We start from the raw sequence: 82,636 nt of genomic DNA, 5'->3' as shown, positions 1-82,636 counted from the left end.
CCGTTTCCATTTACTGCATTTTGTCCACCTATATAAATTGTCTTTCCGTTTCCTTCAGTCGTTATGATTTGAGAAAACGCAGAATTTTTTATTAGTCCTTCCGGATTTATATGTTCCATTCTATTCATCATTGTTCGTTGTTTATTTTTTTCGCTTGTAATACAACTGTATCAATCCTGTATCAAATGTTTTGGCACTTATAAATTCCAACAGTTGCTTTGGTCTACCTTCTTTAAATAATCTTGTACCATTGCCAACAAGAATGGGCACAATGGAAATAGTAAGTTCATCAATGAGATCGTTTTTAAGTAGTTCGTTAACTAATTCAGCACCACCATCACAATAAATGTCTTTACCCGCTTCGCTCTTAATCTTTGTTACAAGGTCTTTTATGTTACCTGTATAAAATTTAATTCTACCGTTGTCTGGACGTTCCGTTCTTGTAATTACATAAACATCTCTTTTCCCATTATCGTAGTGAGAAGCACCAATCTCTTTTACAACATAATCATAGGTTTTACGACCAATAATAATCGTATCTATGGATGAAGTAAATGCATCATAACCATAATCTTCTCCTTCTTTTTCAACTAACTTTAAAAAACTAAGGTCATCATTTGGTTGCGCTATAAATCCGTCTAAACTGGTTGCTATAAATAGTTTTATTTTTCTCATTTGGTGTGAAATTTTAATTTTCTACAAAAATAGAAAGTTGACTAGTGTTATTCTTTGGAAAAATGCGACAATTTAAAGTTCGGAGGGTAAATACCCTGTATGACGTTTTATAGCATTGGTGAGATGAGAATGGTCATAATATCCACATTCAAATGCTATATCTGAGAATGATTTGTGTTCCTTTTGTGATGCAATTAAATTCATTGCGTATTGTAGACGAATAATGTTTGCGTATTCTTTTGGGGTTAACCCTATAAAGCTGTTAAATAACCTCTCTAATTGCCTTATTGAAATTCCACTATGTTTTGACAATACATCAATAGTCATTAAACCTCTTGACACCTGTATATCATCTATAACCGAACTTAATCTTGTGTCCTTATTATTTTTTCTATCTGTAAAAAATTGATTTAAATAATTGGTGTAGTTATCCTTAAAAAAAAGGTCTCTATCAAAAGATAGATTTTTGTCAAATAGAACTGTATTATTTTTTATCTCGCTGAGAGAGCAATAAGAGAAAAATAATGCTAAAGCGGAAGGTTTAAGACAAACTCCTATAAGGTGTGTGTTTTCATTGATGTAACTTTCTTTAAAAGTAGTCATTGCTCCAACGAGATAGGTTTTACCGTGCTCCATTTTTACAGCACCATTATCGGTAGTGCAGCTATCTCCAAGGTTCATAATCAAACCTGGGCAACCATCAGGGAAAATACGTTCCCAATGATTACTCGATGTATCTCCTGTTAATTCCCAATAGCTGTGAATTTCATTTTGGAGGTTATGACTTGGATTTATTTTTTTATAAACCATAAGCACTTATTTATCTGCTAACTTTCTGAAAAATTCTTGTTTAAATTTACTTGGACTTACTCCATAATATTTTTTAAATTGTCGACTAAGATGACTCTCGTCCGTAAATCCTAGTTCATTTGAAATTTGGCTGATTGTATATTCGCTATATAATAATCTTTCCTCTACACATTTCATTTTGTAAAATGAAATATATTTCTGAAGATTTTCACCTGTAAGTTTCTTAAAATATTCTCCAACATAATTTTTAGAAAGATTAAATTTTTTAGAAATATTATCGATTTTTAAAAGGTGCGGTTTATCTATATTTTGCTTTATATAAGTCAACATTCTATTAATAAGTGGTTCCTCGATTTGTATAATTTCATGGTTGGATACAGGTATAATATTTCGCGATAAAATATTTAAAATCAAAGTTATATACTGTTGCATATTTTGTTCATGATACAAAGCTCTTTGATTATGTTCTATTATAATATTAGCAATAAGATTAGAAATCATTTGGCAATCACTAGTATTCTGGATCATAACGGAATCAAATCTGTTATGATGGTAAAATAATTGTTCCAGTTGCTTTAGCCATTTCAAATTACTATTTTGGTTTACCGCATCTATTTCGGTAGATAGAAATATTTCAGAAAATCGTATAGAGCAAAATTTTGTGGTAGTTAAACTTTTAAAACCTCTACAATCCATTGGTGTAAATAAGAAAATATCACCTTTTTTATATGTATAATTGTTTTCATTTACTATTCTTACTCCACTGCCTTCCATAATTTGAACTATTTCAAAAAAATGATAAACCAGTGCACTTTCCTGCCAATTTTCATTTTCAGAGACAAATAACTCAATTGATTTATATAATTGCTTTTTTTTCATAAACCTTTTGTTTTACAAAAATATCCTCTGTTTTTAAAAATACAGAATCTCTTTGTGATAGTACTTTTGAGTTTTAAACACAAATGTACTTTTTGAACTTATTATCTATATTATTATAAAATGAGAACTCTAGTTTTTTTAACATTATTAATTATTACATATGGCTCTGAAGCCCAACAAAAGAAAAAATTCACTAATCAAAAATATAAAAATGGAAAATAAAAATGTGTCGTATTTTACTACGGGCGATGGATGCAAGATTGCTTACAAAATTGAAGGTAATTTATCAAAACCCGTTTTAGTATTGTCAAACTCTATAGCAACCAATTTTACCATGTGGGATGGCCAGATTGAGAATTTCAGTAAATATTATACGATTATTCGGTTTGATACAAGAGGTAATGGTTTGTCAGATGCACCCGTTGGTGATTATTCCATTGCTAGAATGTCTCTTGATCTCATAGAATTGTTAGACTATCTACAAATAAAACAAGTTCATTTTTGTGGGCTTTCTCTCGGTGGTTTTATTGGGCAATGGTTAGGTATACATGCTTCAGATAGAATAGATAAATTAATATTAGTAAATACCGCCCCTTACTTAGGACCTGCAAAATTATGGAATGAAAATATCCGCATACTGAATACACAACCCAATATGAATTACTTTGAAGATATGTTTATTCGAGGATGGTTTTCAGAAGATATGATTGTTAACCAAAAAGAAGTTGTGTTGCCTTTTCGAAAAATGATCCTTAAAACCTCTCCTGTTGGACTGGCAGGTTCGTATGCAGCGGTTAGAGATTCAGATTTTAGAAAAACCAATTCATTAATTACTAACCCTACCTTGATCATTGCAGGCAAATATGATGAGGTTACTAAACCTGAACATAGCGAGCAAATAAATTCTGCGATACCTCAATCAAAATTAGTAATTTTACCAGTGGTTCATTTAACAAATATTGAACGTAAAATTGAGTTTGAAAAATTAGTTTTGGATTTTTTGGAAAATATTTAAGTTATAGTGACAATCGTGTTTAAGCAAGCTTGGTGAACCTTTTGTAAAACACAAAAAAGCCTTTAAAAAATTATATTGTATATATGCTTAAATAACTATTTATATTCAATTTTAAAACTAGCAAATTATGGAAAAATATTTAGAAGCAACACTTGATAACGGTAAACAATTTTATCAAAACTTTAAGGATAGAGGAGAAATAGTAATGCTAAATTTATTAAAGTTTAAAGAAATAGCTGACTACAAGAGTTTAGAACATCTAAGTCCTAAACAAGAAATTAGTGGTGAACAAGCCTATCAATTATATCTCGATTCTACTTTACCGCTTTTGAACCAAGCTGGAAGTCAAATAATTTACTTTGGAAAAGCTAACAACTTTCTAATTGGTCCGGAAACTGAAAAATGGGATGCTGTTTTATTGGTTAAACATCAATCCGTACTAAAATTTATGGAATTTGCACAAAGTGAAGATTATCTAAAAAATGCTGGTCATAGAACTGCTGCTCTTGAAGATTCACGTTTACTACCAAGTTCTGAAATAAAATTTTAAACATCTAATAGTCAATAAGATTTATTTCTAAGCTGTTTAAACTGCCATAGTTGAGAATGCCTAAAATATCAATACCTGTATAACTTTCTATACGAAGTACTTTATCACAATCCTCTAAATCAAAATTGATGCGATACTCAGGATATAAATGTTTGAGGTCAGCTACTATTTTGTTGGCTAACTGATTATGCGTGACATTGGTTTTGAAAATCTCAACAGCGGTAGAGGTAGTATTAATCTGGGTATTCACTTTCATTTTCTTCAAGTAATTTATATTTATAAAGTTCTTCCATATGTGCAAGTTAAAAATAATATCATTTGGCATATTTACCATTTGGTAAAAAATGAACTGAGATAGCTAATTATTGATTTATTAAAACCATTAAATAATTGCTCTTGTCCAGCCAAATACTGCCTTCCACTGCCAATGAGTACAATGTAGAAAAATACGAAAAAAGACTTTATAAATTAGATTTTGAAATAAAAAAACAAGTTGGATATGGAAGTCTTAGCAGTACAAAAGTCCGTACTAGACGGCATGAAAAATGAGCTAAAAGCACTTTTAGAAATGACCGAAAACGCCACGAAAAAATACACACCGATTTTCAAAGAAGAAAAGTGGCTCGATAACCAGGAAGTGTGTTTGATGATGAACATTACCAAACGGACTTTACAGACCTACAAAAGCAAAGGACTTTTACCGTATTCAAAACTGAACCGCAAAAATTATTATAAACGCTCGGATGTGCAAACTTTGCTCGAAGCTGGACAGCCGGACAATACTACTGAAAATGGATTTATTCACGAATGATAGTGACGAAATCATCGCCCACAGGGAAATGATTACACAGCTACGCAGCCGTATTGAAAGCATATTGAAAAACTACCGCCCTTTAATGAACGGTGAAATATATCTTTCAGGCGAAGACGTGTGTAAACTGTTACACATCAGCAGACGGACTTTACAGCAATACCGTGATGACCAAATACTCCCATACATCCAGATAGGCGGCAAAATCATTTTTAAGCAAACCGACCTTTTACGGATACTTGAACAAAACTATGTCTGCAATGGACAAAAGAACAAGTAACGGATTTCGAGGAATCATATTTCTATATCGAAACGAGTTTAGTATCTTTGCTATGTAAAATATAGAAATACTTAAAGTGTTTTTGCTTTAAGTCCCACATTGAAAACTGGTAATTTTTAGACAACGGGACGATAAGGAAGAACGCTCATGCCATAGGCGTGGGCGCTCGCTTATTCGTTGTCGGGTATACCAGTACCTCAATGTGCGGTAAGTGTAGTTGCCTGCGCTTTCTTTTTGTGCAGGAACTTCATCTAACTCAAAAAAAGGTAACGATATGAAAACTGGTACTGTACAAAAAACAATCTCCCTGTCTTTTATCAATGACAAAAGCCCTGTAACCGATAGTATCTGCAACGACCTTGCTGCATCAGGAATGGAAGTCCTGTGCCGGTCAGAGAGCATTAAAAAAGGGCTCTCACAGTTGTCTTCATTGAATGAACTCCCCAAATTCTGTATTATTGACTTGGATTTTTACGACCAAAATGTGCTTAAACAGCTTCAGGAATTAAGGAAAGAGTACCCTGCAATCAAACTGGTTGCTCATAGTGATATCGATGATGAGAAAGTTGGGAAATCTCTTTTAGACATTGGGTTTTCAAGTTATCTGCTACTTGGTAGCGATGTGGATGATTTTAAGAAAGTTATAAAAATTGAAGCAAAAAAAAGCTAATTATTCAAGATGTAATTTTTTAAAAAATATCTTATTTCTGAGTGTCGCATCGTCCATCATCTTTTTGAAACTGATTACCTCAACATACATATTGTATCCTCTTAAGAAACCAAAATAGCCCTCATCATCAGGACTTTTGGTAAGAGAATGTAATTCTTCAGCAAACTCTCTTATTTTAGGAGTCAAATCGCAAACTACATAAGCATAAACTGGTGTTGATTCATTAACTTTAATCTTTTCTAAACCTTCAGGCATTTCGTATTTTCCTGCCCGAATATCCTTTACATATTTTCCAATTTGCATTATCGGATCATCATCAGTCTTATACGCCTCTCTTTTAGGACGCTTAAACTCAAAAATAGTAAGAGGATTGCTATAATTATTATCCCCGCTTCTAAAGGATTGTTTTTTGTCAAACACCACTAAATCAGGCTCACCCAGCGCATCCTTCTTCGTAGATATTTTCTTGTCTGAGGCGACAAACTCAGAGAATATTAAACGTTCATCCAACAACCATAAATTATGTTCTTGATAATCACAATTTTCAGAAGTCTTGCCCATAGGAAAAATCAGGTTATGAATGTCTCTTTCTAATTCTCCTTTGCCATCTTCCTTTCGCTTAAGCAATTGGCGAAATGCTTCTAAAACAATTTTTCTGTTGAATACATAATGTGCCAGATCACTTTTTCCAATTTCTGAAATCTTAGAAATTGCTTCCGCCATTTGTCCATTATGAGAAACTTCGGGATTCTCTAAAAGGGCTTTAAGTTCAGCTCTTGTTTTTTGCTCTTTTCTAAATTTTACTTCCTGTAAAGCAAGTTCAATGTTTTCGTCTTTTAAGTTATATGGAATAGTAGATATATCTAATTCATTTAGATATGGTTTGTGCCAAGGAGCTGATTCATTTACATAATTTCGTATTTGTTCGCTTTTTTTCTGAACACGAACTTGAACATCTTCTCCAAATGCTTCTTTTGAAATTTCACTTGCTTTTCTTTCAATATCTGCCTGACTGAAAGGGAAATACATATCTTTTGATTCTTTTGGGAAATCGAAAGTTTCACGCTCTAGAGATACATTACTGTCTAAATATTCACCAAGAATATATGTTTTTATTATATAGTTTCTCTTTACTTTATTATCATCTTCTTCGAAAAACTCATCTTCGAATTCTGGTATGTATTTGTGGAGTGGAGTATCTGTAACCTCCCTGTTGTGTCCAGTTAAACTAACTCTACTTTTTTGGTTACCTGGATAATAGATTTTGAAGACTTTTGCAACAAATTCATATTTCTGAAGTTTATCATCTTGAAGTGTAAAATCCTTACTTTTCCAAAGCTTTATTTCATTTATTTCGGTCAGAAAATCGTTTAAGACGATTGAATGATTTCCTTCCGCTTCTTTCAAAATTATGGTTGGAGGAGTGAAAGTATCATTGATAAAGTAAATCAATATCTTATCAAGAATCCGTCTTGCTATCGTTTCTATTTGCTTTTCAAAATTCTGACCGGATTTAATATTTTCCAAAGTGACAACGCTATATGTTTCAACAGCAGTACTTGGCTCAATCTTTTCATCAACAATAATTTCGTATTCTCTTCCAAAGCGGAAGTATCGAGATTTTAAGGATTGATCATTATCTCTAAAAACACTATTTATAAATACATTATTGAAGTATTTAACATACATAAATCTGCCAAAACCTTTTCCACCAATAGACCTTTTGTACTCGCTGTAAAAAGTGTCAAAACTATCTCTGTTTTCTTGTGTAAATCCTATGCCATTATCCCTAATCTCAATACTTTTAACACTTGGTATTGTATTCTCTATATCTAAGACCTTTTCTCGATTTAGAATAATTTCTATTTTACCATTATCAATTTGCTTTAAAACAATTGATTGGATTGAATTAACAATCGCTTCAATAATCGGAGTGTAAATGTTTGACTTGCTACGTATGTTATCAATGGTTCCTTGTATATTTATTCTACTCATCTTGCCTGTCAGTTTATTTAGTATTGCAATACGCTTACTGTCTGATACAGTCTGAGAGGCTAAATCTAACGTGAAGAGTTAGTCAAACATGTAACAAAAACGATTGCCGTTTGTAAATTTATAAAAACTAATTGAAAGCTATTTAAGAATGCTCAAAAAGTGTTTTAGTTCTCATATATAATATTTACAATTTTATTATCTGCTAATTCAAACTTTATCTGCTCATATTTTGAGATGTTCTTTTCTCCTTGATCGGCTGAAATAGGATAATGCTTTACTCCAACATTTACAAATGGTAAATTAAAGCTCCAAGATGATCGAATTTTAAAATCCTTGCCACACAATTGTTGTTCAGATGATTTCAAATATTCTCTGAATTTCGAAAGACCTTCGGTTTCAAATATAGTTTTCCAGTTTTTGCGTTCTTCAAAAGTGATATTCTCGTCAAGATTTTTCACGATACTACTATCGTCGGAAGCGTTACAAGCATTTATAAAATCCCTGATGATTTTTCGTGGTAGTTTCTGAATTGCCCTGTTTTCCTTCTTTTTGTTTTCAATGTAAGCACTAAAATCCTTATCTACTAATTGAGACAACTTATAGTATCCTGAATTAAAGGCTTCTAAAGGAGATTTATACAATCTATCCTTAAAAAATGTTGCTTCATCAGTTTCATTGGTTTTAAAATGATCCAAAAGTAAAAACCCTTTTTCTTCAGTAGCACTGTTAACACCATCCACAATATTTACAAAGTAGTACTGCTCTTTATCTTCAAATAGAACTTTGATTTGAGGATTGAATTTTTCAGGTTTACTTACCGATGCTTTTACAAGATATTTAGTTTCATCTAAAGGATTTTCAATTCTTCTTCCCCAGCCATCAGTTGATAATTCTGATTGGTATCGGGAAATCTGAACTCGTATTTCTTTACGCCCTTTTTCAAGGTCAGTAGTAAATTCATATCCGGGAAAAGAATTGAGAATGGCAGTGTCTAATTCCCATTCCTCATAATCACTTGTAAAATCTATTTGATAGCTAAATTCATATTCCCGAATGTAAACCGGAAATTGGAACTTGTTCCCTATAATTGTTTGCTCTAATAAGGTAATATCGGATTTTCTGTTTACGGCTATTGATATGTTTGTTTCTACCATCTAATAAATTATATTGATTCGAATTATTAAATAGAATGTCATTGATTACACTCTTAAAATATTTTATCTAAATACTGTTCGTAATTAGGTTGGTTCTCTAGAATCACAAAATATTTTACAAAACCTTTTATTGCTCTCTTAAATTCATAAAAATTATCAGCTAAAAGTTCTTTTCGTGTTTTTCTAGTATTTGTGTAAATATTGTCTAAATCAACAATTTTATAATCGATACAGGAAGTATCTGAGTCTCTTCGGGTTCCAAAAAAATATGAATCAAATTCAATTAAAACATCTCTCTCTGTAGCAAGCGATAGATCAATTTTTACCCCTTTAATAAACTCGTCAAAATTTGTGATTTCTTTCAACTTGTTTCTATATCTAAATTCTTCATACTCTGGAGATTTTTTGTTTTCATCTATTTTAATGAAGTTCTGACTTAACATATCTACTAGCTTTTTAGAGTCGCTATATAGGCTATTGTATGTAACATATATCCATTCCTTTTGGTAGTTCAAATCTTCTGTTTTTATTCCTATTCGATTCTCAGATTCAAATTCTTCAACAGTTTTTAAGGTTGGAAGACCTATGCTCTTTATGATTTGATAATTAATGATGTAGGATTTTGTTTTGGTGTTACTAAAATTCATTTTGGGTAATCGAACAATGAAAGCTTCAGATGTTTCATTGCCAATAATTCTATAAATTTCCCAATTCCCAGTACTGTTAGATATTAATTCCAATTTGTTTTATTTGATTTTCTTACTTATTCATTATCTTGATCTTTCGTCTTTAACTTCAAAAGTTTAAGTTTCAATTTTTCTCTTTCATCTGGGTCTTCAACATCTTTTGAAAGAAATTCAGCCATAAAAGAATTGAAATATTCATTAAATTTCGCTACATAATCTTTCGCAATCTTTGCCAATTTAGAGTCGGTATAATTTGTCATGGTTCTTAGCGCCAAGTATATCCGATAAAGTAGATTGATATTATTCTCTTTAAATCCTCTTTCATACAACTTTACTATTTCTTCAGGAATAGAAAGGAAACATTTTAAAATAGACTGTACTATAGGCTCTATGATTCCCTCATGCCCGCTAATCAAATGTCCTACGCCTTCCCAATCAAAGCTTTCCAAAGACTTCATGTTTTCCCATGATCTAACATCAGCCCTGCGAAGAAATTCCTTGCTGGAGCCGACTTCATACATCAAATAAAGATGAAAGGCATATAAAGAGTATTTTTCATTGTCTACTAACCCTAAAGGGTATGAAGCGATTTGAGATAGTATTGCATAAGGAAGAAAATCTGCTACAAACCCACCTTCATCCATATCATCTTCAAAGTTAATTTGGATATGACCTATACCTTCGGAATACATTAGGACTTTAGTTCCGCCTTCGACTTTTTCAAAACGTGGAGGAGTTTTTAGAAGTTGTTGTATTAACTCCGAGAATAGATCTACTTCATTCCTTTTTGCTATTTCCATAAGAACACCAGTAGCAACAATATCACAGTATGGAATTGGGGTTACGGTATCGATTAGCAGTTTACATAACTCTTCATATGATTTACCTTTATTACTTTCTTGAATCAAAAGGTTACTGATTAAAGGAATAGAATGTGTGGCTACTAATTCTTGGAATTTGGGATAGATAATAGTCATCCCGTTCCTGATATCTCTGAATACACCGACCGATGATTTGATCAATGTCTCAAAATCATCTGAAAAAAATCTCTTAAAAGTATTGGTTGTTATAGCTCCACTTCCAGAAGCCATTATACTCAAATCGGCATTACTCTTGCGTAGTTCTTTTTCGGCAAAGAAACAGAATACAATTTTATTATATAGATCCTTAATCTGCTTAGTATAAGTCTTATTGGATGAAAAAGCATACAAAAGATTAACATTAGGAACTGCATCTATTTTCGTAAACTTTTCTTTATCCACTTCTCCTTCTTCACGATATAGAGAAATCAAATGCCTTAATATCCTTGGCTCACGATATTCTGGTGTATAGTGTCCTCCATGCTCAATAGCTATTCTATATTCGTCAAAGAGAAGTTGATTAGTCGCATTGTATTCGTCATCGCTAAGTTCATCAAGTTGTATCAACTGACTCTGTTCGCCTATAATTGTTTTATACTGTCTGTTTTCTACATAAGCAACTCTTTTGTAATTAAATTCATCAATTGTATAAAGTGTATGATGATTTACACCTTTGAAAATATCGATTAATTCGATTATTTCACTTTTGATCGCTTCAGGAATATCATTATTAAAATTATCAAGCAATAAGTAAAATTTACCTTCAGGTAAGTCGGTAAGTGAATTTATGAGCCATTCTCGTATTTTATCCTTAGAAATTGATATTTTGGCATTTTGAGTAAAATGATTTGCTAGTTGCTGAAATATAGAATAGTTATGATCACTACAATCAAGATAGAGGAAAAAATCTTTATTACTCTTTACTTTTAGAAAGAATTGATACAGCAAGTTAGTTTTACCGGAAAATGCAGAGCCAATTATACCGACCAGTGCTGAACCTTTTGAAAAATGAGATAATACTTTGGCTATGCTCTGCCTTTCTATAAGAAAATCAGGGGAAATAGATTTTGTAAAATCATCTAGGTCTCCCAACATCCTCCCAAACTTTGTTTCCGTTATCTGGTTGATGACTTTGGAAAAAAGTTCCGGCTCACGATTTAATAGGAGATTAACAGCATTCTTAAAATCATTTGTGGCGAGGGAAAAGGAATTATTCGTTAGTTTATGGATAAAATCAAAATCAACACTTGTTGTTTCAATTTTTTCTTTTGTGTATGTATTATAAAATTGGTTATCCAAGCCATTAGAAATCAAGGTTAATGGAGGCATAGGATGTACAAGCCTTGCATAAGAAATACCTTGTAAGACATCTTCTTCCATAAGTGTCAATTCTTCTCTTTTGAGTTCCAGCAGGATAATATTTTTTCCTTCAATGGTTAAGAGAATGTCAAAGATTGCTCTTGAAGGATAGTTGGATGGTTCTTTTAAATCAACATCAACATTATGATGTCCAAATTTTATGCTGAAAGATTTTTGGTGCTCAACCTTGACTTCTTTGAAAGTAGGAAAAACTGTAGCCAAAACTCTATCTAACCTAGCTTGTAGTGTAGCTTCATTAATTGCCATGAATGATTATGTTTTTTATTATTCTCTGTAAGCAACTTATTTAAGAAACAAAAGAATAATCGATTGTTAATTCATAGCGAATTTACTAAAATATAAACGTTAGTCTAACCAAGCGGCGTTCTTTTGCTTCTTTTCTTTGGTCGCCAATGTGGCAAGAAAAGAAGTTCCCTAAAACAACAAAAGGGATAATGAATATCCCTCAAATAATGTCGCAAACTGTTTGGTAAAATGTGCCGGAATGAATGGTGGGTAGGTATTCCATTTTACCAACAGGTTGCACCGATTTATGCAAAAAGACTGTCCCGACCATCGGGAGGGAGTGTCTTTTTGCCGCCCGATTTTTCGGATCAGGCGACTTTTATAGGATGGGTGCGGAAATCTTTCAGGTTGTGAAAAAAACCCCTATATGGTGTTAATCCATTTCTAAACATACCCCATAACAGTGAGCAACCCATCTGCACCAATGAGGAATTGATAAACAAGTCCTGCTTTTCCAACGCTTCGGCAAGGGAACAGCTCGGTGTATCGTCTTCCAGTTCCGACTGTTTGAGCAACTCACCAAATTCATCCGTAACCATTGGCAGGCTTGCCACCGTTTCGTATTTCTCGGACTTGGGTTGCTGTATAGTTCCTATTGTAGATAGTATAGCTTGTCCTGTATGTTGACTGTTGCCAAAGTCTAACCAATAGCGTGGGCGGTTGGAATAGGCTTTGCCGTTGTTCAATCCGTTTAATATGTCCGCAATCTCAAACCTTGCTTTTACGCTGTCCACACAAGAAATATAAATATTGGCGAGTGTGTTTTCGGGCAACCTTTCCTTACTGTCTTTTTCAAATTTCCCTGCTTCCGCTTTCCAGTTCGTACCTGAGAAGCGGTTTATGCGGTTAATGATAGCAACAGACTTGTACAAACCGACCTCACTTTCTGCAAAACGCTGTCTTCCTAAATTGGCTTGGGTAATTACATCATCATCCCAAAGACGAATAAACAACCCTGCGTGCCCTAACTCGTTTAGGCTGTGGTTCATTTCAAGCAAGGCAGTCATTACTTTTGAGCCTGTGCCACCTGCACCGATTACGTTTACTGTTATCGGGTTGGTAGGGTTTATCAAATCGCTGTCCATAAAATGGACTTTTAAAATTTCTTTACTCATTACAATATCGTTTTTATGGTCTTGTTTGTATTTTTCAATACATCTTTAGGAAAGGCTTTGTCTGTGTCAATAAGGTCTTTCCAAAGGCTTACACAGTTTCCTTTTACGGGGTTGTGTCCGTTTACCAAGTGGCTGAAATAGCTGTTAAAAAAGTAGCTTTCCCACACTTGCATAAAATCTTCAACCGAAGTGGAATTTTTGATGTTGATATCTACAGTTCCCATACATACGTGTCCGTCCTCGTACACGTTGAAAAATGGTGCGTGAAATAATACGGTATTCTCGGTAGGTCTGCGGTCTTTTTCTAGTGCAAAGACAACTAGGCTCTGCTTACTTGCATACCAAAGCATTGCAGGTATTTCTGCCGTACCACTTGGTATTTCAAGACTTTCAGTAAAGTACATTTTGGCTTTTCGTGCCTTGGTGTACCAAAGTACCATGCCCTTTTCAGTTGGATTAATGTGCAGGACGTTGGTAGGTAGAATACCATCAGATTTTAAAAATGACTTGCTCTTTTCCTCTTTTGTATTAAGTGCTTTTGCCAATACTTTGGCTTCTCTTTCTGTCAAAGGATGAGCGTTGACAGGATTACCGTTCTTATCCATATCAAAATGCTCTACATAGGTGTTTTTATTATTCCCTTTGGTTTGGTAAAAAACCAAAGCCGATAAAGGGTGGTAAAGCGTTCCGAAGTCTTGTGTTATATCTTTCATGTTTCTGTATCTAAAAGTTATTCAGTATGTATATCAATTCCTCAATTAAGGCAAAAACACGGTTTTCAAATTCAAGAGTATTGGCAGTAATATCACTACCATCAAACCGTTTCACAATGGTAGGTTCTTCCATTTGTCCGTATTCCTGCAATTCGGTGTTCACGCTGTCAAAAAGTGTTTGAAACAAAATACCTTTTGCATCAGCACAGAACGAAACGTACTTTTCCATCCCTATACTATTTTCCATATTTTCTTCGTTAACTTCTCCGTTTGGCAGGGCATTGCGGTTTATGGTGGCATTCGGGTATTGTTCATACAGGGCAAAGGCTTCACTTGCCAGTTTGTAGCAATCTTGGTCAAAGCTATCTTTGATTTTAAAGGAGTTTAAACGGACTGCAAATCGGCTCAAATTGTGCTTGTTATAAATTTTCTTTTCCATACGTTCGCCTATCTCTTCTGATTGCCTAATCTCGCTTAAATACGTTGTGGTGTCGTCATTCTCGTCATCACTTACAATCCAATCTGTTACCATTTCATAAATCCAATACAAGTAACTGTTTTCCTGCCGATAATAAGGAACATCTACAATGTGGTATAGGTACGCACACACGGATTGCAATAGCTGTACGGCTTGATTGCGATTGGGATGCTTGGATAGTCGGTATAATGGCACTACGGGAATGTAATACAAGGTTGCACCTGTACTGTACCGTTCTTCACTTACGAAATACATTTTTTTGCTATCCTGTATCAAACGGAGTTCTTCCCAATCACGAAACTTCTTTCTCAATTGTTCCTCTGTATCATCCAAAGCCAAAGCGATATTGTAGGGATAGCCGTATTGCCTAGACTGCATAGGTTGTATGCCGTAATGCCCTGCCAATTTAGAAAGGGACTGATAGAAATCTCTTTCCGTCTTTTCGGATTTTCCACAAGCCTGTACGGTTTGTGCTTCTTGCAGTTTAGGCAGGAATGAGCATTTTAGAAAACCATTGGTAACATCGCTATCGGTACGGATTTCGGTTTGTCTTTTCGTATTTCGTCTGCGTTTTTTTGTCTTTGCATCCAATCTGCAAACTCGCCCAACTGTTTGTGCAAAGCCTTTTGTTTGGGTTGCTGTGGGGTTTTGATGATGCCCGATATTATATTGCGTTGCATAATTCATTTTTTTGATTTTTGGTTTAACCTTTCGTTCCCATTACACTCTCAAATCGGTACTGTACTGTATCGTCACGGATAACAGGGGCAGATACTTTGGCAGTGGTCAATATCGGATAAGAATTTGCATAGAAATTCATCACGGCTTCCACGCTCCATTTGGGTTCTGGGTCGGTCAGTTTAATTTGCTGTCCTTTATCGTTGAGTATAAATACCCTTTCTAATTGCGTTGCTAATAACATGATGTTCGTTTTAAGTGTTAAACAATTGGTTTACTCTGCTCCGAAAAGACTCGGTGTTGAAAACTTCTCCGATAATTCCGTTTTGCGTTTACGGATTTCGTCCGCTTTTTCGGGAAACTCCGTTATATCGGGTACTTTCATCCACGCATCACGGAATTTGCCTTCTTTCTCCAGTTCGTCAGCCTTTGCCATACCGTCTTTATACTTCTTGTCTTTGGCTTCCTTTTCCTTTTTCTCTTTCTCTGCTTTTTCTTTCTCCATTGCTGATTGTTTTTTAGCTTCTTCCAATTGCTTCATAAATACTTCCATATCCACCATTAAGCCCGAAGCCTTTTGTATAGGTGTGGTTATCTGCTGAAAAAATCCCTCGTCAAACTCCTGTGGTGTGGCGTTAAAGGTCAAAGGGGGGATTAGGTTTTTGGCGTTATCTCCGCATTGCTCGTTGTTGAGTATTACTGATACAATTAGGTTGCTCTCTGCTCCTTTGGCTATGTTTAGTTGTAAAACTCCTGTAAAGTCCAACTGTGCTATATGATTGAAAAAATTTGCGTTCATAGTTCTGAAATTTTAATTGTTGTTGTTTTTTTCTTTGCTTTTTCTAGTTTCTCGTGCATATCTGCCCAATAGGCTTTTTGCCGTTTGTCAAACTCAGAGAAACTTTTATCCTCGTGGCGGTACTCTTTGTATTGCCTTGCTATTTCAATAGCTTCTTTGAGGTTCGTTACCTCAATAAGACAACCGTTCAAGTCTGTTATTTTCATAGCAATTATAGTTTTCGTTCTAAAAGTGTTTCTAGTATCTCACAATCGCTATCGAATGTTTCCTCCTCGAAATGGTACGTATCTGTTTCTTCATTGAAATTGTATTGCTCAAAATCCTCGTCTTCCAAATAAATATCTGTGAGTACCTTGTTATGAAATGTTGCTCTGCCATATATTAGATTGCCTATTTCTTCATAGTCGTGTGTGAAATTCACATCGTAATGTTCCGCTATCTTTTGAATGATTTCTATATTAGGCGACCACTTTGTTTCATACTGAAATTGTCCTTCATCGCCCTCGTTCCAATAGATATTGAAGAAATAACCGCCATTGTCTTTAGAAATAAATTCGGGTAATTGTCCTTCTTCTGTTTCTTCTTCCTTTTCCTTTATTAATTGAAAAAGTTCCTGTATTGCTGTGATTGTTTCGGGTTTCCCCTCGAATACAACCGTATTACTGCACCAATTTGCCATAATGAATATTTTTAGTAGGCTACCACCGACTAAAGCGGTAGCCTGTTGTTATTTAATTAAGGTTAAAGATTTCTGCTCCGTCTAATGCAAAGCCATTACACAATTCAAATGCTTTCTGTGACTTGAGTTGAGCAGTTCCACCCAGTACAATACTCTGTAACTTGGCTTCATCATCTTTGTACTTTCTTACGTTCTGATAGTAGCCTGTAACCGCATTATACGCTCCGAACAATGTGCCTTTGGTAGTATTCATTTGTTGGGTGTCGCTTATCATTGCGTATGCAAAGGCATCCTCTACGGTATTTTTGAACAGCGTGGAAACTTCATCTTCTGCACCTTTTTTGATAAGGTCAAGCGTTTCCTTATTCGGGCAAAGTGCCAATTGGATTAGCTTTTTAACTTCACGGTCTGTTACCTTTACTTTTGCCCATTCGTTGAAAATCCCCTCTAATTGGTCGCTCAATGTGTTGGCAAGTCCCATAATCTTGTGAGCGTTCTCGATACGTTGTTTTGCTCCCGAAGTGTGCTTGATACGGACTACATTGGTCATACTTCGTAATGAAGCGTTTAAGGTATTTTGGCAAACAATACGGATTGGTGTAAATGCGGCTGTGATACTTCCGCTACCATCGTGCGAAGTGGTTAAGAAAATGTACTTTTCCGTAACATCATCGCCATTACCCACACGAATATAGTCGGGCAGTTTGGCTGTGATGAAAATGCGTTCTCCGTTCCCTAATGCTCCTGCGGTTTCGTACAGAATGCCCTCGCCACCGCCTACAATGGCATCAAAGAAATTAAAGGCTTCACGGTTTTGTACAATGTGGTAATCCTTGCCGACTACACCCAATACTGCATTGTTATCGGTGCGTATGTTGGCGAAATAGTTAGGTACTTCTAATTCAGTACTGCCTATCTCGATACCGTTGGTGGTTTCGATAATCCCCGAACCTTTTGTAAACAGTAGGGATTTTACGACTTCATAATCTAACCCTGCATATTTGATAGCTTCCTCGCTTGTGGGGTATTGCTCCACGATTTGCCCTAAACCGTGCCACGCTTTTTGTTGTACGCTAAAGAATGAATAACGTCCTGTTCTCTCGTTGAAATTGATATTATGTGCCATGATAAATGATTTTAAATGTTTGAAATATTCGTTATTAAAATGGGAGGTCGTCCTCTGACTTGTTGTTGCTTGTTCCTGTGGTAGTTTGTGCGGTTTCTGATTTCTTGCCACCTCCGTGCAGCTTGATGTTTGAGGTATGGAAATTTAATCCTGCGTGTGCTTCTCCGTCATTACCTGTCCACGCCCTTGCACTTACCCTGCCTGTCAGCTCTACCAATGTGCCTTTAGTGAGTATCTTCGCTACATTTGGGCTTATCCAGTAAGAGCAATCGAAATAGGTAGTTTGCTCTATGCGTTCGCCCTGTTTGTTACGGTAGCTGTCGTTGGTTGCTATCGAAAAGTTTACTACATGTTTTTCTTGTGACGTTGTGCGTACTTCCGCATCCCTTGTCAGTCTTCCTGTGATGTTCATCTTCTTTAATTTTTAGTTATTGTTTTTTAGATTTATTCGGCAATGAGAGGAGGTGCTGTTTCGTTTCATTACCATTTCCAATGTTTTTAATCTTTCTGTCTGACATTTTTTTTATTCGTTTAAAGAGCCGGAGTATGCTATGTTTCGTTTCACGAGCATAAAAGGTTCGTGTTTAGCAGCACCAAGGTTTTGGAAAAAAATACTACCCAAAGGGTGGAGATTATTTTCCAAACTTGCTTGACCTTTGTGATGCGTTAAGAACACGGAAATACCTTTGCTCTTGAAATGGGACAAAAAAGCATACGGGTCTTTGGATAAAATGAATGTGGAAGCCAAGAAGATGGCATTGAGAAATGGTTTACAGTGAATTGAAATAACACTTCCAATTCGCTGAATTTTTAAAACACTTTTTTAAAGCTGTGTGGCTATTAGAGCCACACTTACGGAGGATTAAAAAATTATTTTGTATGGGAGAAGTTGATGGCAATATTTTTTAATCTTCTATTCCAGGAGTAGCCGAAAAGCTCTTTTACAGTAGGGGAATAGGAAAGTAAAGTAAATGTGCTTTGGCTATAAAAAGTATGGGCATAAAAAAGCAGAACCGATAAGTTCTGCTCGTTATTGATAGAAGTTAATTATAAGACTGTCAAAAATGCGTCTTCAATCTCCTTAAATTTAGGTGCTACCAAATCCATATCCTTGCTGATTTTTTGACTTGTAATCTTGGCGTAAATCTGTGTGGTAGAAATGTTTTTATGCCCCATCATTTTGCTAAGGCTTTCAAGTGGAACACCTTCGGTCAGGAACATAGTAGCAAAGGTGTGGCGTGCAGTATGAAAGGTTACTTTCTGTTCTGTAACAATTTCTGCTTCTTCTATCATTTTCTTTACGTGGCTATTGCAGGTAGCATTGGAAGGAACAGGAAATACATAATCACTACGTGTAACTCCCCTGTATTTTTCAATTATACGCTTCGGAATTTCCAATAGGCGGACGTTTGAAGCAACATCTGATTTTTTTCTTCTGCTGATGATCCATTGGTGTCCATCAAAAAATGACTGTATATTGCTCCATTTCAGCTTTTGAATATCAATATAAGAAAGCCCTGTAAAGCAACTGAAAATGAAAATATCTTTTACAAATTCATATTTGTCCTTAGACGGTTTTAGAAGCATTAGCTTTTCTACATTCTCCTTTAAAAGATAGCTACGATCAGTTTCTTCCATACTGATTTCGTAATCTTCAAAAGGGTTTTGGCGTATAAGACCTTTTTTAATCGCAAGATCAGCCAAAGCAATAACCGGCATGGTATAAACCCAAACCGTATTATGTGTACATTCTTTATCTATTCGTAGAAAGAAATCAAACTCCCGGATAAAGTCTGAGGTAAGTTCCCGAAATGCCAAATCTTCCCTGTGATAGCGTTCTTTGATAAATTCATTAAGATGGTTGTATACAGTCTTGTATTTATTGTAAGTATTCTGAGAACGTTTTCCTTTGTTGACCATCCTTTCAAAATCCTCATTCTGGTCTTTAAATACTTTAAGGATGGCATCATCCATTACACCAACCCCTAAAAAGGACAGCTTTACTTTTTGTGCAGTTGCAAAGCCTTCATCCTTGAGCATATCATCGTAAATCTTGTTGATACGTACCCGAATATTGTCCAATTTGAGATTGGTACTCAGGGCCTGGGTACTTTTACCTAAAACTCTTCCGTGCTTTAAATCCCAATTATTGGGGTTGATGTCTAGTTTGGTACTAAAGGATTTGGGCGTTCCGTCAATAGTGATACGTCCCATAACAGGCACGTTTCCGTTCTTCTTAGGTTCATTCTTCTTCAGGTAGAAAAGCAGTTTGAACGTGGATCTTTTCTCTTGTTCCATAACTCAATTGTTTAACGTTTAAAATTAAATTTTATTGAGTTACAAGGGGATATGAAAACAAGTGCAAATGACTGAAATATAATGCATTATATCGTTATCGATTAGATTATAGTCAGTAACGATTTAGTAACCTAACCCTGTCATTTTAAGCTCAAAACCTGTCGGACTCCTACTTCCAAATTTTTCCTCACGTTTTCTAAACTACTGTATATGAATGGTCTTAACCATTTTGCTTATTTTTACGTTCTTCTAATATTTTTTTGTAAAAAAAATCAATATTCTTTAAGATGAAATCTGTAAATAATAGCCTTTTTATAAAATCAGGCTTTCATCAAAAGCACAAAAGTATTTTTTAAAAAATTAAGAATAAATTCATCCGAAAAAACTCAGTATAGCCTTGACTCATTTGATTTTATTATCTTTTAAGTTCCAAATTATGATTTATAAAATCTGTTTTTTAAAGCTTTTTAGCTTCTTCCCAAAAAACATCCATCTCTGCCAAAGTCATATCAGAGAGTGATTTTCCTAATTCTCCTGCTTTGCTTTCCAGATATTGAAAACGTTTAATGAATTTTTTATTCGTCCGCTCTAAGGCATCTTCCGGATTAACCTTTAAAAAACGGGCATAATTAATCATGGAGAACAAAACATCACCAAATTCGGCTTCTATTTTATCCGGATTCCCTGATTTTACCTCAACTTGCAGTTCTTCTAATTCTTCTTGCACTTTGTCCCAAACCTGATGCGGTTCTTCCCAGTCAAAACCTACTCCTTTTACCTTATCCTGAATTCTGCTGGCTTTTACCAATGCCGGTAAACTTCTGGGAACTCCTTCCAAAACCGATTTTTTCCCTTCTTTGAGCTTAAGTTTTTCCCAGTTTTGCTTGACTTCTTCTTCATCTTTTACAACAGTATCGCTATAAATATGCGGATGACGGTGAATGAGTTTTTCACAAATTTCATTACACACATCGGCAATATCAAAATCGTTGGTTTCACTGCCAATCTTAGCATAAAAAACGATATGCAATAACAAATCCCCCAACTCTTTTTTGACTTCGTTTAAATCATTATCTAAAATGGCATCACCCAGCTCATAGGTCTCTTCAATAGTAAGATGCCTAAGGGTTTGCAGGGTTTGTTTTTTATCCCAGGGACATTTTTCACGCAAATCGTCCATGATGTCTAATAATCTTTCAAAAGCCTGTAGTTGAATTTGTCTCGCGTTCATTGGATTTAGTTTGGTGTAAAAATAAGAAATCCTGTGTTCTAAGCCGTTTAGAACACAGGATTTTTATATTATTAAAAAAGAATTATTCCGTTACTTTTTTAGCTTTTTTTGGTTTTTCAGCCGGAACTGTCTCAGCAACTGCTGCTTCTGCTACTTCCTCTGTAGGAGTCTCCTCAACAACTAATCCTTTAGCCTGCAAGGTGTTGTACCAGTTTAAAATTTTCTTGATATCTGAAGCATAAACTCTTTCCTCATCATAGTTTGGTAAAACCTCTTTGAAATAAGCCGCTAAAGTTGCAGGATCTTCTTTGTGAGAAATAGCAGGACCGTTATTTTCTTTTTCAGCGATGCTGCTCATCACTTCTTTCAATGGTTTTTCACCTTCGTAAGTGTACACTGAAATTTCAGATAACAAGCTCACATTACTTTTTAAGTTTACAGTGATTTTTTTACCATCTGCTAATGATTCTGCTACAAAACCAGTACGCGTTTGTACTTTTAAAACATATAAACCCGGTTTTCCTGAAATCGCTAATACTTTATCTAAATTCATGCTTTTATAATTATTATTAAGAATTCATTTTATTTTTTCTGTCGCTACTTTGTCAAAAACAATACCAAAAAAGGTTTTTATCTTCCTTTTTTAGCAAAGAATCGCATTCTGTAATCCTGAAAAGTTTTCCCTTCCATGATATTCTTAAGCTTTCCTTTGATTAATCGTTTTTTAAGTGATGAGATTTTATCGGTAAACAACACACCTTCAATATGATCGTATTCGTGCTGGATAACTCTTGCAATCAATCCGTCAAAAACTTCCGTTTTCATCACAAAATCCTCTTCGCAATATTCGATAGTAATTTTTTCTTTGCGGTATACATCTTCACGAACATCAGGTATACTCAGACAACCTTCATTAAAAGACCAGTCATTTCCTTCTTCCTTAATGATTTTAGCATTAATAAAAGTACGTTTAAAACCTTTTAATTGTTTTTGCTGATCAGCATGTAAATCTTCGTCATCGCTAAAAGGGGTAGCGTCTATTACAAATAAACGAATTGCTATTCCTACTTGTGGCGCTGCAAGCCCTACTCCGGATGCGTTATACATTGTTTCGTACATGTTGGCAATTGTTTCTTTCAAGTTAGGATATCCGGAAGTTATATCCTCTCCTACTTTTCTTAAAACCGGATCACCATATCCTACAATTGGTAAAATCATTGTTGTTGTATTAAAAATTATTAACCTGATAAAGATTGTAACGCCTAAATTAGGATTGCCAAAAATAGTAAAATTTAAACAATGCTTAAAGTGAATGAGAATAAATAGTATCTTTAAATTTAATCTTAAAAAAACAATTTCATTTATCTCATTGATAAATCGTACAATTCATACCTTTGCAGATAATCCTAAATTTATGATTTCAAAAATTCAGAAATTTTTTTCGAGTACTGAATTCAGTAATGCACTAAAAGTTACTATTGCCGCTGTCTCTCCTGTTTTATTATTTTCTTATCTGGGCAATTTTCAAATAGGCTTTACTATTGCTTTAGGGGCTTTTTTTACTTTTCCAAGTGATATTCCAAGTAATTTAAAACATAAAATTAATGGTTTACTGGTGACTTCTTTTATTATCGCCGGCGTAAACCTGATTATCAATCTTTGTTATCCGCTGCCATGGTTATTTTACCCGGTATTGCTTTTACTGGTTTTTTGTGTTTCGATGATTTTAGTCTACGGACAACGGGCTACCATGGTTTCTTTTTCGGCACTGCTATCCCTTTCGCTGGCTTTTGCTCATTTAAATTCAGGTTGGGAAATGCTTAGGTATTCCGGACTATTATTAATTGGAGGATTATTTTATACCTTAATCTCAGTCATTTTTTTTCACATCAAACCCAATCGCTATGTAGAATTACAAATGGCAGAATGCATGCGTCTGACGGCAAAATATCTTAAATTACGCGGAGATTTATGGGAATTAAATTCCGACAGGAAAGCCATAACCAAGAAACAACTGCATTTTCAAGTGGAACTAAATGTACTACACGAAAACATTCGGGAAATTCTTGTTACTAACAGAACCAAATCAGGTTCATCGGGGCAAAACAGAAAAATGCTGCTAAGTTTTATTTCATTAGTAGAAATATTAGAACTGGCGATGGCCACTTCTTTTGACCATAATAAATTGCATCAAAAATTTGACGGCTATCCCAAAGCTTTACAAACCTATCAGAATTTAGCCTATAATCTTGCTAAAAGCCTGAAACTAATTTCTAAAAGCATTGAAGATGCTAAAGCTTATGAGTCCAGACACAATTTAATTGAAGATTTACATCAGTTTGAACTTACTATTAAAGATTATAAAAAAAATATTCAGACCGAATCCTCCTCAGAAGAAGTTTTAATGCTGATTACCATGTTGCACTATGCCGAAAAACAGGTGGAAAAAATCATCACTCTGGAGCGTGCATATACAGATAACATTAACTCAAAAGACCTGAAAGGAAGAGATAAGGATATCGAAAAATTTATCAAACCGCAATATTATCCACTGAGTACATTTACTGAGAATTTAAGTTTTTCATCCACTGTTTTCAGACATTCGCTTCGAATAACAATCACTATTCTATTGGGATATATGATTGGAAAAGTACTTCCGTTAGAAAATGTATATTGGATAATCCTGACTATTGTTGTGATTATGAAACAAGGATTCGGACTCACTAATGAGCGCACCTACCATCGAATTTTTGGGACATTAGTGGGTGGCGTTATTGCTTTTGGAATTCTTTCGCTAGTTCATGATTCTTATGTCATCAGTACTGTTGCTATCATTGCCATGCTTCTGGGCTTTTCCTTCAATCCTACTAACTACAAAATCGGAGCTACCTTTATTACTATTTATGTCATTCTGATTTATGGAATTCTGGCTCCTGATAATGGTAATGTAATTGAATACCGTATTTTAGATACTATTGTGGGAGCAATTCTGTGTCTTTTAGCCAATTATTTTTTATGGCCATCGTGGGAATTTTTAAATCTTCCAGAGTATATTAAAAACGCAATAGAAGCCAACAGGAATTATTTAAAAGAAATATCTACACTGTACAATAAAAAAGGAGAAGTTCCTACCGAATACCGTCTTGCGCGAAAACAGGCTTTTATCGAAATTGGGAATTTAATGGCTTCATTTCAAAGAATGTTACAGGAGCCTAAATCCAAACAAAACAAACTTGCCCAAGTATACAAACTGACTGTGCTCAATCATTCTTTATTATCTTCTATTGCTTCATTAGGAACTTACATTCAGTCCCATAAAACAACAGAAGCTTCAAAAGCCTTTAATGTAGTTGTAGATAAGGTTATTGAAAATTTAGAGTTTGCAATGAATATATTAGAAAAGCAACATTTTGATTCGATAGCGGCAGCTTCTAATGAAGATCTGGATCAAAGACTTACCGAATTGAAAAACATTCGTGCTAAAGAACTCAAACAAATAAAACTTATTGATGAGGAAGCGTATCAAATCAAAATGCAGGAAGCTCAATTGGTTATCGAACAACTCATCTGGATGACCAGCCTGTCTGAAAATATCGTAAAAACAGCTCAGCTATTAATGTCTGTAACTTCTAAAAAAGAAGCTGTTTTATAAAAGTAAGCATAAAAAAAGAGGCTGTTTTCTGAACAGCCTCTACATTATCTAAGTATCTTTCTAAAAAAAACTATACGTTAAACCTAAAATGCATCACATCACCATCCTTAACAATATACTCTTTTCCTTCTACTCTTAATTTTCCGGCTTCTTTTACTTTAGATTCAGAGCCATAGTTGGAGAAATCTTCATAAGCAATAACTTCAGCGCGAATGAATCCTTTTTCAAAATCAGTATGAATAACTCCGGCAGCTTTAGGTGCTGTATCTCCAATATTGATGGTCCAGGCACGAACTTCTTTTACTCCTGCTGTAAAATAGGTTTGCAGGTTTAATAATTTATAAGCTGCACGAATTAACACAGCCGATCCCGGCTCAGACAATCCTAAATCTTCTAAGAAAACCTGACGCTCTTCATAACTTTCTAATTCTGTAATATCAGCCTCAGCACCCACTGAAAGCACAATCACTTCAGCATTTTCATCTTTTACTAATTCGCGTACCTGATCTACATATTTATTTCCATTTACTGCAGCAGCTTCATCTACATTACATACATACAAAACCGGTTTGGTTGTAATCAGTTGAAATTCTTCCATTAAAGCTTCCTCATCATTCGTTTGCGGAACAACAGTTCTGGCAGATTTAGCCTGCAACAAAGCTTCTTTAATTCTGTCTAATAAAGCTTTTTCGGTTTGTGCTTCTTTATTACCGGTTTTTGCAGCACGATTTACTTTTTCCAAACGTTTTTCGACAGTTTCTAAATCTTTTAACTGTAATTCGATATCGATGGTTTCCTTATCACGAATCGGGTTTACATTTCCATCTACGTGAACGATATTATCATTGTCAAAACAACGTAAAACATGAATAATTGCATTACATTCTCTAATATTTCCAAGAAATTGATTCCCTAAACCTTCTCCTTTACTGGCTCCTTTTACCAAACCGGCAATATCTACAATATCTACAGTAGCCATTTGCACACGTTCCGGTTTTACTAATTCCTCTAATCTGGCAATTCTGGGATCCGGTACATTTACCACACCAATATTAGGTTCAATAGTACAAAACGGAAAGTTCGCACTTTGTGCCTTAGCATTTGACAAACAATTAAATAAAGTTGATTTCCCTACATTTGGTAATCCTACAATTCCTGCTTTCATGATCGTATTGTTTACAGCCAGCGTTTTTCGCTATGCGTTTAAATTTTGATTTTAAAAGTTGCAAATATAATATATAAAATCTATAGATAGCATAAATCCAAAATTTATACAAAGTCTCTTTCAGGCTAAAAAATTAAGCGGATATGAAGCTCTTAAATTTAAAGTAACTGTAAGTTAATTTAACATAGCCAAACTACAGTAAACCTAAAATTTCCATAAAAAAAGATTATCTTGTAATCTCTTAAAAAAAAAGTCATGAGCAGTCTTTATCCCGATAAAATGGCCGAAATCTATGACGCTATGTACCAAAGTTTCATAGATTATAAAAAGGAATATACTTTTTACAATACACTGCTGCAAAAAAACAGTCCGGAAAGTATTTTAGAAATAGGAAGCGGAACAGGCAATCTGGCACACTATTTTATTGAAAACAAACAAAACTACACAGGACTGGATTACAGTAAAAGCATGATTACCATTGCAGAAAAAAGAAACCCAAGCGGTCGCTTTATTCACGGCGATATGCGGGATTTTAATCTGGAACAAAAGACAGATGCTATCATTATTACCAGTCGTTCGACCAGTTATCTGATTACAAATAATGATATCAACGACACCTTTAAAACTCTGTACAATAATCTGAATTCAAAAGGAATTCTGATTTTTGATTTTATTGATGCCAGTCGCTTTATTCCTTACATCAGAGAAAATGATACAATCGTTCATTCTGTACTGTACAAAGGCGTTAATTATATTAGAAAAAGTGATTGGGAAATAAGCTCACAGGACAATTTTATTCTCGAATGGACCGCTAAATATTACGAAGCAGAAGACAGTAATATTATTGCTAATGATTACGCTACTGTCAGGGTTTTTACACTTCACGAAATGCAGCTGTTTTTATATCTCAATGATTTTGAAATCCTGCAAACTATTGACCGAAAGACTTATGCCTATGACACGTATGCAATTGTAGCCAAAAAAAAATCCTGAACACAGGCTCAGGATTTTCTAAATTGAAATTATATATTTAACTATTCATTATGCAAGAAAGCTTGTCGGCTTAACAAGGTTTCTTCATCCTCAACATGATTTTCATCCGGTACACAACAATCAACAGGACATACTGCAGCACATTGAGGTTCGTCGTGAAACCCTTTACACTCCGTACATTTTCCGGGAACAATATAGTATACCTCATCCGAAATAGGAGTCTGAGCTTCCTCAGCATCTACTTCAGTTCCGTCCGGAAGCACTACTTTTCCGCTTAAAGATGTTCCGTCTTTATATCTCCAGTCATCAGCTCCTTCATAAATTGCTGTATTTGGACATTCCGGTTCACATGCACCACAGTTGATACATTCGTCTGTTATGATAATTGCCATTCTTAATTAGTCTTAAAGTTATAAAGTCTGCCAGTTAATTAGTCTTTTCAAATCGTTTTACACAAACTTTTTGTCTTTCGACTTTTGACTTTTGACTTTAGATTTTATTATGATTACTTTTGTGCAAAATTACAATCAAAACATTTCATAAACAAACATTATGACATTAGAAAACAAAAAAAATATTTTTATAGAATTAGGAACGTTTTTAAGTCAGTTTTCTGAAGCCGGAAATCACCAGAAAGAAGGCGTTTCAGCTAATGCTGTTTTTTTTGATTCTTTTGTTGACCTGATTGCGCTTTCCCAGTCGCACAATGGCTGGTACACACCTGAACAGGTGTATTATGCTGTTAATTCCTGGGCAAAAGCACTAAGCAAAGAAAACCTCGATAAATGGCTGAGTACTTATGATTTTACGACTGTAAAACCCAAAAAAATAGCCCTCATATTAGCCGGAAATATTCCGCTGGTAGGTTTTCATGATTTTCTTTCGGTTTTAATAAGCGGACATGATGTTATCGTAAAAACCTCTTCAAATGACCAGCATTTATTGCCGTTTTTAGCAAAATATTTAATTCATATCGCTCCGGAATTTGAAAGCAAAATCACTTTCAGCGAAGGCAAGCTGGAAAATTTTGATGCTGTAATAGCTACCGGAAGTAACAATACCGCCCGCTATTTTGAGTATTATTTTAAAGATAAACCTTCCATTATCCGCAAAAGCAGAAATTCTGTTGCTGTGTTAAATGGCAAAGAAACTAAAGAACAATTAATTGCTTTAGGAGAAGATATTTTCAGATATTTCGGCTTAGGCTGTCGCAATGTTTCTAAATTATTTGTACCAAAGGACTATTCTTTTGATGCCTTTTTTGAAGCTATGTTTGAATATCAGGATATCATTAAATATGAAAAATACGCTAATAATTACGATTATAACAAAGCCGTTTTCCTGATGAGTAACTTCAAATTGTTAGATAATGGTTTTTTAACCATCAAAGAAGACAGCAGCCATGCCTCTCCTATTTCCAGTGTTTTTTATGAATATTATGAAAATCTGGAAGATGTAGAAAAAAAACTGACAGCAGAAGCAGAGCAAATTCAATGCATTGTGAGCAATAATCTGATAAAAAACAGTGTCGAATTCGGACAAACCCAACAGCCTAAATTATGGGATTATGCGGATAATACTGATACTATATCGTTTTTGTTAATAACATAGAAAATTTTTTAATAATTATTATGAATATTTTAATGCTTATTCGGGTCCTATTACCGAAATTTGCATTTTAATTTTTTGGACTTAAACTACACCATGAAAAAACACAATTACAGCGCAGGACCATCTATTTTACCTCAGGAAGTTTTTGAAAAATCAGCTCAGGCTATTTTAGACTTCAATAATTCAGGATTATCAATTTTAGAAATTTCACACAGAAGCAAAGATTTTGTTGCTGTTATGGACGAAGCCAGAGCTTTGGCTCTTGAGTTACTGGGATTAGAAGGAAAAGGATACCAGGCTCTTTTTCTTGGAGGTGGAGCCAGCCTTGAATTTTTGATGGTTCCTTATAACCTGATGAAAGAAGGTGGAAAAGCCGCTTATTTAGATTCAGGAACCTGGGCTACAGCAGCAATTAAAGAAGCTAAACTTTTTGGAGAAACTGTAATCGTAGCTTCTTCAAAAGAGGATAATTACACTTATGTTCCAAAAGGATATGAAATTCCTGCAGATGCAGATTATTTTCACTGTACTTCTAACAATACCATTTTTGGTACTCAGATGAAATCATTTCCTCAAACAAATGTTCCATTGGTTTGTGATATGAGTTCAGATATTTTCTCCAGACAACTGGATTTTTCTCAATTTGATATTATTTATGCCGGTGCTCAAAAGAACATGGGACCAGCAGGAACTGCTCTAGTAGTTATTAAAGAAGAAATCATCGGTAAAAGTGGTCGTGCTATTCCTAGTATGCTGGATTATGCCAAACACGTTAAAGCAGATAGTATGTTCAACACTCCTCCTGTATTCTCTGTATACGCATCTCTGTTGACATTGAGATGGATCAAAGAAAAAGGCGGAATTGCAGCGGTTGAAAAACTAAACAATGCAAAAGCAGAATTGCTTTACAACGAAATTGACAGAAACCCATTATTTAAAGGAGCAGCTGTTAAGGAAGATCGTTCTAACATGAATGTTACCTTCTTACTGACTAATCCGGAGCACACAGAAACATTTGACAAAATGTGGAAAGAAGCCGGAATTTCAGGTTTACCGGGACACCGTTCTGTAGGCGGATACAGAGCATCTATCTATAACTCTATGCCTATTGAAAGCGTACAGGTATTAGTGGATGTGATGCAAGCTTTAGAAAAAGCAGTTTAAATAGATTAAAAGATTCAATGATTGAAAGATTAAAAAGAATCTAAGTTTATTTAAATAAAATTTATTGATTGAATCTTTGAATTTTTCAATCTTTAAATTGAAATTGCTAGCAGAGGCTCTAGCCCCGATAGAAGTGGAAATCCTTGTGGAGGCAGGCATCTACGCCTGCACAAGATTGAAACGGATAGCGGGAAACAGCTTCTAAACCATTCAATTAATTTGAGGATAAAACCTCGTAATGTAATAAAAAAACATGAAAGTATTAGCAAACGACGGGATTTCAAAAAGTGGAATCTTAGCTTTAGAAAAAGGTGGTTTTGAAGTAATCACTACAAAAGTTGCTCAGGAACAGGTAGCAAACTACATTAATGAAAATAACGTAAGTGTTATTCTTGTTCGTAGTGCTACTAAAGTTCGTAAGGACATTATTGATGCTTGTCCGGGCATAAAAATCATTGGTCGTGGTGGTGTTGGTATGGATAATATTGATGTGGATTATGCTAAAAGCAAAGGAATTCACGTAATCAACACTCCTGCTTCCTCATCAGAATCTGTAGCTGAATTAGTTTTTGCTCACTTATTAACTGGTGTTCGTTTCTTACACGATTCTAACAGAAACATGCCGTTAGAAGGAGATACAAAATTCAATGATTTGAAAAAAGCGTATGCTAATGGTGTTGAATTAAGAGGTAAAACATTAGGAATTGTAGGTATTGGCCGTATTGGTCAGGCTACAGCTAAAATGGCTCTTGGTTTAGGTATGAAAGTTATCGCTGCCGACAGCTTTATTCCGAAAGTGGATGTAAAAGTTGAATTTTTTGACGGACAATCGATAACAACAACTATCGTTCCTCAGTCATTAGAATCTGTTTTTCAGGAAGCTGATTTTATTTCTTTCCATGTACCTGCTCAAAACGGATATATTCTGACTGAAAAAGAGTTTGCTACAATGAAAGACGGTGTAGGAATTGTAAACTGTGCCCGTGGTGGTGTTATTAACGAAGTAGATTTAGTAAAAGCATTAGACAGCGGAAAAGTAGCATTTGCCGGTCTGGATGTTTTTGAAAACGAACCAACTCCTGCAACACAACTTTTGATGCATCCGAAAATTTCTTTGACTCCGCACATCGGAGCTGCTACCGGAGAAGCACAAGACAGAATTGGAACTGAATTAGCATCACAAATTATTACTTTGCTAAGCTAAGAATTACCATTTTTATAACATAAAAGGACTCATTACAAATTGCTAATGAGTCCTTTTTTTATTAAATTTGATAACAAACCTTATAAAAGCAAACCTCATGTTAGATCAATTAGCACAATTAGTAAAGGAATTTGGTCAGGATGCTGTTGTAAAAAACGATGCCATCCCAAATGATAAAAACGATGCAGTACTGGAAGAAACCGGTAATTCTCTTTTTTCCAGTCTTCAAAAAATAGCCTCCAGTGGTGATTTATCACAAATAGCAAACTTATTGCAAGGCAAAGACATTGATAAAAAAAATCCTGTTGTACACGGAATCATCAGTAATGTCTCTGAATTATTAACTCAAAAGTTAGGTATCAATGCTGCTACGGCGACCGATACAGCAACAAACATTATCCCGAAAGTTTTGAATACTCTGGTAGAAAGAGCAAGAGATCCCAAAAACAGCAGTATCAGCATATCAGAACTTCTTAATTCCCTGACAGGTGGTGACAGTCCTGAACATGCCGGAATCATGGAAGCTATTTCTACTTATGATATCCATTTTGGTTTAGATCAAAATACTGACGGAAAAGTAGATCTTGATGATGCTGCCGAACTTACAAAAAAAGGAGGATTAGGCGGAATGATGGGAAAACTTTTTGGAAAATAAAACCACAGTTCTATTTCTATGCCATTTAACTTAAATTAAATGGCATACTTTTTTAAAATTAAAAAAATGTGACAGAACATAAAGAGTTCTGAATATTTATGCTGACCGTTTACCTATAAAGTACACCTTTAAACAATGCGGGCATACAGCTTCACACATTTTTAAAATCCTAAACAAAACTATATGTTTAAAACTACTCTGAAAATGGGGATTTTTATACCCAGCATGGTATTTATATTTTCTATTTCGATAATATCAGTAGTCTATCCGGATATGGCCAACGAAATACTGAATGTTATAAAAAACTTTATTTTTATAAATCTGAACTGGATTTATATTTGGTCAGTAACATTTTTCGTTATTTTTCTGGTTTATCTTCTGTTTAGCAAATATGGTGATATCCGGCTGGGAAATAATGACAGCCGGCCGGAGCACAGTTTTTTCTCCTGGATTTCCATGTTATTTGCTGCCGGAATGGGAATTGGGTTAATGTATTTTGGCGTAGCCGAACCCATGCAACATTATACTTCGGAAGTTTTTGGTATAGCTCATTATGTCAATAAAGCAAAAAACGCTCAACTTTATACTTTTTTCCACTGGGGTATACATGCCTGGGCAATTTATGCAGTGGTAGGATTGTCACTTTCCTATTTCTCATACCGCCTGAAGCTGCCATTGTCGCTTCGAAGCTGTTTTTATCCTTTACTGAAAAATAAAATAAACGGAAAATGGGGAAATACTATTGATGTATTTGCACTTTGCAGTACGTTTTTTGGAATTACTACCACTTTAGGTTTTGGTGTTGTTCAAATTAATTCAGGATTACAAATCTTGAATATTGTTCCGGATACTACTTTTACTTATCAGGTTTTAATTGTCGCTGTTTTAGTATCATTAGCTATATTTTCAGCACTTACAGGAGTTGACAAAGGAATTAAAATCCTAAGTAATATCAATGTAACACTTGTAGTTTCTCTCTTATTATTCGTACTTATATTAGGACCTACTGTTTTTTTAATAGGGAGTTTTACCGAGGGACTGGGAAATTATATTAATAATTTTTTTAATCTGACTTTTGGAACCCATGTTTATGATACCGAAACATTGCCCTGGTTTTATGACTGGACTATCCTTTACTGGGCCTGGTGGATATCCTGGTCACCTTATGTAGGTCTTTTTATTGCAAAAATTTCTAAAGGACGAACAATAAGAGAATTTATAGTTGCTGTATTACTGATTCCTACATTTTTTAATTTTATCTGGATGACTGTATTTGGAAACAGTGCTATCTGGTTTGATCTTACTACAGCCAATGGTGCTCTGAGCGAACTGGCTGCCAATCCGGATGCCCTGATGTTTCGATTTTTAGAATATTTACCCTTTTCACAAACAGCAAGTCTAATTACCATTATTATTGTGATTGTTTTTTTTGTAACATCTGCTGATTCAGGAATTTTTGTAATGAATAATATTGCAACTAAAAATGCTGTAAAATCTCCGCAATGGCAGACTATTTTATGGGGAGGTTTACTGGCACTATTATCCTTGTTACTGCTTAATGCCGGTGGTTTAAAAGCACTGCAGAGTATGACGCTGATTACCGCTCTGCCCTTTTCAATAATTATGATATTGTTTATTGTAAGTTTAATAAAAGCGCTCCATATTGATCATTCCTATTACGATCAAAATTTCTCCAACACTACGGTTCCATGGTCAGGAAGATTATGGAAAGACCGGTTAAAACAGATTGTTTCGGCAAAAGACCGCTCTTCTGTTGACTTTTTTATCAGTACAGTAGTCAAAGATGCTTTTACTGATCTTAAAACAGAATTTGCTAAAAATGGAGTTATTGCGACTATTAATATCATTGATTCTTCTAATATTGAAATTGAGATAAAGTACGATATTGTCAACAACTTTATTTACGGAGTTACTACTACTTCTAAAAAAGTAGCTAATTATTTTATTGATGAAGACAATCTTCCGGATATTGAGAAAAAAAGAACCTATTTTCCAAAAGCATATTTTGGAGATACCAGAGAAAGTTATGATATACAATATTTCACTAAAAATGAATTAATATCCGATGTGTTAAAACATTATGATCGCTTTTTAAATATTGTCTCAGAAGAAAAAAATGAAATGCTTATAAGTAGTGATTTTAATAATAAGTTAGAATAATATAATTTCTAAAAAACACGAAAAAGCCTCCGTGTTTTAGATGATGGAGGCTTTAATTCCAACAGAGCTGAATGAAAACCACTAATAATGCGAACGCCAATTAATTTTGCATAATTATTTCAAAATAAGCTTTAATTAATTCTATAATTCTTAATTTTAAGTCAACTGATTTTTTTTACGATGAAAAATATTTTTTACTTATTAGCACTTATTATTGGTATTATAGTCAGCTGTAATTCATCCAAAACTATAGTATCTAAAGAGAAAAACGCTGGTTCTGTAAATGACACCGTCAGAATAGCCAATGATTCTCTGGAATATGAAGTAATCATTATCGATCCGGGCTTTAACACCTGGCTCGCATCCAGAGCTTATCCCAGATGGTATTACACACAGGAATATCTGGAAACTAAAAATCAGATATATGTAAATGAGTGGAACAATCGTGTCTTACAGCCACAACGTTATAATCCAAATTTATATGAAATGACCATAAATTATGATCCCAATATCGATTATGGTTATGAGGTAAATTATTTGATTTATAATTACATGGTTTATTTTCAAAATAATTACCATCAAAGGCTTTTTGGTCGTGTCCCTCTAAGATAATCTTGTTATATTTGTTGTCATCTTAAAGGGATATGGAGAAATTAAAGAGACGTTGGGGAATTGCTTCTAATTATGATTTAGTCATTATTTTTATAGTTTTTGCTATAAACGGCTCTCTGTCTGCAAAAATATCCAGTTATGCGATGAATCTTTTAAATATAAACCAGGAAAACACTCATTGGTTTTTCTACTATTTTATCTTAATTATTTTAGTACTGCCGCTGTACCCCTTTTTATTAATGTTTTTTGGTTATATTTTTGGTCAGTCAAAATTCTTTTTCCCTTTTTCCAAAAAAATGCTTCGCGGCATGGGACTGGGATTCCTATTCAAAGACAATAAGAATTAGTTTTCTTTTTTTATAATATAATAATAAATCCAGGTTAACGTAAAGGTGGGAACAACATCCGTGAAAGGAAAAAACTCTTCCACAAAAGAAACAATTCCTGCTATTTTACCTAAGCTGCCTTTATACATTCTGGAAATCAAAAAACCCGAAACGGGAGCCCAAACGACATCTGAAAATTCTCCTAAAAAAGGAATGGAAAAAGAAAGCATTCCGACAGCATCGAAGACAATTCCTAAAATTAGTTTTTTATATCGGGCTTCCATTCGTAATATTAATTAATTTTTTAATTTGTCTTTAAAATACTCTCTCACTTTATTGATTTTTGGAGTAATTACAAACGAGCAGTACCCCTGAGTCTGGTTTTGATTGTAATAATTCTGATGGTATTCTTCGGCTTCAAAAAAAGTCGATGCCGGAGAAAGCTTAGTTACAATTGGTTTCTCAAAAACATTTTCTTCTGTTAAAAAAGCAATAAAATCAGCTGTCATTTTTCGTTGTTCTTCATTGTGATAGAAAACTTCACTACGGTATTGAGTTCCCACATCATTCCCCTGTCTGTTCAAAGTAGTAGGATCATGGGTTGTAAAAAACAATTCTAACAATTCTCCAAAAGAAATCACTTCCGGATTAAAAGTTATCTGGACAGCTTCGGCATGACCGGTATCGCCCTGACAAATTTCTTTGTACGTAGGATTGATGGTTTTCCCTCCTATATAACCCGAAACCACTTTTTCTACACCTTTTAGTTCTAAAAAAACAGCTTCAGTACACCAGAAGCAACCTCCTGCAAAAGTCGCTGTATCACTTTTCATCTCATTTTTCATATCTTTTGTTTAAATAATCATTTTATTATTTGAATTTACTCAAATTTATTGTTTTTTGACCAAAAATTATAGCTTATCTCATTTTATAATCCTTAAAATCTTTGTTTCTTTGTAAAAACTGTCAAGAATGATACAAGCTAAAAACTTACATAAATATTACAATCAGCTTCATGTACTAAAAGGAGTTGATATACATATACAAAAAGGAGAAATTGTATCTATTGTAGGAGCTTCCGGAGCCGGAAAAACAACACTTTTACAAATTCTGGGAACATTAGACAAACCAAACTCCACAGCCGTTAAAGGCGAAACAAATACTGGAAATGAAATTGAACTTTTAATCAATGATGAAAACATCTTGTCTATGAATGACAGGAGTTTATCTAAATTCAGAAATCTAAATTTAGGATTCATCTTCCAGTTTCATCAGTTGCTACCTGAATTCACTGCCTTAGAAAACGTATGCATACCTGCTTTTATTGCCAAAAAAAACAGGAAAGAAACTGAGGAAGAAGCCATAAAACTATTAACTTATCTTGGTCTTTCCCATCGGATTCATCATAAACCCAATGAACTTTCGGGAGGAGAACAACAGCGGGTGGCTGTAGCGAGAGCATTGATTAATAAACCTGCTGTTATTTTTGCTGATGAGCCTTCCGGAAATCTGGATACGCATTCGGCAGAGAACTTACATCAGTTGTTTTTTAAATTAAGGGATGAATTTGGACAAACTTTTGTTATTGTGACTCATAACGAAGAATTAGCCAATATGGCCGACAGAAAGCTGGTAATGGTTGATGGACAAATAAGTTTTTAAAAGTAACGGCTAACACACTACGATAGGACTCAATACTTGCACTTTAAACTCTAAAGCTTCTCAAACAAAAGAATGAACAAAGCTGAACTCAAAGATTTTCTTGACGAAAAAGTATTACAATACAATACTCTCGATTTTATTGAAAGTGATCCGGTACAGATTCCGCATTTATTTACTCAAAAAGAAGATATTGAAATAGCCGGTTTTTTAAGCGCTACTATTGCCTGGGGAAACCGTAAAATGATTATAAAAAATAGTCATCGCATGATGGAATTAATGGGCAATGCGCCTTATGATTTTGTGATGTCTCATACTGAGCCTGACTTAGAACGACTTGAAAACTTTGTACACCGTACCTTTAACGGCCAAGATTTTATGGTTTTTATAAAAAGCCTGCAAAACATTTATAAAAACCATAATGGTTTAGAGGCTGTTTTTTCAAAAAATAAAGAAATCAATTCCATGCAGAAAAGCATTTCTGAATTTAAAAAGATATTTTTTGACATTCCGCATGCAGCCCGCACACAAAAACACATCTCTGATCCCTTAAATAATTCTGCTGCTAAACGTATTAATATGTATCTGCGCTGGATGTGCCGTGAAGACAATAAGGGAGTTGATTTAGGACTCTGGAAAAGCATTCCTTCTGCTGCATTATCCTGTCCTTTAGATGTACATTCTGGAAATGTAGCCCGTAAATTGGGTTTATTAAACCGAAAACAAAATGACGCAAAAGCGCTTTTAGAATTAGATACCAAACTTAGAGAATTAGATGCTAATGATCCTGTAAAGTATGACTTTGCACTTTTTGGTCTTGGCGTTTTTGAAGGTTTTTAGACAGTTCATCTTCACTAAAGTAAATCCAACAATTAAAGCACTAATGTTTTAGGATATATTTTACATATAAAGAAAAAACATTTTAGTAAATTTATTATTACTTTTAGCAGCAAATTGCTATTTGCCCCTGCTTTAAAAGCAATTTTTACCCCTAGTTTGTTCTTTGAACATCTATTTTTACTCCGGACAAAATCCTTTTTAAAAGATTATTAAATGAGCTAAAAAGTGAATTAAAAATTTTTTATTACTTTATGTAAACGTTTACAATTATTCATTCATTAATTATAATTTACAGTATTTAAACTTAAAAGCCTATGACATAACAGTTTTTATTTATGCTTTCTCAATTTACAATAGAAATAAACAAAGAATTATTAACCCAAAAACCAACCTTAAATGTTAAAAAAGTACATGAAACCATCATTAGTATTGGCTATTGCATGCCTCACAATGAAAACCACCGCAATTTTTGCTCAGAATCCTGTAGTAAAAATTGATTTTGATCAAACAGGAAGAAGCGCTTCCGAAGTAAGCGAATCCGGATATGCCCCTTGGGTAATTACAACTACTACAGCCACCAAAACAGTAAACGATGTCACATTTACACTGACTAAAGTGGGAGATAAAGGAGATGTTTTAGGTACCAATTGGTATAAAACCGGAATCCAGGCTCCTTATTACGCAAAATTAGTTTGTGATGGTGTTACTGTAAAAAACGGTACCGCAAATGAAGGTGGCCAAATAGAACTTAAAATAAGTGGATTAGAAACAGGAGAGCATACCTTAATGGCTTTTTTAAATGCTGTAGATAATCCTATTTATACTTTTAGTCCAATTGACATATCAATAAACGGAAATTTAGTAGTCGATAATGTAATTCCGACTGTTAGAGCTCTTAATTCGTCAACTGCAAAATCAGCATACTTAAAATTTCAGGCTACAACAGGAACCGATGTGGTTATTCTTTTTGCTGCCGAAAGATCGGGTAACGAAACCTATAAAAATGTGATGTTAAATGGATTTGAATTAAATACACCTAATATTTTTAATCAGGCTACTAATCCAAAACCCAGCCACGATGATGAACATGTAGAATTAAATTCAGGAAGTAGCATTTTAAGCTGGACAGCAGCAATTAATGCCGTATCTCACAATATCTATTTCGGAACAGATTTAGCATCCATTGATGCTGCAGATACATCTTCAGTTTTATACAAAGGAAATCAGTCTAAAGAAAATGTATCGTATCCGGTAAATGGATTATATACAGGAGAAACTTATTACTGGAGAATTGACGAAGTTTTAGCAAATAATGAAGTCGTAAAAGGAAACATTTGGCGATTTAGACCTGCTCAACTGGCTTTTCCTGATGCTGAAGGTTATGGTCGTTTTGCCCGTGGCGGAAGAGGCGGAAAAGTTGTTGCAGTAACCAATTTGAATGATAGTGGTCCGGGAAGTTTACGAGAAGCTGTTACCAATGATATAGGACCAAGAACAATTGTTTTTAATACTTCAGGAATTATCCAATTAAATTCCCGTTTGGTTCTAAGTCAGCCTTATGTGACTATTGCGGGTCAAACAGCTCCCGGAAAAGGAATCTGTATTCGTTCTGCTCCTTTTGGAATTACAGGAAATGACGCTATCGTTCAAAATATAAGAGTTAGATTAGGCGCAGGTCCTACTTATGACGGAATGGGATTAACCGGTGCCAACAATAGTATTATCGATCACTGTTCCATCAGCTGGACTATTGATGAAGCTTTCAGTTCACGGTCGGGAAAAAACATTACGTTACAAAGAACCTTAATTTCTGAAGCATTAAATGCTGCAGGACATCAAAATTATCCTGCAGGGAATGAGCATGGGTATGCAGCAACTATAGGTGGAGATATAGGTAGTTTTCATCATAATCTTTTAGCACACTGTTACGGACGTAATTGGAGCTTAGGCGGAGGATTAGATGGTAGCGGAGCTTATGCTGGCAGAATGGATATCACTAATAATGTCGTTTACAATTGGGGTTCCAGAACTACTGATGGAGGAACTAAAGAGGTTAACTTTGTGAATAATTATTATAAACCCGGAGCGGGTTCTAAAATATTTGTTGCATTTAGTGCTGATAACGAAAATGTTGGAACGGGAATGCAAAGATGTTATTTTAACGGAAATGTAATGCCAGGTTATTTTGACGAAAATAATCAAATCATCGGAAGAAGAGCAACCTTTAAAAACGGTGCAACTTATCAATACGATAACTTTGTTGATACTCCTTTTTTCCCATCTTATGTAACAACACAAACAGCCGGGGAAGCATATAAAATTGTACTTTCTGATGTGGGATGTGTACAACCGGAATTTGATGAACATGATGAAAGAATTATTACAGAAACACTCAATGGAACTTATACCTATACAGGAAGCGTAACCGGTAAACCGGGATTTCCTGATAATGAATCAGACGTTGGCGGATATGAAAATTATCCTGAGGTAAGCAGAGATACTGATTGGGATACTGACCAAGACGGTTTACCAAACTGGTGGGAGGCAATCAAAGGAACAAATCTGAATTCTGCAATTGGAGATTTTTCAGATACTAATGCCGATGAAGATTTAGACGGTTACACTAATCTGGATGAGTATCTACAATGGATGTCACTACCTCATTACGAATCTCCAAAAGGACATAAACTAAGTATTGATATCAAAAAACTTTCGAGAGGATTTACCGATGGAGTTAATTACTCCTTATCTAATGTAGAAAAAGGAAATGCTACTTTAGTTTCTAACATAGTAGAATACAGACCAACAGCCAACGGCTTAGGCTCATTCGATTTTACTGTTAGTGATAATACCGGAGCAACAATGACCCGTAGAATAAATATAGTTAACGGATATTCTTTGTCAGCAACAAAAAAAAATCCGGAAATCTCTACTCAGGTTAATGTTTGGCCTATTCCAAATAATGGTTCATTTTCTATACTAATGACCAATGACAGTGATGAAACTGATACAAAAACGAATTCTAATGCAGAATACAAAATCTATGATATTTTTGGAAAAGAAGTCAAAAAAGGTATTCTTAAAGAAAGTCGTCAGGAAAACGTCAATTTACAGTTAAAAGGAGTTTTTATTATTAATGTTTCAGATATTTCAACAAAAAAAATAATACATTCACAAAAAATCATCATCCAATAAGTTTTAATTAACTTTTAAACCAATGGCAACTTTTCTAGTTGCCATTTTTTTTTACCATCTTTTAATCGATTCTTATTGGTTTACTTCTTAAATTCTTTTTAAGGTACGACTTTGCACTTTTGGTCTTGGGGTTTTTGAAGGTTTTGATTATTGCTCTACAAAAAACATATTGTTTGCAAATAAAAAGATACAAAAAAAACAAAAAAAACAAAAAGTGTTTTTTATCGATGTTTTTATGCACTTTATCGATAAAGTTATGATATAATTATTACATTTATACCGTAATAAACGACCCCTTTATAAAACTAACAACCAGCAAAAGATGAATCTCACCTACTATTTGACTCATTACATTTTACCCGTTTTAGCACTTTTTTTTCTCATTTTAATTTCAATATTAATAATAAACCGGTTTCTTACTAATTTACGTACCCCAAAAACAAATGCTGTAAAAGCTAAAATTGATGATTTTTTAACCACTTTAGTATTCTCATCTTATGATGAGAAAGAGTTTGTTTTAAAAATTCAGAATTTCAAAAAAGAAATTCCTTTTAAAAAGAAATGGTGTAAAAAAATCGTTTTGAATAAAATTATTTTCCTGAAACGAAATTTAAAAGGAGACATTATTAAAACTTCCCATTTGATTTATGAACAATTTGACTTATTTAATTATACTGTTTCGTTATTAAAAAGCAGAAAAAAGTATTTAATTCCTCTTGGAATGTATCATTTAAAAGCCTTAGAATATAATAAAGGCAAAAGCTTTGTTACTCCTTTTCTAAACAATAAAGACAGAATTCTAAACTCTAGTGCTTATCTTACTCTTATTTCCTTAGAGCCAGAAAATTTAGGACTCTTTTATAATTATCAAAAGCCTGTTTTCTTAGCAGGAGAAATTAATATAATGAATATTATTCATCAAAAAAAACCACCAATTCCAAGCAACTTAAAGGATTGGATTCATTCTCAAAATCCGTCCGTTGTAAGACTGGGAATAAAACTGATGGCTTTTTACAATTATACAAATGAAAATCAGTCTATTGTAGCTCTTTTAAAATCAGATGACGAAAAAATACGTTTCGCAGCTATTTGTGCTATAGGGCAGTTATTTATATTGGATACCGAAAAAAATTTAATCGAAGTTTTTGAAAATGAAACAAAGAATAACCAAATCGAAATTCTAAAGACTTTAACCATAGTTGGCGGAGAAGTCGCTGAGGAATTTATTTGTGGTTTATTAAAAGAATCTATCGACTCTGATATAAAACTTACAGCAGTAAGAAGTCTTTCAAAGATGCAATCTGGCCATATTGAAAATTTTATCGGCAACCATGAAATTAGTAAAATGATTCAACACGTAAAAATACCTTCTATATGATATTAAAAAAAATTATCGATTATTATGAAATATTTGTAGCTGTATTTTCAACTACTTATATTCTTTTGTATATGGTATTAGCTGTATTGTCTTATTATGCCATTAAAAAGCATCTTAATTCAAAATATTTTATTCATGATGATGTCCTTTTAAAATCCAACTATATTCCCGGGGTTTCAGTAGTTGCCCCCGCTTTTAATGAAGGTGCTAATGTGGTTTATAATGTAAAATCTTTACTTTCCTTAAATTACCCTAAATATGAAGTTGTATTAGTAAATGATGGTAGTTCTGACGATACTTTAGAAAAACTTATTAAAGAATTTGAACTAGTTAAAATAGATTTTTATTATCAGGAAAAAATACCAACAAAAACAGTCAGAGGTCATTATAAGTCAAAAAACCCAGTATATTCTAAACTTTTAGTTGTAGATAAAGAAAATGGAAAGAGTAAAGCTGATGCATCTAATGCAGGAATAAATTCTTCAAAATATCCTTTATTTCTTTGTACTGATGTGGATTGCATATTAAAGAATGATACGATTATAAAATTGGCAAAACCATTCATCGAAAGTAAAAAGAGAGTAATTGCTACCGGAGCAGGCATCCGAATTTCAAATTCATGTGAAGTAAAAGAAGGATTTTTAGTAAAAATAAGGTTTCCAAAAGGCTGGTATCCTCGATTTCAGGAGCTTGAATATGTAAGAGCATTCCTTTTTGGCAGAATGGCCTGGAGTCAGTTAAACAGTCTGTTACTAGTATCCGGGGGACTTGGAATGTTTGATAAGGAAATAGCTGTTAAAGCTGGCGGATATTGGCATAAATCGTTAGGTGAAGACATGGAACTCATTACCAGAATGCGAAAATACATGTATGAAAATAAACTGGATTTTTCGGTTAAATACATTCCGGAATCTTTATGCTGGACAGAAGTACCAGGAAACCGTGAAATATTAATACGTCAGCGTGTACGCTGGGCAAGAGGATTAATTCAAACATTAAATCTGCATAAAGACATATTCTTTAACCCCAAATACGGAAGAACCGGGTTTTTAATTTTTCCTTATTTTTTTGCATTCGAATTCTTAGTTCCTGTTTTAGAAGTAGTAGGTCTCATTGTATTGATACTTTCATTTTTCTATTTGAATATTAATTACGATAGTTTTCTATATTTAACCATGGCAGTATATCTTTTTTATCTTAATATTACGATAATATCTATTTTATTAGATGAAATACTCTACAAACATTATTCAAGTGTAAAAGAAATATTTATTCTAATTTTAACTGCCATGATTGAACCTATTTTTTACCATCCCATAAATGTTTACGCTTCTTTAAAAGGTTACTATCATTTTTTCAGGCAGAAAGAACAAGCATGGGGAAACATGCAAAGACAAGGCTTTAATACCCAAAATAACAATTAATATTTATGACAACTAACACTGTTAAAAAAAGATTAGTTATACTAACTTATTTACTTCCATTATTCAGCTACAGCATTTTTGCTCAGAAAATTGATACTGATAATCTATTAAAAGAAGCTCTTCATGACGTGAATGTTGAGAAGAACTATTCAGCTGGTTTAAAGAAAACGAAATTAGGGATTAAACTTGCTCCTGATTATTTAGACTTCTATTTATTAACAGGAAGAATTTATCAATTAACCCAAAAAAGAGACAGTGCCAGTTATTATTTTAATTATGTAATTGATAAAAATCCAAAATATGAAGAAGCTTTTTTATATTTAATTAATTTGAATATAGAAGATCAAAAATATAGTGAAGCTGAAATTACAGTAAATCAGGCATTGCAAAACTATCCTGAAAATAAAAATTTCCGATACAAAAAACTGGCTATCTATCAATTAAAAAAGGATGAACAAAAAGAACAGGACTATTTAAAAAATTTAGAATTACAATATCCAAATGATCCCGAAATTAAGCAACGTATTTTTATTATTGAAACCAAAAACAATTCAGAACGAATAGGAGTTAATTACAGCTATACTGCTTTTGACAGAAAAAATTATGGACCATGGCATTTAGGAAGTTTACAATATATCAGACAACGAAATTGGGGTTCACTGATTGGCCGATTAAGTTATGCCAACAGATTTGCTTCCGGCGAAAGTGTTATTGATGGAATTCAATATGAACTTGAATCTTATATTTTTACAGGAAAAAAAAGTTATTCCTATCTGGATGCGGCATATAGCGAGAAAACCGTTTTTCCAAAATTGAAGCTCGGGTATTCTTATTTTCAAAATTTTTCAAAGGGATGGGAAGCTGATTTGGGATTACGTTATGTCAAAACTTCCGATAGTGATTTTACAACTGCTGTTATTGGACTTGGAAAATATATTGGATCCTACTGGATTAATTTAAAATCCTTTATTCAAAATACTGATAATACTGTTTATCCTGCCTTTACATTAACTACCAGATATTACTTTGACACACAATTTGATTATCTAACTTTAATTGCCGGTTATGGTTCTTCTCCTGACGACAGATCTACTTTTGGACAATATGAGAACAGAGTTTCATTAAATTCTTACCGAATTGGAGGTGGTTATTTTAAATTAATAAATAATAATTATCTAACTGGTTTACAACTCACTGTCAATAATCAGGAATATGCGCCTGATTTAAAACAAAACGAGATAGAAATTGCTTTAATGTTCCAATACAAATTCTAAAAAATCTTTTTTAAAAACACGAAACTAAATACCTAAACTTACAAAAAAGAACAAAAGCATGTATTTCATCGATTATTTTTACTTTTAATCGATTATTTTCAATTATACCTCTATATTTGTTTGTATAACTTTTGAGAAAAAAATAAAAGAAATATAGTAATTACATTATTACTTAGAAAAGCAAAACATCATGCAAATGGAAGATAACGTAAACAAAATTTTAGTAATTGAGGACGATATTTTAATGGTGAAAATTTTAGAATTTGTTCTTAAAAAAGAAGGATATGAAATAATAATTGCTAAAGACGGAATTGAAGGTCTTGAAAAAATAAAAACCCTCAATCCCGATATGATAATAACTGATATTATACTTCCTTTCAAATCAGGATTAGAAATAATAAGTTTTTCAAAAGAAAATCATAAACATGTACCGGTCATAGTAGTATCTTCAATGGGAGAAGAAGAAGGAACTGTTATGGAGGCATTTAACCTTGGAGCTGATGATTTTGTTCCTAAACCTTTTAACCCAAATGAACTAAAACTCAGAGTAAAAAGATTGTTTGCACGAAATACGTTTTTTGAAAACTCAACAAAGAATAATATCAGTGCATAACTTATAAAACTAAACAAATAATATTAAGAGCAGAATTTTCTAAATTCTGCTCTTTTTTTATATCTCTTCTTAATAAAGACGATTCCTTCAGTTGTATCTCCATTACTTTCAAAAAGACTATCTTTGCACAAAATATATGTTTTATGGCCACTTTCGAGCAATTCAATCTTCCTAAATCATTACAAAAAGCAATTGATGAATTAGGAATTACAACTCCTACTCCTATTCAGGAGAAATCTTTTTCTGTAATTATGTCCGGAAGAGATATGATGGGAATTGCACAAACAGGTACTGGTAAAACCTTTGCCTACTTATTACCTTTATTGAAGCAATACAAATTTAGTGTAACACATACTCCTAAAATTGTCATTTTAGTTCCTACCAGAGAACTTGTAGTTCAGGTCGTTGAAGAGCTGGAAAAGTTAACCCAATTCATGTCTATCCGAACCATTGGGATTTTTGGAGGAGTAAATATCAATACCCAAAAAAAATCAGTCTATGAAGGTTCAGATATTCTTGTAGGAACTCCGGGTAGAACGATGGATTTGGCTTTAGACAATGTGGTTCGTTTTGAAGACATGCAAAAGCTAGTTATTGATGAATTTGACGAAATGCTGAATTTAGGTTTCCGTGTTCAGCTGACTGCCTTGTTAGCAATGATGCCTAAAAAACGTCAAAACATCTTATTCTCGGCTACTATGACCGATGAAGTTGATGCTATTTTGAATGACTATTTTGATTATCCTGAAGAAGTTACCCTTTCACCATCTGGTACTCCATTAGAACGAATCAGACAAATTACGTATAATGTTCCTAATTTCAATACTAAAGTTAACTTAGTAAAGCATTTATTAAAAAACAACGAAGACATGAGTCGGGTTTTGATTTTTGTAAACAACAAAAAGATTTCTGATATGCTTCACGAAAGTATTGAGGAAGATTTTGAAGGCCATTTTGGTGTGATTCACTCTAATAAATCACAAAATTACCGTTTGAATACTATGGCTTCTTTCCAGGAAGGAACCCTTCGCGGATTAATTACAACGGATATTATGGCGAGAGGTTTGGATATTTCAAACATTACTCTTGTTATCAATTTCGAAATGCCCGAAGAACCTGAATTATACATGCACCGTATTGGCCGTACCGGTCGTGCCGATGCTACAGGAACAGCTATAAGCTTGGTAACGCCACGTGAAGAAGAATTAAAAGTGGCTGCAGAAGTTTTGATGAATATGGAATTAGACATCGAAGATTTCCCTGAAGAAGTAGAGATTTCTACAAAATTAATTGGTCCTGAAAAAGACAGGCAACCCATTAAGATTTTAATGAAAAGACCCAAGACAGATGGAGACGGAGCTTTTCACGAAAAAGCTAAAAAGAACCAAAAAGTCAATCTTGGCGGACCATCCAAAACCAAAAAGAAAACACATGGTTCTGTCAATAGAAATATGCTAAAAAAACAAGCTGCCAAAAAGAAGAAAAAGAAATAATTATAAAGCCTGGAACATATATTTCAGGCTTTTTTTATGCTAGTTTTTAAATAATTCTTCCAAAGGAAAATGATCAATCACACTATTTCCATAATGAGCTATTTCAATGTTTTTATCAGAACCAATTAAAAAATCAGCTGGAATTTGATGCAAGGTTCCCTCTACTTTTCCACCTGCTTTAAAACCCAGTTTAACAGCCTCCGAAAGATGCTGTATCCCTTTAATTGACATGGTTCTCATTGTTTTTAACCAGGAAGGGTTCACCTTATACAATTTATACAAATACCGATGGGTATCGGCAATTATCGTGAAATCAAACTGATGTCGGTTAGCAATACTTGTTTTTAAACTTTCAGCCGGAGATTCAAAAACAGTGATTAGTTTAATTCCCTTTTCAGCAAATGAATCTTTGTGTTTCATAATTTTAGAAATCTGAAGGTTGCACATAGCACATTCAGCATAGCGAAAAAAACTCAACATAATTTTTTGATTCTGGATTTGATCCAAATCTACAGTATTTCCAAAAATGTCTTTTACCACAAACAACGGGGCTTTTTGACCTGAAGCTAATTTCATAATTGATGATTTTATATTTACAATCACAAATTTGGAATTAAAACAACAATTCACACTTGATTAAAATCAAGAAATCTTAGCTCGTATCCTACTCAGGGTTTCTGGTTTCATCATCAAATAAGAAGCGATAAATTTGAGCGGAATTCTGTTAATCAGATGACCACTTCTTTTTATAAAAACTTCGTAGCGCTCATAGGGTTTTAAGGTCAACAGCTCTACTTGTCGTTGAATGTGACCTGATAAGGTAAATTCAAGCATGGACTGATACCAAAGTGCAATTTCGGAATTACTTTGAATCAATGGCATCAAATTTTCCTTAGCAATGGCTACCAGCTCTGTATCAACGATTGCTTCGATACTTATCAACGAAGGTTTTCCTTCAATAAAAGTCTGAAAACAGGTGATTAACGAATTTTCATATCCAAAACCCAAATTAATCTGCTCTCCGTTTTTATCAATTACAAATAAGCGTACACAACCATTTTTTACAAAATACAAATTGGAATCTTTTTGATTAAACCCCAACAACAGTTCTTTTGATTGGAGAACTTTGTCCTTATTCCAAAATCCCTCTAAAATCTTAGCTGATTCGGTTCCTAAAATTCTGTTTTCAGATAAAAAATTTGATAATGCTACACTCATTCTACTACAATCACAGAATTATATTTTAGTAAAAACCAAACAAACTGGTGAGCACAAAGGAATTCGTTTTCCGGTATCAGTCAACTTTCCTGTGGTTTTGTCTCTTTTAAAAACAACAATATCATTTGTATATTGATGGGCTACTAAAAGGAAATTTCCTGTTGGATCTATAGCAAAATTACGAGGTCCATCACCCAGAGTACTGTTTCTGGATACCAATTCCAGTTTTCCATCTTTCAGAATTTTAAAACAACTAATGGTATTGGCTTCTTTTCTATTGGTAGCATATAAAAATTGTTCGTCCGGCGAAATATGAATATCAGCGGCTGTAAAACTTTCTTTAAACCCTTCTTCCACCACTGTAGTTTCCTGGACCAATTGTAATTTTCCTTTAGAATAATTAAAAACTGATAAAGTGCCATCCAGTTCCTGCAATAAATAAAGTTTATTTCCATCTTTGCTAAAAGTAAAATGTCTGGGACCACTCCCCGCTTTTACGCTAATACTGTCTTTAAGTTCCAATGGTTTGGCAGCATTCGCATGGTATTGGTACAAATACATTTGGTCGGTTCCTAAATCGGTTGCTAAAACAAATTGATGATTGGGCGAAAACTGTACCATGTGTACATGTGATTTCTCCTGACGCTTCGGGTTTGGTCCTTTCCCAAAATGTTGATCCAATTGCTTCAGAGGAGTCAGACTTCCGTTTTTATTTTTTCCGAAAACAGCAACGCTACCACCGGTATAATTAGCAGTTATTACCGATTTATCATCATTAATAATATAACACGGTCCTGGATTATTTATGTCTTGTTTGTTTAGAAAATCTAATTTTCCACTTTTAGAATCATATTTAAAAGCACTCACCGTACTTTTGGGTCCATCCTCATTAACCGAATAAACAAAATCATTCTTTTTAGAAAGCGTCAAAAAGCTGGGATTTACAACATTCTCCGTGGCACTTTTATATACAGTCTCTCCAGTTTCGGTATCAAACTCGTACACATAAATTCCTTTACTTTCGCAACTTTTAGTGTAAGTTCCTATAACTAAATTAAATTTCTTTTCCTGTGCCTGAATACCATTGCAAAACAATAAGACTAAAGCAACTAAAAATCCTTTTTTCATTTTATACTTTTTATTTGATAACTGCTAAAATACATATAAAAACCGAATCAATAATAGGATTTAAATCTATTTAAAAAATCCTACACTCTCCATTTAAAACTGTTTACAAATTTGTATTTTTGGATACTAAATAAAAGCCAAAATAAGAATGCAATTCAAACATCCTGAAATTTTATATTTTCTCTTTTTATTGATTGTCCCTATTTTGGTTCATTTATTTCAGTTTCGAAGGTTTAAAAAAGAATATTTTACCAATGTTCGATTCTTAAAATCGATCAGCATTCAAACCAGAAAAAGTTCCCAACTAAAAAAATGGTTGTTGCTTGCTTGCCGTTTATTGCTACTGGCAGCTATTATTTTAGCTTTTGCTCAGCCTTATTTTGATGCAAAAGACCATAAAAACCGCTCAAACGAGATGTATATTATTCTGGACAATTCCTTTAGTATGCAAGCCAAAGGGAAAAAGGGAGAATTACTAAAAAGAGCTGTTCAAGAATTACTAGAAGAAGCACCAGAAAACAAGAAATTTTCGCTGATCACCAATACGGAAAGTTACTGGAATACCGATATCAAATCAATTAGAAGCACGCTGCAGAATATAAAATACAGTGCCATTCCTTTTGACTTAAATCCAATTTTAGCTAAAATAAATGCACGTCCTGGTAATATAAAAAAAGACATCATTATCATTACGGATGCGGTAGGATTGAATGAAAAACAACTTAAAAATATTCCTGAAACTGACGTTAGCTATTTTATCATTCCAAAATCGGAACAAAAAAACAATGTTAGTATTGACAGTGTTTTTATTGATGAAACCACCAATGATTTCTATGATATCAATGTAAACTTATCCCGTTTTGGCGAGGACATTAAATCGGTTCCAATTGCCATTTACAATCAAAAAAAGCTGATTGCTAAAACCGTAACTCATTTAGACAGTCCTAAAAAAACATTGCATTTTAGCATTCCTAAACAAGCTTTCCACGGTTATGTTTCCATTACTGATAACAGCTTAGCTTATGACAATACTTTTTATTTCAGTATTTCAAAAGTTAAAAAAATCAACATTATCAGCATTGGCGAAGCCCAAAAAAGTAACTTTTTACAACGTATTTATACTAACGACGAATTCAACTACAGCAATTCGGAATTAGCGACTTTAGATTACAACAATTTAGAGAAACAAAATACTGTGGTTTTGAATGAATTGGATGAAATTCCGCAAGCTTTGCAAATTACATTGAAAGACTTTGTTCAAAAAGGCGGCAATTTAATTGTTATTCCTTCTGCTAAATGTTCCGCTGCTACGCTAAACTCATTCTTGGGGAATTTTGGAAACATCCAATTCAAATCTTATGAAACGGTAGAGAAATTAATCAGCAAAATCAATTTCAATCATCCTTTATTTTCTGGTGTTTTTGAAAATAGGATTAGTAATTTCCAATATCCAAGTACCAAAGCTTCCTTTGCTATTTCAAATTCCAATTCCGGAGCTTTGATTTATGATGATCAAACTGCTTTTCTTTCGGCTTTATTTACACCTGTTTCAGTCGTATATGTATTTTCGGCACCTATCAATACCGAAAATTCTAACTTTCAACAATCGCCTTTAATTGTTCCTGCATTTTATAAAATGGCACAATTCAATCAAAACAACAGCATCAATGCGTTGACTATTGGCAATACTAATCCGTTTATTGTGAATGCTTCTGTTCTTAAAGATGGTATTTTAGAAGTCAAAAATAGCTACGAACAATTTATTCCAATTCAGCAAATTATGAATTCAAAAGTTAAAATGACATTTAACGATTTGCCACAAGAAGCTGGAAATTTTGAAATTTACAATCAAAAACAATGGATTGAAAATATCAGTTTTAATTATAACAGAAGCGAAAGTAACCTCAACCAACTGGATAACAATTTACTATCCGATTATCAAACTTCTGAGTCTATTGAAAGTGTTTTTCGCAGCATACAAAGCGACCGAATGGATAATCAACTTTGGAAATGGTTTGTTATCTTTGCACTGCTCTTCCTTGTATGCGAAATAGCCATTATAAAATTCCTGAAATAAAAACATATTCTACTTATGAAACTCATTATCCGAAACGCCAAAATTATCGACCCACAAAGTCCTTTCAATAATCAAACGGTAGATATTTTAATAGTAGATGGATTCATTGAAAAAATTGCAACTTCATTAGCTAATCCAGAAAACGTTGAAGAAGTACAACTGAATCATCTTCATGTTTCTCAAGGTTGGTTTGATAGCAGTGTTTGTCTTGGTGAACCGGGTTTTGAAGACCGAGAAACAATTGCTAACGGATTGCTAGTTGCTGCAAAAAGCGGTTTCACAGGCATTGCTTTGCAACCCAATTCTTTTCCTATAATTGACAATCAATCGCAAATTAATTTTGTAAAAAACAAAGCTAATGGACAAGCTACGGAACTTTTCCCAATTGGTGCATTGACTAAAAATACCGAAGGAAAAGACATGGCTGAATTGTTTGATATGAAACAAGCAGGTGCAATTGCTTTTGGCGATTACAACAGAAGTTTAGACAATGCCAATTTGCTAAAAATTGCCTTGCAATACACCCAAGATTTTGATGGATTAGTCATTGCTTTTGCACAAGAAGAAAAAATAAAAGGAAATGGCGTAGTAAATGAAGGCGTAGTTTCAACCCGTTTGGGACTGAAAGGAATTCCAAATTTAGCCGAAGAATTACAAATTGCCCGCAATTTATTCTTACTAGAATATACTGGCGGAAAAATGCATATTCCAACCATTTCTACAGCAAAATCAGTTGCTTTAATCCAAAAAGCTAAAGCCAAAGGCTTACAAGTAAGCTGTAGCGTGAGCGTACATCATTTAACAATGACAGACGAAAAATTAGATAATTTTGACACTCGTTACAAAGTAACTCCGCCATTAAGAACGGAAGCTGACAGACAGGCTTTAATAAGCGGAATTCTAGACAATACGATTGATATGATTACTACGGACCATAATCCTATTGATATCGAACATAAGAAAATGGAATTTGATACCGCAAAAAACGGAACAATTGGTCTGGAAAGCGCTTTTTGTACATTGACAAAAGTCCTTCCATTAGAAAAAATAATAGAAAAACTAACCGAAGGAAAAACAGTTTTTGGTATCGAAAATTCGGTTATAAAAGAAGGAGCAATTGCCAACATCAGCTTATTCAATCCTGAAGGAAAAAGTACTTTTACTAAAACCAGTATTTTATCCAAATCTAAAAATTCTGCTTTTTTAGGAATGGAAACACAAGGAAAAGCATACGGAATTATCAATAAAGGAAAATTAATTTTAGCTTAAAAACATGAATAATACCATTGAAAAAGGAAAAACTGCTGCAATAACCAGTTACATTTTAGGCGTGGGTGTATTTATTGCGATGTCTATGAATGCCGAAGATAAAAATCCCTATGCTTCTTTTCATATACGTCAGGGGTTAGGAATTACGTTAACTTTTATTTCTTTAGGATTAATCATCAGCAATTTTGACAGCATGATGATAACTGCTCCTATGTGGATTTTTATATCAGTACTTTGGGCTTATGGAATTTTAAGCGCTATAAAAGGCGATACAAAACCAATGCCGCTTGTAGGGAACCTATATCAGAGATGGTTCAAAAGCATCTCTTAAAATCACAAAACTTAATATTATGAACCTATCTTTAGAATACCTCATCAGAGAACCCAAAATAAAATCAGAAAAAAATCCTTTATTGCTATTATTACACGGTTATGGCAGCAATGAAGCTGATTTGTTTTCGTTTGCTTCTGAACTTCCGGAAGAATATTATGTCATTTCAGCACGTGCTCCCTATGATTTACAATACGGAAGCTATGCCTGGTATGCCATTAATTTTGATGCCAATGAAAATAAGTTTTCTGACCACGAACAAGCTAAAAAATCAAGAGATTTAATAGCTACATTTATTGAAGAATTAGTTACTAATTATCCTATAGACCCAAATGAAATTACATTATTAGGCTTTAGCCAGGGCGCTATTTTAAGTCAGGCTATTGCATTGTCACATCCTGATAAAGTTCAGAAAGTCATTGCATTGAGCGGATACATTAGCGAACCTATATTTGAAGAAAATTATAAAAACAATGATTTTTCTAATCTGAAAATATTTGCTGCGCATGGTACCGTAGATCAGGTGATTCCTGTAGAATGGGCCAGAAAAACAAAATCTTTTTTAACTACTCTGGGAATTGAATCCGTTTATAATGAATATCCTATTGGTCATGGCGTTTCTCCTCAGGTTTTTAATGATTTCAGTAACTGGCTGAAACAAAATTAATTTACAAAAAAAAAAAAAAAAACTAGTTACATAAAAAAAACCCGTCTTCTTTTTTAGAACAAGACGGGATTTTTTATACTTTTTAAAGAATCAATTTAGTAACAGTTTTTATCTAAATATTTCTTTTTTCTATCTGGGTTTGTTGTATTTCCGCTACAATCGGGAATTGATTCAAACGGAATCAGTTTTCCATTTACAGTGATTTCTCTTCTGGTCAAAAAACCATCACCATCATCATCAGCATCAAAATAATCAGGAATGCCGTCGCCATCAGAATCATCAGTACTTGAATCCCCTCCAGGCAATGTTCTCACATAACCATCTCCATCAATATCTTCTAAATAAGAAGGAATGCCATCGTTATCCTGATCGTATCGTCTTAACTCATATAATTTAAAACTAAAAACTATCGGTGTATATGCTGGTATTGAACCTTGACCAGAACCATAATATGCTACTCCGGAAGGCAAAAACATCACTCCTGCACCAAAATCGTAGTAAGTTAAAGTTCCATCTCCCAAACCTGATTCAGTATATGTCCCTGTTCTAAACTGTGGAAAAATCTGTCTCCAGCCTTCAACAAATACACTTCCTGTTCCTGCATTTGGATCTAAAACCCAAAGTCTCTGTGGATCAAAAGATTGATCAAAAATTGTTTCATTAAGTAATGTACCTTTATATGTAGCGAATATACCATCAACATCACATGGTTTTTCTCCTACACCTTCTCTTAAAACTAAATAATAAATATTATATGTGATTTCATGTAATTTGATACTTCTTATTAACAACTTTGGAAAAGTAGGACTATTTAAAAGTGACATTATTGGTGCCTGTGTTCCTCCTTCAGGAATTTTAGTCATTTTGATATCCTGATCTTCCGGTTGTCCGGGCGCATCGGTAATTTCTTCTATATAATAATTGTTCAAATATTTTTCAATACTATCATTGTCTTTTGCATATTGTTCTCCAAAATCTCTAAGAGGCACTTCTTCAATAGTATTATCGTCTTTCGAACATGAAAATAACGAGAGTGTTGTAATTATTAAAATAAAATAATACCTAAATTTGTTCATTATAACTGAATTTTAAGTGCGCAAGATACAATATTGATTTATTTTTGTAAACTATTTAACTCTGATTTTAGAAATTTTATGCGAATAGATAAATATCTATGGTGTGTCCGATATTATAAAACCCGAAATATGGTTACGGAAGCCTGTAAAAAAAATCATATTACTGTAAACGGTATCGTTGCAAAGCCTTCCAAAGAAGTATTTCCTACCGATAAAATTACGTTTAGAAAAGATCAGATTACGCAAACCATTACGGTATTAGATATTCCTGAAAATCGTGTAGGCGCCAAACTGGTTGATATTTACCGCAGAAATGATACCCCTGCAGAAGTATACCAGCATTTAGAATTATTAAAATTATCTAAAGAACATTATCGTAAAACAGGAACGGGTAGACCTACTAAAAAAGACCGAAGAGATATTGATGATTACGGAAATGAAATTCATCACGATGACGACGAGGAAAATTTGTAATTTAGAAAAACAATTACATAATCTAAAATTTTAAACAAAAACAAAACCATGAGTAAAAATATCATTCTGACAAATCAGGAAATCAAACATAAAACCAAACGAATTGCCTACCAAATCTATGAAACTTTTATTGATGAAGACGAAGTAGTCCTTGCCGGAATAGCAACTAACGGTTATGTATTTGCACAAAAAATTGCTAAAGAATTAAAAACCATTTCTGATTTAAAGATTATTCTATGTGAAGTTCATGTAGACAAACAAAATCCTGCTGTTGCCATTAAGACTTCTGTACCGGCTGAAGAATACGCTAATAAAGGATTAATTGTTGTAGATGATGTATTGAATTCAGGCACAACCTTAATTTATGCTGTAAAACATTTTCTGGATGTGCCATTAAAAAAATTCAAGACAGCAGTCTTAGTTGACCGTAATCATAAAAAATATCCTGTAAAAGCCGATTTTAAAGGGATTTCACTTTCTACATCCTTGTTAGAGCATGTACAGGTAGAATTTGACCATGATGACAACAGCTGTGCCTGGTTAAGTTAAAATTGCCAAAATTTCTTCTACAGTCTGCGCAATAGTTTGTTCATCTACAACAATTTTATATTGCGCCTGATTGTAATAGTAGCTTCTTTCAAATAAATGAGTAGCAATAAACTCTTTCATCTCTTCATCATTTTTATTGGCAATAAGAGGTCTATTGCTTTTATTCAATGATAACCTGCCAACTAAAGTATCTATAGAAGCTTTTAAATAGATCGACAATACATCATCCCTTTTAAGTAATTCATGATTATTAGCATAACAAGGTGTTCCCCCACCTAGTCCAATTATAATAGGCTCGGTAAAATTCAATAATTCCACAAAACATTCGTGTTCTAATTTCCTAAAATAGATTTCTCCTTTTTCGGCAAAAATCGATTTTATGCTTAATCCCAGCTTTTTTTCGATAAATTCATCCAAATCAACAAAAGGAATTTCCAGCTTTTTTGATAATTCTCTGGCAACAGTTGACTTTCCACAACCCATGTAACCTAGTAGTATAATTTTCTTCATAGAATAAAACCCTATAAACTAAGGTGTTAAAATTTATTATTAAAAAAAGACAAATTTATAATAAAATAGCTTGGAAATAATAAAAAAAACGCCTTATATTTGCACCCGCAATCAGGGAACGATGCAAGACTCGATAGCTCAGTTGGTAGAGCACATCACTTTTAATGATGGGGTCCTGGGTTCGAGCCCCAGTCGGGTCACAAAAGGTTAAGTAATTATTACTTAACCTTTTTTACTTTTAGGCCATGTGGAGAAACGGTAGACTCGCCATCTTGAGGGGGTGGTGCTCGCAAGGGCGTGAGGGTTCAAATCCCTCCATGGTCACTTTTAAAAAGTGTTAAATTGATTCATTTAACACTTTTTTTATAACTATTCACTAAAATTAATTACAAAAAAGCATTTTAACTTAATGTGTTGTTTTTATTTGCATATCCAAATACATTTTTATTCAAGTTATTGTATTCAAAATTAAGGGAATTATTCCCAAATACGATTAATGTTATATACTTAGCTTTCTATCTTTAATGTGTTTTCGGTGAGATATTCCCCATTTTATCATTTCGACAATAATGGGACCAAAAGATTTACAATAGTCAGTAGACTCATATATAATTGTAATTTCTGCATCATGATCTTCAGTTCTTTTAACCAGATTATTAATTTCCATGTTTTTTAATTCTTTGGAAAGCATTCTGGAGGTAATACCAGGAATACTCTTTTGAATTTCTTTAAATCTTGTATTCCCATTACAAATTGAATTAATGATTGGTAACTTCCATTTACCACCTAAAACGTATATAGTGTCCTGAAGTGCGCGAACTTCTTCTTGTTGATTTCTTTCCATAACCTTTTTATTTACAGGTATAACCTTTCATAAAGGTACTAAAGGCATGCAATATATAAAAGAACAATTTATTGACTATTCAAATTTTCAGTATACTCCATGATACCATTAAAAAAGTAATAGTGTTTCATTTTTAAATTTGTAGAGTTAATTTAAAAGACATAAAGATGGATAATTTAAAAAATAAAGTTGTGATTATAACGGGTGGAAACAGCGGTATTGGTTATGCAACAGCCAAACAATTAAAAGAACAAGGAGCAACCGTTATTATTACCGGGAGAAGAAAAGAAGCTATAGAAAAAGTTGCTACGGAATTGGGAGTTCATGCTATTGTTGCTGATCAGTCTCGTATTTCAGACATTGAAAATCTGGTACTAAAAGTAAAGAACGATTTTGGAACAGTTGACATTCTTTTTATCAATGCTGGAATTGCAGGGTTAGGATCAATTGAGCAAGCAACGGAAGAGTTATTTGACAACATTATTGACATCAACTTTAAAGGCGCTTTTTTTACATTAAGTCGCTTTATTCCGATATTAAAAGACGGCGCGTCAGTTGTCTTTCTTTCTTCAAATACAGCAAGTATGCCAGGATCTGGTTCATCTATTTACTCCTCTAGTAAAACAGCATTAAATTCGATTATGAAATCAGCAGCTTTAGAATTAGCTCCAAGAAAAATCAGAGTTAACTCGGTTAGTCCTGGTCCAACAGAAACAGAAGTAATGAAAAAAGTGGGACTAGATGAAACAGCCGTAAAATCAATTATGGATATTGTAGTAGAACAAAAAGTTCCGTTGAAACAAATGGGAACTGCGTCAGATGTGGCAAAAATGGTGTCTTATATAAGTAGTGATGCTTCAAAGTTTATAACTGGTGCGAATATCATAATGGATGGAGGAATGGTATTAGCATAACAAAATTTTATTTTGCCCTATAAAGAACCTGCAATTAACACTATTCCAAAAAGTGTGTCAGTAAAAAAATAACGGCTTTGACTTTTTACTTTAGTCAAACCCTAGTATTGTTTTTCATTATCACTTATATTTTTTCAAAATTACTTTTTATCAATCATCTTAGATATAGTGAAAATCATCTTTATAATTTAAATGCTAAAAAACATTCTATTCATTAGAAGGTTTCCCGATAGTAGCTAAAATACCACCATCAACAAAAATCACCTGACCGTTAACAAAATTACTGGCATCTGAAGCCAAGAAAACTGCTGTTCCGGCTAAATCTTCAGGGTCTCCCCAACGTCCTGCAGGCGTTCTGCCGATAATAAAATCATTGAAGGGATGACCATCCACACGAATTGGAGCTGTTTGAGAAGTAGCAAAATAACCCGGACCAATTGCATTAACCTGAACATTATATTTCGCCCATTCCGTTGCTAAACTGCGGGTCAACATTTTCAATCCTCCTTTGGCAGAAGCATAAGCACTCACATTGTCACGACCTAATTCACTCATCATCGAACAAATATTAATAATCTTACCCGATTGGCGTGCAATCATTCCTTTGGCTACTAATTTTGACATGATAAATGGTCCGACCAAATCTACATCAATCACTTTTCTGAAATCAGAAACAGGCATATCGATAGCTAAAACACGCATGATAATTCCAGCATTGTTAACCAAAATATCAATTTTACTATGATTGGCTTCAATTTCTGCTACTTTCTTTTCAGCGTCTACCTCATCGGTAACATCAAACACATAACCCGTTGCTTTGAATCCTGCTTTCTTATATTGTTCTATAGCCATTTCTAAAGGCTCCTGTACATTATTGGTAATAATTAGTTCTGCTCCTGCTCTGGCTAAACCTTCTGCCATTGCCATTCCTAATCCATGTATTCCTCCGGTAACCATTGCTGTTTTACCTTCTAGATTAAATAAATTTATCATTTTTTGTTTTATTTATTAGTTGTTAGTTAAAAATTATTTTGTTGCCAGACTTTCTGACAATTCCTCTAAAGTTTTCCCTTTAGTTTCCGGCATTTTAAAGAATACCCAAAGTAATTGCCAAACCATCATCAGACAAAAAATAGCGAACACTGTTGTAGAACCAATTTCTTTGAACAAAAAAGGAATAAAAGAAGGGATTAAAGCAGCCAAAACCCAATGAACAGAAGTACCAAAAGAAGTACCGGCTGCTCTTAATTTATTTGGGAATAATTCAGATATAAAAACCCAAATTACCGACCCCTGACCTACTGCATGAGAAGCAATGAATAAAAAGAAGAATACAGGAACAGCCATACCTTTCCATTCAAAATAAAAAGCCAGAGTTACTAATCCTAAAGAAACAATATAGCCTACCGAACCTAAATACATTAATGTTTTACGACCATATTTATCAATTAAGGAAATTCCAATTAGGGTAAAAATCAGGTTAACAATTCCAATTCCGATACTACTGAAAAAAGAAGCTGATTTTTCTAAACCGGCCAATTCAAATATACGTGGCGCATAATAGAGGAAAGCATTAATACCTGAAAACTGATTAAATAAGGCTATAAAGAAAGCCAGCATCAATGGCTTTCTGTATTTTTTCATAAAAATGGATTCATCCAATACTTCATGTTCCTTTTCATGTTCCATGGCTTTTATCTCTTCAGCTACTTCATCATCTGTATTGACCATACGCAATATTTCAACCGCTTTTTCCTTATCTTTTTTATATTGATAAATCCAACGTGGACTTTCAGGAATTCCAAAAACTAATACAGTATAAATTAAAGCCGGAGCCGATTGTACTCCTAACATCCAACGCCAGGAATTCTCTCCTATATCCTGCAACAAATAATTGGATAAGAAAGCAATCAGAATACCAAAAACAATATTAAATTGGTACAAGGCTACCAATTTCCCTCTGTCTTTAGCAGGAGCAATTTCCGAAACATAGGTTGGCGCTGCAATGGTGGAAGCTCCAATTCCTAATCCTCCCAAGAATCTGAAAATTGAAAAAATGATGGAATCATTAGCGAAAGCGGTACCTACTGCGGAAAGGAAAAATAAAACTCCTATCAAAATTAAAGTTTTCTTTCTACCTAAAGCGTTTGTAGGTATAGCACCAGAAATAGCACCTATTACTGTTCCCCAAAGTGCTGATGACATCACCACCAAACCGTGATACAAATCGGAAGAATTCCATAATTGTTGCAATTGCTTATCGGCTCCTGAAATTACTACGGTATCAAAACCAAATAGAAAACCGGCTAAGGCTACAACTATAGACCAGTATATTATTTTTTTATTGTTCATTTTTAATTTTTATTTTTTGGATTGGTTGTAATTTAATTTTTCTTAGTCAAAACTATATGTCAATAAAGGGGCATTACCTGCTTTCATTTTTTTATATCTCAATAAGGCTTCTACATAATAATAATCGGCGTAAATAATCGAATAATCGATTTCGGAACCAGCCGGTTTATGTCCTGTAGAATGTAACAATAACGCAGTATTTTTATCTCTGCTTTGATAATGCTCTGACAGTTCTTTCAGCATAGCTTCTGCTTTATCAAAATATTCTTTGGCTAAAACAGCATCCTTTGTATAGGTTGATAATTCTAAAAGTGCTGAAGCTACTACTGCAGCTGCGGAAGCATCTCGAGGAGCCTTAGGAATTGTTGGATCATCAAAATCCCAATAAGGAATCAAATCTTTTGGCAATCGATCTAAATACACCCGAGTCACTTTGTGTGCAAAATCCAAAAATTTAATATCTTTAGTTTCACGATACACCATAGTATAACCATAAATTGCCCAGGACTGACCACGTGCCCACATACTACTGTCGCTATAGCCTTGATGGGTAACCGCTTTTATTTTTTTCCCAGTTTCTTTGTCGTAAATCACTACATGATAAGAAGTATAATCCGGCCGGAAATGATTGTTCATTGTTACGGTGGCGTGACTTACCGCCATATCGTATAACTTTTTACTTCCTCCATTTTTAGAAGCCCAAAACAACAATTCCAAATTAATCATGTTGTCCATGATGGTGTTATGCTGTGGCCATTCCATATTAGACACTTCTCTTGGCCATGATAATATAGTACCTACTTTTGGATTAAACAAGGTAGCCAGAGTATCGGCTGTTTTTAATACAACAGATTTATATTCCGGATTTTTAGTTAAACGATACCCATTCCCGTAACTGTTAAATACCTGAAAACCTAAGTCGTGATCCAGTGCCGGAGTAACTGAAAGCGGTTTCAAATAAGCGGTAAATTTATCCGCAGCTGTTTCCCATTTTTGATCCCCTGTAGCTTCGTATAAATACCATAGTTCTCCTGACCAGAAACCACTGGTCCAGTCTGTAAAATCCACATATTTCCATTGTTTACTATCCGGAGCAATATTCCTGGGAATAGATGAGCCATCATTGGGTATTAACTTCAAAGCATCTGAAGATTGTTTGACACAATAAGTTAATTGTTGGTCAACATCAAATCCTTTATCTGATTTGTAATTTATAATAGTACTTCCACAACTCACCAATAGTAAAGTTGTAAAAAGGGAGCCTACAATTTGTTTTTTTAAATTCATAATATATACCGCTAAACCTTTATTATTTTGTCAAATTCCAATAGATGATATACCTTTCTCCATGTATATTATAAATCGGACTCAAAGTATTCTCTGTTCCTTTTATTTTAAATTCAAGGCCCTTCTCTTTATCCTTCATAATATTATTTTCAAGTTTTTTTGCCGAAAACGGCAGCTTATTCGAAAGACTATTTGGAACCTTATAATCGTAAGTGTAATAATCATTATACAACTTTGGATTGCTATAAGGTGCGGGTTCAGCCATAGCCTCCGTTCCCATTTTTCCTGCCAATACTACAGGTCCGTAAGTTATTGCCGCTATATTATGATTATCAACTGTTGGCACTACACTTATTTCCATTCCAAAAGAAACTTCAATAGAATCTCCATCGCTCCAATTTCGGTTGAACACTATATAATTTCCTGATTTTGCTTTGACCAATTGTCTTTTTCCGTTTACTGTTACTTTTGCACTTACCGCCCATGATGGATATCGAATATGAATTGGCATGCTCACTGGATTAGGAGTACTAAGGGTCAGCTTAGTACTTCCTACATTTGGAAAATTAGTTTCCTGTTTTACGATAATTCCTTTTTCTTTCCAATTCAATTCGGACGGAATAAAAAGGTTCACATAAAGCCCTTTATCATGATAATAAATAAACTCCCCATATTTTGCCTGATTTTCAAAACCACTTCCCACACAACACCAAAATGAATTTTCAGGCGTACTGTAAACCTTGTGCGCACCGGGTTTCATCGGTAGAAAATAAGCTACCATGCCTGTTTTTGGATCCTGCTGCCCCAAAATGTGATTGTAAAGTGCTTTTTCATAATAATCCACATATTTTATTTGCGGATTATAGCCGTACAAATGACGGGTTAGTTTTAACATATTGTACACATTACAAGACTCACCTGTATAACCACTCAAATGCTCTGAAAGATGATCCGGTTCAAAAAATTTCTCCTTGTCACTATTACTACCAGTAACAAAGGTGTGATGATCGACCACCGTGTTCCAGAAAAACTCTGGAATTTCACGATTTTTATCTCCTCCTTCTAATTCATAATCACGAGAAAGACCTATTAACTTAGGGATATATGTATTGGCATGTTTTTTATTCAGATTATCAACCTTATCCATTAACGGATTCAACGCTTCTCCGTGATAAAAAAATTCGGCAAGAAATTTATATTTGCTTTCTCCTGTAATTTCATATAAGGCATAAAAAGAATCATTCATACCCCCAAATTCATTCTTAAGCATTCTTTTTCGTTCTTCATCGCTTAGAGGTTTCAACTTTTCATAAGCCCAATCTCCCATTCCTTTAGCAATATCCAATGCTACTATATTGTTACAATACAAATACTGGTCGATTAAACCTGAAAAAAGTTTGTGTTGGGTGTACCAAGGTGCCCAAACACTTTTTCCGGCAATGGCACGGTCTATTAAATTTTGTGGAAATGCACTCAAATAGCCATTTTGATTCAATATTTTTTGAACCTCAACCAAGCCCGTAACCAAACTATCCGCTTTAACTTTGTACATTTTCTCTCCCGTAGCAGCATATAATAAAGCCAAACCGGAAAGGATATGCCCCGTACTGTGACCTCTTAAATCACAGTCAAGGGATTCCCAGCCTCCTAATTTATTCACCGTAAAATAACCACCTTCCTGACTACTAAATGCCCCTGCATTAGTTCTAAAACTATGCAACAATCGATTAGCATCTATATTCAGAATCCACTTACTTTCATGCACCATATTATCCTTAAAAGGACTGTCCAATAACTTCACATCATGAAGATCAAAACCCAAAACCTTTACGTTTTTAGTATCATCTAATTTCAATTTCCCCTGATGCTGACCCGGATAATGAGATTGCCCATACATACTAATTGACATGCCTGCTAATAAGATTAAATACTTAATCATTCAATTCTCTTTTTATATTAAAATCCATTCTCTTTTATACAAAAAACTCTTCTTAACAAAAGTTCTTTCACAATATATTTACTCTATTTTCATCAGCAAAAAACATCCCTGCTAAGAATATCCAATGTTAGCCAGAAAAATAATTTTAAGCGATAAATTATAATGCAATCAGTATAAATTATAGTTCTTATACCCTATAAAATCCCGTAAATACAGTCCTTTACCAAGTAGTCCCTTTATTTTCATAAAAAAGCAGTTAAGTTTTACCTCTTAACTGCTTCTCTTTTTTATATGCCTGAATACACTATTTTCTAATCCAAAAACTTCGCTCAACAGGGTCAGCCGATTGTAATTGACCGGCAATTCCATATTGCCAAGCTACTACTGTTACTTTGATTGGGAAATGGGTTCGAGGTGGAATTTTAGTAAAATGCAGTATATTGTCATCAATATAAGCAGGGCCTTCTTTTACATAATAACTTACTTTTGTCCCTGTACTTGATTTTGCCTTTAATGCTATTTTTTTTATTCCAATTGCAACATCATTTATCGATGCAAAATCAATCTGTTGAGGTGTGTCATCTTGGTTTTTAATTGGAAATCGCAAATGCAACTGCTGTACGGCACTTTTATAAATGGCATCACCATCATTGTGTGCCAAAAGCCAAATATCACTGCTTCGTTTGCTATTATTAAAACCCAGTTTATCAAATCTGATTTGGAATGTGGAATCATTGATTTTTTTGACCGGGCCACAAATTCTATCAATTGAAAGTGGCGTTTTTGCAAAATCAGAAACCGGTTTTAACCTTAAACTATCTGAAAAAAAAGCTTTTAAAGTAAAAGAAATACCGTCTTGTAAAGGCTTAAACTTTAAAGCATAATTAGCATGACTCTTATCTGGCTGAACTATTTCTCCGTCTTGTATTAAACCAATGTATTGCATTTTCTTGCCTCTGGATTTCGCATAAAATTGTTCCGTATTTTTTGCCATATTTTTATCAAATACCCAGGAAGCAGTTTTTCGGTCTCCTTTAAAATGAGCAAATGAAGCGGCTTTTGATTGCGGAATAGAATCCTGCCTCCATTTGTCCATCAACCAGCCTGATTCCGGCTTTACAGATTTTAGTTTTGGAACTTCGGTATATAAATTTTTAGCAGTAAGCCTTCTTTTAGCCGCTTCGCGAATATAATTGGCCACATATTTCACCATAGCATCCGAATAATCAAAATGACCATGACCGGCATCGGCAAATAGGGTAATTACACTTTTTGGATGTTTTTGAATATAGTTATAAGCTGGCTGTATGCGTTTTTCCCACCATTCGTATTCCCCCATGATGAATAAGGATGGAATTCCGTCAATGTTGTGATTTCCCCAATCGGGATTAGGCTTACCATTGCCGGTTAGATTCGTTTGAGGTGCATCTCCATGAATTGAAACTAAAGCTAATGTACGGTTGGGATTGAAAGCAGCAAAATTCCAAGGAAAACTAGCCATTGCAGAATGTCCAATGGGAACAATAGGTGCATTTGCTACTTCCTGATAACCTGAAACATTAGCCAACTCCTGAAACATTTCGGTGATAATCTTATCCTCTCCTCTAGTCGTATTATACATCCAGCTCACCACTGGTGTGACCCAAACTTCGGCAAAACCCAATTCGGCCATTACTTTTCTAAAATAGGCATGCTCCAACATCTCTTCTTCGATCATATTGTGTTGACCAAAAACAATTCCTTTTACTTGTTTACAATTTTCGGGAATCCATAAATAAGCCTGTGGATGCTGTTTGGTTTCATCAGAAATCATTCCTTTTACCGGAATACTCCATTGCCAAACCTGCGCATAACTGTTCGGACAAAATAAACTGAAACAAAAAATGAGATAATATATTTTGTTCATCTTGACCATATTTACTTTTTAGAAACTTCAGAAATAATTAAAGCCACACCTCCGGAAGCTTTTAAATTAAAATTCAAAACTTCTCCTCCTTTAATCTTTTGTTCCGAAACAGCTACTTTGGTACGCGTTGCTACTTTGTCATCGTCCTGAAATGACTTCACTACATATTTTTTCCCTTTTACAAGAAAATCTGTTGGAATAGTTATTTTACGAGCCTCAGTATTCGTAATTGCACCTACAAACCATTCATTTCCACTTCTTCTGGCTACACTAATGTTTTTTCCTATTTCTCCATTAAGCACTTTAGTTTCATCCCAAACCGCTTTTACTCGATCAAAAAACTCAATCTCCGGCTCTCCTTGATATGCAGAAGGCTGGTCGTACCAATACATAAATTGAATCGGACTATAATACACCGCTGCTAATGCCAATTGGTGAGCATGTGTATTTTTTATTCTCTGGTTATAATATGCAATCGTATAATCAGCCGGTCCTGCTAAGAAACGTGTAAAAGGTAAAATAGTATTATGATCTGCATCGGGCATTTCCTCGTTACCACAGATACCTTCCTGTGTCATCAAATTAGGATACGTACGACTAAAACCGGTAGGACGGTACTCATCATGTATATCCACCATTAAACCGTATTCTGCACATTTTTTTACCGCTTCATGCATCCAGGTTGACCAACGCTGATTTCCTACTTGGACAAATCCAAATTTAATTCCTTTCAATCCCCATTTTTTATATAATGGTAAAATCGAATCCAATTGCTGAATTAAGGCACGCTGATTGACATACACCCAAAGTCCTATTCCTTTTGAAGCAGCATAAGCCGTCAATTCAGGCATATTAAAATCTTTGGTTTCGGAAACTGTTGTCGCATCGGAACTCATTTTCATTTCAGGTCCATACCAACCTGCATCTAAGTGGATGTATTGTAAACCATGTGCGGCAGCAAAATCAACACATTTTTTAGCATCTTCCTGAGTCAATTTAGCCACACGAATCACTTTCCCTGGTTTGATCCAAGAGGGATCCTTAATTTGATTTTCCGGATTAAGATTCAAAATGATTGTATTGTTTTTAATCAAATCGATATCCTTATCTGCAGCCATAATCACACGCCAAGGTGTACTGTATGCAGGAATTACATCCACACTGCCATATAAAGACGCCTGTAAGGTATTTGGTTTTGTTGCATTTAAACTAAATTTCATTCGGGCATAATCAATCATTTGAGCTTCAGCAATGGCTACTGACAAGCCGTTTGTCAGTTTCATAGTTAAAGGACGTTCACTTTGCCCTTTCCAATCTTTAAGAGGCAATAGAGAATAGGGACCTTGTGCCCAAGGCTCGTAATACGCCAAAGTGCCTTCTGGCATTGTAAACTGGGTTTGTTCTCCTACAATATGCAGAAATAAACCGTTTGAAGGCTCTGGAAAATGGTATCGAACAGCTACACCTTCATTGTAGGCACGAACCACTACATTCATAAAGTAGCTTTTGTTCTTATCGTAACCATCAGTTAATTTTTGATTATCCAAATCTCCCTTTCGAAAAGCGATGGTCATTTCATTATAATTATTGCTTATTGTCGAATTTTCACCGTAAACGGGTTTCCAACTATCATTTACCTGATTACGTTGAATTCCTGTAAAATTTAGATTTTCACCCCATACTTTACAACTGTCATTTGGAATACCCAATGCCGACTCGAAAGTCTGATTTTCAATCAACACCCCAAGCTCTGATTCTTCTACAACCTTTTTCCCTTTGAAAGAAAGCGTATAATACATTTGTTTCTCTCCCGTATTATTCTGCTTTTGATAAAAAGCAAATTCGTAAGCCCCGTTTGGCGAATTCAGTTTTTGAACCGTTTCATCAATAATAGACTGCGCCTGAATAGTTAGCGTACACAGGAGTACCCCAAGTAAATGATAAAATTTGTTTGCTTTCATTTTTATATTTTTATTTCCTTGTTCTATAAACCAGTCAAAATTGGTATAGCCATCTATTCTTAGCTTGGATTCACTTTTGATAAAATTCTGTTTGGCTAAAATTCATAGGTTCTTTAGTTGTCCCAGAAGGCTCAACAGTAAAATTGACACTTACTTGCCCCAAACTGAATTAATAACCCATTCAATATTAATATCCACTTACCATTTACCTCTTCCACTCATCATTTTAACCTCACTATTTTTCAACTCTGGAGATATTGATTTTATATCAAGGTTTTTTGCTTCATCGTTTTTAATAATCAATTTATTTTCTAATTCATTAATTAACATGATATTTTCAGTTTCCATAGGTCGAATGGCAGAACTCATTTCTGCATGAGCCGGCATACCAAATCCAAGCATAATAGGTAAGGCTGGTGTATTTATTTTTGAATCGTTAGTATAAAGCCTTATACGATGATTTTTACCTGCAATAGTTGCAATAGTATGTACTAATGATTTAGGCACAGAGGGTATTAGTTCTAATTCGACATCAGTGCCTATGGTATTTTCACGAAGATATAGCAGTGGTCCGTATTGAATATCACCTCTGCAATTTCGCACAAGTACATTTGATCCCAGTAAAAAAGCACGTTCTGTACCAATGCCCTGACATCCTTGAAGTTCAGTACGATTTAGAGCATCGATAGTACCTCCAATTTCAAAACCTGAACGCGTGTTTTTTGCAATACAATTACGAAGTGTCACTTTACCAACCCCTCCATAGGTACGAAAACCATCCTCGCTCAATGATTTTGTATATCCAGGACTTATTATATAATATCCATCACGGTTTTTATATACACTGCGGTAATTTAACTTTTCTGCAAGACCACCTCTTTCAGCTAGAATATCATCTGTGGTTCGCATTGCCCCCTCAGCATAACAATCCTCCAATACAATATCTCTTGTATCATGACCTTGGGTTTGAATGTAAAAACAGTGTCCAAATGCACGGCTAAATACTTTACATCGTCTTAAAATATTGTTTTGACCGGCAACCATTATACCGCTTTGTTTTTGAAGTGTAGTCAGCACTGGGCCTCCTTTTCCAAACAAATCACCATAACCATAAGAAGAACCACTCACATACAACATAAAGTCTTCCAGTAACGTATTGTTACCAAAAATAGAGAGTATATTACCGTTACTGCCTATATCAGGAGATCCGGTATTTTTTATTGTCAATCCTTTTAATGTATTACCGTTCCCATCAATGAAAAGGCAGCGCATATAACCATAAGGCAATTCTTTGTACAATTTAGTATCAATTTCTATTGTCACTCCTGTAAAGTCAAATGTATTATTGTTTCCACTAAATCTTAAAAACCAGCGAGGCGGACGTTTTTGCTGCTCTGTTTGTGCAGGTAGCTCTGCTAATAATTTAGTAATCCGTTCACTATTCAAAAAATCGGCTAAATCATAGACTCCGGGTTTCATACGAATTTGCTGTCCATTTTTAGACGCAAGCTGTACCAAAGCTTCGAGAGTTTCAATTTCTTTAATTTTATTCTTTGCCTGAACAGTAATAAGACCAGAAAAAAACAACAAAACACATAAAACATCAATTCTTTTTATTTTCATTACTTCAATTTTTATTTTGTTATTCTAAACCAGTCGAAATCGGCATAGCCTCCCATTCTGACATTCGGTTGACTCATGGCAAAAATTCCTATTTTGGCTGAAATCCATAAATCTTTTTCAGCAAATGCTTCTTTCCCTATTTCAAAAAAATCAATTCCGTTTTCACTGTAACTAAACTTACAGGCTGCATTAGGAGCTTTGATTTTCATACGCAAATGCACTTCATTTGAATTTAAAGGTTTTTCTTCAATTAGTTTTTCCAATGTCCCTTCATTAGCATTGATACAATTAATTTGTTGCACCCAATATTTCTCATCATGATAAGCAATTGCAGCATAAGCATAGGATTTCCCCATCAACAACATGCCTGCCTTTTTATCTGGAGTATCCCATTCGGTAGTCAATTTCACTTTGGTTGTTGCCGTAAAATTAGGAGCCGGTAATTTTTGTAATAATAGATTAGGTACATTCCAAAGATTGGGTTCTTCTTTCTGACTTATGGCAAATAACCGTAGATAATCAGAACCCGGAATTTGTGCACTCCACTTTACAGATGAATTAGCATACCATTGCCATTGCAAGCCCGGTTTTCCATTCTCAAATTCATCGCTTTCTGCAGGTTGTACAATTGGTAAATTATTCCCAACAACTGGTTTCACCCCAGAAAGTATCGGTTCTCCAACTCCGTTCCCATCAAAATCTTTTCCAATTAAAGGCCAATTGTCTTTCCATTGCATCGGTTGTAAATGCAACACACGTCCGTAAACACCCTGATCCTGAAAATGGATAAACCAGGAAGCATCATCAGGAGTCGTTACCCAAGCACCCTGATGGGGACCATTTATTATAGTACTTCCTTGTTCTAATACAATTTTATCTTCATAAGGCCCGTAAATATTTTTAGAGCGCATCACTACCTGCCAGCCATTTTCTACACCTCCTGCCGGAGCAAAAATATAATAATAGCCGTCTTTTTTATACAGTTTTGGACCTTCCATGGTATGGTGTTTATCATGTCCATCAAAAACATTTTGACCTTCATCAAGTACTTTTGTTCCTTCAGCATTCATTTTATTTATAGTCAATACACTATTAATTCCGGCACGACTACCTGCCCAGGCGTGAACTAAATAAGTATTTTCACCATCCCACAGCGGACAGGGATCGATGATTCCTTTTCCTTCCATTATTAAAACTGGTACTGACCATTTACCATAAATGTTTTTGGTTTTAACCATATAAACACCAAAATCAGGATCGCCCCAGTAAATATAAAATTCTCCTTTATGAAACCGAATTGCAGGAGCCCAAACTCCTTTACTGTGTTGTGGAATATTAAAAACAGCTTCGGGAATTTGTTTTTCCAAAGCATAATTGACAATCTGCCAATTCACCAAATCCTTAGAATGTAAAATAGGCAAACCAGGAACACAGTTAAAACTACTGGCTGTCATATAATAATCCTTCCCTACCCGAATTACATCCGGATCGGAATAATCGGCATACAAAATTGGATTGGTGTAAGTACCATCACCCCTATCAGATTGCCAAACTTGAGAAATGTAATTACCTTTCTGTTCCTGCAATTCCGTTTTTTTAACCGATGTACAGGCACCAAAAAACAAGCCTAACACTAATATATATGTATATTTATTTGTAAAAATCATTCTCTTAATTTATTACGAATTCCTTCCTTTTTTTATTACCTTAACCTCTAAAGGATTGGCTATAATTTTTGCCTGTTTATCAAGCATTTCATCCCAGTCCATAACATCTCTAATCTGTTTACTTCCCGTCCAGGCAAAACCAGCATAATAAGTTATTTTGTCCTTCGGATTGGTTAGAATTAACAAATTACTTTGATCAGCTGTTTTGGAATCATGAACAAAAGCAGTATCAATTAATTTTGGACTTAAGACAATACCTTCACCAACAAATGCACTATCTATTTGTTCCCAATGACGAAACCATCCCTTGGGTTTGTTGATATTCACTTCTCCTTTTTTATCATGAAGTGTAATCCCTACTGTATAATTGGGAATCATTTTATTTGAACGATAACTAATTTCAAATTTTGAAAAATTAGAATCTAAATCCAATGAGATTCGTTTTACTTCCTGAACACCGTAACTACTCCACGGCGCATAAGTCAATTCAAAAACAGTTCTCAAAGGTCCTGTGGCAATGGTTTTATAGCTCACATAATTTTTAGATACCTGTAAACTATCTTTTTCCCAAAGTCCTGTACCACCTGTACCACGACTGTCACCTACATGATAAGGGTCATAACCTTCACCATGCTCAATATGGTAATATCCCGGATTGGCAACATTTTTTTGATACCAACTATTAATTATGGAATAGTCCACTTTTTTTAACCATAAGTCGATACCACTGGAAAGTGTTCCACCTTCTTTACCTTCTTCAACTAATTGTTGTGCGACAGGACCATAAGCTCTGAATGCCACTTTATTATTTTCCCAGGCGTAATCATCAATACGTTCCGGAACAAAACGGGAGTAGGTTTTAACCTTTGGTTCTTTTAGGACTATGGTATCGATTAGAATCACATATTGGGCGGTGGAATGTGCCTTTAAATTAACTTGAAACAACAATTCATCCCCTTTTCCATCGTTGTTGTAATCGATCCACTGAGTAGCAAGATATTCTTTAGTTCCTTGTTGTTTTACTCGAATGTTTGTTTCTGCATTTTTTTCCAGAAGAGACTTTAATTTATTTCGTTGAAGACTAACAATTTCTTTTCTGTTAAAATTCGATGTATTCTTAACTTCAACATTAATCTCAACCACTTCATCCTTTTTTGTACAGCCAGTTAAAGTTATCAACTGAAAAAAGCCTGCTGCAAAAAGTGCTCTTTTGAAATACTTATATCTCATAATATTTACTTAATTCATTTTAAAAGTTATTCCTTCAACATGTTCTCCTACAAAAATGTTGGCCATATCAGAAGTCTTATACCATTTGGGTTTCCCTATCATATCATCAGAAATTAAAAGACCGTTTATTTTTAAGTTTTCAAAACTGATACTTTTTATTTTTCTGTTTTCGTTATAACCGGCAATTATTGAAGTATTTGCATTCTTTCCCTTGTATTCAATATTGCGAAAGACTACATTTTCTATTCCTAAACCGGGTGCTGTACAATACTTCGCATTATAAAACACTCTCAAATTAAGCAATTGTCCTTCTCTGAAATCTTCTACTCTGATATTCTCAAAAAGCACATTTTTAGCCAGATTATTATCTCCAACATTAATACTCAAACAACCCTGATAATCGAGTTGTTTTTCTTTATGATCTAAAATATCAATATTTTGATAATTTAGATTTTCTAATACATCCGGCTTTTCACTATTACCATGTGTCCCAATTAAAATAGGGTGTCCAACATCAGCCCAAAGGGTAGCATTTTTCATGGTTATATTTTTAGCTCCTCCTTTAAACTCTTTACGAGTACCATATACCGTTGTACAATCGTCAGAAGAACGAATGAAAACCCCATCAAACAAAACATTATTAGCAGCCATCACATTCATCCCGTCGCCCCAACCAAAAAAACTGATTGTTTTTACATTTTGAATAGTTACCTGATCCGATTCGCCTGTTAAGCATTGTGAAGCGAAAATATCCTGAACAGTGATGTTTTTAGAAAATGCTATTTTAATGCCCAGTCTGACTTCCTGATCAACTATTCCTCTGCCGCAAACTTTCACATTTTGAACATTGTCAATAAGTATTTGCCCTTTTACTACAGCACCTCCTGCCAAATAAAGGGTTTTATTAGAAGGTACTTTTAAGATTTGATTCGGAATTTCATGAATTCCGGGACCAAAATAAATTACATTTTTATCTTTAGGATTAGGTAGATTTTTTTCAATTGGGTTAGCAAATAAATGCAGATTATGAAAAATATCATCATTGATTTCTACCGATAGATTCGCAGGATTTGTTAAAGTAAAATATAGCGTATTCTTATTTATTTGAATTTTTATTTCTTTAGATAAAGGTCTTACTCTGGCTGTATTAATATTACCTTTATTAGAAGTAACCGCTACTTCAACAGTTCCTGAAAAATCAAAAGAAGCCATAGAGGCATTTTGTACTGAATGTCCGGTTCCAATTATCTGATCTACTTTTACATTATACTCAAACAACTCTTTCCAATCGCCTCCCGGTTTTCTAACCTTTACTGAAAAATCCTTATTATGCATCGTGTTTATAATATCCTGAGACGGATTATAAACTACTAAATCCTGAGCTGACATTTTCAAACTCAACACCAAAACAAATGTTATTGCTATTATTTTTTTCACGTTCTTTAATTTATTCTTTAATTAATTTCAATTTTTATTATCTGATAAGTCAATACAGGTAGTTTAAAACTTAACGTATTTTCATTTTTGTTATACATCCCTGTATACTTTGTTCCGGCTGCATCTGTTAGAATTCCTTTTTTTATTTTTCCTTCTACTGAAACTGTCAAAACCGATGTCTTTTCAGTACTGAAATACATTGTTCCATTTTCGCTTTTAAATACGGCTGAGGCAACTTCATTACCCAAATCAAGCGTATAATTCCCATTGGAAATGTTTATTCCATTACCTAAAAAGAGTGTAAAACCATCCACTTTTTTACTGATTATTCCATAAGTTCCTGTAACTGAAAATGAATTAAAATTCATTTTTTTATCGGTAGTTGTATTCGAAAAAATAAAATCTTCTCTTCCCGATTTATTATTCACATGAACTCCAACAAACTCATTGTTTCCAAAATAATCCACTGATTGAATATTCGTTTCATTATTTAAAGCCGGTTCGTAAACAGCAACAAAGGGTCGGTTCCAGGCTTCACCATTTTGTCTCACTACCAATGTAGGTATCGGATTCTTATTGATGTCATCCGGCAATAGACCATGAGACAAGGCAGTGGATTTTGGCGAAAGCACTGAGAATACCTCCCGGTCTTCCTGCCCTTGAACCCAAAGGTTCATATTTACTGTTTTGTCCTGAAGTTTTAAATTGAATCTCCCTTTAAAATCCTGTGTAGTTTCCATTGATTTTTTGTCCCACATATAATCGTAAGCCATCAAATCACCATCACCAAAAGCCAATTTTGTAGTAGGTTTTAAATCTAATGGAGTCCCATTTGTTGCTGTTAATTCTAAATTTTGTCCCAGATTATGGAAGAAGTATTCATTCTTTATGTTATTACCGTCTTTCTGATTGGAACGAAAAATATCAATATAATAACCCTCTTCTTCATTATCTTTTACAATTCCAATAACTCTGCGTTGATCACTATAAGTTTCAGGCTCTAAAAAAGAAACATCAGAAAAAGTAATTCCAGAAGCTATTCCTGAAGTAACCCCACTTTTAGGATAAGCTGCATTTAAGCTAAAAGCGTGATTACTTTTCATCTCAGGATATTTGGATTTTCCATTTACAATTACGGTATTGTGTGCTGGAAACTGAGTGTAATATTCGGCATATTCAATCGAAAAATAGCTGGACCCATGACCCATTTCAGGAGCTAATGGTAAACCTTTTCCATATAATTCCATCGCAATTCCGTTAGAATGCATGTGATTTCCTAAGGAACCTATTTGACTAATCATTAAAGCCGAATCGCCTTCGCCCTGACGTTGTACCAGCCAACTTGCATGAGGTACATGAAATAAGGGTGTTGTAAAATCAGTGAGTCGAGCCGCTTTTATTTTAGTATCAAATTGTAGTGGTTTTTCAGCAAAAAGATCCTGAATAGTTTTCCCAATAAACTTTCCTTCTCTTGCTTCATCGCTATAAATCGTTTGATACATTTTGGTAAAATACTCCTCATCGTCTTTTTTACCATATTTCTGAGCATTTTCAATCAGGTAAACAATAGGTTCTTTGCGCAGTTTGTTATAATGACCGTCACCAAAAGAAACCATATATTTATTTGGATACAGGTATTGCGCACTTGACTTTACGGCTTGTTTTAATATTGGCATTTCTTTTAACAAATCGATATCAAAATTACGGTCGTAAAACTCAGCAAACGAAATGAAATCGCTCAAAACATTCATCGAATATCCCGGGCTTTCGTTCCAAACTCCGGTTTTTTTATCATAACCATAATCCATTAATTTATTCATAGACCATTGTCTGGTTGAAGTTTGATTCATGATTTGATCCAGGTAATATTGGGCTCCTTTTCCGTTTTTGTATGCCGAATTATTTTCTAAAACCAAAGCAATATGCGAAATATGAGCTGCTTCTAACAAATTCCAATTGTTAAAACTTACTCCGTTTTTAATTTGTAAGTCGGCCCATTTTTGCAAAGTAGCATTATAAATCGCTAAACTTTCCGGATTTTTATCACGAATGAAATCATGTAAGAAATCATAACATTGTGTTATTTCATTTAAAATATGATCCTGAATAACTTCAAACTGAATGTAACTAACCAAAGTTTGATGGTGTCCATGACTTAGATCAATAGATTCATTCAAATAGTAAACCCCTTTTAAATATGTATCCAGAACATCGTATGCTAAATTTGCATATTCTTCCTTTCCGGTGTACCAATACAGAAATGCAGCATCTCTGGCAATACTTAAAATTTGTCTGTTAATAGCATTTGTAATACCACTTGTAGCAGCTATTGGTCCCCATTCCCAAACATTAGTAGTACTATTTTGAAGATATAAACCTCGCGGATCATCCATATAAGGCTTAACATCTTCTAATTTTGGGGTTTTATAATTGGATGGTGTACCTCGTCCGCCAATAAACTTTACAGTAGGAACCGGAGCTTCTCCATCAGCATGGTCGTATTTCCCTCCATTGATGTAAACCTGTGTTGATTTGGTTTTCCAATACATCTGCAATCTGGAAACTAACCAGGTTTTATCTGTTTTATAATGGTCAATATAGGGTGCAACATTCTTTTGAGTTTTTGTAATAATAGCTGCAGCCCAATCTTCTTTTTGTACCAGTTCTTTTAGCTGATTCAAAGACATATCTTTCCCAAAAACGCGCGGATGTTGTGTTCCAATATACTTTGGAACAGGTAATCCCTGCGCATTTACAGCATTCATTGAAAGCAACAGAAAAAACAACGACAGAATTTTAATTCGCATAGTAATTATTTTATATTCAAGTAAGTTATAAAAATTTGATTAAAGGTTGCTGAAAACCCCCCAGCAACCTTACTACACACTAATCAAACTAATTACAAACTAACCAAAATTTGTATTTTACACCACGTTCTATATACCTTAAGGAATACGTCAAAAATGGATTTATTGTTATTTTTTTAAAAACTCATTAACACGTTTAGAAAGACTGAAAGTTCAGATCTAAACTTTTTCAATATTACTAAGAATAGGGCTTTTTAAAGATAACTTATCATTCATTTACTATAAATTATAACCCAAAAACAATCGAAACCCCTCGAAATCATTGACTATTTTTATTCAACACTTAAAAATCAATAATTTTTTTAAAGCATGAAGATTTTAATTTATTTTATAAATAACAAAGCCGACAAGAGTCGGCTTTAAAATTAATTGATTTATTTTTTAATAACCTTTTTCACAATACTGTCACTTCCATTTGTAATATACAATGAATATAAACCTGAAGGCAATCCTTGTAAAGACATATATCCTAAAACATTAGTCAAAGCTTGTGTTTTTACCTTTATTCCTAAAAAATTATATAGGTCAAGTTTTGCATTCGTATGTATTTTATTCACTTTTACATTTAATATATCTATAACAGGATTAGGATAAAGCATAACGCTTTCTGCTTTTTCTTCATTATTATCAATTGTAATGTCTTTTAATTGCTTTTCTGTTGAAGTTTTGCTACTAGTTGTAATCAATGGTTCTGTTCCATAGATTAATTGACCTTGATAATATATTGTCACTTTATCATTCAATGCCATTGTTGTGTTATTTTTATATGAATAATCATCTGATTGATTAAAATTTGACCAATCTGTTTTGGTAATTCTATATTGAATATTAGCTGTACTGCTTGAAGGATAAAAAGTACCCAAACTGGCTTTCAATCCTAATTCTAAGTAGGTATTAGCCCCATTTTGAATAGGATTCAATACAACAAATTCAGATTCTATATTCGAATTACCTAAAGCAGAATAATCTAAATAGTAATTTAAATTCGCTGTACCTTCTTTGGTAAACCAGTATCTCACTTTTAAATCTCCATAAGCAACCGGAACATTACCTTCGTTATTAATTTTTAAATAGGTACTTATAGTATTTGTTGAAGCATTTGATTTTGTTTCAGTATATGCTTTTAGTTTTACTACTGCAGGTATAACGTCAGGCTCAATCCCCCAAACTAATTGTCCCTTACGATACATTGTAATACGCTCATTAAAACCATTAATATTAGAATAAGAATAATCATTATTTTCATTCTGATTAAACCAATTATTAGTAGCAAATCTGGACTGTATTTGACCCGAATTATCGCCAGCTAATAAATTTCCGGCAGTCGTTTCAAAACTATACTCTACATAACCAAAAGCACCGTTTCTTGGTTCAGGTAAAGCTATATATTTCATTTTCACTTTGCTATTGCCTATTTGAGCATAGTCAACCCAGGTATTAATACTCGTGTAATTTTCAGGAGTTATCCAATAACGAAGAGTCAATTCATCATAAGGTATAGCAAGAGCACCTTCGTTATAAATAGTTAAATTAGGTTTAATTTGATTGTTTGTCAAATTATTATCTCCATCTTGGTATTTCACTTTCAAAGTAGCAGTAACTGTTAAAGTCTGACTAACATCGGCTGCCTGATTATAAGTTTCATCTCCCGATTGAGAAGCAGTTACACTGGTAATTCCAGTACCTACAATATGGATTTTACCATTTACAATTGTAGCGACTTCCGAATTAGAACTTGTATAATTTACTGTCAATCCTGAACTAGCTATTGCGGGAGAATAATCAGCATCACCCATCTCTTTTTGAGCAACAGCAGCCAATGATATCGTTTGATTTAATTTAGCACTTTGAGCTATCTCTAAATCACTTAATGCTCTGCTGTAAATTTTAAATTCATCAATTGCTCCTTTAAACATAGGATCATTCCATTGAGATTTACCTAAATAATTTAGATTAGTACTTCCTATTGTTGCAGGTTTTATAGTAATTCCAGTGCTATTGGCTACTGAAATTCCATTAATATATAAACGACAAGTATTGCCTGACTGAGTTACAGCAAAATGTGTCCATGTATTAATCGGCGTAGTAAAATTATGAGTAATTCCCTGCTCACTACCTCCATTTTTAATTGCATAACGAATAGAACCAGCACTTCCTGTTTGAACTGATAAGAACATATATTTTGCTGTTCCTGTCCCGAAGTCAAATACTCGCATCCAGTTGGCCAAAGCATCCATTTTAACCCAAGCCGAAATTGTAAAATCATTCAATGTACTTACTATAGCAGTTGGAAGGGTAGCATAAGAGTTCGCAGTACCATCCAATTTAAGTGCTTCTTCATATTTACCTGTACTACGACTTGCAGTACTTGCCAATATTCCGTGATTCGCCCCCCAACTATCAATACATTTTGTACCGCTTAGCTCATCAAATTTTAGATAGGAAACTTGCCCTAAATTTGGTGTAGCAAGAACTTCTGTACTATTTGGTTTTTCTCCAATAGCATCAACAGCAGAAACTACATAATAATAAATACTGCCGTTATTGACAGCTGTATCTGTATATGCTGTTCCTACAGTAGTCCCAATAGTAGTGTAAGGTCCTCCCGAAGTAGTTGAACGTTTAATATTGTAACTAAAATCCTGAATAGGATTCCATTCTATAGTATTTTTAGCATCCCCTGACGCCACAATAACACCATTTACAGTTGTACTTTGTACTGTTAACTTAAAGGTAACTGTAGCAGTAGTGTTCTCATTTGAAGCTGTTAGAATAATAGAAAAAATACCTGACTCTGTTGGAATTCCTGAAATCACACCAGTAGTTGTTTCAATATTTAATCCCATAGGAAGTCCAGTAGCAGTAAAACTGTTAGGTGATTTAATTCCTGTAATAGTATAATTAAATGGTTGCCCTATTAATGTAATATCTTCAGTAGTACTAGTAATAACAATAGGCACAATTCGATCATCCAATAATTGAATATCATTACCAGTACCCCCTTTATAAGTAATTCGAAAATCATATCTATTAATACTTATCAAAGTCATTTCTGGCAAATCCTTAAATATTCCTACTACATCATCAGAACCAGAGTTCTCTAAAATGGTGTATGTTGTTCCCAAAGGCAACTCTCCTGCTACAAAGTTATTTAACACCAAATTGGCTTGATTTAATGTAATATTAGCAGCAATTACTTTGTCACAACTAACAGCTGAATTATTCACATCAACTTTATAAGTAGCATTAGGATTAAGTGTAACAAGTCCTGTTGTTGTGAAAGTCCCGATTGTTCCGTCAGTTCCAGGTGCTAATATAGTGTTAGCTCCAATAGTTACAGAATTTGTACTTCTCCCGTTTCCGCCAAATGTTCCGTTTTGAGTAATAATGGGACTGTTGTAAGTACCCGTTGAACCATTGTTATTCAATAAAAATGTTCCATTTAATATTGTAGTTGCTCCGCCAAAAGTGCTATTTCCAGAAAAAATTAAAATTCCTGTTCCTACTTTTTCTACGGACAATGTTCCGGCAGCATTAGCTATTGTACCACTAAAATTTGTATTCGTATTCAATGCTCCAATTCTAATAACAGGTGTTCCCGCTACATTACAACGAATTCCTCCCCTCCCGGCAAGAGAACCAAACTCCAGTACTCCTGATCCAAACATAATTCTATGACAATCAGCACCCTGAGCATCTAAAAGCCAAGCCGCATTTGCACTTCCTGATTCAGGAACCATAAATGCCATACGATGATTTCCACTACGTAATTTTGTTATGAATGTTCCAGTGAAACTACTATTATTAGCATAAAGACTAATATTAGCATAATTATCAGAGCCATCATTGTAAATTGTACCATTACCTAAAAGTTTGCCATACAAATTCAAATTCCCTTGACGCTCATAAAAATAGCCTGAATTTCCTGCAGTTACTTCAATATCATTATAAAGTGTAGCTGCAGCTGTAGTTGAACCAGTATATAAAGCACCTCCTTCTAATATAATCTTTCCAGTACCTAAAGGACCTGAAGTTGGAACTCCAGATACACCAGTTCCAATACCTAACACTTGAATTCCATCTGTAGAACCCCAAACATATCCTTTTGTTCCACGAATAATAGTATTACCAGAATAAGTATTTGTTCCTGACATTATAAGCGCTGAAGTACCTGTTTTAAGTAAACTACCTGTTCCGCTTACCACACCATTAAGCTCAATACTACTGTTTTTTGAATTTACATTCAACTGATTGTCAATAATAATAGGTAAACTTAGTGTTTGATTTTGGACTGAATTATTGATTAAATCACTTTTCAAGTTGATACTGTTTCCTTCAATATTATAGTTTACAGCATCGTCAGCAAACATAATTCTTGAAACATCTAAAGTTGTTATATCATTGTTTATCACATTTGTTTCCGTATTCTTAAAAGTCAAAATAGCTGGACTTGTAGGAACAACATTTTCTACCCAATTATTTGGAGCATTAAAGGTATTGGTTGATGGAGTATTATTCCAAATTAAGCTACTTGTCCCTGGGTTACCAAATACCTCTGATGAAATTGCGCTTTCTAGAGTAGTTCCTTTTGAACTAATTACATAATAATAAGCAGTACCATTAGTAACATTATTATCCGTATAGGCTGGTATTGATACAGAAGCAATTTCTGTGTAAGGACCTCCGCTAGTTGTAGCACGCTTGATATTGTATACTGATGCCCCATCAGCACTATCCCAAGTTAAATTAACATTCCCATTATTATTTACAGCAGCTAAATTAGAGGGAACCGCAGGAGCAATTGCTCCAGAAACTTCATTGGATATTGTACTTTCATTTTCACCTATCAAAGCTGTTACTACATAATAATTATTAACCTCATAAGCTGGTGATGGATCAATAAATGAAGTACCTGTAATATCAGCTTGAATGTTTGTATAGGGACCTCCTGAAGTCAATGAACGCTTGACAACATAGCTCGTAGCATTAGTAGTGGCAGTCCATGAAAGTTTAATCATAGAATTAACAGAACTTACCGATAAATTGTTAACAGCAACTGGAGTCTGATTACTTAGAACATTAATAACCAGTGCTGCTTTACCAGTTCCACTAGTATTTGTTGCTTCTAAAAGGACTATATTTTGACCAACAGTAGTAGGTGTTCCAGAAATAATACCCGTAGTTGAATCAATACTTAACCCATTAGGTAAAGCTGTTGCAGCATAAGAAGTGGGAGAATTAATAGCCGTAACATTAAAATTAAAAGAGGTTTCTAAAGTAGCTGTTGCTGAGGTCACACTATTTATTTCAGGAGAGCCCACAGCATAAGTATTATTGACAGCCACATTACTAAATGTAGCTGTATTTAAAGCCGAAGTATTTCTTGATGCTGTATAAAAACCTATATAAGCATCTGTTGGAAGTGAAATAATCGATAAAGCAATATTTGTCCATATATTTCCATCTGCTGAATGATATACAAATACTCTGTTTCCAACTCTTTCTAATTTAAGCCACCAAGATGAACTGGTACTATAATGTGTGTAAGCACCACTTGATGCCGTAGCTCCTGAACTACTTACATTTATAGTATTTGATGGATTGAAATTAATCGACACATATTTTGAATTAGTTGACAGCGACTCCCGAATCATTAATCCCGACACCGCATTACTAATAGAATTATTCTCAATTTTAGCAATAATGGCAGCATCTCCTTTTATAGATTTAAAAGTAAAGTTATTGGAATTAGCTGCTGATGAACCTGCCCCCTTTGCTGTCCAAATTCCTGCATTAGAAGTAACACTTCCTTTGATACCAGTAACACCAATGTCAGTATTACTAAAGTAATTTGTTGGCACAGCGTTTTCAGATGGATAAACAATTGGAGTCATTGCGGTCGCTGTAGAATTATCCGATGATTTTAAGTATAAAAATGACCATGCACCTTCACCAACTAATGTTCGCATTTGATCTGTATACGGAGTTGGAATTCCTTTACGTAGTGAATAGGCAGCCTGTATAACGTTATTGAATGGGTGTTGTTTTCGGGATCCTGTACTTATTCCCCAGCCATTGGTCCAATACACTGAATAACCACCATAAGGAGTAAATGTTAATCCGCTGGGATCTATAGCATAATGATTGTATAACTCTCCTATAGCCAGCATACGATTATCAAGTTCAGCAAACATATCCACACCTTGTTTATAGGCAACCTCAGCATCCCAAGCCAATGCCCAGGCCTGTCCAAACCAGTGATCATCTCTGCCTGTATCTCCTAATTGACCCGATGGCAAACTATTTCGTAAAGTTGCCCCCGCTTCCATTCTATATGATTCAATTGCTTGATTCCACTTTACTTCATCGTCTAAAAAAGCTGCAATCCCTAAAGCAATTTGGATTTGGATAGCTCCTTTATTGCAATCCCTGAGTGGATTTGGCACCCAAGATGCAGGATAGAGTACATTTTCAAAATAATTATTAACATGAGTAGTATTAGCAGCTGTCCATCCGGGATAGGTACTCTTTAAAATATCAGCAGCTGTTATAAAATAAGGTGCATAATCTCCAATATCAAGCATGTTCTCTCCACCACCCCAAACAGTATTTGTAGTAGCCCAAGCATCTAAAATTTGAGTAGCTTTAGCGGCATAAGCTTCATCATCTGTAAAAACATACATAAAAGTTAAGTTATGGATAGC

At 34.1% G+C, this 82,636-nt stretch carries 72 protein-coding genes and 2 tRNA genes (1 of these 74 running past the window's edge); 31 read left to right on the top strand and 43 right to left on the bottom strand.

Going from position 1 to position 82,636, the window contains the following annotated elements; all coding sequences use genetic code 11:
• Window positions 1-141: 141 nt before the first annotated feature.
• The 3 genes from ACSV4D_RS10130 to ACSV4D_RS10120 all read right to left on the bottom strand — a co-directional run bounded on the left by ACSV4D_RS10130 (window position 142) and on the right by ACSV4D_RS10120 (window position 2,364).
• Window positions 142-675, bottom strand: coding sequence for a dihydrofolate reductase family protein (locus ACSV4D_RS10130; protein WP_439228194.1), 534 nt, complete (start codon window positions 673-675; stop codon window positions 142-144).
• 72 nt (window positions 676-747) lie between these two features.
• Window positions 748-1,485, bottom strand: a complete 738-nt coding sequence (locus ACSV4D_RS10125; RefSeq protein WP_439228193.1) for a DUF6597 domain-containing transcriptional factor — start codon at window positions 1,483-1,485, stop codon at window positions 748-750.
• Between the two features lie 6 nt (window positions 1,486-1,491).
• Window positions 1,492-2,364 carry an AraC family transcriptional regulator gene (locus ACSV4D_RS10120; RefSeq protein WP_439228192.1) on the bottom strand — a complete coding sequence of 291 codons (873 nt, stop codon included), beginning with the start codon at window positions 2,362-2,364 and terminating at the stop codon, window positions 1,492-1,494.
• Between the two features lie 211 nt (window positions 2,365-2,575).
• Between ACSV4D_RS10120 and ACSV4D_RS10115 the strand changes: the two genes are divergently transcribed.
• Together ACSV4D_RS10115 and ACSV4D_RS10110 are read left to right on the top strand one after the other, a co-directional pair.
• Entirely contained in the window at window positions 2,576-3,379 is an 804-nt protein-coding gene (locus tag ACSV4D_RS10115) for an alpha/beta fold hydrolase (protein WP_439228191.1), read from the top strand.
• A 127-nt stretch (window positions 3,380-3,506) separates the two neighbouring features.
• Window positions 3,507-3,929 (top strand): DUF1330 domain-containing protein, encoded by a 423-nt coding sequence (locus ACSV4D_RS10110; RefSeq protein ID WP_439228190.1) that lies wholly within the window; start codon window positions 3,507-3,509, stop codon window positions 3,927-3,929.
• Between the two features lie 4 nt (window positions 3,930-3,933).
• Here ACSV4D_RS10110 and ACSV4D_RS10105 read toward each other — a convergent pair whose 3' ends face one another.
• Entirely contained in the window at window positions 3,934-4,185 is a 252-nt protein-coding gene (locus ACSV4D_RS10105) for a hypothetical protein (protein WP_439228189.1), read from the bottom strand.
• Window positions 4,186-4,428: 243 nt separating this feature from the next.
• Here ACSV4D_RS10105 and ACSV4D_RS10100 point away from each other — a divergent pair, with 243 nt between their 5' ends.
• From ACSV4D_RS10100 to ACSV4D_RS10090, 3 genes are all read left to right on the top strand, one after another.
• Window positions 4,429-4,740, top strand: a complete 312-nt coding sequence (locus ACSV4D_RS10100) for a helix-turn-helix domain-containing protein (RefSeq protein ID WP_439228188.1) — start codon at window positions 4,429-4,431, stop codon at window positions 4,738-4,740.
• Window positions 4,741-4,768: 28 nt separating this feature from the next.
• The gene (locus tag ACSV4D_RS10095) at window positions 4,769-5,020 is read left to right on the top strand and encodes a helix-turn-helix domain-containing protein (RefSeq protein ID WP_439228197.1); all 252 of its coding nucleotides are present in this window, start codon (window positions 4,769-4,771) and stop codon (window positions 5,018-5,020) included.
• 274 nt (window positions 5,021-5,294) lie between these two features.
• Window positions 5,295-5,690: a DNA-binding response regulator gene (locus ACSV4D_RS10090; protein ID WP_439228187.1), complete on the top strand. Its 396-nt coding sequence runs from the start codon at window positions 5,295-5,297 to the stop codon at window positions 5,688-5,690.
• Here ACSV4D_RS10090 and ACSV4D_RS10085 read toward each other — a convergent pair whose 3' ends face one another.
• The 17 genes from ACSV4D_RS10085 to def form a co-directional block, all read right to left on the bottom strand.
• Window positions 5,691-7,685 carry an ATP-binding protein gene (locus ACSV4D_RS10085; RefSeq protein WP_439228186.1) on the bottom strand — a complete coding sequence of 665 codons (1,995 nt, stop codon included), beginning with the start codon at window positions 7,683-7,685 and terminating at the stop codon, window positions 5,691-5,693.
• 164 nt (window positions 7,686-7,849) lie between these two features.
• Window positions 7,850-8,839, bottom strand: a complete 990-nt coding sequence (locus ACSV4D_RS10080) for a hypothetical protein (RefSeq protein ID WP_439228185.1) — start codon at window positions 8,837-8,839, stop codon at window positions 7,850-7,852.
• A 53-nt stretch (window positions 8,840-8,892) separates the two neighbouring features.
• The gene (locus tag ACSV4D_RS10075) at window positions 8,893-9,579 is read right to left on the bottom strand and encodes a hypothetical protein (RefSeq protein WP_144281950.1); all 687 of its coding nucleotides are present in this window, start codon (window positions 9,577-9,579) and stop codon (window positions 8,893-8,895) included.
• Window positions 9,580-9,602: 23 nt separating this feature from the next.
• Window positions 9,603-12,011, bottom strand: coding sequence for a hypothetical protein (locus tag ACSV4D_RS10070; RefSeq protein WP_439228184.1), 2,409 nt, complete (start codon window positions 12,009-12,011; stop codon window positions 9,603-9,605).
• Between the two features lie 347 nt (window positions 12,012-12,358).
• Complete coding sequence (locus ACSV4D_RS10065) at window positions 12,359-13,165, bottom strand: PRTRC system ThiF family protein (protein ID WP_439228183.1); 807 nt, start codon at window positions 13,163-13,165, stop codon at window positions 12,359-12,361.
• Window positions 13,165-13,878 carry a PRTRC system protein B gene (locus ACSV4D_RS10060; RefSeq protein ID WP_439228182.1) on the bottom strand — a complete coding sequence of 238 codons (714 nt, stop codon included), beginning with the start codon at window positions 13,876-13,878 and terminating at the stop codon, window positions 13,165-13,167. The genes ACSV4D_RS10065 and ACSV4D_RS10060 overlap by 1 nt, the downstream gene beginning before the upstream one ends.
• A gap of 10 nt (window positions 13,879-13,888) precedes the next feature.
• Window positions 13,889-15,043 (bottom strand): hypothetical protein, encoded by a 1,155-nt coding sequence (locus tag ACSV4D_RS10055; RefSeq protein WP_439228181.1) that lies wholly within the window; start codon window positions 15,041-15,043, stop codon window positions 13,889-13,891.
• A 16-nt stretch (window positions 15,044-15,059) separates the two neighbouring features.
• Complete coding sequence (locus ACSV4D_RS10050; RefSeq protein WP_013406998.1) at window positions 15,060-15,278, bottom strand: PRTRC system protein C; 219 nt, start codon at window positions 15,276-15,278, stop codon at window positions 15,060-15,062.
• A gap of 30 nt (window positions 15,279-15,308) precedes the next feature.
• Entirely contained in the window at window positions 15,309-15,833 is a 525-nt protein-coding gene (locus ACSV4D_RS10045; protein ID WP_439228180.1) for a PRTRC system protein E, read from the bottom strand.
• A complete protein-coding gene (locus tag ACSV4D_RS10040) occupies window positions 15,830-16,039 on the bottom strand; it encodes a hypothetical protein (RefSeq protein ID WP_439228179.1) in 210 nt (69 codons plus the stop codon). Before ACSV4D_RS10040 ends, ACSV4D_RS10045 begins: the two co-directional genes overlap by 4 nt.
• 5 nt (window positions 16,040-16,044) lie before the next feature.
• Window positions 16,045-16,512, bottom strand: a complete 468-nt coding sequence (locus ACSV4D_RS10035; RefSeq protein ID WP_439228178.1) for a hypothetical protein — start codon at window positions 16,510-16,512, stop codon at window positions 16,045-16,047.
• Window positions 16,513-16,564: 52 nt separating this feature from the next.
• Window positions 16,565-17,638 (bottom strand): DUF932 domain-containing protein, encoded by a 1,074-nt coding sequence (locus ACSV4D_RS10030; protein ID WP_439228177.1) that lies wholly within the window; start codon window positions 17,636-17,638, stop codon window positions 16,565-16,567.
• Window positions 17,639-17,672: 34 nt separating this feature from the next.
• Entirely contained in the window at window positions 17,673-18,050 is a 378-nt protein-coding gene (locus tag ACSV4D_RS10025; RefSeq protein ID WP_439228176.1) for a single-stranded DNA-binding protein, read from the bottom strand.
• Window positions 18,051-18,685: 635 nt separating this feature from the next.
• Complete coding sequence (locus ACSV4D_RS10020) at window positions 18,686-19,936, bottom strand: site-specific integrase (protein WP_439228175.1); 1,251 nt, start codon at window positions 19,934-19,936, stop codon at window positions 18,686-18,688.
• 457 nt (window positions 19,937-20,393) lie between these two features.
• A complete protein-coding gene (gene mazG / locus ACSV4D_RS10015) occupies window positions 20,394-21,167 on the bottom strand; it encodes a nucleoside triphosphate pyrophosphohydrolase (RefSeq protein WP_439228174.1) in 774 nt (257 codons plus the stop codon).
• Between the two features lie 82 nt (window positions 21,168-21,249).
• The gene (locus ACSV4D_RS10010) at window positions 21,250-21,720 is read right to left on the bottom strand and encodes a DUF5606 family protein (protein WP_439228173.1); all 471 of its coding nucleotides are present in this window, start codon (window positions 21,718-21,720) and stop codon (window positions 21,250-21,252) included.
• Window positions 21,721-21,797: 77 nt separating this feature from the next.
• Window positions 21,798-22,385, bottom strand: coding sequence for a peptide deformylase (def, locus tag ACSV4D_RS10005; protein ID WP_408082029.1), 588 nt, complete (start codon window positions 22,383-22,385; stop codon window positions 21,798-21,800).
• 196 nt (window positions 22,386-22,581) lie between these two features.
• Here def and ACSV4D_RS10000 point away from each other — a divergent pair, with 196 nt between their 5' ends.
• Window positions 22,582-24,819, top strand: coding sequence for an FUSC family membrane protein (locus ACSV4D_RS10000; protein ID WP_439228172.1), 2,238 nt, complete (start codon window positions 22,582-22,584; stop codon window positions 24,817-24,819).
• 70 nt (window positions 24,820-24,889) lie between these two features.
• On the opposite strand, the gene ychF is transcribed toward ACSV4D_RS10000, so the two are convergent.
• Window positions 24,890-25,984 carry a redox-regulated ATPase YchF gene (ychF, locus tag ACSV4D_RS09995; RefSeq protein ID WP_408082031.1) on the bottom strand — a complete coding sequence of 365 codons (1,095 nt, stop codon included), beginning with the start codon at window positions 25,982-25,984 and terminating at the stop codon, window positions 24,890-24,892.
• 255 nt (window positions 25,985-26,239) lie between these two features.
• On the opposite strand from ychF, the gene ACSV4D_RS09990 reads away from it, so the two are divergent.
• Window positions 26,240-26,977, top strand: coding sequence for a class I SAM-dependent DNA methyltransferase (locus ACSV4D_RS09990; RefSeq protein WP_439228171.1), 738 nt, complete (start codon window positions 26,240-26,242; stop codon window positions 26,975-26,977).
• Between the two features lie 41 nt (window positions 26,978-27,018).
• Here the strand turns inward: ACSV4D_RS09990 and ACSV4D_RS09985 are convergent, their stop codons facing one another.
• The gene (locus ACSV4D_RS09985; protein WP_408082033.1) at window positions 27,019-27,369 is read right to left on the bottom strand and encodes a 4Fe-4S dicluster domain-containing protein; all 351 of its coding nucleotides are present in this window, start codon (window positions 27,367-27,369) and stop codon (window positions 27,019-27,021) included.
• 160 nt (window positions 27,370-27,529) lie between these two features.
• On the opposite strand from ACSV4D_RS09985, the gene ACSV4D_RS09980 reads away from it, so the two are divergent.
• The 7 genes from ACSV4D_RS09980 (at window position 27,530) to ACSV4D_RS09950 (ending at window position 34,751) form a co-directional block, all read left to right on the top strand.
• Window positions 27,530-28,588 carry an acyl-CoA reductase gene (locus tag ACSV4D_RS09980; protein WP_439228170.1) on the top strand — a complete coding sequence of 353 codons (1,059 nt, stop codon included), beginning with the start codon at window positions 27,530-27,532 and terminating at the stop codon, window positions 28,586-28,588.
• A 93-nt stretch (window positions 28,589-28,681) separates the two neighbouring features.
• Window positions 28,682-29,752: a 3-phosphoserine/phosphohydroxythreonine transaminase gene (serC, locus tag ACSV4D_RS09975; RefSeq protein ID WP_408082035.1), complete on the top strand. Its 1,071-nt coding sequence runs from the start codon at window positions 28,682-28,684 to the stop codon at window positions 29,750-29,752.
• Between the two features lie 253 nt (window positions 29,753-30,005).
• Entirely contained in the window at window positions 30,006-30,956 is a 951-nt protein-coding gene (locus tag ACSV4D_RS09970; protein WP_439228169.1) for a D-2-hydroxyacid dehydrogenase, read from the top strand.
• A gap of 97 nt (window positions 30,957-31,053) precedes the next feature.
• Window positions 31,054-31,611 (top strand): hypothetical protein, encoded by a 558-nt coding sequence (locus ACSV4D_RS09965; RefSeq protein WP_439228168.1) that lies wholly within the window; start codon window positions 31,054-31,056, stop codon window positions 31,609-31,611.
• Window positions 31,612-31,794: 183 nt separating this feature from the next.
• Window positions 31,795-33,792, top strand: coding sequence for a BCCT family transporter (locus ACSV4D_RS09960; protein WP_408082038.1), 1,998 nt, complete (start codon window positions 31,795-31,797; stop codon window positions 33,790-33,792).
• Between the two features lie 180 nt (window positions 33,793-33,972).
• Window positions 33,973-34,404 carry a DUF6146 family protein gene (locus tag ACSV4D_RS09955; protein ID WP_408082039.1) on the top strand — a complete coding sequence of 144 codons (432 nt, stop codon included), beginning with the start codon at window positions 33,973-33,975 and terminating at the stop codon, window positions 34,402-34,404.
• Window positions 34,405-34,436: 32 nt separating this feature from the next.
• Complete coding sequence (locus tag ACSV4D_RS09950) at window positions 34,437-34,751, top strand: DUF6787 family protein (protein ID WP_408082040.1); 315 nt, start codon at window positions 34,437-34,439, stop codon at window positions 34,749-34,751.
• Here the strand turns inward: ACSV4D_RS09950 and ACSV4D_RS09945 are convergent.
• Both ACSV4D_RS09945 and msrA read right to left on the bottom strand, forming a co-directional pair.
• Window positions 34,748-35,014, bottom strand: coding sequence for a hypothetical protein (locus ACSV4D_RS09945; protein ID WP_408082041.1), 267 nt, complete (start codon window positions 35,012-35,014; stop codon window positions 34,748-34,750). The two genes, ACSV4D_RS09950 and ACSV4D_RS09945, sit on opposite strands and share 4 nt — an antisense overlap.
• A 12-nt stretch (window positions 35,015-35,026) precedes the next feature.
• Complete coding sequence (gene msrA, locus ACSV4D_RS09940; protein WP_439228167.1) at window positions 35,027-35,575, bottom strand: peptide-methionine (S)-S-oxide reductase MsrA; 549 nt, start codon at window positions 35,573-35,575, stop codon at window positions 35,027-35,029.
• Window positions 35,576-35,702: 127 nt separating this feature from the next.
• Between msrA and ACSV4D_RS09935 the strand changes: the two genes are divergently transcribed.
• The 8 genes from ACSV4D_RS09935 to ACSV4D_RS09900 all read left to right on the top strand — a co-directional run bounded on the left by ACSV4D_RS09935 (window position 35,703) and on the right by ACSV4D_RS09900 (window position 46,606).
• Window positions 35,703-36,392: an ABC transporter ATP-binding protein gene (locus ACSV4D_RS09935; RefSeq protein WP_439228166.1), complete on the top strand. Its 690-nt coding sequence runs from the start codon at window positions 35,703-35,705 to the stop codon at window positions 36,390-36,392.
• A gap of 72 nt (window positions 36,393-36,464) precedes the next feature.
• Complete coding sequence (locus ACSV4D_RS09930) at window positions 36,465-37,229, top strand: TIGR02757 family protein (protein WP_439228165.1); 765 nt, start codon at window positions 36,465-36,467, stop codon at window positions 37,227-37,229.
• A 396-nt stretch (window positions 37,230-37,625) separates the two neighbouring features.
• Complete coding sequence (locus ACSV4D_RS09925) at window positions 37,626-40,424, top strand: T9SS C-terminal target domain-containing protein (RefSeq protein ID WP_439228164.1); 2,799 nt, start codon at window positions 37,626-37,628, stop codon at window positions 40,422-40,424.
• Window positions 40,425-41,004: 580 nt separating this feature from the next.
• Complete coding sequence (locus ACSV4D_RS09920; protein WP_439228163.1) at window positions 41,005-41,802, top strand: HEAT repeat domain-containing protein; 798 nt, start codon at window positions 41,005-41,007, stop codon at window positions 41,800-41,802.
• Complete coding sequence (locus ACSV4D_RS09915; protein ID WP_408082047.1) at window positions 41,799-43,226, top strand: glycosyltransferase family 2 protein; 1,428 nt, start codon at window positions 41,799-41,801, stop codon at window positions 43,224-43,226. The genes ACSV4D_RS09920 and ACSV4D_RS09915 overlap by 4 nt, the downstream gene beginning before the upstream one ends.
• 5 nt (window positions 43,227-43,231) lie before the next feature.
• Entirely contained in the window at window positions 43,232-44,500 is a 1,269-nt protein-coding gene (locus tag ACSV4D_RS09910) for a YaiO family outer membrane beta-barrel protein (RefSeq protein ID WP_439228162.1), read from the top strand.
• 196 nt (window positions 44,501-44,696) lie between these two features.
• A complete protein-coding gene (locus tag ACSV4D_RS09905) occupies window positions 44,697-45,113 on the top strand; it encodes a response regulator transcription factor (protein ID WP_408082049.1) in 417 nt (138 codons plus the stop codon).
• 143 nt (window positions 45,114-45,256) lie between these two features.
• Window positions 45,257-46,606: a DEAD/DEAH box helicase gene (locus ACSV4D_RS09900; RefSeq protein ID WP_439228161.1), complete on the top strand. Its 1,350-nt coding sequence runs from the start codon at window positions 45,257-45,259 to the stop codon at window positions 46,604-46,606.
• A 39-nt stretch (window positions 46,607-46,645) separates the two neighbouring features.
• On the opposite strand, the gene ACSV4D_RS09895 is transcribed toward ACSV4D_RS09900, so the two are convergent.
• The 3 genes from ACSV4D_RS09895 to ACSV4D_RS09885 all read right to left on the bottom strand — a co-directional run bounded on the left by ACSV4D_RS09895 (window position 46,646) and on the right by ACSV4D_RS09885 (window position 48,952).
• Complete coding sequence (locus ACSV4D_RS09895; protein WP_439228160.1) at window positions 46,646-47,182, bottom strand: redoxin domain-containing protein; 537 nt, start codon at window positions 47,180-47,182, stop codon at window positions 46,646-46,648.
• 66 nt (window positions 47,183-47,248) lie between these two features.
• Entirely contained in the window at window positions 47,249-47,824 is a 576-nt protein-coding gene (locus ACSV4D_RS09890) for a Crp/Fnr family transcriptional regulator (RefSeq protein ID WP_439228159.1), read from the bottom strand.
• An 18-nt stretch (window positions 47,825-47,842) separates the two neighbouring features.
• Entirely contained in the window at window positions 47,843-48,952 is a 1,110-nt protein-coding gene (locus tag ACSV4D_RS09885) for a lactonase family protein (RefSeq protein WP_439228158.1), read from the bottom strand.
• Between the two features lie 148 nt (window positions 48,953-49,100).
• Between ACSV4D_RS09885 and ACSV4D_RS09880 the strand changes: the two genes are divergently transcribed.
• Genes ACSV4D_RS09880 through ACSV4D_RS09865 form a run of 4 tightly spaced genes read left to right on the top strand, consistent with a single transcriptional unit; the run spans window position 49,101 to window position 53,296 of the window.
• Complete coding sequence (locus ACSV4D_RS09880) at window positions 49,101-51,029, top strand: vWA domain-containing protein (RefSeq protein WP_439228157.1); 1,929 nt, start codon at window positions 49,101-49,103, stop codon at window positions 51,027-51,029.
• A 15-nt stretch (window positions 51,030-51,044) separates the two neighbouring features.
• Window positions 51,045-52,298 (top strand): dihydroorotase, encoded by a 1,254-nt coding sequence (locus ACSV4D_RS09875; RefSeq protein WP_439228156.1) that lies wholly within the window; start codon window positions 51,045-51,047, stop codon window positions 52,296-52,298.
• Between the two features lie 4 nt (window positions 52,299-52,302).
• A complete protein-coding gene (locus tag ACSV4D_RS09870; RefSeq protein WP_408082056.1) occupies window positions 52,303-52,629 on the top strand; it encodes a hypothetical protein in 327 nt (108 codons plus the stop codon).
• Window positions 52,630-52,648: 19 nt separating this feature from the next.
• On the top strand, window positions 52,649-53,296 hold the full coding sequence (locus tag ACSV4D_RS09865; RefSeq protein WP_439228155.1) for an alpha/beta hydrolase: 648 nt from the start codon (window positions 52,649-52,651) through the stop codon (window positions 53,294-53,296).
• Window positions 53,297-53,391: 95 nt separating this feature from the next.
• Here the strand turns inward: ACSV4D_RS09865 and ACSV4D_RS09860 are convergent, their stop codons facing one another.
• On the bottom strand, window positions 53,392-54,372 hold the full coding sequence (locus tag ACSV4D_RS09860; RefSeq protein ID WP_439228154.1) for an FKBP-type peptidyl-prolyl cis-trans isomerase: 981 nt from the start codon (window positions 54,370-54,372) through the stop codon (window positions 53,392-53,394).
• 78 nt (window positions 54,373-54,450) lie between these two features.
• Here ACSV4D_RS09860 and ACSV4D_RS09855 point away from each other — a divergent pair, with 78 nt between their 5' ends.
• Together ACSV4D_RS09855 and ACSV4D_RS09850 are read left to right on the top strand one after the other, a co-directional pair.
• On the top strand, window positions 54,451-54,846 hold the full coding sequence (locus ACSV4D_RS09855; RefSeq protein WP_408082059.1) for an RNA-binding S4 domain-containing protein: 396 nt from the start codon (window positions 54,451-54,453) through the stop codon (window positions 54,844-54,846).
• Between the two features lie 48 nt (window positions 54,847-54,894).
• A complete protein-coding gene (locus ACSV4D_RS09850) occupies window positions 54,895-55,395 on the top strand; it encodes a phosphoribosyltransferase family protein (protein ID WP_439228153.1) in 501 nt (166 codons plus the stop codon).
• Here ACSV4D_RS09850 and ACSV4D_RS09845 read toward each other — a convergent pair.
• Entirely contained in the window at window positions 55,387-55,905 is a 519-nt protein-coding gene (locus tag ACSV4D_RS09845) for a shikimate kinase (protein WP_439228152.1), read from the bottom strand. The two genes, ACSV4D_RS09850 and ACSV4D_RS09845, sit on opposite strands and share 9 nt — an antisense overlap.
• Window positions 55,906-56,032: 127 nt before the next feature.
• Between ACSV4D_RS09845 and ACSV4D_RS09840 the strand changes: the two genes are divergently transcribed.
• Both ACSV4D_RS09840 and ACSV4D_RS09835 read left to right on the top strand, forming a co-directional pair.
• Window positions 56,033-56,105: transfer RNA gene (locus ACSV4D_RS09840), tRNA-Lys, on the top strand.
• 41 nt (window positions 56,106-56,146) lie between these two features.
• Window positions 56,147-56,229, top strand: a tRNA-Leu gene (locus ACSV4D_RS09835).
• A 175-nt stretch (window positions 56,230-56,404) separates the two neighbouring features.
• Here the strand turns inward: ACSV4D_RS09835 and ACSV4D_RS09830 are convergent.
• Window positions 56,405-56,749 (bottom strand): winged helix-turn-helix transcriptional regulator, encoded by a 345-nt coding sequence (locus ACSV4D_RS09830; protein WP_408082062.1) that lies wholly within the window; start codon window positions 56,747-56,749, stop codon window positions 56,405-56,407.
• Between the two features lie 167 nt (window positions 56,750-56,916).
• On the opposite strand from ACSV4D_RS09830, the gene ACSV4D_RS09825 reads away from it, so the two are divergent.
• Window positions 56,917-57,663: an SDR family NAD(P)-dependent oxidoreductase gene (locus ACSV4D_RS09825; RefSeq protein ID WP_439228151.1), complete on the top strand. Its 747-nt coding sequence runs from the start codon at window positions 56,917-56,919 to the stop codon at window positions 57,661-57,663.
• A gap of 207 nt (window positions 57,664-57,870) precedes the next feature.
• Here the strand turns inward: ACSV4D_RS09825 and ACSV4D_RS09820 are convergent, their stop codons facing one another.
• The 12 genes from ACSV4D_RS09820 to ACSV4D_RS09765 all read right to left on the bottom strand — a co-directional run.
• Window positions 57,871-58,656, bottom strand: a complete 786-nt coding sequence (locus ACSV4D_RS09820; RefSeq protein ID WP_439228150.1) for a gluconate 5-dehydrogenase — start codon at window positions 58,654-58,656, stop codon at window positions 57,871-57,873.
• Between the two features lie 33 nt (window positions 58,657-58,689).
• Window positions 58,690-60,015, bottom strand: a complete 1,326-nt coding sequence (locus ACSV4D_RS09815) for a sugar porter family MFS transporter (protein ID WP_439228149.1) — start codon at window positions 60,013-60,015, stop codon at window positions 58,690-58,692.
• 42 nt (window positions 60,016-60,057) lie between these two features.
• Window positions 60,058-61,302 carry a glycoside hydrolase family 88 protein gene (locus tag ACSV4D_RS09810; RefSeq protein ID WP_439228148.1) on the bottom strand — a complete coding sequence of 415 codons (1,245 nt, stop codon included), beginning with the start codon at window positions 61,300-61,302 and terminating at the stop codon, window positions 60,058-60,060.
• Between the two features lie 22 nt (window positions 61,303-61,324).
• On the bottom strand, window positions 61,325-63,241 hold the full coding sequence (locus tag ACSV4D_RS09805) for a beta-L-arabinofuranosidase domain-containing protein (protein ID WP_439228147.1): 1,917 nt from the start codon (window positions 63,239-63,241) through the stop codon (window positions 61,325-61,327).
• A 304-nt stretch (window positions 63,242-63,545) separates the two neighbouring features.
• Window positions 63,546-65,147, bottom strand: coding sequence for a hypothetical protein (locus tag ACSV4D_RS09800; RefSeq protein ID WP_439228146.1), 1,602 nt, complete (start codon window positions 65,145-65,147; stop codon window positions 63,546-63,548).
• A gap of 11 nt (window positions 65,148-65,158) precedes the next feature.
• The gene (locus ACSV4D_RS09795; RefSeq protein ID WP_439228145.1) at window positions 65,159-67,108 is read right to left on the bottom strand and encodes a glycoside hydrolase family 97 catalytic domain-containing protein; all 1,950 of its coding nucleotides are present in this window, start codon (window positions 67,106-67,108) and stop codon (window positions 65,159-65,161) included.
• A gap of 198 nt (window positions 67,109-67,306) precedes the next feature.
• Window positions 67,307-68,731, bottom strand: a complete 1,425-nt coding sequence (locus ACSV4D_RS09790) for a hypothetical protein (RefSeq protein WP_439228144.1) — start codon at window positions 68,729-68,731, stop codon at window positions 67,307-67,309.
• An 11-nt stretch (window positions 68,732-68,742) separates the two neighbouring features.
• Window positions 68,743-70,398 carry a glycoside hydrolase family 43 protein gene (locus ACSV4D_RS09785; protein WP_439228143.1) on the bottom strand — a complete coding sequence of 552 codons (1,656 nt, stop codon included), beginning with the start codon at window positions 70,396-70,398 and terminating at the stop codon, window positions 68,743-68,745.
• A gap of 12 nt (window positions 70,399-70,410) precedes the next feature.
• The gene (locus ACSV4D_RS09780; RefSeq protein WP_439228142.1) at window positions 70,411-71,628 is read right to left on the bottom strand and encodes a DUF4861 family protein; all 1,218 of its coding nucleotides are present in this window, start codon (window positions 71,626-71,628) and stop codon (window positions 70,411-70,413) included.
• Window positions 71,629-71,637: 9 nt separating this feature from the next.
• Window positions 71,638-73,065: a glycosyl hydrolase family 28 protein gene (locus tag ACSV4D_RS09775; protein WP_439228141.1), complete on the bottom strand. Its 1,428-nt coding sequence runs from the start codon at window positions 73,063-73,065 to the stop codon at window positions 71,638-71,640.
• Window positions 73,066-73,082: 17 nt separating this feature from the next.
• Entirely contained in the window at window positions 73,083-75,872 is a 2,790-nt protein-coding gene (locus tag ACSV4D_RS09770) for a heparinase II/III domain-containing protein (RefSeq protein WP_439228140.1), read from the bottom strand.
• A 434-nt stretch (window positions 75,873-76,306) separates the two neighbouring features.
• Window positions 76,307-82,636, bottom strand: partial view of a cellulose binding domain-containing protein gene (locus ACSV4D_RS09765; RefSeq protein ID WP_439228139.1) — the 3' portion only. 285 nt of this gene lie beyond the right edge of the window; only the last 6,330 of its 6,615 coding nucleotides appear in the window; its start codon lies off the right edge, out of view; the stop codon is at window positions 76,307-76,309.

Origin of the sequence: Flavobacterium sp. ARAG 55.4 (genome assembly GCF_051846875.1) — a bacterium.
In the GTDB taxonomy this organism is placed as follows: Bacteria; Bacteroidota; Bacteroidia; order Flavobacteriales; family Flavobacteriaceae; genus Flavobacterium; species Flavobacterium plantiphilum.
This window is presented reverse-complemented; position numbering and strand designations above follow the sequence as displayed.

Coding starts and splice junctions, on each gene's coding strand:
- ACSV4D_RS10130 (WP_439228194.1), bottom strand. CDS start 675: ATGAGAAAAATAAAACTATTTATAGCAACCAGTTTAGACGGATTTATA.
- ACSV4D_RS10125 (WP_439228193.1), bottom strand. CDS start 1,485: ATGGTTTATAAAAAAATAAATCCAAGTCATAACCTCCAAAATGAAATT.
- ACSV4D_RS10120 (WP_439228192.1), bottom strand. CDS start 2,364: ATGAAAAAAAAGCAATTATATAAATCAATTGAGTTATTTGTCTCTGAA.
- ACSV4D_RS10115 (WP_439228191.1), top strand. CDS start 2,576: ATGGAAAATAAAAATGTGTCGTATTTTACTACGGGCGATGGATGCAAG.
- ACSV4D_RS10110 (WP_439228190.1), top strand. CDS start 3,507: ATGGAAAAATATTTAGAAGCAACACTTGATAACGGTAAACAATTTTAT.
- ACSV4D_RS10105 (WP_439228189.1), bottom strand. CDS start 4,185: ATGAAAGTGAATACCCAGATTAATACTACCTCTACCGCTGTTGAGATT.
- ACSV4D_RS10100 (WP_439228188.1), top strand. CDS start 4,429: ATGGAAGTCTTAGCAGTACAAAAGTCCGTACTAGACGGCATGAAAAAT.
- ACSV4D_RS10095 (WP_439228197.1), top strand. CDS start 4,769: ATGATTACACAGCTACGCAGCCGTATTGAAAGCATATTGAAAAACTAC.
- ACSV4D_RS10090 (WP_439228187.1), top strand. CDS start 5,295: ATGAAAACTGGTACTGTACAAAAAACAATCTCCCTGTCTTTTATCAAT.
- ACSV4D_RS10085 (WP_439228186.1), bottom strand. CDS start 7,685: ATGAGTAGAATAAATATACAAGGAACCATTGATAACATACGTAGCAAG.
- ACSV4D_RS10080 (WP_439228185.1), bottom strand. CDS start 8,839: ATGGTAGAAACAAACATATCAATAGCCGTAAACAGAAAATCCGATATT.
- ACSV4D_RS10070 (WP_439228184.1), bottom strand. CDS start 12,011: ATGGCAATTAATGAAGCTACACTACAAGCTAGGTTAGATAGAGTTTTG.
- ACSV4D_RS10065 (WP_439228183.1), bottom strand. CDS start 13,165: ATGAGTAAAGAAATTTTAAAAGTCCATTTTATGGACAGCGATTTGATA.
- ACSV4D_RS10060 (WP_439228182.1), bottom strand. CDS start 13,878: ATGAAAGATATAACACAAGACTTCGGAACGCTTTACCACCCTTTATCG.
- ACSV4D_RS10055 (WP_439228181.1), bottom strand. CDS start 15,043: ATGAATTATGCAACGCAATATAATATCGGGCATCATCAAAACCCCACA.
- ACSV4D_RS10050 (WP_013406998.1), bottom strand. CDS start 15,278: ATGTTATTAGCAACGCAATTAGAAAGGGTATTTATACTCAACGATAAA.
- ACSV4D_RS10045 (WP_439228180.1), bottom strand. CDS start 15,833: ATGAACGCAAATTTTTTCAATCATATAGCACAGTTGGACTTTACAGGA.
- ACSV4D_RS10040 (WP_439228179.1), bottom strand. CDS start 16,039: ATGAAAATAACAGACTTGAACGGTTGTCTTATTGAGGTAACGAACCTC.
- ACSV4D_RS10035 (WP_439228178.1), bottom strand. CDS start 16,512: ATGGCAAATTGGTGCAGTAATACGGTTGTATTCGAGGGGAAACCCGAA.
- ACSV4D_RS10030 (WP_439228177.1), bottom strand. CDS start 17,638: ATGGCACATAATATCAATTTCAACGAGAGAACAGGACGTTATTCATTC.
- ACSV4D_RS10025 (WP_439228176.1), bottom strand. CDS start 18,050: ATGAACATCACAGGAAGACTGACAAGGGATGCGGAAGTACGCACAACG.
- ACSV4D_RS10020 (WP_439228175.1), bottom strand. CDS start 19,936: ATGGAACAAGAGAAAAGATCCACGTTCAAACTGCTTTTCTACCTGAAG.
- mazG (WP_439228174.1), bottom strand. CDS start 21,167: ATGAACGCGAGACAAATTCAACTACAGGCTTTTGAAAGATTATTAGAC.
- ACSV4D_RS10010 (WP_439228173.1), bottom strand. CDS start 21,720: ATGAATTTAGATAAAGTATTAGCGATTTCAGGAAAACCGGGTTTATAT.
- def (WP_408082029.1), bottom strand. CDS start 22,385: ATGATTTTACCAATTGTAGGATATGGTGATCCGGTTTTAAGAAAAGTA.
- ACSV4D_RS10000 (WP_439228172.1), top strand. CDS start 22,582: ATGATTTCAAAAATTCAGAAATTTTTTTCGAGTACTGAATTCAGTAAT.
- ychF (WP_408082031.1), bottom strand. CDS start 25,984: ATGAAAGCAGGAATTGTAGGATTACCAAATGTAGGGAAATCAACTTTA.
- ACSV4D_RS09990 (WP_439228171.1), top strand. CDS start 26,240: ATGAGCAGTCTTTATCCCGATAAAATGGCCGAAATCTATGACGCTATG.
- ACSV4D_RS09985 (WP_408082033.1), bottom strand. CDS start 27,369: ATGGCAATTATCATAACAGACGAATGTATCAACTGTGGTGCATGTGAA.
- ACSV4D_RS09980 (WP_439228170.1), top strand. CDS start 27,530: ATGACATTAGAAAACAAAAAAAATATTTTTATAGAATTAGGAACGTTT.
- serC (WP_408082035.1), top strand. CDS start 28,682: ATGAAAAAACACAATTACAGCGCAGGACCATCTATTTTACCTCAGGAA.
- ACSV4D_RS09970 (WP_439228169.1), top strand. CDS start 30,006: ATGAAAGTATTAGCAAACGACGGGATTTCAAAAAGTGGAATCTTAGCT.
- ACSV4D_RS09965 (WP_439228168.1), top strand. CDS start 31,054: ATGTTAGATCAATTAGCACAATTAGTAAAGGAATTTGGTCAGGATGCT.
- ACSV4D_RS09960 (WP_408082038.1), top strand. CDS start 31,795: ATGTTTAAAACTACTCTGAAAATGGGGATTTTTATACCCAGCATGGTA.
- ACSV4D_RS09955 (WP_408082039.1), top strand. CDS start 33,973: ATGAAAAATATTTTTTACTTATTAGCACTTATTATTGGTATTATAGTC.
- ACSV4D_RS09950 (WP_408082040.1), top strand. CDS start 34,437: ATGGAGAAATTAAAGAGACGTTGGGGAATTGCTTCTAATTATGATTTA.
- ACSV4D_RS09945 (WP_408082041.1), bottom strand. CDS start 35,014: ATGGAAGCCCGATATAAAAAACTAATTTTAGGAATTGTCTTCGATGCT.
- msrA (WP_439228167.1), bottom strand. CDS start 35,575: ATGAAAAATGAGATGAAAAGTGATACAGCGACTTTTGCAGGAGGTTGC.
- ACSV4D_RS09935 (WP_439228166.1), top strand. CDS start 35,703: ATGATACAAGCTAAAAACTTACATAAATATTACAATCAGCTTCATGTA.
- ACSV4D_RS09930 (WP_439228165.1), top strand. CDS start 36,465: ATGAACAAAGCTGAACTCAAAGATTTTCTTGACGAAAAAGTATTACAA.
- ACSV4D_RS09925 (WP_439228164.1), top strand. CDS start 37,626: ATGTTAAAAAAGTACATGAAACCATCATTAGTATTGGCTATTGCATGC.
- ACSV4D_RS09915 (WP_408082047.1), top strand. CDS start 41,799: ATGATATTAAAAAAAATTATCGATTATTATGAAATATTTGTAGCTGTA.
- ACSV4D_RS09910 (WP_439228162.1), top strand. CDS start 43,232: ATGACAACTAACACTGTTAAAAAAAGATTAGTTATACTAACTTATTTA.
- ACSV4D_RS09905 (WP_408082049.1), top strand. CDS start 44,697: ATGGAAGATAACGTAAACAAAATTTTAGTAATTGAGGACGATATTTTA.
- ACSV4D_RS09900 (WP_439228161.1), top strand. CDS start 45,257: ATGGCCACTTTCGAGCAATTCAATCTTCCTAAATCATTACAAAAAGCA.
- ACSV4D_RS09895 (WP_439228160.1), bottom strand. CDS start 47,182: ATGAAATTAGCTTCAGGTCAAAAAGCCCCGTTGTTTGTGGTAAAAGAC.
- ACSV4D_RS09890 (WP_439228159.1), bottom strand. CDS start 47,824: ATGAGTGTAGCATTATCAAATTTTTTATCTGAAAACAGAATTTTAGGA.
- ACSV4D_RS09885 (WP_439228158.1), bottom strand. CDS start 48,952: ATGAAAAAAGGATTTTTAGTTGCTTTAGTCTTATTGTTTTGCAATGGT.
- ACSV4D_RS09880 (WP_439228157.1), top strand. CDS start 49,101: ATGCAATTCAAACATCCTGAAATTTTATATTTTCTCTTTTTATTGATT.
- ACSV4D_RS09875 (WP_439228156.1), top strand. CDS start 51,045: ATGAAACTCATTATCCGAAACGCCAAAATTATCGACCCACAAAGTCCT.
- ACSV4D_RS09870 (WP_408082056.1), top strand. CDS start 52,303: ATGAATAATACCATTGAAAAAGGAAAAACTGCTGCAATAACCAGTTAC.
- ACSV4D_RS09865 (WP_439228155.1), top strand. CDS start 52,649: ATGAACCTATCTTTAGAATACCTCATCAGAGAACCCAAAATAAAATCA.
- ACSV4D_RS09860 (WP_439228154.1), bottom strand. CDS start 54,372: ATGAACAAATTTAGGTATTATTTTATTTTAATAATTACAACACTCTCG.
- ACSV4D_RS09855 (WP_408082059.1), top strand. CDS start 54,451: ATGCGAATAGATAAATATCTATGGTGTGTCCGATATTATAAAACCCGA.
- ACSV4D_RS09850 (WP_439228153.1), top strand. CDS start 54,895: ATGAGTAAAAATATCATTCTGACAAATCAGGAAATCAAACATAAAACC.
- ACSV4D_RS09845 (WP_439228152.1), bottom strand. CDS start 55,905: ATGAAGAAAATTATACTACTAGGTTACATGGGTTGTGGAAAGTCAACT.
- ACSV4D_RS09830 (WP_408082062.1), bottom strand. CDS start 56,749: ATGGAAAGAAATCAACAAGAAGAAGTTCGCGCACTTCAGGACACTATA.
- ACSV4D_RS09825 (WP_439228151.1), top strand. CDS start 56,917: ATGGATAATTTAAAAAATAAAGTTGTGATTATAACGGGTGGAAACAGC.
- ACSV4D_RS09820 (WP_439228150.1), bottom strand. CDS start 58,656: ATGATAAATTTATTTAATCTAGAAGGTAAAACAGCAATGGTTACCGGA.
- ACSV4D_RS09815 (WP_439228149.1), bottom strand. CDS start 60,015: ATGAACAATAAAAAAATAATATACTGGTCTATAGTTGTAGCCTTAGCC.
- ACSV4D_RS09810 (WP_439228148.1), bottom strand. CDS start 61,302: ATGAATTTAAAAAAACAAATTGTAGGCTCCCTTTTTACAACTTTACTA.
- ACSV4D_RS09805 (WP_439228147.1), bottom strand. CDS start 63,241: ATGATTAAGTATTTAATCTTATTAGCAGGCATGTCAATTAGTATGTAT.
- ACSV4D_RS09800 (WP_439228146.1), bottom strand. CDS start 65,147: ATGAACAAAATATATTATCTCATTTTTTGTTTCAGTTTATTTTGTCCG.
- ACSV4D_RS09795 (WP_439228145.1), bottom strand. CDS start 67,108: ATGAAAGCAAACAAATTTTATCATTTACTTGGGGTACTCCTGTGTACG.
- ACSV4D_RS09790 (WP_439228144.1), bottom strand. CDS start 68,731: ATGAAAATAAAAAGAATTGATGTTTTATGTGTTTTGTTGTTTTTTTCT.
- ACSV4D_RS09785 (WP_439228143.1), bottom strand. CDS start 70,398: ATGATTTTTACAAATAAATATACATATATATTAGTGTTAGGCTTGTTT.
- ACSV4D_RS09780 (WP_439228142.1), bottom strand. CDS start 71,628: ATGAGATATAAGTATTTCAAAAGAGCACTTTTTGCAGCAGGCTTTTTT.
- ACSV4D_RS09770 (WP_439228140.1), bottom strand. CDS start 75,872: ATGCGAATTAAAATTCTGTCGTTGTTTTTTCTGTTGCTTTCAATGAAT.